This window comes from Pseudomonas sp. EYE_354, from assembly GCF_023148575.1.
Classification (GTDB): domain Bacteria; phylum Pseudomonadota; class Gammaproteobacteria; order Pseudomonadales; family Pseudomonadaceae; genus Aquipseudomonas.
In genome coordinates, this window is the sequence record NZ_JAHXNQ010000014.1 from 1 (window position 1) to 112,315 (window position 112,315).

Below are 112,315 nucleotides of genomic sequence, written 5' to 3' on the forward strand. Positions count from 1 at the left end.
GGGATATCAGCCATTTTTTGATGCACCGATACAACTGGATTCGACCGCACCAATTTAATGGTGGGCTGCCACCGGCTCAGGCCGAAAAAAAACTTAACGTCGTGTCCGGGATTAGTTGACCACTACAATTCTCATTCACCGAGAGTGTTTTCAACTCCAAAAGTGGCGTACTGCCAATATCTGAAAGCTTCACTCTGAAGGTCCTCCGCCGCATGTACAATACCTTGACGCTAACACATCCCCCTTACAAAAAATAACTAACCGAACGGATAGGTGGTACCAAATCGCAATACGAATACTCGATTTTTCCGTAAGAAAAAACCCACAAAAATTAATCCACACAGAGAAACACAGTTGAGAACTTTCCTACGACACACACCCCTCATATTGTTTAAATCCCACCGTTCGTCTCTCGCAGCCGCTAATTATCAGCAATCGGATTTAAGCGCAGAGGTGGAGAGAACGAACTGCTTAAGGTTTCAGTGCATGAGCATGTTTATTACTAATTCCGACAGCCCTCCCCAGCGCAAGCAGAAACACACTTTTGCCCGAGCCGGATGACCCGGTGATGGACACATGATCGGCACGGGTTCCGATCAGGACCACGTCCGGCGTCAATGAATGACTCGGTTTTACGGCTTGCAATCAACTACCCCGCTGCCTATATTTCGTGCCTGGCGCCTTCTACGCCACCTTCCGCGGAAAGGGCTGCGCCCAGGACTTTTGACTGAACATCACATTTCTACGACTCCCAACCTGAAAGCGGAAAAGGTTTGTGCAAGGAGCTCGTATGTCGCCACGCCCTTTATCCTCCACCACCGACGGCCGTCTCAACCTTGAGCAGCAGCGCAAGCGCGCCAAGGAACTGTTGCGGCGCCTCAAAGCCCAAGAACCCAATGCCACGCTGGCGCAGGCCCAGTGGCAGGTTGCCAGGCACTTGGGTTTCAGCAGTTGGCCCAAACTCAAGGCCCATGTCGACGCCCTCGACTTCGCGGCACGCCACCCCGATTTCGAGGCCTGCGACGAGGCGCGCACCACTCACTGGCGCTGCGGCAATGACATCGCCCATCGCCTGCAAGTGGCCGGGTTCAAGGGCCAGTTCCGCATGCTCAGCGACCCGCTGTGCATGGGCCCGGTGCGTGACCTGCCAGGCCAGGCCTTTCGCGCGATGCGCAGCGCGTTCATCAGCCAGACGTTCGGCCTGGACCCAAGCGATGTCGCGCGCCGCGTCGACGATGAATACAGCCACCTTGAGACCCTGGCCAACGCCGAACACAGCGTGTTGTGGTGCGAGGCCGACGCCTATGACCAACTGTTCCTGATCCGCGCCTTGGCCGGTCTTGAGCAGGCGCCGCCAAAGCTGGAATTGATCGAGGTGGACCGCATCCCCGGCGTCGAACGTTTTATCGGCATTGGCCAACTGGCGCCGGACGTATTGGCGTGGTTATGGCCGCAACGGCGCTTGATCAATGACGAGGCGGTGCACTTGGCCAAACAGGCCTGGGCGGCGTATTGCGACAGTACACCGGGCGCCTTGGCGCAACTGGCCCACGCCCCGCACCCCGCCCTGCCCTTGCTGGCGCCGGCGCTGTTGCGACAGTTGCAGGAGTTGCCGGGCATTCACGATGGCCTGTCGCTCACCGAACGCCTGGCCCTGAGGTGCATTGCCGAAACCGGGCCCGTCGCCTTTGGCCAGGTCTTCGCCGAGTTGATGGCCAAGCGCGATCCGCTGCCCTTTCTGGGGGACATGATGTTTCATGCGCTGATGCGCCCGTTGATCGATGCACGACAGCCGTTGTTGCAGGAAACCCGGCAGGACCAGGACTGGCCTCGCCGCGAGTTGACGCTCACGCCCTTGGGGCATCAGGTGCTGGACGCCAACGCTTATTGGCTGGACCACGCCGACCAGGTGCGATGGGTCGGCGGGGTCTGCCTGAACCCGCGCCAGCCCCACTGGGCGTTAAGCGACGACACCCAACCGGTGTGGCGCGGCTGAGCTTCAACGCTTGGACGACAGCGACACCGCGCATGTCAGCTACCGCCGCGCGCTCGACCAAGCAACGCACCAGCCTCGTTACCGCACCGGCTCATACGCCGGGCAGGTTCAAGAATTCACGCGGCGGCAACGAAGAGATCGTCAAACACGCGAAAAAAGGCGATGAACTGACGTTTTCCATAGCGGGGGCAGGTTATGAAAAACAGGACGAAAAGGCGGCAGGCTAACCTGTCGATATCGCTGGTAGCGGTAAAAATATCGCGCCACATACCCACGATTTGACAGCCCTGTGAACCTCGGCCGAGTGGCTCGTGCCGCTCGGCCAGGCTCACTCAAGCGCGCGCCCGTGTGCGTGAAGCAGCACGGTGTATACGCTCAAATGACACTCAGTTTTTGACGTTCTGCCGGATATTCCAGCCAAACTTCACCGCCCCACCGTCCTTGGCTCCGTCGGCCTTCTGCGGCTGATAACTGACGTCGACGCTGGCGAAGTTCAGGGCGATGCTGTCGTACAACAGGTCGTCGGCTGTTTCAGCGCGGGTGCTGTAGGACACCACCATGACTTCCTTCAAGGTGATCACCAAATACTCCACCGTGCTGGCCCCGCCGGCCTTGCGTACCACCAGCCTGGCTTCGGGATAATGCTTGCCGGTGGCGCAGGCCATCATCAGGTTGGGGCTGGATTTATCCAGGGGTTTGGTCAGGTTCAGGTTGGCAAAGTCAGCCTTGCCCGAACCGCCACCTGTACCGCCATGCATCGAGCCAGTTTGCGACAATCCCCAGCCCCAGTTGCTGATGTCGATCTCGTCACGATGGGCCTGGTCCCGTGATTCACCCTTGATGTCACCCAGTTTCAAAAACATATCGACGGCCATGTTGAGTCCTTGTCCTGTTGTACGTCGGGATTGACGTGGGCGCACTGTTGCGGAGCCCGGCGTGTGCTCACAAGACGCTAATGCGAGATCGGGAAGCGTCCGTATTGATAAGACGAAACGTCCTACATTAATTTGCATCACGACGTCGATACCTTCTCGACTCCCACCGACCCAGGAGTTAAGGAATGAAAGTCGCACTGTTCAAGGATGGATTCCCCTCAGCCCATCGCACCACACGCCAACGCATCGAAAGCAGCATCGACCTGCAGCGGTTGTTCTTGGCCATAGACGCCGACCCGGCGTTGATCGGCGCGGGGGTGGTGTATATCGACGGGGATTTCAACGTGGTGGTACTGCGTGAGTTTCAGGCGATATGCAGTGTGCGACCGATCAAGGTCGTACTGCGCGAGGCCCCCAGGTACGTGGGGCCCGTCGAGTTCAAGCGGATGCTGGAGCATGAACCTAGGGAGTCGAGGTTGATGGGGGAGGCGTTGAATTCGGCAGTTGCGTGCACAGGGGTAGTGTTGAGTTGGATGGTCATTGCGAGTGGGGTCGCGTTGATGCCTTTTACAGCTGGGACCAGCTCGATAATTTCGTTTATCGGCAAAGCAGCCGCCGTTGCGAGTACCGTTCAATGCATCGGTGGCGCTCTACGAACCGCATCAGAGCTCGCATTTCCCGAGGTTAATGACTACTTGGATAACGAACAGTGGTACCAAAACACAATAGCCGTGTTGGATGGTATTGCTTTGCTGGGGGTTGCCACCTCGACATCAGTCACCGTGAGAGCTGTCACGACGGCCACAAAAGCGACCGGAAAAACAGCCGGTCAAGTGCTCAGAGGCCTTACACGGCAAGAACGGGCAAGATTGAACGATGAGCTGCTTAAAATCCGAGATCCGCGACTGACGCCCAAATTGCTCAAGCTGGAAAAAGCCTCCGGAAATGTCGCCAAACGTATCAGCGCTACACATGCAACGCGCGACAGCCGCCCACAAAATGGATATCGCTGCGGCCTTGCTGGGTTTCACCGGCAGTGCAGCCTCCGGAAACGTCAGGACACTGGCGCTGGGCATCTACGAGGAAGTCGATCAGTGAACCGGCAGCAGAAGATAAAAGGCCCCTACCAATCAGCGTTGTTTATTGAAGACCCTCGCCAATTGCTTAAGCGGTTCATGCTGGTGATTGGAGGTGATGCGCTGGTCGGATGTTTCTCGATCTCGTCGACGACTATTCTGGTGATGCTGACTTATCTGTCCTCGCACCCCATCGATATCGTCGCCAAAACGGGCTTCTTTGGCGGTGTGTGCCTGGGCGCAGTATTCACCCTCGCCAAATACGAAGCGCTTTACGGTCGTATCCACTGGGTCTGGATAAACGTGGCGATTTATCTGCTGTGCCTGCTGGTATCCCTGCCCGCCATCCTTTGGCATCCCAACACTTGTCTCTACGCACTGGCCCTCCTCAGCCCCCTTGTCGGTCTGCTGATCCTCAACAGCCACCGCTGCCGCGAATTGCGACAAAAATCCCACGAGCTGCGCCTGAAACGCCAAGCCATCACCGCGATTCTGAAACGACGTTAAAACCGGCGGGGTGAGTCGGGCATCAAGGTCGCGCGCCTATGGAGCACAACCTTGATGCGCACGCGGCGTGTGAAAGGCGTTACAGAGCCCTGTCAATGATCAGACGCAATGACCATCACTGATCACAGATCATTGCCAACCACGCTGACGCCGGTCGCTTAACGACGCGCGCTGACCGCCGAACTGTCGTTGGACACGATCACTTCCACACGGCGATTCAACTGCCGCGAGTGCGAACTGCGGTTGTCGGCTACCGGGAATTGTTTGCCGTAGCCGCGCACGGTGACACGCTCAGCCCCCACGCCGAAACGCTCCAGTCCTCGTGCCACCGCGTAGGCACGGCGCTCCGACAGGCTCTGATTGAAGGCATCACTGCCGGTGCTGTCGGTGAACCCTTCCACGCGAACCTGACGCTCGGGGTTTTTCAACAGAAATTGCGCCAGTTCCTGAAAGTCGCGCTGACTGCCCGGCTTCAAATCAGCTTTGCCGGTATCGAACAGCACGTCACCAAAGGTGATGACCTGGCCGCGCTCGGACGGTTTGGCCTTCATCGCCTGCAACGCTTTGAGCTGCGCGGTGCGCACGTCAAGCTGCACCTGGGTGCGGTCGACTGCGACGTTATCGAGCTGGGCATCGGTTTGCCGACCGATGATGATCTGCTCGGCCAGCGCGATTTTCTGCGATGCCAGGTAGGCCAACTGGTTGACCTGCGGATCGGTGCGGCTGTTCAGCGACAGTTGGTTGGCACGGTCCAGAGCGTTGGAGGCCATGCGGGTTTCAACCGCCGCCAGGGTGTTGGACTCAGGCTTTTGTTGCAGCTCGGAGAACTGGCTGCGCGCTTGCAGCAGTTGCGCGTTTTCCGGCGGGGTGGCACAGCCGGCCAGCGCCAGGCCCAGGGCCGACAGGGCAGGAATGAAAAAAATGGCACGCATGGCAAGGTCCTTAGTGGGTGGTCGCGGGGGCGTTGAGCATTTCTTGCTTGAGCACCTGGATGCCCTCGCGCGCCTGCTTCAAGACCTGTTGTTTACGCGCCGCCTTGGCCTTGACTTCGGCCAGGTTGGCGTCGACTTCGATCTGCTCGGCCAAGGCGTTGACCTGGACGTAGTTCTTCTCGCCGATGGCTTGCTCCATGCGCGCCAATTTGTCCTGAGCCGTTTTCATTTCCAGCGGTGCGAATTGCGTGGCTTGTGCCGACAGCGCACGGTCCACCGAATCACGGGCCAGGGAGATTTTTTCCGCAGGCGGCGTTGCGGCGCAGCCTGCCAATGCGCCGGCGACAAGCACGGCAAAAGCCGAGCGGCGCAGGTGTTTACTCACACTGGTCATCTTCATGTTTTGACTCCTAAGCAGGGGGTTGGAGTGGCCCTTGAGGTCTCGCCTGGGTTCAAGCGACGCCGCCATCCTAGGAGGAAAAACACGAATTAGAACGATGAAAAATCCTCTGTAAATGTAGGATTTTTCTCAGAAAAATACCCCGCCGTGCCGTCTCAAACTTTCATGCGGCCGGATAGGTTTTATCCAGTGCGTTGTCTGCCAACAATCGCCCCCCCTGCGATGCAACCCACTCGCGCCATCGGGCATCTCAATTGAAGTGATCGCGGCGATGCTGCCGTGGCCTCAACCTCAGCCCCCAGGCTTCAACAACTGCATCTGCTGGCGATAATCATCCGTCACCTGCCTCGCCTGGCTGCTGCTGGTAATGACCCTCGGCGTAATCAACACAATCAGCTCCGTGCGGTCCTTGGACTTGCTGGTAGTGCCAAACAACCAGCGCAACCCCGGAATTTTGCCCAGATACGGCACCGCACTCACAGACTCCGCGTTGTCCTGCTTGATCAAGCCGCCCAACAACACCGTCTGGCCGCTCTGCACTGCCACCTGGGTGGACACCGAGCGCGTCGAGATCCTCGGATTAGCCGGCGTATCGCCGTTGTTGCTCGCCTGATCCTGCGCATCGCTGACCTGCTGCTGAATATCCATGTACACCAACCCGCCCGGATTGATGCGCGGCACCACATCCAGGATCACCCCGGTCTGCACGTATTCAACGCTGCTCAACGTGGTGTCGGAGGTGCCCGTGTTGACCGTGGTCTGGCTGATCGGGATGTTGTCGCCCACCTGAATCTGCGCCGGCTGGTTGTTCATCACCACCAGCGACGGCGCCGACAGCACTTGGGTGCGGCCGTTGGTTTCCAGCGCGTGCAGTGCCACTTGCAAGTTGGAACTGACGAAGGAGTAGAACAACGAATCCGCCGCGCCCAACCCGGCCCCACCACCGCCCAGCGCGCCTTGGCTGCCGGAGGCGTTGGCCACAGTGGTGCTGGTGGAATTACCGGCCAGCCGCCCCAGGTACCACTGCACGCCAAGGTCCAATTCACCGGTGAGTTTGACCTCGAGGATGCGCGTTTCGATCTGCACTTGCAGCGGCGGATTGTCGAGGCGCTTGATCGCCGATTCGATCTCCTTCCACTGCACCGGTCGTGTACGCACCAGCAGTTGGTTGCTGCTTTTTTGCGCGGTGATGCGGGTGCCGGCGTCGAGGCTTTTGGCCGGGGCGCCTTCGGTGGTGTCCGGCTCGGCACTGTCCTCGGCTTCGGACGCTTGGGCTTGATCGTCGACGACAGGCGAGGTGTCATTCAGTCCGCCCGGCGTGCTGCCGGCAGTGCTGTTGGTGCCCGGTGACGACAAGGTCGCCGTGCGCAGACCGGGGGCGACTTTGGCCGGCGCATCGTCCTTGATCGCCCCGCTGCCGTAGATCTGTCGCAGGTATTTGGCCAGGTCGGTGGCCTTCATGTTGCGCACGTCGTAGACGTACATCTGCGGTTCGTTGCCGCCGCCTTCGTCGATGGTGTGGATCCAGTCACCGACCTCACTCAGGTACTGCGGCTGGGACGAGATCGCCACCACCGAGTTGGTGCGCTCGATGGGCAGGAACCGCACCATGCCCGCCAACGGCATGCCGCTGTCGGGGCCGAACATCTTTTGCAGTTCGGGCATCAGCTCGGCCACCGAGGCCCGTTGCAGACCGAACACACCGACCGACATGCCTTTGAGCCAGTCCACATCAAAGGTGTCGATGGTGTCCTGGTAGTTGGCCAATTCTTCCGGCGTACCGGCCAGGCTCAGTACATTGCGCGCCGGGTCCACCAGCAAAAAAGCGTTCTCGCGGGCGAACGGCTTGAGCAGTTTCTGCATCTCGGTGGCGGAGATATAGCGCAGCGGAAACAGCCGCGCCGACAAGCCGCTGGACGGCTGCGACACGCGCATTTGCGGCACCAGCTTGCCCGCCACCGCCTGGTTGGCCGGCAGGATCACATAGCGGTTGCCCTGTTTGATCATGGCGTTGTCGGTCCAGGACAGCAGGGTTTCGAGAATCGACAACGCCTGCTGCTTGTTCACCGGTTTGGAGGTGGAAAAACTTACATTGCCCTTCACGCCCTGGGCGATGCTGTAGTTCTCGTGCAGCAAGTCGCCCATCACACTGTTGATCACCGCCTCGATCGGCTGGTCGGCAAAGTTGAACACGATGTCACCGCCACCCTCCTCCTTTACCGCCGCCACAGCCGGTGGACGCACGAACTGCTGGTTGCCGCGGATCAGTTGGCGCTGGGCTGGGGCTCTGGTGGCGGGCTGGCCGCTGTCGAGCGGCGCGCGCTCGCTGGCCGGGTCGACGGGGGGGCGCTGCGCGCCGGTGCCTTGCATCGCCTCATGCAACAGCGCGTCGTCCGGGTCGAGATGGTCGGGGAATGTGCCGCAACCGCCGAGGGAAACAGCGGTCGCCAGGCAAAGCACGGTGGTGCGCAAGGCGCCAGGGAATGTATCGATCAAGGGGTTGGCTCGTGAGGAAGGGTAATCGGGGCGGTGCTGGACGGCGGCGGCAAACGCAAGGCCCGCAGGCTCAGGGTTTGGCTGCGGCCGTCCTGCACAAAGCGGGCGTCGCGCGGTGTCAGGTGCTCCAGGCGCCAGCCATTGGGCAGGGTCTGGTTTTGATGAACTTTGAGCGGCGGGCCGTCGGCCCGTTTGAGCAGCGCCACGCGCAGGTCGCCGTCCAGCACGATGCCGGTCAGGGTCAGGCTCGATAGGCTGGAAACCGCCGCCTGGCCGATCGCACGGTCCGGACTGCGGTCGGTGCTGAACAGCGGCGCCTGCCAGGTGCCGGCCAGACTGTCGAGGCTGACTTGCGGCGCGGCCAGCACCTTGGCCGAAGCACTCGCGCTGGCGCTGGGTGCGGGTTCCGGCAGCCACTGCGGGGCATCGCCGATGCTGCTCAAAATACCCAGCATCAGCACGCCCAGGGCGGCGGACAAACCGAGCAAGCCCCATTCGATGGGGCGCAGTGCATTGATCATCGGGCCTCCTGCCCGGCACCGGCCGGTTGCAGGTAACCGCGCACCAGCAGGTGCACCACCAGTTTGCCGGCGCCGCCGGTGGCGGGCGCATCCGGTCGACGGCGGATGCTCATGTCATCCACGAACAGAAACGGGCGCTGATACTCCAGTTCATGCAGGATCGCGGTCAGCGGTTCGATGGCGCAGTTGAGGGTCAGGCTGACCTTGACCTGGCGATACGGCTCGGCATCGTCCTGCTCCGGGGTGATCGGCATGCGCTGGGTGAGGCTGCAGCCGCCGCCGAGGCCGGCGCGGCTGTTGATCAGGTCGGCAATGCGCTGCATCAGGTCGGCCGCGACCGCGCTGGGATCGTCACCGGGCAACAGGCTGGTGCTGCTGGCCGGGTCCTGTCGCGCCTGTTCCAACTGCTCGCGCAGGCCCTGCTCCTGGCGCAGCACGCCGGCATAGCGCTGCTGTTGTTCGCGCAGCTGTACGGCCTGCTCGCCCATGGCACGCAAGGGGCCGGCAAACCAGCTATCGATCAACAACCAGTAAGCGCCGCCCAGTACCAGGGCCAGGCCGATCAAGGCCGCGCCACGGCGTTCACGGGGTGTCAGTGGTCGGCGCATCGGCGGCCTCCTGGTGCAGATGGGCGCGCAAGGAAAACTGGTCCTTGCCGGTTTGCGCATCGGGTTGGATCACCCCTTCGAACCTGGCATTCTGCAGGCTGCGGCAGTTCTTGATGCGGGCGATCAGGGCACTGGCCTTGGCGCTTTGCCCTGAAAAGGACACCTCGGCGCCGTCGTTGACGTCCAATTCGTCGATCCAGGTGTCGGGCGGCAGGCAGGCGGTCAACTCGTTGAGCAGCGCAGCCAACGGCGGCTGGGCGGTCTTGCGGCGGATCAGATACTGGGCCGCGCCCCGGGTGTTGAGCAATTGCTGGCGCAGCGCCTGGACCTGGGCAACCTGGGCCTTTTGCGCGCGTACGCTCTGTTGCATGGCCTCGAGCACGCGCTGGCGGTCGTCGAGCCACAGCACCATGGCGCCAACCAGCAGCGCCCCGCACAGCCACGGCAGGCTGCGTTGCAGGCCTTTGCCCGTCGGGCGCTGGCGCGGGCGCAGCGGTGTGGGCAGCAAGTCGATGCCCATGGGCGTGCCGGTTGCATCCGCCACATCCACCGCATGGGGCTGCAAGCCGAGGGCGGTGCAGTCGCTGAGGATCTGGTCCAGACGCTCGCGCAGCATCGCCACCAGGGTCACGTGCACATGCTTGGCGCCGCGCCGCTCCTGGCGCGCGACAAAGTACAGCTGCGCGGCCTCGAACGGGGTGAAGCGGTCCAGTTCATAGCCGACCACGGTCGACAGGTTGCGCGCGGCGGCCAAGGGCAATTGCAGGGTTTGCACCAACACCGCATCCGGCGCCAGCAGCAGCACCTGGCGCGCCTCACCGGAAGGTGCGTTCACGGGCGCAGTGAGCGGCCACGGGTACAGGTGCTCGGGGATGTCATGCAATGACAACCAGCGGGGCAGGCAGTCGCGCAGCTCCTTGACCCACAAGCGCCAGCCCTGTTGCAGCAGGCTGCCGTGCCAGCGCCGGGCGAGCGGCTCAAGCCGCGACGTCAGGTGTTCATTCATTCTTGCCAACGCAGTACTCGATAAGGTTGTGCGCTACCTTGCGCGGGGCTCAATAAAACCGTGGCTTGCAACTCGGCGTGATAGCCGCCGGGGCGTTGCGCGCGGCTGTTCACCACGAGCACGTCGCCGGGGTCGGCGCCCACCGCGCTCGGATGCGGCAGGTTGAGGGCGTGGCGCATCAACGGGCTGGCGAAGGCCGGGTCGGGCCGGTCCAGGCCGCTCCACAGGCTGACTTCCGGCACCAGCGCGCTGTACAGCGCCTGGCTCATGCCCGGCAGTTGTCGCACTTCTTCCACCACCCGAAACGGCGCCAGACCCTGGTTTCGGCGCACTTCCAGAGCTCTGGCCACTTGCCTGGCCTGGACCTGTGTGGCGCCGCACGCCAACGCCAGGCGGGCAAAGTCGGCCACGTCGGCGCTGTGCAGGTACAACTTGCCGCGTTCGCTGCGCAGGCTTACGTGCAACTGCGCGTCGTCAAATACCAACGCGATTTCACGCCCGTCGGCCACCCACTGTTTGCGCTGCAACGGATCGGCCACGGCTTGCATCGCCAGCGCCACGCCCGCCTCGGCCGCCAGCACCGCCTGGGTGTGCTGGCGATGCCAGGCCGCCTGGCGCGTTTCCAACTGCACCCAACCGGCCAGCCCACCGAGCAACAGGCTGAGCAGGGCCAGCACCCAGAGCACCAGCAACAGCGCGACACCGCGTTGATGCTTGATCATTCGGGCGCCCCGCCGGACAGGTTCAGGCGCAACGCAACGACCTGGGTCACCCACTGCACGGGCCCGTCGACGCGCGCGGCAATGCGCACAGCGGACGGCAGGCGTCTGGTCCACGGCCACGCGTTGATCCAGCCGGTGGCCTGACCCTTTGGCGACACGCCGCGATAGCTGAACTGCAGGTCTTCAACCCCTTTGAGCAACACCTGCGGTTCGCTGCGCGAGGCTGGCACGCTGACCTGCGCCCTGGACTCGAACTGGGCGAACGCCACCTGCAAATCGCGCGGTGCCTCGGCGCCGGTCAACTGCAAGGTGAAGCGCTGAATACCGCCACCCAGCACGCCGGGCAGGGTCGCGACAAATTGCATGCGCTGCGGCTCGCCGACGAAAAAACCATCGACCTGGCTGTCGTCTTCGGTGACATCCAACGGCAATGCCTCGCTGATGGCGGTGCGCAAAAACTGCTGGGCGGCGCGCATTTCATCCAGGCTGACCGTGTAGCGCTGGGCCTTGAGCACCGCGCGATTGGCGCCGAGCAACGCGCCGCCCACCAGGGTCAGCAACACTCCCAGCAGGCTGAGCACGATCAGGACCTCGAGCAGGGTAAAGCCCTGCTGACGCCGCGTCACAAACCGACCCCGGACGTTCGCAGCTTCAAGGTGCTGAACTGCGCCTGGCGCGGGCCTTCACTGACCGTCAGGTCCAGACGAAACAGATGCGCCTGGCCGACACGGCCGGGCTGCCGGGCGATGCGCAGTTGCCAGGCGATGCCGTCCAACTCGCCCTGGCGCGTACCGCTGGCCAACGGTCCCGCACCCTCCTGGTCCATCACACTCAAGGCGGCATGGGTCAGGCGGTCGCTATGGGCCACGTGCAATAACGCGCGCGCGCTCTGGCCGAAGGCGACCAGCAGCACCGTGCAACAGATCGCCATGAGCGTCAGGGCGGCGAGCATTTCCAGCAAGGTGAAACCGCGTTGGCGCTTCATGGCAAGGCCCTGGATTGCACGCTGCCGGTCAACCAACCGATATCGATGCGCCAACGCCGGCTGCCATTGGCCAACAGCAGGTTGCCCCCGGTGGAGCTGCCATCGGGGTAGAACGCCACGGCGGAGCCGGCTTGCTCGGCGGTATGCAGCGTCACGTGCAGGTCGGCCGGCCAGTATTTTTTCGGGCGCCCCGGCGCCTGCACGCTGAGGTTGCGCAAATCGAACAGCGTGCTTTCTGTGGTGCCGCTGACAATCGCCCGCGCCCGCGTGCTACGCAACGCCTCCACGATCTGCCCGACCGCCTGACGCTCTTTGGCAGCGCGCAGGCCTTGTTGCAGGCCAAAGCCAACCAACCCGGCCGCGACGCTGATCAAGACGATCACCGCCAGCATTTCCAGCAAGGTAAAGCCGCGTTGAGCGTCTGCCATGGTCGTGGCTTATTCCCAGTTGCCCAGGTCGGCGCTGTAGCCTTCGCCGCCGGGCTGACCGTCCTGGCCGTAGAAGATCAGATCGAACGCACCGTGCTCACCGGGGAAGCGATAGCCGAAGGCATGGCCGAACGGGTCCTTGAGATCCGACGGTTTAGCGTACGGGCCGGCCCAACCGGCGCTGTTTCCGGGCTTGTCGACCAGTTGCTGCAGGGTCTTGGGCGGCGAACCGACGTCCAGTCCATAACTTTCGATCTTCATGCTCAGGCTGGCCAGTTGCGCCTTGCCGGCGCCGTACTTGCCCTTGTCCACATTGCCGCCGACCTGGCGCACCACGATGGTCGCGACGATGCCCAGCAGTACGATCACCGCGAGCATTTCCAGCAGGGTAAAACCGCCCTGGCGGCGGGCGTGTTTGAATCGGGTCTGACGCATCGGTTGGCTTCCTTGAGGGTTCATATATTGCTGGTCAGGCTCATCAGCGGCAGCATGATCGCCAGCATGATCACCGCCACCAGCACGGCCATGACCACGGTCAGGGACGGCACCAGCGCGGCGAGCAGGCGGTCGATGCCACGTTTGGCTTCGACGTCGAACACCTCGGCGACCTTGAGCAACATGCTGTCGAGTTCACCGGCCTGTTCGCCGACTTCAATCATTTGCAGGGCCAGGTCTGGCAACAGGGGCTGCGTACCGAACGCGCTGGCCAGGGTGCCGCCGCCCTTGACCGACTCGGCGGCCTGGGCGACTTGCGCCTGCAGCGCGCGGTTGGTGCACACCTGGCGGGCGATCACCAGCGCTTGCAGCAGCGCCACACCATTGCTGAGCAAGGTGCCCAGGGTGCGCGCCAGGCGCGCGGCTTCGACCCGTTGCAGCAGCGGGCCAAGAATGCGGATGCCCAATACGCGGCGGTCATAGCGCTCACGGCGCTGGGGATCACGCAGGCGTGCGACAAACGTCCATGCGCCGACAATCAACCCGGCCAGCACCGCCAGGCCATAGGCACCGAGGAATTGGCCGAGCCCCAGGATCACCTCGGTGATGAGCGGGATCGGCACCCCCAGGTCCTTGAAGATCGGCACGAACTGCGGCACCACATACGCCAGCAACAACGCCAGGGAACCGAGTACGCCGACCACCAGAAAGGCCGGATAGATCAACGCGTTGATCACCTCGCCCCTGAGCAACTGGCTGCGCTCCAGGTAATCACTGAGCTGGCGCAGAGTGTTTTCCAGGGCGCCGCCCGCCTCGCCCGCGCGCACCATGCTCAGGTACAGCGGCGAGAACTGGCCGCCCTCTTCTTCCAGGGCTTTGGACAACGGCTGGCCGGCCTTGACCCGCTCGCGGATGCGCTCGATCAACGCACGGACCTGGGGCTGACCGGGTTGCTTGAGCAGAATGCCCAGGGAGCGCTCCAACGGTTGCCCGGCCCCCAGCAGCGTGGCCAGTTGCTGGGTGAAGCTGACCAACGCCGCGCCGTTCAACTGACCCCGCCCAAACGCGTTGCGCAGCCCTTGGGCACCGGCCTGATCGATGTGCAATAACAACAAACCGCGCTTGTGCAGCGCAGCGACCGCGGCGTCCTGGTCCGTGGCTTCCAGGGTGCCGCTTTGTGGAGTGCCCTGACTGTCGAGGGCGCGGTATTTGAACAGGCTCACGCGCCCTCTCCACGGGTGACGCGCAGCACTTCTTCAAGGGAGGTAACACCCGCCACCGCCTGACGCAGGCCCTCTTCATGCAGGGTGCGCAGGCCACCCCGGCGCGCGGCCTGTTCTAACGTGGCGGCGTCGGCCTGGCGCATCAACAGGCTGCGCAGTTCGTCGTTCATCACCAGCAATTCGGTGATTGCACTGCGCCCGTGATAGCCGCCGCCCGGCGCATCGGCACGGGGGCGATAAAGCATGATCGGACGCTGCTCGGTAAACCGATCCAGGCCATGTTCGGCGATCAACTCCGCCGGTGCTTCGAAGGCTTCGCGGGTGGCCGGGTCGAGGCGGCGCACCAGGCGCTGGGCGAGGATACCGTTGACGGTGGAGGCGATCAGGTAGCTCTCCACGCCCATGTCCAGCAGGCGCGTGATACTCGCCGCCGCGCTGTTGGTGTGCAGGGTCGACAGCACCAGATGGCCGGTCAACGAGGACTGGATGGCGATGCGGCAGGTTTCCAGGTCGCGGATCTCACCGATCATGATCACGTCCGGGTCCTGACGCACGATGGAACGCAGCGCCCCGGCAAAGTCCAGGCCGATGGCCGGTTTCACCTGGATCTGGTTGATGCCTTCGAGCTGGTATTCCACCGGGTCTTCGACGGTGATGATCTTGCGCTCGGCGGTATTGAGCCGCGACAGCGCCGTATAGAGCGTGGTGGTCTTGCCCGAGCCGGTGGGCCCGGTGACGAGCAGGATGCCGTGGGGCCGTTCAAGCACTTCCAGGAAAGTCTCCAGGCGCTGGCCGTCGAACCCCAGGCTCTGGAAATCGAACTGCACGGTCTGGCGGTCGAGCAAACGCATGACCACTGACTCGCCAAAACTGGTGGGCACCGTGGACACGCGCAAATCCAGTTCCTTGCCCTGGATGCGCAACATGATGCGCCCGTCCTGGGGCAGGCGGCGCTCGGCGATGTCCAGGCGCGCCATGATCTTGACCCGCGAGATCACCGCCGCCGACGAACTGGCCGGCGGCGCCTCGGCGTCGTGCAGCACGCCGTCGATGCGGTAGCGCACCTTGAGCTGGTTCTCGAAAGGTTCGATATGAATGTCCGAGGCGCGATGTTCCACCGCGCGCTGCAGGATCAGGTTGACCAGGCGGATCACCGGCGCTTCGGAGGCCATGTCCTTGAGGTGTTCGATGTCTTCCAGCGCGCCGCCCTGCTCGTCCAGATTTTCGATCAGGGTGCCCATGGCCGAACGGCCCTGGCCGTAGTAGCGCTCGATCAGGCTTTCAACCTCGTTGCGCGGGCCCACCGCCAGCCACACCGGTACGCCGCAGGCATAGGCCAGGGCCTGGAACGGGTAGACCACCGCCGGGTTCGCTGCCAACACCCGCACACCGCCCTGGCTCCAGCCCACCGGCACCACTTGGTAATGGCGCATGAAGCGCTCGGTCAGGGCCGGCAATGGGTCCAGCAGCGGTGGCGCGGCGTCCGCCATGAGCAGCGGGGCGTCGAGCAAGTCGGCCCAGGCGCGGGCCAGCTGCACTTCGGAGACCAGCCCCAGGCGAGTGAGCAAGCCCAGCAACTCGGGGTCGCCGGACTCCTGGGACAAGCGCCGGGCGCGTTCCAGGTCGACGGTTTTCAAGCCGGCGTTTTGCATCAGCCACGCGCACACCTGTTCGGTGTGCGGGACATGCATCTGGCAGGCATCGATAGGCTGGGGCATAGGGCCAAATCTGAGAGGCGATGTGGAAACCCTGCGGCAGCGCACTTGCTCGCTCCCGCCGGGGACATACGTTGGCGGTCAGTCGAAGGTGGCATCCGCGTCCGTGGCGTGCGCCGCCATGGCCGCGTCACTCACTGCAATACCCAGCATAAAGCTGGCATCCAACGGAGCCTTTTCATAAACAATTCTCCCGATAAAAAACGCCGGACAGCTCAAGGGGGCCTTGAATGGGTTCAAGACCCTACACCAAAGCGTTGTGTATGACAGCGTGTATAAAACATGGCCTTTTAGAACTACTGCGCAGAGCCATTCATTCGCCATGCCGCCATCTATTTTCTTAAGCCAATCGACTGGTAGGTTTAGTTCAAGTTCAAAAGCGTAATGAAATATTTCTTATTTAGCGCAAAAATTAGCTTCCGTTTGACCTTTAAGCGCAATAATCGCCTTACCCCATGCATTTTTTTGGCTCAAAATGCCATCACGAAATATCACATAGACATCACTTACACCCATCGTTAGTACAATTATCCGAACTTGATAACAGCAAAAAGTGTTAAGTAGTTGCAATTAACCATCGCTTAAACGTTGCGTTCAAGACGAACTATTATCGGCAGAAAAGTGACGAGCGTCGTCCCAGGACATTCGCCTGAACGCCAAGAACGAGGCCGACAGCGGTACACGTGACGGTGATGGCTATGAGAGAAGTGATGACAGCAACCCGGCCACCAAAATGCCCACGATCGCCGCCATCAGGGCCATCGACCCGCCGCTGCAGCCTTCCAGGGAAAACACCTGCAGGGCTGCCTCCAACAGCTCTTCGCGGCGTTTTTCACCTTTGGGCGCGCGTCGAGTCCTGGGAAGCAGGTCGGTCATGGAAAAGTCCTTGAGCGCAGGCCTGCACCCTATCCAAATTGACTGCCCCCCCCCGCAAATAAAGACCGGCAAGAACATCATTTCGTCCCCCTCCCACGGAACCATCCCCGGGGTCTGGACGAACTATGCGCAAGACTCTTCCCTGACGCCTTGGAGAAAAACGCCATGATCTCGCCGCCTGCCTATCCATTGCCCTCGCCCACTGCCCGAGCCCCCGACAGTGCCGCTCAGCCCGAACCGCTCTCACGCGGCAAACGCAGCGTGGGTGAGCCTGGCAAATACTGGCCACAAAACAGCACCCTGAAAATCGCCCTGTACGACTACGCCATGGATGACCCTTATGTGCTGGCGGTGAAAAAGGCCGCCAGCGAATGGCTGCCCCATATCAATCTGACATTCGAATTCGTCTGCGGGGAAGACGGTGACGTTCGTATCACACAGAACCTGCCTGGCGACCACGGTGGCAGGTCGATGATCGGCACCGATGCGAAAAACGCCCCCCCCTACGCACCGACCATGAGCCTGCCGGCAGACCCTGGCACCAGTTCATTCGCCGTCACCGTCATGCACGAGTTCGGGCACATGCTGGGTGCCCACCATGAGCACCAGCATCCCGACGCGAATATCCCGTGGAACCGGCCCAACCTTGATCGGCTCTTCGATCAATCTGAGCTGCAGACCAACTTTCGTCCGCTGCCTCGCAGCGACATTTACGATTTCTCGCGCTACGACCCGGATTCGATCATGCACTACTCCATCGCCCCCTCATGGAGTACCGACAACACCTTTCACTCAAGAAACGCGATGCTCAGTGCAGACGATATCGCCTGGGCGAACAAGGCTTACCCAAAAGCACGTCATCAACCTGGGCCCATCTAAACGGTAAGGCCGGTGCGGCCTCGATCAGCCAGATTCAACGCGTCCTCATTGCACACGGCTTGAGTCGTGAGTGCGGGTGCTTTTTTCCACCACGCACATCGGCGTACCGGAAACAGGCTCATTGATGATCTGCACTTGCACCTCAAAGACCTGGCGCATCAAATCGGCGTTGATCACCGCCGCGGGCGCGCCATCGGCCACCAGCTTGCCGGCGTGCATCACCGCGAGGTGGTCGGCGTAGCGGCAGGCCTGGTTGATGTCGTGGAGCACGGTGATCACGCTCTTGCCCTCGGCGGCCAGTTCGCCCATCAGGTCGAGCAGTTCGACCTGATGACTGATGTCCAGGTAGGTGGTGGGTTCGTCGAGCAACACCACCGGGGCGTTCTGCGCCAGCACCATGGCCAGCCAGGCGCGTTGGCGCTGGCCACCGGACAAGTCGGCCAGGGCACGGTCGGCGAGCGTGTCCAGCTCCAGGCGGCGCATGGCCTGGGTCACACGGGACTGGTCGTTGCCGCTCAGGCGGCCCCACAGCGAGTTGTGCGGGCTGCGCCCATAGGCGACCAACTGGCGCACGCTGACGCCTTCGGGCACCGGTAACACCTGGGGCAAAAACGCGATCTGCCGGGCCAGTTGGCGCGCGGACAGGCTGGCGTAGGCGTGGCCGTCCAGGGTCAGCTCGCCGTGGGTGGGTGTGAGGATGCGTGCAAAAGCCTTGAGCAAGGTGGATTTGCCGCACCCATTGGGACCGATCAATGCGGTGACCTTGCCAACCGGCGGCGTAAACGACAGCCCTTGCACGATGCGCGTCGCGCCGTAACCGATATCGAGCTGTCGTGCCTGGAGAATACTCATGTGATCAGCCCTTGAACCGTGCCAGCAACCAAAGAAAATACGGCGCGCCGATCACTGCCGTCAGCACCCCGGCGGGGATTTCGCTGGGCGCGATCAACGTGCGCCCGAGGGTATCGGCCAGCACCAGCAGCAACGCGCCGATCAGCATCGCCGCCGGCAACAGGTACTGGTGATGCCCACCCACCAACCGGCGCGCCATGTGTGGCGCCACCAGGCCGATAAACCCGATCGGCCCGATCACGCCCACGCCGAGGCTGGTGAGCAGCACCGCGCAGACCATCGCCCAGCCGCGTGTACGGCCCAGGGCGGTGCCCAGGCTGTGGGCGGCTTCGTCGCCCAGGGCGATCAGGTTCAGCGGTTTGGCTAGGCACAGCCCCAGGGGGATCAGCAGCAGAAACGGCAACACCAGCGCCACATGGTGCCAGTTGCGGCTCCACAGGCTGCCGGTGAGGGCGAGCAACGCCGTGTTGATATCCAGCGGATGAGACAGGATCAGAAACTCGGTGACGCTGGATAACGTCACCGCAATCGCCACCCCGGACAGCGCAAAACGCGCCCCGGAGAAACTCACGCCGGTGTTGTATAACGCCAGCAGCACGGCGCCCCCTGCCCCGCCCAGGCAGGCTACCGCTGGCAGCCAGGCAATCGGCAACTGCGGCCAACTGATGATCGCCACGGTCAGCGCCAGCCCTGCGCCCTGAGTCACACCGAGAATTTCCGGTGAGGCCAACGGGTTGCGGATAACGCCCTGCACAATCGCCCCGGCCAGGCCGAACGCGCACCCCGCGAGGATCGCGATCAAGCTGCGCGGCAGACGGTGGTTCCACACTTCAAAATCGAGCGCATCGTGGGCCAGCAGGCGGTCGATCACGGCCGCCGGCTTGAGCCACAGGGTGCCGGCGCTGAGGCTGACGAAGGCGGCCAGCAGCAACAGGGCAAACAGCAGCCATAGGCGAAAACGTGGACGGATCATAGGGCGCGCCTGGCAAGAAACAGAAAGAACGGCGCGCCGATCAAGGCGGTAACCACCCCCGCCGGGGTCTCCACCGGAAACGCCACCGCGCGGCTGAGCAGGTCGGCACCCAGCACGATCACCGCGCCCAGCGCCGCGCTCAGCGGCATCAACCAGCGGTAGTCGTTACCCATGAACTGACGCAGGATATTCGGCGCAATCAGCCCGACAAAACCAATCGGCCCCACCGCGCAGACACTGGCGCCCACCAGCAACAGGCTGGCGACAAACACCTGCAGGCGCAGGCTGGCAATGCCCACGCCCAACGAGCGCGCGGCGTCTTCGCCAAGGTTGATCAGGTTCAGACGCGGTGCACACCACAGCGCCCATAGGCCTCCAATCAAGGTACACGGCCAGAGCAATTGCACCTGCGTGGCACCGACGTTGGCCAGGGACCCGGCCAGCCAGTTCAGTACGCTTTGCGCCTGCGCCTCCACCAGAATCACCGTGAGCCGGGTCAGCGCCGCACACAACGCTGCCACGGCAACGCCGGCCAATACCAGGCGACCCTGGGCGGTGGTCGGCGACCAGGCACCACCGAGGCTGAACACCGTGACCCAGGCCAGCGCGCCGCCCAGGCAGGTCATCAACAGCGCACCACCGGCAAACGGCGGCGCCACCAGGCCCGTGGAAAACAACGCCAGACCCAGCGCTGCGCCCGCCGTCACGCCAAACAACGACGGCGAGGCCAGGCGGTTACGGGTGATACCCTGCATCAGTGCCCCGGCCAAGCCCAGGCACGCGCCCACCAACGCCGCGCACACCGCGCGGGGCACACGCAACTGGGCGACGATATAGGCCATGTTGCCGCCCACACTGCCCTGGTGCACCAGGCCATTCCACGCATCCGTCGCGGTGAGGGTAAACGGCGACCAGCTGTACAACGACAACCAGAACAGCACGGCGCCAAGCAGCACAATGCCCGCCGCGGCGAGACTGCGCGCCATGTTTATTGGCTCAGTACGGCGTTGCCGCCCTTGAGAATCGCCAGCGCATCTTCGGCAATTTGCTCCGAAGCCAGCACGCCACGGTTGCGCGCCCAGCTGTCGCCGTCCACCTCGGCCACGTGCTTGTTACGCACAGCACCGAGCACCTGCCACAGCGGCTGCTTGCTCCAGGTGTCGACGATGCTCGGGCGGCGGTAATGGCCGACCAGCAACCAGCCAGGGTCGAGCGCGAGCAACTGCTCCAGGCTGACGAATTCGGTGGGGGCGGCGTTCGCGCGTACCGACGGGACTTTCAGGCCGATGGCTTGCAGCACGCTGCCGGCGTAAGAATCCGGGCCGTGCACAGAAAAGCTGTCTTCACGGGCGACGCCGAACAGCACGCTGGCACCGCTGGGAATCTGTCCGGCAATTTTCTTCAGGTTGTCGCGGTTCTGCGCGATGCGCGCGTGCATCTGCGGGCTTTTGCCCAGGGCCTTGCCGATCAGCTCGGCAGACGTGAGGCTGCCCTCGTAGTCCTCGCCACGTGACGGCAGCAGCAGGGTCGGCGCGATGCTGGCCAGGTCGCTGTACAGCGCTTGATGGCGATTAAGGTCGGCGATGATCAAGTCCGGCTTAAGCCGGGCGATTTCCTCGATGCTCGGCTGCGAGCGCAGGCCCACCGATGTCCACTGACCGATGGCCTGGCGCACGCGGGGCAGAACGCGGTTGGCATCGCCATCGTCGGCGGCACCGACGGGGGTCACCTCTACGGCAGCGAGGCTGTCGAGAAAGGAGAATTCCAGCACCACCACGCGCTTGGGCGCATCGGGCAGGTGCACCGCGTGTTGGCCGTCATTGAGGTCGATGGGGGCAGCGCTCAGCACGCTTGAACAGCACGCCAGGACGCAGGCGGCAAGAATCGGGATGGAGCGCAGCATTCGCATGACAAAGACCTCGGCGTTAACACACCCCGGCTGGACGGGCCGGGGAAAACGGCGGGTACTATTCCATATCGTGGCGAGCGGATCAAAAAACATTCTCATTAACGACGCATTGTCATGCGCATGCTTCTTGTGGCGAGCCGGCTCGCCACAGCCCCATAAAGCCTATTGATTGCAACGTTTAGAAGTCGACCGTGGCCGACAGCAGGTAGGTACGTGGCGTCGACAAGGTCAACCCCGGCTCGCTGTCATCCGAGGCACCCGCCGAACTCCAGTAGCGTTTGTCGGCAACGTTCTCCACATTCGCGCGCAAGGTCACGTGCTTGTCATCCACCTTGAATGCATAGCGTGCGCCGACGTCGATGCGGTTCCAGGCGTCGATTTCCTTGACGTTGGACGGGTCCAGGTATTGGGAACTGGAATGGATGCCACGGCTGGTCAGGGTCAGGCCTTCGAGGGTCGGCACATCCCATTCGGCGCCAAGATTGACGTTGTACTTGGGGGTGGCCGGCGCGCGGTTGCCGTCGTAGGTGCCGTTGGTGGTGTCCTTGAGCGTGCTGTCGATGTACATCACGCCGCCGAGCAAACGCACGCCCTTGAGCGGTTCGCCGAACAGACTCAGCTCGGCACCGGTGTTCTGGCGTTTGCCGTTGGGGCCGAACAGCCGCGTGGTGGCGTTGGTCTCGTAGGCCGGCTGCTTGATGCGGAACACCGCGGCGGTCACGGCGAAGGCACCGGCGTCGTATTTGGCGCCCACTTCCAGCTGGCGGCTGATAAACGGCGGGAAGATCTGGTCTTCGTTACTCGAGGTGGACGGTGCGATTTTGCCCTGGCTCAGGCCTTCCATGTAGTTGGCGTACAGCGACAGCTCATCGGTGGCCTTGAACAGCAGCCCGCCCGACGGCGAGATTTTTTCTTCGTCGTAGTTGGTTTTGCCTTTGATGCCATCGCTCCAGTCGTCGACGATCACGCGTTGCCAGCGCGCGCCAAGGGTGAGCAGCAGGCGGTCATCGAAGAAGCCCAGGGTGTCGGACAAGGCTACGCCGCTGAATTTATTCTCGGTGTACACCTTGGCATCCTGGCGCGTGGCCACGCTCGGCGTCGGGGTTTGTACAGGGTTGTAGAGGTTGCTCGTGGCGTTCGCGTAACGCGCACCGCCGTTGGTGAAGTCCATATAAAAGTAGCTGGCGGCCAGGTTGACCTCGTGGCTCACCGGCCCGGTGTGGAACCAGTTACGCACGCCGGCCGTGGCGGTCTGCACGTTTTCATCGCGGGTAAAATCCCGCGGCGACACGGTGAACGCGCCGGCGGCATTGCTGACCGACACCGCATGGCGCAGGAACTCGTGGTTACTTTTACGCGCGCCCACACCGCCGTAGAGCATTAGCGAATCACTGAGGTCATATTCGGCATTCACCGTGCCGAAGGTGTCCTTGGTGCGGGCCTTGGTCCAGGACTGCGCGTAGTTGCGGCGCACATCGTTGGCACTCGGCACCGGCGCAGCGGCGGCCACTTGCACACGTTCCTGCGGCGCATCGGTGTCGCGCTCGGTGCGGCCGATGTCGGTGGACAGGCGCAGGCGCTCGCCACGGAAATCCAGGCCCAGCACGGCCATCTCACGGTCGACACTCTGATGGTCCCACTCGGTATCACCGGACTGCTTCACGCCGTTGAAGCGCAGGCCGAATTTGTTGTCCTCGCCAAAGCGCCGCCCCACATCCACCGCGCCGCCAGCCTGGCTGCCGGAGGCCCAGGTGCCGGTAAGTGACGTGATGTCCTTATCGGTGGCGCGCTTGGGCACCACGTTGATGCCGCCGCCCACGCTGCCGCGCGGCGAGATGCCATTGATCAACTGGGTGGGGCCTTTGAAGATGTCGACGCGGTCGGCCATTTCCATGTCGATGGTGTAGGTCGGCAATACGCCGTAGAGGCCGTTGTAGGACACATCACTGTTGAACAGGCTGAAGCCGCGAATGGTGAACTGCTCGTAACGCCCACCGGCCGGGTTGGTGGCGCGTACCGAGGGGTCGCTGTTGATCAGGTCGCCGAGGGTGCGCGCCTGCTGGTTCTTCACCGCATCGGCGGTGTAGGTGGTCATGCTGAACGGGGTTTCCATAAAGTCCCGGGTGCCCAGCAAACCTTGGGAGCCACGCCGTGCCACTTGCCCGCCGGCGTAAGCATCGCCATCGGCTAGGCCGGTGGTGCCGAGAATCGATGTAGGCGCCAGTTCCAGGCTGCTGCCCTCCGGCGCCGGCATCAGCCTGTAGGCCTGCTCGCCCACCGGCTGCAGTTGCAGACCGGACCCTTGCAGCAAGCGCGTAAAGCCCTCCTCCACACCGTACTCGCCGGACAACCCGCTGCTGCTGCGCCCGCTGACCAGCGCCGGGTCCACCGACAGGTTGACCCCCGCCAGGCCGGCGAAGCGGGTCAATGCCGCGGTGAGGCTGCCGGCCGGTACTTGATAGTTGCGGCGGGTGGCAATGTCTTCGGCAAAACTTAGGGGGACGAACAGCGGGCTGGCGCTGAGGCTCAGCATCAGGCTCAGTTTGAGCAACGGGCGCAAGCGCAAAGGAAGGACTGCGGGCATTGGGGGAAGCTCTCGATTTTATTCACTTACCTGGAATGACAGGCGAGGTGAAAAAAGGGGACAGGCTTCAACCCTTATTTTTTAGCCCACGGGCACTTCCGGCCTGGTTTGGCCATTGGGGAGCAGGATTACGCCGTATTTATTAATGCTCGGCCGAATAGATGATGGTCTGCGCGCTGTCTTGCGCGACGGCTCGCCGGGTGAAGTAGGTGTCGCCTTCATCGGTCAGAATTTCATAGTCGACGGTGCGCGTGGCGCTTGCGTGTTTGATGATCTTCAGCACGCGCTGGAATTTCACGCTTTGCGTGCCGTTCTGATCCGGCCCGGTGAGGACGCTGACACTCTGGAACCAGCCGGCGTTTTTTTTGCCGCCCACCAGGGCGCCGGTCATCGCCTCGAAGCGCTCCAGCCGGGTGAAGCCCCACAGCGTCTGTTCCTTCACGCTTGCGCCCGGTGTCGCGGCGCCGGTGAACACAAACAGATTGATCGCCGGGCTGTCTTCGCAAAAAAAGTCGTATGGCACCAGGCCGTCGACCATCTTTTTGCCGGGCACGAAGCCTTTTTTATGCACCTGAAACATCGCCACCTCCACTCGCTCAATGGCGGCAAGTGTAATCAGGCGTGACGTACAGGGCGGTCAAGCCAATGTAATATCGTGTAAAGATCGCGCGCTGTGCAGGTCGATCTCCACCGTCAGCCCACCGCCCGCCTCGTTGCGTGCGGCAATGTTGCCGCCATGCATATGCACGGCCCTGGCCGCGATGGCCAACCCCAGACCGAAGCCGACGCTGGTGTCCCCGGCACCGCGCTCAAACGGCTGGAAGATGCTCTGCAGCCGGCAGTCTTCTATGCCGGGGCCCTGATCGGTGATCTGCACCCGCAGGCGACTGGCGTCTTCGCTGATCTGGGCCGAGACCCTCACGGTGGTGCCGGGGCGGGTGTAGCGCACGGCGTTGCGGATCACGTTTTCGAAGCAGCGGTACAACAACTCGCCACTGGCATACGCGATAAACGGCGGACACGCCTGCAATTGCACACGACAGCCTTTGATGCCGGCTTCGAACTGCGCGTCTTCGACAATCATCGCCAGCAGCTCGACGATATCCACCGGTTCGCGCTCGATGCTTTCGGGCCGCCCCTGCAGGCGGGCCAGGGTCAACAGAGCTTCGATCAGGGTGTCCATGCGCTCGGACTCACGCTCGATGCGTTCGAGCATTTCCAGGCGAGTGGCGTCCTGACGCAACAGGCCGATGGCGGCCCGCAGCCGCGTCAACGGCGAGCGCAGTTCATGGGAGATGTCGTGCAACAGGTGCTGCTGGGCCTGCACTAGAACTTTCAACTGGTTGGCCATCCGGTCGCAGTCTTCGGCCAGGTCGACGATTTCATCGCGGCGCTTGCCCATCGCCGGCTTGACCCGTGTTTCAAAGCGTCCCTGGGCCGCATCGCTCATCGCCCGTCGCAGGTACGCCAGCGGCCAGGCCAGGTAATACGCCATGTAGCCGCTGAACAGCGCGCTCATCAGCGTGCCGATCAGTAGCGGCGTGTGCGGCCAGGGCCGGCCCCGCTCATCGGGCGCATGGGTGGAGCGAATCGACAGCGTCCGGCCGTCCTTGCTGATCACCGCGCGCTCATAGACCGGCTGCGCGACGGGCAAACCCGCGAGCAGTTGGCCGGCGCTGTCGTAGACGCCGATGGCCTCGTCCGGAGGATGCTCCCAAACGCTCAGGAGTTGCCCGGCCGCCTCAACGCCGAACTGCTGCAACAAGCGCTCCTGGGCCGCCAGGATCGTTTGCACATGCGGGTCGCCCGGGCGGAACCGGCCCAGTTCCAGCACGCCGACCCCCACCAGAAACGTCAGGGTGGTGGCCAGCCAGAAGGCCAGGAACAGTTTCCAGAACAGCAGGCTGGGCTTGCTCATTCAGCGATCAACAGGTAGCCGAGGCCACGTACACTTTGGATCCAGGCCTTGGCGTCCGGACGTGGTCCGAGTTTTTGCCGAATGCTGCTGATGTGCACGTCGATGCGCCGGTCGTAGCGGGTCAGCGGGCAGCCCAGAGCATTGAGGGACAGGTCTTTTTTGCTCACCACTTGGCCGGCACTGCGGGCCAGTTCTTCGAGCAGGCTGAATTCGGTGCTGGTCACACCCAGTTCGACGCCGTGCCACAGGGCCTGACGCTTGCCCGGCCACAACACCAGCGCGCCGGTCCTGATCACTTCCGAGGTGGCCTGGCCCGCCGGCTGCACCCGGCGCATGATCGCCCGCAGGCGGGCGACCAGTTCACCGGGTGAGCTGGGCTTGGGTACGTAATCGTCGGCGCCCAGTTCCAGGCCGCTGATCCGGTCGATGTTGTCACCCCGGGCCGTGAGCAACACCACGGGCACCTGGCTGACCATGCGGATGCGCCGCAGCACCTCGATGCCCGAGCGCCGGGGCAGCATGACGTCCAGCACTACGATGCTGTAGCGCCCCGACAGCGCATGCACCTCGCCCTCCTCGCCGGTGTGCACAGCGGTGGCCTCGAAGCCTTCATTCGCCAGGTATTGGCTCAGCATTCCAGTCAGTTCCTGGTCATCGTCGACCAACAGTACGGAGATCATCACGGGCTCATCAGTGGAAGGTTGAACATTATCGGCCTTGCCTGGCGCCGGCAGGCCAACCTTTACCTAACTTGACACTTGGTTAACCGCATCAAACGCAGCACGCTCTTAAGCTGGACGTTCACCCGTCCGGCCGCGCCGGCGCTGTATTCTGGAAAAGATCTTGATGAATTTTTCGCGCCTGCTCTGCTCGGTTGCGCTGCTGCTCAATGCCTCAATGGCACTCGCCCAAGGCTTCAAAATCTCGGACATTCGCATCAACGGCCTGCAACGGGTCTCTGCGGGCAGCGTGTTTGGCGCTTTGCCGTTGAACGTCGGCGACGAAGTCGACGACCGGCGCCTGGTGGACTCAACCCGCGCGCTGTTCAGGACCGGGTTCTTCCAGGACATCCAACTGGGCCGCGAAGGCGATGTGCTGATCATCAATGTAGTCGAGCGACCGTCGGTTGCCAGTATCGAGTTCGACGGCAACAAGGCGATTTCGACCGACGATCTGATGAAAGGCTTGAAGCAGTCCGGCCTGGCCGAGGGCGAGATATTCCAACGGGCCACCCTCGAAGGGGTGCGCAACGAGTTGCAACGCCAGTACGTCGCCCAGGGCCGTTACTCGGCTTCGGTCGACACCGAGGTGGTGCCGCAGCCGCGCAATCGGGTCGGGGTGAAGATCACGATCAATGAAGGCGAAGTGGCGTCAATCCAGCACATCAATGTGGTGGGCAATACGGTATTCCCCGACGAGGTGCTGACCGACCAGTTCACCCTCAAGACCAGCAACTGGCTGTCATTTTTCAAGAACGACGACAAATACGCGCGGGAGAAACTCTCCGGTGACCTGGAACGGTTGCGCTCCTACTACCTGGACCGTGGCTATATCAACATGGATATCGCCTCGACCCAGGTCTCCATGACGCCGGACAAGAAGCACGTGTACATCACCGTGAACATCCAGGAAGGCCGCAAATACACAGTGCGCGCGGTAACGCTCAGTGGTGAGCTGAAAGTCCCCGAGGACCAGGTCACGTCCCTGCTGCTGGTGCAAAAGGGCCAGGTGTTCTCACGCAAGTTGATGACCACCACATCTGACTTGATTACCCGTCGCCTGGGCAACGAGGGCTACACCTTCGCCAACGTCATCGGCACCCCCCAGGTGCATGAAGCGGACAGCACGGTGGACATCACCTTCAGCATCGACCCAGGCAAGCGGGCCTACGTGAATCGCATCAACTTCCGTGGCAACACCAAGACCGACGACCAGGTGCTGCGCCGCGAGATGCGCCAGATGGAAGGCGGCTGGGCCTCGACTTACCTGATCGACCAATCGAAGGTGCGCCTCGAGCGCCTGGGGTACTTCAAGGAAGTGAATGTGCAGACCCCGGCGGTGGCGGGCGTGGATGATCAGCTGGATGTGAACTACGCCGTGGAAGAACAAGCGTCCGGCTCGATTACCGCCAGCGTCGGGTTTGCCCAGAGTTCGGGGCTGATCCTCGGCGGCTCGATCAGCCAGAACAACTTCCTCGGCACCGGCAACTCCGCCAGCCTGGGACTGACCCGTTCGTCCTACCAGAGCAAGTACAACATCGGCTTTACCGACCCCTACTTCACCACTGATGGGGTCAGCCTGGGTTACAACGCGTTCTACAGCAAGACTGACTACAACAAGTACTACGATGATGGCGTTTCCTATTACGCCATCAACAGTTTTGGCCTGGGCACTACCCTGGGCTACCCGATCAACGAAACCTCGCGCCTGAGTTTCGGCCTGACCGCGCAACACGACAGCATTGAACCCGGCACCTACAGCGCCGACGAGATCTACGATTTTGTCGACCGCGAAGGCAAGCAATTCACCAATTTCAAGGCCAACCTGGGCTGGTCGGAATCGACGCTGAACAAGGGCGTACTGGCCACACGCGGCCACTCGCAGAACCTCAACCTGATGGTGACCGTGCCCGGCAGCGACCTGAGCTTCTATAAAGTCGATTACACCGGGCAAGCCTATGTGCCGGTGAGCAACGACACCTCACTGCGCTTTCACACCAAACTTGGCTATGGCAATGGCTACGGCGCCACCGACGGGCTGCCCTTCTACGAAACCTATAGCGCCGGCGGCGAAGGCACGGTCCGCGGCTTTAAAAGCGGCACCCTCGGCCCCCGCAACACGCCGGCCACCGGTGCGTATTCAAGCGCTGGCCAAGCGTACTACTCGGACCGCGACACCGAAGCACTGGGCGGCAATATCCTGATCACAGGGGGCATGGAATACCTGTTTCCGGTGCCCTTTATCAAAGACAACCGTTCGGTGCGTACTTCGGTGTTCTGGGATGTGGGCACGGTGTATTCGGACAAGTGCTACCTGAGCACCACCCAGGGCTGCGGCAGTGTGGACTTGAGCCAGATGGCCAGTTCGGTGGGCGTGGGGCTGACCTGGTACAGCCCGCTGGGGCCGCTGAGTGTGAATTTCGCATATCCGATTCGCACCCCTGAGAACGCGGACAAGCAGGTGTTCCAGTTCTCCATCGGGCAAACGTTCTGACAGTACCGCTGCGTATCGTTTTTTTTACAAAGAAACCCTCAATCAAAAATGTGGTCCGCTAAATAAGCCCCTTAACGTCATTACTGGGTTGGATCACATGAAACCAATGCCCCGAACTGATGCAGAGCGTTCACCAGCACCCCTGCAGGACCTGACCCCACATGATTTTGAAAGCTGCCGGAACATCGAATCGGGCGCGGTGTTTATCATCGCCTCGGGGGCTTCGGCCAAGTCGTTTCCCCTCGAAACCTTCGCGCACGTGCCGATGATCACCATGAATGGTGCGATTTCGATGTTTTTGAACACCGACGTCAAACCGTATTTCTACGCCTGTACCGATAAGAGCTTTTCCGAACAGCAGCCGGGTTTATTCAAATACGCCATGGCTAACAGCCAAAGAGTCGCGCTGTGGGAAGACCATGTGCGCGCAGCAGGCATCCGCCCGGCCGGCGCGTTTTACCCGCTGTCCAAGGCTGAAAGGCCGTCCTGGCTCGACGCGTTAATGGGCCGAAACGAGGCCTTGGTTGCCGATCACTCGCTACTGCCACTGCGCAAACGCCCCATTGGGTTTAGCAAGGACATGGGCGAAGGGTTTTTTGATGCGCGGACGGTGGCGTATCTGGCGATACAACTGGCGTTTCATTTGGGCTTCAATCAGGTTTTTCTGGTGGGCGTTGACCTGCGGGAAAACGCCGGCAGGTTTTACGAAAGCGCCGACTCAGCCAACTCGCCCTGCGGGCTCGACCAGCACTATCACACACGTATTCTGCCGTCGCTTGAGCTGATGGCCGAGAAGGTGATCAGTGATGACTTCAGGGTTTACAACTTGTCAGAGGGTTCGAGGATTCCGCAGAGCGTTGTGCCGCGGTTATCACTTGAGCACGTGGAGGCAATGCTCAAGTGAGCAGGCCAAGGGCTCACCAGCCGGTCGTTCAGCCGTTAGCAGTCGACGGTCTCTGAGAGTCAACAGGTGCGCGGGTAGGTCCACACTTTTCAAGTGCATGGAGTGTAACCTTGCATTCTCTAAGCTCTTTAACCCTGCATCCGAGCGCCATGGGCCAGCGCGCCTGAATTCACAGCCCGGTCACTGTCCGACTGCCAAATCGCAGACATGAAAAAGCCCAATCTTTTCAGATTGGGCTAAGTCATTGAAAAATATGGTCGGGACGGAGTGATTCGAACACTCGACCCCTAGCACCCCATGCTAGTGCGCTACCGGACTGCGCTACGCCCCGACTAGGCGTGTTACTGGGTTTGCTTCGCAACGAAGCGATCAGGAATATACCGCAAGCTTTTGAAATGTGGAAGTATTTTAAAAGCTTCTGTCACTTCTTCAAAACCACCAGCACATCTTCGAGTTCGGAGATCATCTGGCGGATCAGCTGCTTGTACTGGGTGGTGTCGTCTTTGGCTTCATCACCGGACATGCGCTGGCGTGCGCCGCTGATGGTGAATCCCTGGTCGTACAGCAACGCGCGGATCTGTCGGATCATCAGCACATCCTGGCGCTGATAATACCGACGGTTGCCAGTGCGTTTGACGGGGTTGAGTTGAGGAAATTCCTGCTCCCAATAGCGCAGCACGTGCGGTTTTACCGCACATAACTCGCTGACTTCACCAATGGTGAAGTAGCGTTTGCCTGGGATGACGGGTAGCTCGTCGTTATGACTTGGTTCCAGCATAAGCCTCAACTCGGGCCTTCAACTTCTGCCCTGGACGAAAGGTGACCACACGGCGAGCCGTGATCGGGATTTCTTCTCCCGTTTTTGGATTGCGGCCAGGCCGCTGGCGTTTGTCCCGCAGGTCAAAATTGCCGAAGCCGGACAATTTGACCTGTTCGTTGTCTTCCAGAGCGTGTCTGATCTCTTCAAAAAACAGCTCGACCAATTCCTTGGCCTCGCGCTTGTTCAGACCCAACTCTTCGTACAGACGTTCCGCCATCTCAGCTTTCGTCAAAGCCCCCATACGTCACTTCCTTAACGTGGCGTTCAACCTTTGTTCGAGCGAGGTGAGGATATTTTGTGTCGTGGTATTCACCTCATCGTCATTAAGAGTGCGCGATGGATGCTGCCAGGTCAAGCCAACCGCGAGGCTTTTTCTATGCGGATCAATGCCTTTACCCTGATAGACGTCAAATAGCCTGAGGTCTGTCAGCCATTCCCCTGCATTTTCACGGATTACATCCAGAACGGCAGTGGCGGCGACTTCACGGTCGGCGATCAGGGCCAGGTCGCGACGCACTTCAGGGAAGCGCGACAGCTCGCTGAATTTAGGCATCTTGCCCGAGGCCACTTCAGCCAACACCAGCTCGAAAACGAAGACTGGACGGTCAAGACCCAAGGTTTTCGACAGCTCCGGGTGAATAGCACCGACGAAGCCGACCAGGCGACCTTCACGCTCGATACGCGCAGTCTGGCCAGGGTGCAGCGCGGGGTGGCTGCCTGGGACAAACGTGAACGCATCCAATGCACCCGCAAAGCCCAGCACCGCTTCGACGTCAGCCTTGACGTCGAAGAAGTCCACGGCATCGCGGCCTTGTGCCCAGCCTTCCGGCAGACGGCTGCCGCACACCACACCTGCGAGCATCGGCTCCTGCTTCAAACCGTCCAACTGACCGACGAAACGCAAGCCGCTTTCAAACATGCGCACGCGGTCTTGCTGGCGGTTCAGGTTGTGGGACAGTGCCTTGACCAGGCCCGGCCACAACGAAGAACGCATGGCGGCCATGTCGTTGGAAATCGGGTTGGCCAGCAACAGCGGTTCGACGCCTGGGTTGAACAGTTCGAACTGCTTAGGATCGATAAAGCTGTAGGTCACCGCTTCCTGATAACCACGGGCAACCAACAGACGGCGCAGCTCAGGCAAATGCGCACGCGCCTCGGCCTTGGGTTGCGGGGCCAGACGCGCTTGCGGATAACGAACCGGCAGGCGGTTGTAGCCATACAGGCGCGCCAGTTCTTCGATCAGGTCAACTTCCAGGCTGATGTCAAAACGATGACTTGGCACTTCGACGTGCCACTGCCCCGCTTCACCAGCAGAAATACCAAGGCCGAGGGCCGACAGCAATTGCTCGATTTCAGCAGGCTCGATTACCAGGCCGAGCATTTGCTCAACGCTCTTGGCGCGCAAGGTGATCGGCGCCACGGACGGCAGGTATTGTTCGCTGACGGTTTCAGTGATCGGGCCGGCTTCACCGCCGGTGATCTCCAGCAGCAGGCCAGTGGCGCGCTCCATGGCTTCACGGGCCAGCTTCCAGTCCACGCCACGCTCATAGCGGTGCGAAGCATCGGTGTGCAGGCCGTAGGAACGGGCTTTGCCGGCGATGGCGATCTGGTCGAAGAATGCGCTTTCAAGGAACACGTCGCGCGTGGTCGCGGACACACCGCTGTGCTCGCCGCCCATCACGCCGGCAATCGCCAGGGCGCGGGAGTGGTCGGCAATGACCAGAGTATCGGCACGCAGGGCTACTTCCTGGCCGTCGAGCAGCACCAGCTTCTCGCCCTCTTCTGCCATGCGTACGCGGATGCCGCCGTTGATTTCGGCGAGATCGAATGCGTGCAGCGGTTGGCCCAGCTCCAGCATCACGTAGTTGGTGATGTCGACAGCGGCGTCGATGCTGCGCACGTCAGCGCGACGCAGACGCTCAACCATCCATAATGGGGTGGGTTTTGACAGGTCAACGTTACGGATCACACGTCCCAGATAACGAGGGCAGGCATTGGGTGCCAGCACTTCGATCGGACGCACTTCATCGTGCACTGCGGACACCGTCGCCACTACTGGACGAGTGACCGGAACGTTGTACAACGCGCCCACTTCACGGGCCAGACCTGCCAGGGACAGGCAATCGCCGCGGTTCGGAGTCAGGTCGACCTCAATGCTTGCGTCTTCCAGCTCCAGATAAACACGGATGTCCTGCCCCACCGGTGCGTCGGCCGGCAGTTCCATCAGGCCATCATTGCCCTCGCCGACCTGCAGCTCAGCCTGGGAGCACAGCATGCCGTTGGACTCAACACCACGCAGCTTGGCCTTCTTGATCTTGAAGTCGCCCGGCAGTTCGGCACCGATCATGGCGAACGGGATCTTCAGGCCCGGGCGCACGTTCGGCGCTCCGCACACGACCTGAAAGGTTTGCGCGCCATCGCTGACCTGGCACACACGCAATTTGTCAGCATCCGGGTGCTGCTCGGTGCTCAGCACCTCGCCCACGACCACGCCGCTGAATACACCGGCGGCCGGCGTCACGCCATCGACCTCAAGACCGGCCATCGACAGACGAGCAACCAGCGCGTCTCGATCTACCTGCGGGCTTACCCAGCCACGCAGCCATTGTTCACTGAATTTCATCCTGCTCTCCTAAAGATTCGTTACGACTAGCGAAATTGCGCGAGGAACCGCAAGTCGTTGTCGAAGAACAGACGCAAGTCGTTCACGCCGTAACGCAGCATGGCCAGACGTTCAACGCCCATGCCGAAGGCAAAGCCCGAGAACTCTTCCGGGTCAATCCCGGACATACGCAGCACGTTCGGGTGAACCATGCCGCAGCCCATCACTTCCAGCCAGCCGGTCTGTTTGCAGACACGGCAGCCTTTACCGCTGCACATCACGCATTCCATATCGACTTCAGCGGACGGTTCAGTGAACGGGAAGAACGATGGACGGAAACGTACCGCCAACTCTTTTTCAAAGAACACCCGCAGGAATTCTTCGATGGTGCCCTTGAGGTCGGCAAAGTTGATATCACGATCTACCAACAGGCCTTCGACCTGGTGGAACATCGGCGAGTGGGTGATATCGGAGTCGCTGCGGTACACACGGCCTGGGCAGACGATGCGGATCGGCGGCTTGTTCGCTTCCATGGTGCGGACCTGGACCGGAGAGGTATGGGTGCGCAGCAGCATGTTCGCGTTGAAATAGAAGGTGTCGTGCATCGACCGGGCCGGGTGATGGCCTGGGATGTTGAGCGCCTCGAAGTTGTGATAGTCGTCTTCGACCTCAGGGCCTTCGGCAATACCGTAGCCGATGTGGGTGAAGAACTGCTCGATACGTTCCAGAGTCCGGGTGATCGGATGCAGACCGCCCGAGGCCTGGCCACGGCCGGGCAAGGTGACGTCAATGGACTCGGCGGCGAGCTTGGCCGCAAGTTCGGCCTCCTCGAGCGACGCCTTGCGTGCATTGAGTACCTCTGTGACGCGCTCCTTGGCGACGTTGATCAGCGCACCGACCTGCGGACGCTCTTCAGCCGGCAAATTCCCCAGGGTCTTCATCACCTGAGTCAATTCACCTTTTTTGCCAAGGTAGTGAACCCGGATTTGCTCCAGGGCATTGATATCTTCAGCGCTTTGCACAGCCTCAAGAGCTTGAGCAACGAGCGCGTCCAGGTTTTCCATGTACAGACTCCAGATACAAAATAGGGGAAGAGCTTGAAGGCTCTTCCCCTATTTATGACGTTTACCACCTCAGGCTACAGGAGTAGCCCAGGGTGACTGTCGGGGGTACTTAAGCCAAAGAGGCTTTAGCTTTCTCGACAATCGCAGCAAACACCGCTTTTTCGTTCACGGCCAGTTCAGCCAGAACCTTACGGTCGATTTCGATGGACGCTTTTTTCAGACCGGCAATGAAACGGCTGTAGGACAGACCGTTAACACGAGCACCAGCGTTGATACGAGCGATCCACAGAGCGCGGAACTGACGTTTTTTCTGACGACGGTCACGGTAGGCGTATTGGCCGGCCTTGATTACCGCTTGCTTGGCAACACGGAATACGCGTGAACGCGCGCCGTAGTAGCCTTTAGCAAGTTTCAGAATTTTTTTGTGACGCTTACGGGCAATGACGCCACGCTTTACACGAGCCATGAGTTACTTCCTCTATTCTTGATCCAAAAATTAACGAAGGCGCAGCATGCGCTCGACTTTTGCCACGTCAGACGGATGCAGCAAGCTGCTACCGCGCAGTTGACGCTTACGCTTGGTCGACATTTTGGTCAGGATGTGGCTCTTGAAAGCGTGCTTGTGCTTGATACCGTTAGCAGTTTTCAGAAACCGCTTAGCAGCACCACTTTTAGTCTTCATCTTTGGCATGTTCGGATACTCCGCATTCAGTTGATAAACATAATCAGAAGGCCTGCCGTGCCCTGTTGATTACTTCTTCTTTTTCGGGGCGATGACCATGATCAGCTGGCGTCCTTCCATCTTAGGATGCTGTTCGACCGAACCGTACTCGAGCAGGTCAGCTTCAACCCGCTTGAGGAGTTCCATCCCCAGCTCCTGGTGGGCCATCTCACGGCCGCGGAATCGCAAGGATACCTTGGCCCTGTCCCCATCACTCAGGAAACGTACCAGGTTGCGCAGTTTTACCTGGTAATCCCCTTCCTCCGTCCCTGGACGAAACTTGATTTCTTTTACTTGAATCTGCTTCTGGTTTTTCTTCGCCGCGGCAACCTGTTTCTTCTTCTCGAAGATCGACTTGCCGTAGTCCATCACCCGGCATACGGGTGGGATTGCATCGGCGGAGATTTCCACCAGGTCCAATTTGGACTCTTCTGCAATACGAAGCGCTTCATCAATCGAGACGATGCCAATCTGCTCGCCGTCAGCGCCAATTAACCGAACCTCGCGTGCCGAGATATTCTCGTTGATCGGGGCTTTCGGTGCAGCTCGTTTATCTTGTCTCATTTCACGCTTAATAATAATTACTCCGAATCTGGGCGACCACGCCGGGAAACCGCTTGCGCGAGGAACTCAGCGAACTGGGCGACGGGCATCGAGCCCAGGTCAGCACCTTCACGAGTACGCACAGCGACAGTCTGCATCTCGACTTCCCGATCTCCGATAACCAAAAGATAGGGAACCTTGAGCAAAGTATGCTCGCGGATTTTAAAGCCGATCTTTTCATTTCTCAAGTCGGACTTGGCACGAAATCCGCTTTCATTGAGAGTTTTTTCAACTTCAGCGGCAAAATCTGCCTGTTTATCAGTGATATTCATGATCACTGCCTGGGTCGGAGCCAACCACGCGGGGAATGCGCCCTCGTAGTGCTCGATCAGGATACCGACGAAACGCTCGAACGAACCGAGGATCGCCCGGTGCAACATAACCGGGTGTTTACGGCTGTTGTCTTCGGAGACGTATTCGGCTCCCAGACGGATCGGCAGGTTAAAATCGAGCTGCAAGGTACCACATTGCCAGACACGGCCAAGGCAATCTTTCAGCGAGAACTCGATCTTAGGACCGTAAAAAGCGCCCTCGCCCGGCTGCAGATCGTACGAGAGGCCCGCACTGTCTAGCGCTGCGGCCAATGCCGCTTCAGCGCGGTCCCACAACTCATCGGAACCGACGCGTTTTTCCGGACGAGTGGACAGCTTCATTTCGACTTCGGTAAAGCCGAAATCGCGATACACATCCATGGTCAGCTTGATGAACGCAGCGGATTCAGCCTGCATCTGCTCTTCTGTGCAGAAGATGTGGGCATCATCCTGGGTAAAGCCGCGCACGCGCATAATGCCGTGCAACGCACCCGATGGCTCGTTACGGTGGCAGGCACCGAACTCGGCCAGACGCATCGGCAACTCGCGGTAGCTCTTCAGGCCCTGATTGAACACCTGCACGTGGCAAGGGCAGTTCATCGGTTTGATGGCGTAGTCGCGGTTTTCGGACTGAGTGGTGAACATGTTGTCGGCATAGTTGGCCCAATGCCCGGATTTTTCCCACAGGCTGCGATCAACGACCTGAGGCGTCTTGATTTCCAGGTAACCGTTGTCGCGCTGAACCTTGCGCATGTACTGCTCGAGCACCTGGTACAGGGTCCAGCCGTTCGGGTGCCAGAACACCATGCCCGGCGCTTCTTCCTGGAGGTGGAACAGGTTGAGGCGCTTGCCGATCTTGCGGTGGTCGCGCTTCTCGGCTTCTTCGATGCGCTGGATATAAGCGGCCAGCTGCTTCTTGTCAGCCCACGCGGTGCCGTAGATCCGCTGCAATTGTTCGTTCTTAGCATCGCCGCGCCAGTAGGCACCGGACAGCTTGGTCAGCTTGAACGACTTGAGGAAACGCGTGTTCGGCACGTGCGGGCCGCGGCACATGTCGACGTATTCTTCGTGGTAGTACAGGCCCATGGCCTGCTCTTCCGGCATGTCTTCGACCAGCCGCAGCTTGTAGTCTTCGCCACGAGCGGTGAACACATCGATCACCTCGGCGCGCGGGGTGACTTTTTTGATGACGTCGTAATCTTTTTCAATCAGCGCGTGCATGCGCTGCTCGATGGCCGCCAGGTCGTCCGGAGTGAAAGGACGCTCGTAGGCGATATCGTAATAGAAGCCTTCTTCGATAACCGGGCCGATCACCATCTTCGCGGTTGGGTACAACTGCTTGACCGCGTGGCCAATCAGATGCGCGCAGGAGTGGCGAATGATCTCCAGCCCCTCTTGATCCTTGGGCGTGATGATTTGCAGGCTGGCATCGGCGGTGATCAGGTCGCTGGCATCGACCAGTTTGCCGTCGACCTTACCGGCGACGGTGGCTTTGGCCAAGCCGGCACCAATGGATGCGGCGACCTCAGCGACAGAAACAGCATGATCGAATGAACGTTGGCTGCCATCGGGAAGAGTAATAGTTGGCATGGCGCCTCCTCTCCTAGTGGTGACCCCTACCAAAGGTCACGTGGGTTGGGATGAGCCAGTACAAGATCCAACACCAGGCCGTTCAATGCTGAACGCCTGCCTTACAGCGGCAGGAGCCTTTCGGCCAACCGATAATCGAACCAGAGTGACTGGAGTGAGCTAAAAAAACATGGCGAGGCGGCAAATGGCGCACCTGTAAAAGCCAGGCGGACGATGCTAGCACAGATGAACGGTCATCGCGCCGGCGGTGCCCTCTGTAAAGACAAAATAGCGGCAAAAGTGAACTTGGGCTGTACGCAGGCCCTCAAACCCCATGAGAATCGCCGTTTGTCCTCGAATCAAAGGAGCACTTCATGATGCGTTTTACCTCTACCCTCGCGCTCGCCGCCTCCCTGACCCTCCTTTCCCTCGGCGCGCAGGCTGCGGCACCATCGAACTGGCCTGCGGGCGCTCGTGACAGCTTCGTCAGCGACTGCAGCGCTGCCGCGAGCCAGAACGTGGACGTCAAAACGGCCAAAGCCCACTGCGAATGTGGCGCAGACAAAATCAACGCAGAATTGAGCACTGCCGAAATCAAAGAGCTGATGACCAATCAGAACGCCAGCCCTGAGCTCAAAAACAAAGCCGTGACCGCGATTTCGTCCTGCAAAGTTGTGAAGAAAAAGTAAGAACGACCAGCGATCAGGTGAGTTTTCAGGGCAAAAAACAGCCTGAAAACTGCCTTTTCTCACAAAATACACAGCTTTTACGGCTTTTTTTACGAGCTGATATTTCGCGCAAAAGCCCCGTAGATCGGGGCTTTCAGCCGAAGCAGGGATTGAACGCAACGCGATTGATTAGCAAACAATGCCTTGGGGGGGCTCCCAAGCCGAACATTTCGACTATGATAGCCCGGTGTGCCCAGTTGGCCTGAGCAGCACAGCACTACTGAAAATATATGTTTCTTGGAGATACACCATGTCTAATCGCCAAACCGGCACCGTTAAATGGTTCAACGATGAAAAAGGCTTCGGCTTCATCACTCCTCAAGGTGGCGGTGACGACCTGTTCGTACACTTCAAAGCTATCGAAAGCGACGGTTTCAAAAGCCTGAAAGAAGGCCAAACCGTTTCCTTCGTGGCTGAGAAAGGCCAAAAGGGTATGCAAGCTGCACAGGTTCGCCCAGAGTAATTCTGAGCTGAGCTAAAAAAACCCCGTCCAAGTGACGGGGTTTTTTATGGGTGTTGCAAAAGTCTCGGAACGATCAGCCGCAATTGACCCGTGTAATCACCAGATTGTCGTCGGTGTTCAGGTTCAAGCGGTCGGAGCGGTATTCCAGCGTGATCATATCGTTGGGCTTGAGGATCCGCGCGTTCTGCGCACCGGCGCGTGTACGGGCCTGATCCAGCAACTGGGGCGAAGCTTTCTGGCCGATGGTGAATTCAGCGGCCTTTGCCTCACAGCGGCTATGACCGGCATCGGTCACGGCGGCGTCTTTGGCTGGCTCAGAGGCACCCGGGGTGCTGCAACCCGCCAACGCGAGTGCTGCCAACAAAGTGCCGAATGATGCGAGCTTCCAAGGCATGAAGCCTCCTATGATTAAAAATGGACAGAGATCGTGCGACAGCGGTGTAACGGATTGGTTTCAAGACGTAAACCACCGAGCGGCAAGTCTGCCTGACTATCAGTGGTCATTCGCCCGATCAATCGTGACCAGATATGAACGAAATCAGTAAATATCGATGTAATCAAACGGCGGCGTCGGCCAGTTCTGCTTCAACGCATTGAAAATCTGCGTAACCCAGACTTCATCGCTGGCGGCCACGTTACCGACATAACCAGAGCCCTTGGCCCAAGTCTCGAGGCGGAACAGCAGCCCATCGATATCCACACCGCCCACTGTCTTCCCAGAGGAGATATAGGCGATACCGCCCTTGGTCACACGCAACTGGGTGTGTTCGTCATCGCTGGCACTGGCGATCAACTGGCGCACGGCAGCCAGCGTCAGATTTTCGGGGTTGCTCAAATCGATCTGCACGCGGTATTCCCCGGCAATTAAACAGAGGGACAGTGTCGCACAGCACCAGCCTCATCCAGAAACGCTTCATGCCTAAGTAGCAGTGCCAAATGCCGCGCAAAGTGCTTAACTGCGCCCGCTGGAACCGCGTTCCAGCGCATCGCCCAGGACCTTCAGCCCCGTGAGATTTCCATGACCACCGTAACGCTCCAAGCCGACATCAAAGCCAAGTGGCCCCTGGGACAAAGCTCCTACAGCCCCGGAAGCCCGGAGGAATTGGCAATCATCGGCATCGACCTGTTGGTCAAGGAACTGGGCACCCAGGCGGCCCAAGCATTCATCGGCCAGGTATTCGAGAAATACCCGGCCGATCACAGGGGGGCACACAACCCCAAACGCGAATAGGCCGCGGCCAACGAACGTCGACCGCCAGCGATTTACTTCAAGCGCGCCAGGCGCTCGGTCAGCAGATCGAAGAAGCCCTGGGCGTCGCCGCTTTCAACCCAGAAGGCATTCTTCGGTTGTTTCAGGCCGTCGTACCAATCCACGATGGTCTGGCCGAAGGTCGGGCCCTCGCGGCTGTCCACCACCACGTTGACCTCGCGACCACTGAACAGCGAAGGCTTGAGCAGGTAGGCCACGACCGTGGCGTCATGCACTGGGCCGCCAGGAATGCCGTAGTGCTCCATATCGCCTTTTACGTACTCGTTGAGAATGTCACCAACCACCTTGCTCGCGTGATTGTTGATTGCGGCAATCTGCTTCAAGCGCGCCTCGCTGGTCAGCACCTTGTGAGTCACATCCAGTGGCAGATAGGTCAGTTTGACGCCGCTCTTGAGTACGATTTCGGCCGCGATCGGATCGGCGAACAGGTTGAACTCGGCAACTGGCGTGATATTGCCACCGTTGAAGTGCGCGCCGCCCATCACCACCACTTCCTTGATGCCCTGGGTAATTTCCGGGTTCTGGGTCAAGGCCAAGGCCAGGTTGGTCTGCGGGCCCAGCATGGCAATGGTGATGCTGTGAGGCTTGGCCGCGCGAAGGGTCTTGACCAAATAGTCCACCGCGTTGCCGTCAGCCAGGCCTTTTTTTGGCTCATGCACGGTGACGCCGGAAATACCTTCCTTGCCATGGATATTCTCGGCATAGATCGGCGTGCGCAGCAGCGGCTTGGGCGCCCCGGCGTACACCGGGATGTCCTCGCGCCCTGCCCACTCGCGGGCCAGGCGCGCGTTGCGCGAGGTTTTGTCCAGGCGCACGTTGCCGGCGACGGTGGTCAGCGCACGAATGCTCAACTCTTGCGGGGACGCCATGGCGAAGAGCAAGGCCACCACATCATCAGCACCGGGGTCGGTGTCGATGATCAGGTCGATTTTCTCCGCCGCATGGGCGCTTGCAGCAGTGAGCGCGGACAAAAGCAGGACACTCCGAAACAAATTTCTCAGGGTTGGGAGACCACGTTGCATAAAACACTCCTTGTCGTTGGGGAACGCTAGAACGTCACGCCGGACACCAGCGCGATATTGCAATAAGGCTGGCACTCGCCAGTGCGCACCACAGCACGCGCCTTCTGGCTCAGTTGCTTGAACGCTTCATGATTGACCAGACGCCGCTCGCCAAGGGCGGCCTGCTCAGTCAGGGTATTCAACGCTGCCAGTGCAGGCGGCTGTTTGAGCAGGATTTCTTCGGCCAGCACATGGCTCTCCACCTGCATTTCACTGAGTACCACACGCAGTGTGCTGATGAAGTCGGGGATGCCCTGGGTCAGCGCCAGGTCGATCAGCTCGACACCCGGCGGCACCGGCAAGCCAGCGTCACCGATCACCAGGATGTCGCCATGGCCCAAGGAGGCGATGACCCGCGAGAGGGCGATATTGAGCAAAGGCGTCTTTTTCATTGGGACACAAAACCTTGAACGTCGTGCAGCGTAGGAATGGAGGGTTGCGCACCGGCACGGGTGACCGACAGCGCTGCCGCGACCTGGCCAAAACGGATCGCCTCGGCCTCGCTTTTGCCATTGGCCAGGGCTGCGGCAAAGCCACCGACAAAGGTGTCGCCAGCGGCGGTGGTGTCCACCGCCTTGACCACGGGTGCCGCAAGATGCTCAAAGCGGCCGCCATCGGCAAACAATGCGCCTTGGGCACCGAGGGTAATGATGACTTTGCCTGCACCGGCCTTGATCAGTTGCGTCGCGGCCACCTTGGCACTGTCCAGAGAATCGACCACAACGCCGCTCAATGCAGTGGCTTCGCTCTCGTTGGGAATCAAGTAATCGATCGAGGCGTACCAATCGCCCGGCAATGGAGCGCTGGCCGGCGCGGGGTTAAGGATCACGACCTTGCCCAGCTCACGACCGCGCTTGAGCGTATAACCTACGGTGTCCATCGGCACTTCAAGCTGGCAGACAATCACGTCGGCGGCCTGCAGCACTGCATCAGCACCCCGCAGTGAGGCTGGCGTCAGCTCGCCGTTGCTGCCGGCAACAATCACAATCGCGTTCTGGCTGCTGTCATCCACCACGATCAGCGCCACGCCGCTGGAGCCATCCACGGTGCCGACAGCCTGGCAATCGATACCTTCCACCCGCAACGCGTCACGCAACTCAACGCCGTAAGCGTCCGAGCCGACGCAGCCGATCATCGCCACATCCGCACCCAGTCGCGCTGAAGCCACGGCCTGATTGGCACCCTTGCCACCCGGAACCGTGGAAAACGTCTGGCCGATCAAAGTTTCACCGGCACGGGGCAGCCGGCTGGCACGAGTGACCAGATCCATGTTCAAGCTGCCTACTACCACTACTTTTGCTGGCATACATCAGTACTCATCAATTCGGTTCAGCGGTATTGAGCGAATACACCGGCAACCGGTGCCGTCGACTCACGCAATACAATGCTAGGCGTCACGATGCGCTGATCGATCGGCAGTTGGGGTTTTGCAATTCGTCGCAGTAACAGTTCGGCTGCCGTCTCGCCCAGTTGCAGGATCGATTGCCCGACCGTGGTCAGCGCCGGGTAGACGTAGCGACTCATTTGAATGTCATCGAAGCCGATCACCGACAGCTCGCCGGGCACGCGGATATTGCGCTCCGCCGCTGCCCGCAGCACGCCGAAGCCGATCATGTCGTTGCTGGCAAAAATCGCACTGGGCGGGTTATGCACCAGCAATTGTACGGCCGCGGCATAACCACCGGTGCTGGTGAAGTCGCTTTCCTGGGTGCGCCCAGCCGCCACCTCCACACCGGCCTCATGCAGCGCACGGTGGTAGCCCGCCAGTCGCATTTGCGCCACGCGGGTGTGAGCCGGCCCACCAATGCAGGCGATGTCGCGATGACCCAACTCAAGCAAGTGGCGAGTCGCCAGATAAGCGCCCTCCTCGTGATCGATACGCACCAGGTCGACGTCGATGCCATCCAGCGCACGGTCGACAATCACCATGGGCGTGCGTACCGCGCTCAAGCCTGCGGCCAAACCGCTGTCGTCACCGCCCACCGACGTAACGATCAAACCGTCGACGCGCTTCTCCAATAACACCCGTAAATAGCTGCGCTGTTTTTCGGCATTGTCATCGGAGTTACAAAGGATCACGCAATAACCATTACGCTCACAGTAATCCTCAATGCCCCGCGCCAGCTCCGCAAAATATGGGTTGAGGCTGTTGGGCACCAGCAAGCCAATGGTGGCCGTGGTCTTGGCCTTGAGCGAGCGCGCAACCGCGCTGGGTACGTAGTCGAGCTGCTTGATGGCCGCTTCGACCTTGATCCGTACCGGCTCGCTCACTGGGCGCGTCTTGTTCACCACATGGGACACCGTGGTGTAGGAAATACCTGCAAGCGCTGCCACATCCTTGATCGTTGCCATGGTTCAGCCCCGCCGACTGGCGCGTCGGCTGCGGTAAGTGTCCAGCACCACGGCAATCACGATCACAGCACCGGTGATGATGCGCTTGGTCGGTTCCGTGGCGCCAATCTGCGCGAGGCCGGCGGCCAGTACCGAAATGATCAACACACCAAAAAAGGTACTGATAACCGAACCGCGGCCGCCCATCAGGCTAGTGCCACCGATCACCACCGCGGCGATCACTTGCAGTTCCAGGCCGGAGCCCGCGTTCGGGTCTGCCGCTTCCAGGCGCGAGATCTGGAACAACGCCGCCACCCCCGCCAGCAACCCCATGAGGCTGAACACCAGAATTTTGTAGGGTTTTGGGTTGATCCCGGCCAGGCGCACGGCCTCTTCGTTGGTGCCGATACCGATCAGATAACGACCGAATACGGTACGGGTCAACACCAGTTGCGCCACGATGATCACCAGCAAGGCGATGATGAACGACGGCGATATACCAAAGGCAATCGGGTTCGACAGCCAGGCGAACGAATCGCCGATATAGGCCGTGCGCGAACCGGTCATCTGGTACGCGACGCCGCGGGCCATCTCAAGCACACCCAAGGACACGATAAACGAGGGAATCCGCCAGGCCACGGTGATCGAACCGGTGATAGTGCCGGCCAACGCGGCGCAGCCCATGCCCAGCATCGCGGCCGGTAATACGCTCCAGCCCCAGCCGAGAATCGCTACGCTGACGGCCGACGCGGCCAACGCCAGCACCGAGCCCACCGACAGGTCAATGCCGCCAATGATCAGAATGAAGGTCATGCCGACCGCCAGCACCATCAGGTCCGGGATCTGGTTGGCGAGGGTGCTGAAGGTGTCGTAGGACAGGAAGTGATCACTGAGCACCGAGAACAACGCAATCATTGCAAGCAAGGCGCCCGCCAGGCCCAGGTATGTGCCCAGGCCGTAGAAGTTGCCGCCGGTTTTACCGGGGGAAGTTGTGGTTTTCATGGGGTATTCCTAGGCGCGGCTTCGTTGAGCAGCGCATCACGTTTTTGATAGCCGGCAAACGCGGCAGCGAGCAATTCGTCCTGGGTCCAGCTGTCGCGCTCGAAGGTTTCGATCAAACGTCCGGCAGACAGCACGCCGATGCGATCGCAGATCAGCATGAGTTCACGCAGGTCGCTGGACACCACCACCAACGCTTTGCCCTGGCGAGTCAGTTCGCCAAGCAAGGCGTAAATATCGAATTTGGCCCCGACGTCGATACCTCGGGTTGGTTCGTCGAAGAGCATTACGGAGCAGTCGCGCTCAAGCCAGCGGCCGATCACGACTTTCTGCTGATTGCCGCCCGACAGTTCGGATACCAACTGCGCCGGGCTGGAGCTGCGGATACGCATCGCGTCGATCTGGCGCGTAGCCAAGGCGGTTTCGTCGCGGCTGTTCACAACCCCACCACCGGAGATTTCCGGCATGTTGCCCAACGCAATATTCGCGCTGATGGACTGCGTCAGCAGCAAGCCTTCACCTTTACGGTCCTCGGTGATCAACGCGATGCCATGCCCGACCGCGTCCACCGGCGAGCGGATGCTCACCACCTGAGCCGGCGAGCCCAGGGCCACGGTGCCGCTGTCTGGGAGGTCAGCGCCGAAGATCAGGCGCAGCAGCTCGGTGCGACCGGCGCCGATCAGGCCGGAAATGCCGTAGATCTCGCCGGCACGCACTTCAAACGACACGTCGCGCACCTTATCCGAACGGCTCAACCCTTTGACCGTCAAGGCCGGACCACCAATGGTGCGCGGGCCCAGGTCGATGTGTTCACCCAGCTCGCGACCGACCATCAAGGTCACCAGTTGCTCACTGTTGTAATTGGCCATCGGCTCGACGCAGACCAGCTTGCCGTCACGCAGTACCGCAATGCGCTGGGCAACACGGGCCAGCTCTTCGAGCCGATGCGAAATATAGATGATCGCCACCCCCCGGGCCTGCAGGCGGGTGATTTGCTCAAACAGCATCTCGACTTCACGGGCGGTGAGCATCGCCGTGGGTTCGTCGAGGATCAGCACATGGCAATCGCCAATGAGGTTACGGGCGATCTCGACCATCTGTTGATGACCGATGCCCAGGCTGCCAACCAGGGTGTCCGGGTCAATGGCGTCCAGGCCGACCTGCGCCATGGCTTCGATCGCGGCTTTGCGCAGTTGCTTGCGGCTGATCCAGCCACAATTGCTCGGCAGGTTATCCAGAAACAGGTTTTCGGCCACGGTCAGGGTCGGCAGCAGATTGAGTTCCTGCATGACCATACGCACACCCAACGCCTCGGCCTGGGTGCGGCTGCCAGGACGGTAATCCTGCCCCATGAATTGCATGTGCCCGGTGGTCGGCGTGACCAGCCCGCCGATAATCTTCGACAACGTGCTTTTGCCTGCGCCGTTTTCACCGGTCAGCGCCAACACCTCACCACGATTAAGCGTGAGTGTGATGTCGGACAGAACCGGTTGGGCATAGGTCTTACCGATACCGCTGACCGAGAGGACAGCGTTCGGGGCGGAAGATGACATAGGAAAATCTCCAGGCGTCCGCTCAGGACGAGCGGACGCTGTTGGGTGCTGCCGGAATTACTTCTTGATGACGAGCTCGACCGGGGTTTCGATCACGCCGTCCTTGGCATCGACTTTCTCACCCTTGACCAGCTTGAGGGCATTCTGGATACCGAATACCGCTTGCTGGGCTGCAGCCTGGTCGGCGGTGGCCAGGACGCGTCCGTCCTGCAACATCGGCTTGATCGCTTCGATGTTGTCGTAGCCTACGACCAGGACTTTACCGGCCTTGCCTGCGGCACGGACGGCAGAGACCGCACCCAGAGCCATGTTGTCGTTACCCGCCAACAGGGCCTTGAGGTCCGGGTATTCGCTGAGCATGGCCGAGGCGACTTTCTGACCCTGGTCAATTTCCCAGTTGCCGGATTGAGTCGAGACGATCTTCATGCCGGCCGCGTCCATCGCATCCTTGTAGCCTGCGGTGCGCTGTTGGGCGTTGGTGGTGGTCGGTACACCTTCGATAATGCCGACCTTGTCACCTTTGCTCAGCTTTTCGGCCAGGTAGTCGCCTACCAGCTTGGCGCCTTTGCGGTTATCCGGACCTACGAACGGAATTTCGAGCTTTTTGCTTTTCAGCACATCCGGGTCCAGACGGTTGTCGATGTTGACCACCTTGATACCGGCGTCGGAGGCTTTCTTGAGCACGGTGACCAGTGCTTTGGAGTCGGCAGGCGCGATGACGATGGCGTTGACCTTGGCGAGGATCATCTGATTGACGATATCAATCTGCGCGCTGGTGTCGGTTTCGTTCTTGATGCCGTTGGTGATCATGTCGAAATCGGCGGCGTGGTCTTTCTGGTAGGCCTTGGCACCGTCCTGCATGGTCACGAAAAATTCGTTGGCGAGGGATTTCATCACCAGGCCGACCTTCGGTTTGGCGGCGGCGTCATCAGCAAATGCAGAGGAAAGAGGTAAAGCGGCGGATGCGGCAGCAAGCACAGCGACAGCAAGAAGACGTCCAGCGAATGGCAGCTTCATGGGTTTACTCCGATCTTATGATTATTGTGAGCAACGCTCGCACCGAAGAACGTTTCGGCGCCCTCCCACCCGGGTGGCTTATACGAGCGTTCACCGGACTCGGCGAAACAACTCGCAAACGTTTGCGTTAGTCAAACTATGAGAACGTTGCAACGATTTGTCAACGGTACAACACAGCCTTTCATTGCAATGCCTTCAGCCCTGCCTCACACACCCCGTGGGAGACCTTAGCACCCTCTGCGCTGCACGGCCGCTCCTTGAAACGACAGGTATTGGCGCACGATCAGGATTTTTCCGTCAGTTTTTTCGGACAACCGAACGCAACGACTCAGGTTGTTCGGAAAGCCGGACAATTGTCCGGCGCCACGCCTCAAAAAAACAGATAAAAACGTTATATATCAATAAATTAATTAATATACGGGAACACAATCAGCCTGGTACGGATCCTGCTCCTACACAGCGCCTTGGGCATTCAGCAACGCCCAGGTGTTCTAGATGAACCTGCTACAGCACTCATCAAAAACCAGAGAGAAAAATAATGAAATCTGCATTGAAGAACTTTGTACCGGGCGCCTTAGCCCTTCTGCTGCTGTTCCCCGTTGCCGCCCAGGCAAAGGAAGTTGAATCCAAGACCAAACTGTCCAATGTGGTGATCCTCGCTACCGGCGGCACCATTGCGGGCGCAGGCGCCAGTGCAGCCAACAGTGCCACCTACCAGGCGGCCAAAGTCGGCATCGAACAACTGATCGCCGGCGTTCCTGAGCTTAGTCAGATCGCCAATGTACGTGGCGAACAAGTCATGCAAATCGCGTCCGAAAGCATCAACAACGAAAACCTGCTGCAACTGGGTCGTCGCGTTGCTGAACTTGCCGACAGCAAGGACGTGGACGGCATCGTGATCACCCACGGCACCGACACCCTCGAAGAGACCGCCTACTTCCTGAACCTGGTGGAAAAAACCGACAAGCCCATCGTCGTGGTTGGCTCCATGCGTCCAGGCACCGCCATGTCGGCCGACGGCATGCTCAACCTGTACAACGCCGTGGCCGTGGCCGGCAGCAAAGACGCGCGCGGCAAAGGCGTACTGGTAACCATGAACGACGAGATCCAATCGGGTCGCGACGTCAGCAAGATGATCAACATCAAGACCGAAGCGTTCAAGAGCCCCTGGGGCCCATTGGGCATGGTGGTTGAAGGCAAATCCTACTGGTTCCGCCTGCCTGCCAAGCGTCACACCATGGATTCGGAATTCGACATCAAGAACATCAAGAGCCTGCCGGACGTCGAAATCGCCTACGGCTACGGCAACGTGAGCGACACCGCCTACAAGGCCCTGGCCCAGGCTGGCGCCAAAGCCATCATCCATGCCGGTACCGGCAACGGCTCGGTATCCTCCAAGGTGGTCCCGGCACTGGTTGAGCTGCGCAAGCAAGGCGTGCAGATCATTCGCTCTTCCCACGTAAATGCCGGCGGCATGGTGCTGCGTAACGCCGAACAGCCGGACGACAAGTACGACTGGGTGGCCGCCCTTGACCTGAACCCGCAGAAAGCGCGGATTCTGGCGATGGTTGCGCTGACCAAGACCCAGGACAGCAAAGAGCTGCAACGGATGTTCTGGGAATATTGATTCCTGGTGAAACGCCACGCGGGGGCGGTCTGACCGCTCCTGCTTCCCTCGCTGAATTCCGCCGTAAACGCCTCCCCTCCCTACATCCAACACTCCAATTTGTTGTAAGACGAACTTCTTGAAGTTTAAGCAGTTGCGAAATCGCCTACAGTTAAATACTGTATGCACATACAGCAAACTAAGGAATACTCTGTGGCAACGTCTTCTTCTGCAGCGCCAACTCCCCCGGATGCCTACGAACGCCTGGCTGTTCGTGTGCAAAAGATCATCAACTCCACCAATGCGCAAAAGGCCAGGGCCGCCTTGATCTTCCGCTTGCCGGACGAGCCCGAGGACGATTGGCAGCGTTTACTGGAGGAAATCGCGGAGAACGACAACGTCACCCTCGCCTATCGCGACGACGGCGGTGTGCAGATTTTCTGGGTTGTGCCGAAGGAAGATTGATTCAATGAGCACCCGTTTTATTGCTGCGTGTTGTCTGTTTTTTGCCGTTGCCGCCCACGCTCAGGCACCTCGAACCTTCAGTGAAGCCAAGAAAGTCGCCTGGACGCTCTACGCACCGCAATCCACCGAGTTCTATTGCGGCTGCAAATACACCGGCAACCGCGTGGACCTGAAAGCCTGCGGCTACATCCCGCGTAAAAACGCCAGCCGCGCCAGGCGCATCGAGTGGGAGCACATTGTTCCGGCCTGGCAGATAGGGCATCAGCGCCAGTGCTGGCAGGATGGCGGGCGCAAGAACTGCACGCGCCGTGATGAGGTGTTCAAGCGCGCTGAAGCCGACCTGCACAACTTGGTGCCGAGCATCGGCGAGGTGAATGGCGACCGGAATAACTTCAGTTTCGGCTGGCTGCCGGTGCAACGCGGGCAGTACGGCTCATGCCTGACCCAGGTGGACTTCAAAGCCAAAAAGGTCATGCCGCGTCCGTCCATTCGCGGGATGATTGCACGTACCTATTTCTACATGAGCAAGCAGTATGGCTTGCGCCTGTCAAAACAGGATCGCCGGCTGTATGAAGCCTGGAACAAGACTTACCCGGTGCAGGCCTGGGAGCGCCAGCGTAACCAGACCGTGGCGTGCGTCATGGGACGCGGCAATGAATTTGTAGGCCCTGTGAACCTCAAAGCCTGCGGCTGAACGTGGGCGGCATGCCGCCCGATCCAGCCAGTCATTGCGCGGCGTTGTGCTCGATGATTTCGGAGACGGTGTCGGTTTTCTTGGCGCGGGCCATTTTTTCGTTGAGCAGCGTCTGCTTGGCTTCGGCTTCTGCCTTGGTTGCGAACGGCCCCAAAAGCACCTCGTCCTTACCGTCGACCTTCACGATATAAAAATTGAAACCATGTTCGAGCAACCACGCGGTCAGGTCGGTGATCGCCTGCAACTTGTGGTCTGGCGGACCAACCCGCAGATCCCATTCCTGGGCGGCAATCGCGCCGGTTTGTGGCTGGGTTTCGGTGACGGCAGGCTTGGCCCTGGGCGCATCGACGCTTTTGCCTTCACCGCATCCGGCCAGTGCCAACACCGCCATTGCCATCGCTACTTTACGCACTGCCCTGCTCCTTTAAAGGATAAAGAGGCGACTTTATCATTCACTGTCTATTCTGGCCGTCATAAACGTTGGCTTAAACAATGCGAATGATGTATCCCAGACCTGTATGATGCCGCCATGGGAATTAATGTCGCCTCTATGCGTCCTAAAAGAGGCAGTCACAGGGAAGCGCTTAGCAGTAAGCTACACACATCCGACACCTGCCCTGTCTGAAACATGTGTCCTTAAAAGTAATCAAGGAGAAGTCCATGCTTATACTCACCCGCAAAGTCGGTGAAAGCATAAACATCGGTGATGACATCACGATCACCATCCTCGGCGTAAGCGGCCAGCAAGTACGAATCGGCATCAACGCGCCCAAAGATGTTGCCGTACATCGCGAAGAGATCTACCAACGCATCCAGGCCGGCCTGACTGCTCCGGACAAAAACCAGACGCCTTGAAGCGCCCTCAGTAGCCAGCCCGTTCGTGCACTGTAACGGCTGGCGAAAACCCCTTCGAATTGCTCTTGTGTGTTGCGCCACTTGCGTTGTCGATACGCTCATCTGCCCTCAGGATGAAACTGTCGTCACGTATGGAACTTGTTACGTTATCTAAGGCCGAATCCACTGACTGACATCACAGCCGTCTGTGTGCACTCAGGAGCCCGTCGATGAGGCCCACTACCGTGCAGCCGTTTCTTTCCCGATCGTGGGCAATCGCCTTGCTGATTGGGATGGCGTTCGTCGGCTTGGAATATGCCCTTAAGCTGAAACTGGAAGACGCCGGCGGCCCCCGTTCCTGGCTGGACCTGACACTACTGCTGTGCGGCTACCTGTTCATGTTCTGCCTCAAGCCTATCCAGAAGGCAGTTCAGCGCAAACTTTGCCAGCGAACCGCGCAAAAAGCCGCAGGCTGACCGACGCTGCCTGCCATCAGATCGCCGGTATTTACAGGCTCGCAACAGGACCTATTCTTGGGATTGTTCGCACAGCCAGTAAAGGTGCTGAAGCCGATGGATACCCTCAGTAAAACCCAAATCGAATCTGAACTGGCAGCCCGACTGCCCAGCTACAAGGTCACCTGCACCTTACACGCTGACGGAACCCTCTCGGCCATCCTGAGCGGTCCGGACACCGACAACTTTGCAATCACCGGCATTGTGCGCGCGCACTATCGCGGCGCCGAAGCGATTGCACGGCTGGCCAACGAAATTCTCAGGGAAATGGTGTTGTCACGCCAAACCATGCGCAGTGATCGAATGCACGCGCCACCTGCCTGCGCTAGTTACGAACCAGGCCGAGACCGGTAACGGGCTCGGCCTTTTTGCATCAGGGCGTCGTGCGCTCCACGCACAATAAGCCATTGACGTCGCGCCGGACCTGCAGTTGCTCATACCGCTCAATCGACGGATGCACCGTGTCCATGGGCGCGTGGTGGGTGGCCGTCACCACCATCACATCCGCCCCGGCCGCCTCCCCCGCGCGAATACCTACGCCGGCATCTTCAAACACCAGACAGTCCTGCACCGGCACACCCAGGCGCTGGGCTCCCAGCACATAACAGGCTGGGTTCGGCTTGCCGATCGCGACATCTTCGGCGGTGACCAATACCGCCGGCGGCGTGATACCCGCCGCCTGCAGTCGTCGCACTGCCAGCGCCTTGGGAGCAGACGTCACCAGCGCCCACTGGTCTTCAGGCAGGCGCTTTAGAAAGTCGACAGCCCCGGGAATCGCCACCACACCTTGCACATCGTTGATTTCCGCCTCGGTGATCCACTGTGCCTCAACCTCCGGATCGACGCCGGGCAACGCTTGACGCCTGATGGTATCGATCGCACGGGCGCCATGAATGGTGGTCAGGAACGCCGCCACATCCAGCCCATGGCGCTCAGCCCAGATGCTCCACACCCGTTCGGCGGCGGCAATGGAGTTGAGCAGCGTCCCGTCCATATCGAACAGGAAAGCGCGGTAAGGACGGTTAAATACGGCTGAACCTCGGATGGACACGGCGTGGCTTCCTCGTGGGCTGAAACGAATAATCGGCCCGGTGCAATCTACGGATCACCTCATGACTTGTAAACGCGACGAGCACCTCGCGCCGCCAATCATTACAAACTTGTCATCCTCCTGTTGGCGGGCTGTTCGGGTCCTCTGGTTACCGTGACGCCACTGCCACAACTTGGCAGCCATCCCGTTACCAACAGAGAGACAGCTATGAAACTTTTTATCCTCGCACTGACCGCCTTGCTTGCTACCAGCTCGGTGTTCGCGGCTGATAACGCCAACGTGATCCACGACAAGACCGGCTTTTTCGTTCACCTGGATGTGGCCAAAGTACTGTCGAGCACCGACACCTATGGTCAGTGCGGCGTCGTCCCGGCAAGGCTCGACTACCTCGATCACCAGGGTCGCGAACACGTACTCGACTATCAGGTCCAGGCCACCGGCTGCGCCAGTGACAATTGATCGGGCTACACTGGCGCCACGTATTGAATCAGGGCATTTCCCATGAACATCCTCGTTGTCGAAGACGAACCCAAGGCCGGTAATTACCTGCTCAATGGCCTGCAGGAACAGGGTTACTCCGTAAGCCTCGCCCGTGATGGCGTGGACGGCCTGCACCAGGCGCTGGAGACCGCGTTCGACGTAATCGTGCTGGACGTGATGATGCCGAAAATGGACGGCTGGGAAGTGCTGCGCCGCCTGCGCAAGGAAATCGACACACCGGTTCTTTTCCTGACCGCCCGCGATGACATTGCCGACCGCATCAAAGGCCTGGAACTGGGCGCTGATGACTACCTGATCAAGCCGTTCTCCTTCGCCGAACTGGTAGCACGCCTGCGCACCCTGACCCGCCGAGGTCCGAGCCGGGAGGAAGAACAGCTACAAATCGCCGACCTGCACATCGACGTGCTCAAACGCCGTGTTACCCGTGCAGGCACGCGTATCACCCTGACTAACAAGGAATTCGCCCTGCTGCACCTGTTCGCCACCCATCAGGACCAGGTGCTGTCACGCTCGCTGATCGCCTCACGTGTATGGGACATGAATTTCGACAGCGATACCAACGTGGTGGACGTGGCCGTGCGGCGCCTGCGTCTGAAGATCGACGACCCGTTCCCGCTCAAGCTGATCCACAGCGTGCGCGGCATCGGCTACCGTTTCGACACCCAGCCATGAGCAATCGTCGCCATTATTCCCTGACCCTGCGTCTGGCGCTGATCTTCGCCCTGCTCGCTTTTGCCTTGTTGGCCAGCCTGGGCGTGGCGCTGTACCGTGAGCTGGAACGCGAGCTGATCCGCCGCGACGACGCGCAGCTGATTTCCCGCGTGGACCAACTGCGCAACCTGCTCAATGACAGCAACACCCTTGACCTGATCAAGACCAAGCCGGAATTGTTCCAGAACATGCTGGGCAATCGCGAGTCGGTGCTAAGCATTGCCACGCCCGGCCAGGCACCGCTGCTGCTGGTAAACCCGGCCAATATCGACCTGCCGGCGATCAAGCCAGTGCCCAAGGGCCACGTGCTTGCGCTGAGCGATGTGCAACACCTGCCGGGGGTCAATGGCGTGCCCTTTTCCACCCTGGCCGCGTCCATCGACTCCGGCGACTTGGGCAGCCTGCAAGTCACCAGCGGGCGCCTGATGACCGAGCGCACCGCCATGCTCGCCAGCTACCGGTTGAGCGTATATATCCTGGCGAGTATCGCCGCCATCATCCTCGCATTGGTGGGCTACCTGCTGGTGCATCGGGGTCTGCAACCCCTGCGCCGCCTGGCCGAACACGCCCAGGGGATCGGCGTCGGCAATCTGGCCGAACGTCTCGACAGCCACGGGGCACCAAAAGAGCTGCTGCCGATGATCGATTCGTTCAACACCATGCTTGAACGCCTGGCCAAGGGCTTTGTACAACTGGGCCAGGTGTCCACCGACATGGCTCATGAACTGCGCACGCCGATCAACAACCTGCTGGGGGAAACCCAAGTTGCCCTGCAACAGCAGCGCAGCGTCGAGAGCTACCAGCAACTCCTGGCCTCCAATGTCGAGGAACTGGAGCGCCTGGCGCGAATGCTCGACAACATGCTGTTTCTGGCCCGCACCGACCCGGCCAGCGCCTTGCGCCAGCGCCAGGCATTGAGTGCGACGGATGAACTGGAACGCATCGCCGATTACTTCGAAGGCTTGGCGGGCGACAGAGATATCACCATTCGAGCCGAGGGTGACGGCGTGATCTGGGCCGAGCCGATGCTGCTGCGCCGCGCCCTGGCGAACCTGTGCGCCAATGCCATCAAATATGCGGCGCCGAGCTCCGAGCTGGTGATCCAGGCCGTTGCACAGGCCGACGGTATCCGTCTGCGAGTCAATAACCACGGCGAAACCATCCCGGCCGAGCACTTGTCGCGGCTGTTCGAACGGTTTTATCGGGTGGATGAATCACGGGAACGGTCGGCCCAATCCAACGGGCTGGGCCTGTCCATCGTCGCGACCATCATGCAGTTGCATAACGGCCGGTACAGCGTCAGCAGCCAGGACGGCGTGACGTGTTTCGAGCTGTTCTTTCCAGGGCCTGAAGCATGAAGGACGCGCGCTCAGTCCAACGCGCCATTGAGCACTTCGTAAATGATGCCCGTCGCGATGGTCACCAGTATCAGGTCGGTGCCTGCCTGCTGCCACTCATACCCATCGTAATGGGGCAAGCGCCCGGCTAAACGCCCGTCCAGCTTCTTGGCAATACCCGGCGGCAGCGGTTTGCCGCGCGCCAGGTTCTTGCGGATACCCGGCGGCAGTGCAGGTCCTGGGCTCCAGTAATCGCGATAGCCGCCCAGCACACTCAGTACGCTGCCACGGTCGACAGCAGGCCCGTGATTGCCCGCGCCACCTTTGCCTTTGGGCTTTTCATGCCCCTGCCCACCTTGGCTGTTGCCTTTGTTATTACCTTGCCCCTTGCCGTTACCGGGATCTGCCAGGGCCATACCGCTGCCGGCAAACAGCACAAGCGACAACGCAACAGACGCAAACTTCAACGACTTGATCATGACGATTTTCCAAGGCAGGAACGTAGGTGGACTGTAGTTGAAGTTCCCGCGCCACGCGCTGAATCAACTCACCTGGCCGCCCACCTCCACCGCATCCACTGAGGTGTTCCACGCCACAGACACCGCCACGCGCAGCCCATCTACCAGGCGCGATAGCGGCATCAGTGACTCACCTGGCACATGGATAAAACCACTGCGCACAGCCGAACCCACCAGCTCATGCTGTAAACGATAAAACACCTGATTGCACACAAAGGTACCCGCCGTCTGCGACACAGACGCTGCAATCCCCGCCTCACGCACCGCCTTGACCATGGCCTTGATCGGCAGCGTCGAAAAGTAGGCCGCCGGACCGCCGTTCACGATGGGCGTATCCACGGGCTGCTCACCCAAATTATCGGGGATGCGCGCATCGTTGATATTGATCGCCACCCGCTCCATGGAAATCTCGCTACGCCCCGGCGCCAGGCCGGTGGCGATGACCATCGCTGGGCGCAATTCGTCAATCAATTGCAGCATGCGCTCGCCCGCCGTGGCGAACGCACACGGCAGTTCGCGGGCCACGACCCTCACATCCTGGTCAATCTTGAACCCGTCCAACTGGCGCGCGGCTTCCCAGGACGGGTTCACCAGTTCTTGATCAAAAGGCTCGAACCCCATCAGCAGTACGGTTTTCATCCTGGCCTCACATCAATAGATAAAGCAGCACGATATTCACCACCAGCATCATCAACGCCGTGGGCAACTGGGCCTTGATCACCGCGTTCTTGTCCGGCAACTCCAGCAACGCGGCCGGTACGATATTGAAGTTGGCGGCCATCGGTGTCATCAGCGTTCCGCAGTAGCCGGAGAACATGCCGATGGCCGCCATCACCGCAGGGTTCCCGCCGTAGATGCCCACCAGCACCGGCACGCCGACACCGCCGGTCATCACCGGGAACGCGGCAAAACCATTGCCCATGATCACTGTGAACAGTGCCATGCCCAACACATAGACCATCACCGCCACCAACTTGAAATCCAGGTTGATATAAGTGGTGGTGACGTGGGCAACGGCCGTCCCCACACCGGCTTCATTGAACAGCAGGCCGAGCATCGCCAGCATTTGCGGGAGCACCATGGCCCAGCCCAAGGCCTCGGTGAGGCGGCGCGATTCACGCAACGCTTGCACCGGCGTATCACGGGTCAGCCAGCAGGCCAGGCCGAGGGCGATCAGGCAGCCAATGCCGAGGGACACGAAGGTGGTGTTTTTCGGGTCCAGCAGCGCAACGCCACCAATCTCAGTGTGCTTGAGCAGCACCGAACCGATCACCGTGGTCAGCGGGATCGCCAGCGCCGGAATGAACAACTTATGCCCCAGGCGGCCGGCGCTGGCACGGGACGCCTTGTCGTGCAACTCGACATGGCTGCCACGGCCAACGCCGCCCAGGCCTGCGATCAACGCCATCACCACCACGCCTGCGCCGACCACCACCGATGGCAGGCGCTCGCCCACCAGGAATGGGATGGCGAAGAGCAACCAGAACAGCGCGCTGGACAGGCGCTTGGGGTGCGTGCGGTCCAACAGGATCATGCCAGCAGTGATCAGCAGCAGCACGCCGGCGAGCCAGTACAGGTATTGAATGGAAATAATCATTGGGCGGCCTCCACGGTGGTGGACGCAGGCGTCATCTCGCGGGTCAGCCGGCGGTCAAACCGATGCAGGCGGATCGCGTGGATGATGAAGGCGCAGATCGCCGTGGGAATGCCCCACACTGCAATGTGCAGCGGCTCGACATCGATTCCCGAGCCCAACAGGAAGGTGTGCATCAGCGCGATCGCACCAAAGGCTACAAAGATGTCTTCACCAAAAAACAGGCCGACGTTGTCGGTCGCCGCGCACATGGCCAACACCTTGTGGCGCAGCTTGTCCGGCAGTTTGCCGTAGCGTTTTTCCGCCGCGCCTTCGGCCATGGGGGCCAGCAACGGGCGCACCATCTGCGGGTGTCCACCCAAGCTGGTCAAGCCCATGGCAGCCGTGGATTCGCGCACAAACAGGTAAATGATTAGCAGGCGGCCGACCGTGGCACGCTCGAATCGCGCAATCCAGTTCTGCGCGTGCAGGCGCAACCCATGGCGCTCCAGCAAGCCGATGACCGCCAGGGGCAACAAGAGGATCAATTGCAGGGCACGGGTCTGAAGGAAGCCATCGCCCATGGTGGCGAGGATTTTTTCCAGCGGGAAATGGGCGGCAAGCCCGGTGGTGATAGCGGCGGCGGTGACCACCAACAACGGATTGAAGCGCAAAACAAAGCCAACCACGATCACAAGTACGCCGATCAACGGCCATAGGTTCACAACAGTTTGCATGGCGATGAAGTCCTTAAGTGCGCGCTGCGGCGCCATTACAGCAGGATGTGAACAAGGGGTTCACAGCAAGAAGTGGCGTGCAGTCGGCTCGGTTTTTTATTGTTGACCCGTAAGGGCGAGCGTCAGTGGCGGCAACTTTGCTGCCTGGAAGCGCGAGGTGTCCAACAAGAAAAATTGTTGCTGCGCACCAATAAATTTTGTTGGTGAATGACGCCGGTGCAGGTAACAAGAAGTAGACAGGTCGCCGCAGGTTCGCGTACTTACGACATGTGCTCTTCAGCGCGGGAAGGGATTACCCCGGCCCTGACCAAAAAACAGGTGCAGGCGATTGCCAAGCAGATGATCAGTGATATCAAGAACGCCAAGGCAAGTGAGACGCCCCTGGGATGAGCGAGTTTCTGGAGTTCATCGGGCGTCTGATCGACCTGCTGCTCAAGCTATTAGAGCTCAGCAACGATTACACACCACCACGGCGCAAACGCGTTTTCTCACTCGGGTTCGTGATGTTTTTGCTGTGCGTGGCCGTAGTTGAACTGATTCTGCTCAACGTCTGGTTTGCAGGTGGCGGCTAAGACAGCCGCGGTGACTGCCTGATCTCGCTGGTAGCCGTCACCACCCGATCCAGGTTGCTTTGGGAAGAGGTCCTTTTAGCACTGACAAATCGCAGGTAACAAAAAAGGGCTCACCTTTCGGTGAGCCCTTCTAGACCGCCCAGCAGAGCGGATTTTGTTTGGTAGGCGCGATTGGACTCGAACCAACGACCCCCACCATGTCAAGGTGGTGCTCTAACCAACTGAGCTACGTGCCTGCTGTGAGGCGGCATTCTACGGAATTCAGAAGGTGTGTCAACATCTTTTTTGCAGCTAACCCTATGAATATGCGAATTTTTTATTTGCAGCCCGCGCGTAGCTCTTTTCCTGCTGGCTGGCAGGCAATTTTCAACTGAGGTAGGATCGGCACACTCGTAAAAAATATAAAACAGAGGTTCCAGGATGGCGAACACCCCCTACCCCCAGTCGTATTACGCGGCGTCAGCGAATGCCGTTCCGCCTCGCCCGATGCTGCAAGGCGATGTCGAAACCGATGTCTGCGTGATCGGCGCCGGCTATACCGGCCTATCCAGCGCGCTGTTCCTGCTGGAGAACGGCTTTCGCGTGACTGTCCTGGAAGCCGCCAAAGTGGGTTTTGGCGCCTCGGGCCGCAATGGCGGGCAGATCGTCAACAGCTACAGCCGCGATATCGATGTGATCGAGCGCAGCGTCGGGTCTCAGCAGGCGCAGCTCTTGGGGCAGATGGCGTTTGAAGGCGGCAGGATCATTCGTGAGCGGGTCGCCAAGTATCAGATCCAGTGCGACCTGAAGGACGGTGGCGTGTTCGCCGCGCTAAACAGCAAGCACATGGGCCACCTGGAGTCGCAGAAGCGCCTGTGGGAGCGCTACGGCCACACGCAACTGCAATTGCTGGACGAACGCCGCATCCGCGAGGTGGTGGCCTGTGACAACTATGTCGGCGGCCTGCTGGACATGAGCGGTGGGCATATCCATCCGCTGAACCTGGCGCTGGGTGAGGCGGCTGCCGTGGAATCCCTGGGCGGCACCATCTACGAACAATCGGCGGCGGTGCGTATCGAGCGCGGCGCCAACCCGGTAGTACATACCGCCGAGGGCAAGGTCAGAGCCAAGTTCATCATCGTGGCGGGCAATGCCTACCTGGGCAATCTGGTGCCGGAACTGGCCGCCAAGTCCATGCCTTGCGGCACACAAGTGATCACTACCGCACCGCTGGGGGATGAACTGGCCAAGACCCTCCTGCCGCAGAATTACTGCGTGGAAGACTGCAACTACCTGCTCGACTACTACCGCCTGACCGGCGACAAACGCCTGATCTTCGGCGGCGGCGTGGTGTATGGCGCGCGCGACCCAGCGAATATCGAGGCGATCATCCGACCAAAAATGCTCAAGGCCTTCCCGCAGCTCAAGGATGTGAAGATTGATTACGCCTGGACAGGCAATTTCCTGCTGACCCTGTCGCGCCTGCCGCAGGTAGGGCGCCTGGGCGACAATATCTACTATTCACAGGGCTGCAGTGGCCACGGCGTGACGTACACGCACCTGGCGGGCAAAGTGTTGGCGGAGGCACTCAGAGGCCAGGCAGAGCGTTTTGATGCGTTCGCCGACCTGCCGCACTATCCTTTCCCGGGCGGCCAACTGTTGCGCACACCCTTTGCAGCATTGGGCGCCTGGTACTACGGCTTGCGCGATAAGCTGGGGTTCTGACGCCATTGCGGGAGCCGGTTCGCCGGCTCCCGCAACCGGACATCAAATCGCAGACACAAAAAACCCCGGTCTTTCGACCAGGGTCTTTGCTATCGGATCAAAGAAGCTTGACGCTTGCTTTGTGCTCCAAGGCGTTCAGTGGGCCTTGAGGCAGATATGGCGCAGCGGACGGGACTCGAACCCGCGACCCCCGGCGTGACAGGCCGGTATTCTAACCGACTGAACTACCGCTGCGTATCGCTTGACCAGTTGAGCGAAAACCGCCAACCGTCTTTAAACATCTGATCGATCAACGTTGGCTGTTCGATCTCAGGCCCGATACATCGAACCTGGAAAATATGGCGCAGCGGACGGGACTCGAACCCGCGACCCCCGGCGTGACAGGCCGGTATTCTAACCGACTGAACTACCGCTGCGCGTCGGTGCAACCTATAAAGTTGCGTCTTGCCCTGGGGCAAAACTCTCAAGAAGTGGTGGGTGATGACGGGATCGAACCGCCGACCCTCTGCTTGTAAGGCAGATGCTCTCCCAGCTGAGCTAATCACCCTTTGCTTCGTTGAGGCCGCGAAATTTACGCAGGTAACGGACCTAAGTCAATAGCCCGCTTGAAGTTTTTCTAAAAAAGACAAAATTGCTTCAAGACGCCTGCACGCCCTACTCGCTGTAAATCATCTTCTTGCTCATGCCACCGTCCACCACAAACTCCTGCCCGGTCACAAAGCCCGCCTGACGCGACAGCAGCCACGCCACCATCGCCGCCACGTCCTCGACCGTACCCACCCTGCCCGCCGGATGCTGGGCATGATCGGCATCGGTCAGTGGCTCGGCGCGGCGCGCGGCCGGATCACGTGCATCGATCCAACCCGGGCTGACCGCATTGACCCGTACTTCAGGTCCGAGGCTGATGGCCAACGCGTGCGTCAGCGCCAACAAGCCGCCCTTACTCGCCGCGTAGGCCTCGGTATCCGGCTCGGATTGACCGGCGCGGGTCGACGCCAGGTTGACGATCGCACCACCATGGGCCCGCAGGTACGGCGCGCAGTGCTTGGCCAGCAACATCGGCCCACTGAGGTTCACCGCCAGCACACGATTCCAGTAAGCCAGATCGAGACTTTCCAGGGTGCTGTTACGCGGGTCGGCCACCGCCGCATTACATACCAGCGCATCCAGACGCCCGAATTGCCCAAGCACTTCGGCGACGCCTGCGGCAACTTGTTTTTCGTCGGCCACGTCCATGGTGATAAACCAGGCGTTCTCACCCAGCACCTTGGACACCTGGGATCCGCGCTGGCGATCCAGATCAGCCAACACCACTTGCCAGCCTTCACTGACCAGCCACGCGGCAACGCCCAGACCAATGCCCCGCGCAGCGCCCGTCACCAGCGCGACGCGCCCGTTACTGGCCGTTGCGGCCTCCAGTGACCATTCAATCACAAGGCCGCCAACCCGCGAGCCAGGTCCGCCTGCAAGTCAGTCACGTCTTCCAGACCCACAGCGACGCGGATCAGACTGTCACGGATACCGGCCGCTTCACGCTCCTGCGGCGCCAGGCGCCCATGGGACGTGGTACCTGGGTGGGTAATGGTGGTTTTACTGTCGCCCAGGTTGGCAGTGATCGAGATCAGGCGCGTCGCATCGATAAAGCGCCAGGCGCCCTCCTTGCCACCCTTGACCTCAAAGCTCACCACCGCACCGAAGCCGCGCTGCTGACGCTGGGCCAGTTCGTGCTGCGGATGGCTCTTGAGGCCGGCGTAGTGGACTTTTTCGATACCGTCCTGCTGCTCCAGCCACTCGGCCAAGGCCTGGGCGTTGGCGCAATGGGCCTTCATGCGCAAGCTGAGGGTTTCCAGCCCCTTGAGGAAGATCCAGGCATTGAACGGGCTCAAGGTCGGACCGGCAGTGCGCAGGAACCCCACCACTTCCTTCATCTGCTCGGCGCGACCGGCAACCACGCCCCCCATGCAACGGCCCTGGCCGTCGATGAACTTGGTCGCCGAGTGCACAACGACGTCCGCGCCCAGCTTCAGCGGCTGTTGCAGGGCAGGCGTGCAGAAGCAGTTATCGACCACCAGCATCGCGCCCTTCGCGTGGGCAACTTCCGACAACGCGGCGATGTCCACCAACTCGGCCAGCGGGTTGGACGGCGACTCGACGAACAGCAATTTGGTATTGGCTTTGATCGCCGCGTCCCAGCCGGACAGGTCCGCCAGGGGCACGTAGTCCACTTCGATACCGAAGCGCTTGAAGTACTTCTCGAACAGGCTGATGGTCGAGCCGAACACGCTGCGCGACACCAACACGTGGTCGCCGGCACTGCACAGGCTCATTACCACAGCCATGATCGCCGCCATGCCGGTGGCCGTTGCCACCGCCTGCTCAGCGCCTTCCAAGGCCGCGATACGCTCTTCGAACGCACGCACGGTCGGGTTGGTGTAGCGCGAATACACGTTGCCCGGCACTTCGCCAGCAAACCGTGCAGCCGCATCAGCCGCGGTACGGAACACGTAGCTGGAGGTGAAGAACATCGGATCGCCGTGCTCACCTTCCGGGGTGCGGTGCTGGCCGGCGCGCACAGCCAGGGTATCGAAAGCCACGCCATCGAGGTCGCTGTCCAACCGACCGGCATCCCATTCCTGACTCATGCTGCCACTCCTTACTCGAATTCTTTATTTAAGATACAAAACCGGCCCCTCAGGGCCGGTGGTTACTCAGTTGTTATACAGATCGATGATCGCACTGACCGCCTGGGTCTTGATCTTCGACGAGTCGTTACGTGCCTGCTCGATTTTGTTCAGGTAGGCCTCGTCGACGTCTCCGGTCACGTACTTGCCGTCGAACACGGCACAGTCGAACTGCTCGATCTTGATCTTGCCACCGCCCACCGCTTCGATCAGGTCCGACAGGTCCTGGTAGATCAGCCAGTCGGCGCCGATCAGGTCAGCCACATCCTGGGTGGTGCGGTTGTGGGCGATCAGTTCGTGGGCGCTCGGCATGTCGATACCGTACACGTTCGGGTAACGCACGGCGGGCGCTGCGGAACAGAAGTAAACGTTCTTCGCACCCGCTTCACGGGCCATCTGGATGATCTGCTTGCACGTAGTGCCGCGCACGATGGAGTCATCCACCAGCATCACGTTCTTGCCGCGGAACTCAAGCTCAATGGCGTTGAGCTTCTGACGCACTGATTTCTTGCGTGCAGCCTGGCCAGGCATGATGAAGGTACGGCCGATGTAGCGGTTCTTCACGAAGCCTTCGCGGAACTTGACGCCCAGATGGTTCGCCAATTCCAGCGCAGCGGTGCGGCTGGTGTCCGGGATCGGGATCACCACGTCGATATCATGCTCAGGGCGCTCGCGCAGGATCTTGTCGGCGAGCTTTTCGCCCATCCGCAGGCGCGCCTTGTACACCGAAACACCGTCGATGATCGAATCCGGACGCGCCAGGTAGACGTGTTCGAAGATGCAAGGGGTGAGTTTCGGCGCTACAGCGCACTGACGGGTGTGCAGCTTGCCATCTTCGGTGATGTACACCGCTTCGCCCGGCGCGAGGTCACGGATCAGGGTGAAGCCCAGCACGTCCAGGGACACGCTTTCGGAAGCGATCATGTACTCGACGCCTTCGTCGGTGTGACGCTGACCAAACACGATCGGACGGATGCCATGCGGATCGCGGAAACCGACGATACCGTAACCGGTGATCATCGCCACCACGGCATAACCACCGACACAACGGTTGTGCACGTCGATCACGGCGGCAAATACGTCTTCTTCGGTCGGCTGCAGCTTGCCGCGCTGGGCCAGTTCGTGTGCGAACACGTTAAGCAGCACTTCCGAGTCGGAACTGGTGTTGACGTGGCGCAGGTCAGATTCGTAGATCTCCTTGGCCAGTTGTTCAACGTTGGTCAGGTTACCGTTATGCGCCAGGGTGATGCCGTAAGGCGAGTTGACGTAAAACGGTTGAGCTTCGGCCGACGTCGAGCTGCCAGCGGTCGGATAACGCACATGGCCAATACCCATGTGCCCGACCAGGCGCTGCATGTGACGCTGATGGAACACGTCACGTACCAGACCATTATCCTTGCGCAGGAATAACCGGCCGTCGTGGCTGGTCACAATACCGGCAGCGTCCTGGCCGCGGTGCTGGAGGACGGTTAGCGCGTCATACAGCGCCTGATTGACGTTCGACTTACCGACGATACCGACGATGCCACACATGCGACGCAACCCCTACTTAATGAATCTTGACTGAACACTCTTACTGAGGCGTTTTGGCCGGCAAGAGGTGTTCCTTGAACGGAAGATCAGCGGGTACGCTGATTCCGCTGGCCAGCCACTGACTGCTCCACCCCAATATGAGGTTCTTGGACCAGTCTGCAACCAATAGAAACTTTGGCACGAGTACCGACTCCTGCCACCACGCATCCTGCTGTACCGGCCCCAGGCTCAACAGCCCGACTGCCACGACCACCAGCAACGCGCCACGCGCGGCACCAAAAGCCATGCCCAGAAATCGATCGGTCCCGGAGAGGCCGGTGACACGTATCAACTCGCCAATAAGATAATTGACCATTGCCCCCACCAGCAGCGTGGCGATGAACATGATGGCGCAGCCCGCGATGACGCGGGCCGAAGGTGTTTCGATATATCCGGCCAGATAGACCGACAATGAACCGCCGAACATCCAGGCTACGACTCCTGCGATGATCCAGGTCAGCAACGACAGTGCTTCTTTTACGAAGCCGCGGCTTAGACTGATCAAAGCGGAGATGGCGACGATTGCAACGATCGCCCAGTCAACCCAGGTAAATGGCACGTTAGAGCCTACGGACGGATAAGGCGGCGAATTTTAGCAGAGCGTCGGGCTGTCGGTAAGCGGTGTTTGCGGCTGCTTTGCAAATCAATAGTTTGGGACGAGCGAATCCGATCTCAACCCCACCACAAAACCAAAATGGGAGGGGCTCGCCTCCGATAGCGGCGGATCAGTCATTCATCCGTCGACTGTCACACCACCACCGAGGGCGAGCGCCCTCCCACACGTGCACCGAGTGATCGGCTTGAATCAGCCGCGCTCGGGCTGGAAGCGGGTCACGAACCCCTTAAGATTCTGCTGACGATCCAGCAGGTCGCGCAGGCGATCCGCCTCGGCGCGCTCGATCAGCGGCCCAATAAATACCCGGTTCTTGCCATCGGCACTGCGGATATAAGCGTTGTAGCCCTGGGCGCGCAGCTTCTTCTGCAAAGCGTCGGCGCCTTCGCGATTGCCCAGGCTGGCGACCTGGATCGACCAACTGATCGGTAAACCATTCGGGTCGATCCGGCTCTGCCCCACATCCGGCTTGCCCGGCGCAGCAGGCTGCGGTGCAACCGGCTTGGGCGCAGGTGTCGGCACAACGGGCTTGGCAGCCACGGCAGGTGCAGGCTTGACCACCGGCACGCTTGGTTGCACCGGCATCGACGGCGCCTGTTGCGCAGCCACTTCCTCATCGGTCGGCACCGGCTCTTCCTCGGGCAGGGCCTGGGGCTCAGGCACCACCACCGGCTCGACCTGCACCTGCGGCACCGCCGGGGCCTGCGGCGCTGCCGGAGCCTCGACGACAACCTGGCGCTGCTCATCCTGACGGGAAAACAACATCGGCAGGAAAATCACCGCCAACGCCACCAGGACCAGAGCCCCAACCATTCGCTGCTTGTATGCGCTATCCAGTAATGCCATGTGCAGCTTCCTCCGTGGAGCGCCGGGCCAACCACTCGAGCGCCTCGGCAACACAATAAAATGATCCGAACAACAGAATCTCGTCCTCGGCCGTGGCTACCGCGCACTGCGCTTCAAGAGCCGCCGTGACGCTTGCATACGACGCCACCGTTGCACCAAGGTTCTGCAACGCCACCTGCAACTCAGCCGCCGGACGACTGCGCGACGTATCCAGCGGCGCGACCGCCCAAGCCTGAACACAGCCCAACAATGGCGCAACCACACCGTCCAGGTCCTTGTCCGCCAACAAACCGAACACCGCCAGGCGACGCCCGACCGGGGGCGTATGCGCCAAACGCCGCGCCAGGTAGTCGGCTGCATGGGGGTTATGCCCCACGTCGAGCAACAGGTTCAGGCGCTTGCCTTGCCACTCGAACGCCCGACGATCCAGGCGTCCGACCACCCGGGTCGCCAGCAAGGTCGCGACAATCTGCTCGGCGTTCCACGGCAGGCCCAGCAACAGATAGGCTTGCAGCGCGAGCGCGGCGTTTTCCATCGGCAGGTTGAGCAAGGGCAAATCGCGCAGCTCGACGAGCTGGCCGTGCGCATCGCGCCCACGCCATTGCCAGTGCTGCTCGCCGATCTCAAGGTCGAATTCGCGCCCGCGCAAAAAGAACGGGCAGTCCAACTCATGCACCTTGTCCAGCAACGGCGGTGGCGGGTCCAGGTCGCCGCACAGCGCCGGCTTGCCCTGACGGAAGATCCCGGCCTTTTCGTAGGCAACAGATTCGCGGGTATCGCCCAGATAATCAGCATGGTCCACGCCGATGCTGGTGACCAGCGCCAGGTCCGCATCCACCACATTCACCGTATCCAGACGCCCACCCAGGCCCACTTCCAGCACGACCACATCCAGTTGCGCACGCTCGAACAGCCAGAACGCCGCCAGAGTGCCCATTTCGAAGTAAGTCAGGGAAGTGTCGCCGCGGCCGGCATCCAGTGCGGCAAAGGCTTCGCAGAGTTGCTCGTCAGTAGCTTCGACGCCATTGAGCTGCACCCGCTCGTTGTAGCGCAGCAGGTGCGGCGAGCTGTACACGCCCACGTTCAGCCCTTGGGCTTGCAGCAGCGCAGCGACAAAAGCGCAGGTAGAGCCTTTGCCGTTGGTGCCGGTCACCGTGATCACACGCGGTGCCGGCCGGCCCAACCCGAGGCGGGCCGCTACCTGTTGCGAGCGCTCCAGGCCCATGTCGATGGCGGACGGATGCAACTGCTCAAGGTAGGCGAGCCACTCGCCCAGGGTACGTTGGGTCATAGGTTCGCAGGCACCGGCGGCACGACGATTGGCTCGACTTTAGGCGCGACGTACACCGGCGTCGGCAGGCCCATCATTTGCGCCAGCAGGCTACCCAGACGTGGACGCAGCTCGCTACGCGGGATAATCAGGTCGATCGCACCGTGCTCCAGCAGGAACTCGCTGCGCTGGAAGCCTTCGGGCAGCTTTTCGCGAACGGTCTGCTCGATCACGCGCGGACCGGCAAAGCCGATCAGGGCCTTCGGTTCGCCGACGATCACGTCGCCCAGCATCGCCAGGCTTGCAGAAACGCCGCCGTAGACCGGGTCGGTCAAGACAGAGATAAACGGAATGCCTTCTTCGCGCAGACGCGCCAGTACCGCAGAGGTCTTGGCCATTTGCATCAGGGAGATCAAGGCTTCCTGCATGCGCGCACCGCCGGAAGCGGCGAAGCAGATCATCGGGCAACGGTTTTCCAGGGCGTAGTTGGCGGCGCGAACAAAGCGCTCACCGACGATGGCGCCCATGGAGCCGCCCATAAAGGAGAACTCGAACGCCGACACAACAACAGGCATGCCCAGCAGCTTGCCGCTGACGGAGATCAACGCGTCCTTCTCACCGGTCTGCTTTTGCGCAGCGGTCAGACGGTCCTTGTACTTCTTGCCGTCGCGGAACTTGAGACGGTCAACCGGCTCCAGGTCAGCGCCCAGCTCTTGACGGCCATCGGCATCGAGGAAGATATCGATGCGCGCACGGGCGCCGATACGCATGTGGTGGTTGCACTTAGGGCAAACGTCCAGGGTCTTTTCCAGCTCCGGGCGGTACAGCACCGCGTCGCAGGAAGGGCACTTGTGCCACAGACCTTCAGGAACCGAGCTTTTTTTCACCTCGGAACGCATGATCGAAGGGATCAGTTTGTCTACTAACCAGTTGCTCATGCTTTCTTTCTCCAGTACCGGTGGCTTGAACACAGCCCCGCGTATGCCCTTGAGCTAAATTCATATGTGGCGATGACACAGAGTAGACGGGGTCAGACGTTCGACCTGCCATTTCCAGCCTGTATCCTCAGCCTTCCAGACAACCTGCCAGCGCAGGGTTGCCACTTCTGTTTCCAGGCCACCCACAGGCGGCGCCGGGCTGTTTTACACAGTGGTAGTTATGGACGGCGGCAGACTGCCAGCCGTCACATCCCCGCACCGCTGTTGCGCACTGCATGCATGAACGCGTGAATCTTGCCGTGATCCTTGATGCCTTTGCCCTGCTCCACCCCACCGCTGACATCCACCGCATACGGGCGAACCTGCTCGATGGCCGCCGCGACATTCGCGGGGGTGAGCCCACCAGCCAGGATGATCGGTTTGCTAAGCCCCTCGGGAATCAGCGACCAATCGAATGCCTCACCCGTGCCCCCCGGCACACCTTCGACATAAGTATCGAGCAGAATCCCGCGCGCGCCGCCATAAGCGGCACAGGCGGCGGCAATATCATCCCCGGCCTTGACGCGAAGCGCCTTGATGTACGGGCGCTGATAGCTTTCGCATTCGTCGGGACTTTCATCGCCATGAAACTGCAGCAGGTCCAGCGCTACAGCATCCAGGGTTTCGTTGAGCTCGCAACGGCTGGCGTTGACGAACAAGCCCACGGTGGTCACAAAGGGCGGCAGCGCGGCGATGATCGCCCGCGCCTGCAACACATTCACCGCCCGCGGACTCTTGGCATAAAACACCAGGCCGATCGCATCCGCACCCGCCTCGACTGCCGCCAGCGCGTCTTCTATGCGGGTAATCCCGCAAATCTTGCTGCGAACGGCTGACATGTGGTGAAAACCTCAGGAGTATGCCGAGAAAGTCCCGGATGGTAACAAAAGCTTTTAAGGGCGTCAGCCGCCAAGTTCGCTGAAGCCGGTGAGGAAGTGCGGCCCGATAAAGCGTTCCGGCAATTCGAACTCGTCACGGTACTCCACGTCCACCAGATACAGGCCAAACGGGTGAGCCGTCACCCCACCGGTACGACGAACGCGACTCTCCAGCACCTCTTTGGCCCACTCCACGGGACGCTCGCCGGTACCGATGGTCATCAACACGCCGGCGATGTTACGCACCATGTGATGCAGGAACGCGCCGGCGCGGATGTCCAGCACAATCATCTTGCCGTGGCGGGTCACCCGCAGGTGATGGACTTCCTTGATCGGCGACTTGGCCTGGCACTGGCCGGCACGGAACGCACTGAAGTCATGCACGCCCACCAGATGCTGCGCAGCCTCGGCCATGCGCTCTGCATCCAAGGGGCGGTGGTTCCAGGTGATTTCTTCGTTAAGGTGCGCCGGACGGATCTGGTCGTTATAGATCACATAGCGGTAACGCCGGGCAATCGCCTTGAAGCGCGCATGGAAATGCGCAGGCATCACCTTGGCCCAAGTGACGCTGACGTCATGGGGCAAATTGATGTTGGCACCCATGACCCACGCCTTCATTGTGCGTTCGGCCTGGGTATCAAAATGCACCACTTGGCCACACGCATGAACCCCGGCGTCGGTGCGCCCGGCGCACATCAGCGAGACCGGTGAATCGGCAACCTTGGACAGGGCCTTCTCCAGGGTTTCCTGCACCGTCAGCACGCCCGACGCCTGGCGCTGCCAGCCGCGATAGCGCGAGCCTTTGTATTCCACGCCCAGGGCGATGCGGTAAAAGCCTGCGGCCGCCATTTCGGCGGCCGCGTTATCTATATTTGCCAAGAACTGAGAGCCTGATGAGTTGCGCAAAGGCGGCCATTATAGAGCGACACGCCGCAGACGCCATGGGTGGGTGTGCATAAGGCAAAACGGCGACCCGAAGGCCGCCGCAGCGTCAGTTACCGGGTTTTATGCCAACCGGCTGAGCATTTCCTTGGCCTCGCCGCGCTGGGACTCATCCCCTTCGGTCAGCACTTCGGCGAGTATATCTTTCGCGCCATCGGCATCACCCATGTCGATGTAGGCCTGGGCCAGGTCCAGCTTGGTGGAGACCTCGTTGGTGCCGGAGAGGAAATCGAACTCCGGTTCATCATCACCCAGCGCCGCGTCTTCAGCGGTAAAGGTCGGCTCGATCGGCGGGTGTTCCAGGCTCTGGGACAAGCGATCCAGCTCAGCGTTGACGTCATCGAGTTCCGACGCAAAGGCGTCGGGCGTAGCCGCTGCATCCGGCTCGTCCGCCAGGGACAGGTCAAAATCTTCCGGCAGGTCGAAATCGTCCAGTGCCGCAGGCGTAAGGGTCGGCGGCTCGACTGCCGGGACGTCCTTCATCTCCTCTTCCAGGCCCGAAAGGAAGTCGTCATCCGATTGCGCCGATGCCGGTGCGTCCAACTGCAGGTCCAGGTCGAAGTCGGACAAATCATCCGGGCTCGCCTTGGCTTCGGTTTGCTGCGCCAGCACCGATTCAAAACTCAGCTCGTCGTCCAGATTGGCCGGTGACGCGGCTTCCAGCTCATCCAGGCTCAGATCAAAATCCGTATCGAGCGCGTCCGGCTCAGGTGCAGGGGCAACCGGCTTGTCTTCCAGCAGTTCCTTGACGTACTGAGCGTCAAGGGCGGCGGCGGCCACCGCGGCACTGACACCCGCCGCCACGACCGCCATGGCCGGGAAGCGCGACTTGAGTTGCTCGACCTGGGCGTGGTTTTCACCATTGGCCACCAGTTGGCGCTCCTGAGTCACGAAGCCGTCCTTGTCGCTTTGCAGGCCGTAGACTTCCATCAGTTTCAAGCGCAGGTCGCTGCGCTTGGGCTCGTGCTTGATCGCCTGCTCCAGCACATCGGCGGCCTGGTTAAGGTGACCGCGATCAATATGGGATTGTGCCTGGGCCAGCGCGTCATTGGCGTTTTGCGGGGCCACGGCCACCGCCAACGGGGCGAGCACGGAGGCAACGGTAGGCGCCGCGACGGCAGGCTCAACGACGGGTGTCGGAGCCGGAGCCGGCGCGGCCGCCAGCTTTACGCTGGGAGGCGAGACCTCCAGACCCTCAAAGCTGTCCGGTGGCAGGTCCTGTTGGATGTCCGAGCTGAACAGCGGCTCTTCGGCCAGGGCCCGCGCCATGCGCAAGTGCTTTTCCTCTTCGCGGCGCGCATTGCGATGACGCGCCCACAGCAGCAGAAGCAACAACACCAGCAGACCCGCTGCGCCGCCGATGACACCGAGGACGACAGGGTTGGTCAGCAGCTCGTCGAACTTGCCTTGTGTGGTGTCTGCAGCGGCGACCGGCGTTACCGGCTCCGCTGCCGGCGCAGCAGGCGTCGGCGTGGCGACCGGCGCAGCGGGTGTCGCTGGGGTGGCCGCCGGGTCACTTGCCAATTGGGCGGGCATCGCCGTCGTGGCTTGCGCCGCCGGGTCAGCTTTTTCCGCCTGCAGGCGGGCCAGTTGATCGTTCTTCAGTTGAATCAGCTTTTGCAGCTTGTCCAACTGGCTCTGCAAATCGGCTGCGCGGCTTTTCAGCTCTTCATTGTCGCGGCGAGTGGTGTCCAGTTGTTCCTGGGTCATCGCCAGCTTGTCGCTCAAGACCTGGCTGTCACCGGCCTTGCCTTTGCCGCCCTTCCTGGCCGCTTCGGCCGAGACCAGGCTCAGGTTGTCCTGGGCATTGGTGGTCGATGGGGCGTTGCCCGCTTGAGCGCGCTTGGTCGCATCCAGTTGCTGCTTGCCGGCTGCCGGGTTATTGGCCGCGCGGCGGCCCTGACGCCAAGCCTCGTTCTGCGCACGCACCTCAGCAATCGCACGGGGTTGCGGCAACGCGGTACTTTGCACGGTGTCGGGCAGGCGCAGCACCTGGCCGGTTTTGAGGCGGTTGATATTGCCATCGATAAAGGCGCCCGGGTTGAGTGCCTGGATGGCCAGCATGGTCTGCTGGACCGAGCCACCATTGCGGTACTTCTCGGCAATTTCCCACAAGGTGTCGCGAGAAGAGGTGGTGTGCTGGGCCGGTTTGCTCACGGCAGGCGTGGCGCTGGCGGGCGCACTCAAGCGTGGAGCCGGCGCGGTGGCGGCTGGAGCGGACGGGTCGAACTTGGCAGGATCCAGCAATACGCTGTAATCGCGCATCAGGCGGCCGTTGGGCCACTGCACCTGCAGCAGGAAACGGACGTAGGAATCGGGCAGCGGCTTGCTGGAGGTGACCCGCACCACGCTGCGGCCGCTGGGGTTGATCACCGGGGTAAACGTCAGGTCGTTGAGAAACGCCTGGCGATCCACGCCGGCATCCACAAATGCCTGGGATGAAGCCAGGCTCGGGGTGATCTCGGACGCCGTGAGGCCGCCGACATCGAGCAATTCGATCTCCACCGACAAGGGCTGGTTCAACTTCGACTTGAGGGTCATTTCCCCCAGCTGCAGCGCCTGCGCCATACCGGAGGACAGCGCCGAGGCGGCCGCTATTGCTAACACCAGTTTGCGAACTTGAACCATAGCCTCATCCTTTGTTTGAACACTCCCCGGCCTGCGAGAAGGTTGGTAACCGCTTGCCATAAGGCATGGCGAGCCGATAGGTCACCGACGCGCAACTGTTCCTGCTTGGGGCCAAGCATAGCGCCTGGTTAGAATCAATCTACAAATTGCCGCCAAGTATCTTTTACGCAAGGCCTTTTATCAACAACTGCGCCAGCTGCACAGCGTTAAGCGCCGAGCCCTTGCGTACGTTATCTGACGTCAACCACAGATTTAGTTCCGCCGGGTCATCCACACCGGCGCGAACCCGGCCTACATACACCACGTCCTGCCCCACTGCATCGCCCACGGCGGTTGGGTAATCCCCCTCCTCCACCCGCTCGATACCTGGCGCACTGTCCAACGTGCGGTTGACCGCCGCCAGGTCGACCGGCGCGGCCAATTGCAACGACACAGTCAGGCTATCGCCAAAAAACACCGGGGCTTGAACGCACGTCGCGGAAATCTTTAGCGAAGGTAAATCCAGAACCGCACGAAGTTCATGTACGAGACGCTTCTCAAGTGCCGTATGACCTTGAGCATCAGGCGTGCCGACTTGGGCCAGGAGATTGAAGGCCATCTGCCGATCAAAGAACGTCGGCTCCAGAGGGCGCACGTTCAGCAGCTCCGCCGTCTGACGAGCCAGTTCAGTGACCGCCTCGCGACCTTGGGCCGACACCGCCAGGTTGGCGGTAACGCTGAGACGCTGGATGTCGAGCAAACCGCGCAACGGTGCCAGCACCACCGCCAAGTGAGTGGCGCACGGGCTTGGGCTGCTGAGCAGGAACGGTTTTTTCAGGCCTTTGAGGACGTCAGCGTTGGCCTCGGGCACTACGCCAGGCGCCTGATCGGCGGGCAAGGCACCCGACAAGTCGATCACCGAGCAGCCGGCCGCCACGGCACGTGGGGCGAAACTCAGGGTCACCGCCGGGCCTGCAGCGAAGAACGCCAGTTGTGCCTTGCTGAAGTCGAACTCATCGACTTCCTTGACCCGCACGTTCTTGCCGCGAAACGGCACCGACGCACCGGCAGAGTTATTGCCCGCCAGCAAATACAGGGTGCCCACCGGAAACTTCAGCTCTTCGAGAATCTGCACCAGGGTTTCACCGACGGTGCCGGTGGCGCCGATCACGGCGATTTCAAAGGTCTGGGTCATGGGGGCTGCCTCGGGCATTGCGGGGGGAGCGGCACTTTACCGGGTGGCCGGGGGTGAGGCAATTAGCCTGGGGCCTGGGGTGCGGCCGATCGCCGTGTCGGGGCATGGATATCCGCAGCTTGATCTGCGAACACCCTCGCATATGGGAGGGGCTTGCCCCCGACAAGGCTCGAAAAAGCAATAAAAAACCCGCGCCTGTCACCAGAGCACGGGTTTGTCGAGACAGGCAGCGATCAACGCTCCAGCAAAATCCGCAGCATGCGGCGCAGCGGCTCGGCCGCGCCCCACAGCAACTGGTCGCCAACCGTGAACGCGCCGAGGAACTGGCTGCCCATGTTCAGCTTGCGCAGACGGCCCACCGGTACATTCAGGGTGCCGGTGACCTTGGTCGGGCTCAGCTCCTGCATGCTGATGTCGCGGTTGTTCGGCACCAGCTTGACCCACGGGTTGTGCTGGCTGATCAACCCTTCGATATCAGCGATTGGCACGTCTTTGTTCAACTTGATGGTCAGTGCCTGGCTGTGGCAGCGCATGGCGCCGATGCGCACGCAGATACCGTCCACCGGGATCGGGCTCTTGAAGCGACCGAGGATCTTGTTGGTCTCGGCCTGAGCCTTCCACTCTTCACGGCTCTGGCCGTTCGGCAGTTCCTTGTCGATCCAAGGGATGAGGCTACCGGCCAATGGCACGCCGAAGTTTTCGGTCGGGTAGGCATCGCTGCGCATCGCTTCGGCCACACGACGATCGATGTCGAGGATCGCGCTGGCCGGGTCGGCCAGTTGATCGGCGACAGCGGCGTGGGTCGCGCCCATCTGCTTGATCAGCTCGCGCATGTTCTGCGCGCCGGCGCCGGACGCCGCCTGATAGGTCATGGCGCTCATCCACTCCACCAGACCGGCCTCGAACAGACCGCCCAGGCCCATCAGCATCAGGCTGACGGTGCAGTTGCCGCCGACATAGTTCTTGGTGCCGGCATCCAGCTGCTGGTCGATGACCTTGCGGTTAACCGGGTCGAGGATGATCACCGCGTCGTCCTGCATGCGCAGGCTCGAAGCGGCGTCGATCCAGTAACCCTGCCAGCCGGCTTCGCGCAGCTTGGGGAAAACTTCGCTGGTGTAGTCGCCGCCCTGGCAGGTCAGGATCACGTCGAGGGTTTTCAGCTCGTCGATGCTGTAGGCGTCTTTGAGCGGAGCAATATCCTTGCCCACGGACGGCCCTTGGCCACCCACGTTCGAGGTGGTGAAAAACACCGGCTCAATAAGATCGAAATCCTGCTCTTCCAGCATCCGCTGCATGAGCACGGAACCGACCATACCGCGCCAACCGATCAGACCTACACGTTTCATCGCAACTACACCTTGTTAAAAAGTGGGCCGCCTTGCAGCAACAACTGCAAGCGGGCCCGAGAGATTACAGATTCCGCAGCGCGGCGACTACTGCGTCGCCCATTTCTTGCGTACCGACTTTGGTGCAACCCTGTGACCAAATGTCACCGGTGCGCAAGCCTTGGTCCAAGACCAGGCTCACGGCCTTCTCGATCGCGTCCGCGGCATCGCTGAGGTTGAAGCTGTAACGCAGCATCATCGACACCGACAAAATGGTCGCCAATGGGTTGGCAATGCCAAGGCCTGCGATATCCGGGGCCGAACCGTGGCAAGGCTCGTACATGCCCTTGTTGTTGGTGTCCAGCGACGCCGACGGCAGCATGCCGATGGAGCCGGTGAGCATCGACGCCTGGTCGGACAGGATGTCGCCGAACAGGTTGTCGGTGACGATCACGTCGAACTGCTTGGGTGCACGCACCAGTTGCATGGCGGCGTTGTCGACGTACATGTGGCTCAGCTCGACGTCCGGGTAGTCCTTGGCCACTTCTTCGACGATTTCGCGCCACAGTTGGCTGGAGGCCAGCACGTTGGCTTTATCCACCGAGCAGACCTTTTTACCGCGCACACGGGCCATGTCGAAACCGACACGGGCGATACGGCGGATTTCGCTCTCGCTGTACGGCAGCGTGTCGTAGGCCTGGCGCTCGCCGTTTTCCAACTCGCGCACACCCCGTGGCGAACCGAAGTAAATGCCGCCGGTCAGTTCCCGCACGATCAGGATGTCCAGGCCCGCCACCACTTCCGGCTTCAGGCTCGACGCGTCAGCCAGTTGCGGGTAGAGGATGGCTGGGCGCAGGTTGCCGAACAGGCCCAGTTGCGCGCGGATTTTCAGCAGGCCGCGCTCAGGGCGGATATCACGTTCGATCTTGTCCCACTTCGGACCACCCACCGCGCCGAGCAGCACGGCGTCGGCCGCACGGGCACGGTCCAGCGTCTCGTCAGCCAGAGGCACACCATGTTTGTCGATGGCCGCACCGCCGATCACGTCGTGACTCAGCTCGAAGCCCAGGCTGTACTTGCTGTTGGCAAGTTCCAGGACCTTGACCGCTTCGGCCATGATTTCCGGGCCAATACCGTCGCCAGGGAGAATCAGAATCTGCTTGCTCATGCGTTCCTCATTTCATCAAGCGACCCGCCCGCAGGCAGGTCGGGGAAAATTAATCAGCGCTCGGCCCACACCACCAGCACGTCGGTGCTGAAGGTGCCGTCGGCTTGGATCTCGTAATAGTCGCGCACTTCCTGGCCCATCGCCTGCTGCAGCTCAAGGATCGCGGCGCGCAACGCTTGCGGCGTGCGCATGCGCTCGACCCACGAGGTGTATTCCAGGCGCAGACGCTGGCGGCTGCTGTTGCGCACATGTAAACCGGCCTCACTGAGCTGACGCATCCACTCGGCGGCGGAATAATCTCGCACGTGGCTGGTGTCGCGCAGCACTTCGACGGTTTGCAGGTAAGTGTCCAACAGCGGGCTGCCCGGCGACAAGACGTCGACAAACGCCGCCACGCCGCCTGGCTTGAGTACGCGGCGCACTTCACGCAGCGCCAGGCCGAGGTCGCTCCAGTGGTGGGCCGAATAACGGCTGAACACAAAGTCAAACTCGCCATCGGCGAACGGCAAGCGTTCGGCGGCACCGTTCACGGTGCTGATATTGGTGAACCCGCGTTCTTGCGCAGCGGCGGCCACCACATCAAGCATTTGCTGAGACAGGTCGTAAGCCACCACCTCTTTGACCAGCGGCGCGACGTGAAAACTCACATGACCGGCACCGCAGCCCAGGTCCAGCAGTCGCGCACCGCCCTGCCCGGCCAGTTCGGCCTGGAGCAGCGCGAATTCGGTGCCTTGGGCGTGCACGGCACTGCTCAGGTAGGCCGCGGCCTGTTCGCCGAATTGTTTTTGCACGACTTGGGTGTGGGCGGTGCTGGTCATGATGGACTTCCTCGGGTTTTGGGGTGTTTGTACGGCCGCTGTCGCAGGCAAGCCAGCGTCCACAGTTGGAATACATCCCCCCGTGGAAGCCGGGCTTGCCCGCGATGGGGCCCGCACGGTCTACCTCAAATCACGCGTCGCGAAACAACCAGGGCTGGCTGGCCCGGTGCCTGGCTTCAAACGCAGCAATCGCATCGCCGTCCTGCAAGGTCAGGCCGATATCGTCCAGACCATTGATCAGGCAGTGCTTGCGGAACGCGTCCACTTCGAAGTGGTACACCTTGCCGTCCGGACGGGTCACGGTTTGCGCGGCCAGATCGACGGTCAACTGGTAGCCCACCTCGGCTTCCACTTGTTTGAACAGTTCATCGACTTCTTCGTCGGTCAAGATGATCGGCAGCAGGCCGTTCTTGAAGCTGTTGTTGAAGAAGATGTCGGCATAGCTGGGCGCGATAATGCTGCGAAAGCCATATTCTTCCAGGGCCCACGGCGCGTGTTCACGGCTGGAGCCACAACCGAAGTTTTCCCGGGCCAGCAACACGCTGGCGCCCTGGTAACGTTCGGCGTTGAGCACGAAGTCCTTGTTAAGCGGGCGCTTGGAGTTGTCCTGGTAGGCGTAGCCCACGTCAAGGTAGCGCCACTCGTCGAACAGGTTGGGGCCGAAACCGGTGCGCTTGATCGACTTCAAGAACTGCTTGGGGATGATCTGGTCGGTGTCCACGTTGGCACGGTCCAACGGCGCGACAAGACCTGTGTGTTGGGTAAAAGCTCTCATCGGGTATTCCTCAGATCAATTCGCGAACGTCGATGAAACGACCGTTAACGGCGGCGGCGGCGGCCATGGCCGGGCTGACCAGGTGAGTACGCCCACCGGCACCCTGACGCCCTTCGAAGTTACGGTTGGACGTGGACGCGCAGTGCTCGCCCGACTCCAGGCGGTCCGGGTTCATTGCCAGGCACATGGAGCAGCCCGGCTCGCGCCATTCAAAACCGGCTTCGAGGAAAATCTTGTCCAGCCCTTCGGCTTCGGCCTGCGCCTTGACCAGACCCGAGCCCGGCACCACGATCGCCTGCTTGATGGTGGAGGCCACTTTACGCCCCTTGGCGATCACAGCGGCGGCGCGCAAGTCTTCGATTCGCGAGTTGGTGCACGAGCCGATGAACACGCGATCCAACTGGATGTCGGTGATCGCCTGGTTGGCCTGCAAGCCCATGTATTTCAAGGCGCGCTCGATGGAGCCACGCTTGACCAGGTCGGTTTCTTTAGCCGGGTCCGGTACGTTCTGGTCGACCGCCAACACCATTTCCGGCGACGTGCCCCAGCTCACCTGCGGCTTGATCTGGGCCGCGTCGAGCTCGACGACGGTGTCGAACACCGCGTCGGCGTCGGACACCAGGTCCTTCCAGGCTTCAACCGCCGCATCCCAATCGGCGCCTTGCGGGGCGAAGGGGCGGCCTTTGACGTATTCAACGGTTTTTGCGTCCGCGGCCACCATGCCCACACGGGCGCCGGCTTCAATGGACATGTTGCAGATGGTCATGCGGCCTTCGATGGACAGGTCGCGAATAGCGCTGCCGGCGAATTCGATGGCATGGCCGTTACCGCCGGCGGTGCCGATCTTACCGATCACGGCCAGCACGATGTCCTTGGCGGTCACGCCGAACGGCAACGTGCCTTCGACCTTGACCAGCATGTTCTTCATCTTTTTAGCGACCAGGCACTGGGTGGCGAATACATGCTCCACCTCAGACGTACCAATGCCATGGGCCAAGGCGCCGAACGCACCGTGGGTGGAGGTGTGGGAGTCGCCGCAGACCACGGTCATGCCCGGCAACGTGGCGCCTTGTTCCGGGCCGATCACGTGCACGATGCCTTGACGCACGTCATTCATCTTGAATTCGGTGATGCCATATTCATCGCAATAGTCGTCAAGGGTCTGTACCTGCAAACGCGATACGGTGTCGACAATCGCGTCGATGCCGCCCTTGCGCTCCGGTGTGGTCGGTACGTTGTGGTCCGGGGTGGCGATGATCGAGTCGACGCGCCAAGGCTTGCGCCCGGCCAGTCGCAGGCCTTCGAACGCTTGGGGCGAGGTCACTTCATGGATGATGTGACGGTCGATGTAGATCAGCGACGACCCATCATCGCGCCGTTTCACTTCATGGGAATCCCAAAGCTTGTCGTAAAGCGTTTTGCCGGCCATCAGTCGGTCCTCATCAGCGGTGTTTCTATGCGCCGGGCTTTTCAATAACCCTTTGGCTTGTGAGGCTGATGGTATGGCGCTACATTAAATAACTCAAATTCATATTTTTTATGCTTTGGATTACCAACTGGAATACCACCATGGACTTGGCCAACCTCAATGCTTTTATTGCCATCGCAGAAAGCGGCAGTTTCTCCGGCGCCGGTGAGCGCCTGCACCTGACTCAACCGGCCATCAGCAAACGCATCGCCGGTCTTGAGCAGCAGTTGAACGTGCGTCTGTTCGATCGTTTGGGCCGTGAAGTGGGCTTGACCGAGGCCGGGCGCGCCCTGCTGCCACGGGCCTATCAAATCCTCAACGTGCTCGACGACACGCGCCGCGCCCTCACCAACCTGACCGGCGAAGTCAGCGGCCGTCTGACCCTGGCTACCAGTCACCATATCGGCCTGCACCGCCTGCCGCCTGTGCTGCGCACCTTTACCCGGGAATACCCGAACGTGGCGCTGGATATTCAGTTTCTCGATTCGGAAGTGGCCTACGAAGAAATCCTCCATGGCCGCGCCGAAGTGGCCGTCATCACCCTGGCACCCGACCCGCATCACCTGGTGCGTGCCACCCCGGTATGGGACGACCCGCTGGACTTTGTGGTGGCGCCGGAACACAGCCTGATCAGCAACGGCGCCATCAGCCTGGCCGACATTGCCGGGCACCCGGCGGTGTTCCCCGGCGGCAATACCTTTACCCACCATATTGTCAGTCGACTGTTCGAGGCCCAGGGCCTCACGCCGAATATCGCCATGAGCACTAACTATTTGGAAACCATCAAGATGATGGTGTCCATCGGCCTGGCCTGGAGCGTGTTGCCGCGCACCATGCTCGACGAGCAGGTGGCAAGTATCGCTTTGCCAGGCATACAACTCAGTCGCCAGCTAGGCTATATCGTGCACACCGAAAGGACGCTGTCGAATGCTGCGCGGGCTTTCATGAGCCTATTGGATGCACAGGTGGATCTGCCAGGGATACAGGCATGACATTGTGCGGCCTCAGGTCGTGAGTCACACCGCGCTGTTTGCCCATCGAATCAAGGCCCTTTGATAATGCGCAACCCCGTTGATCCCGTGCCACCCCTGCCGCGCATCTACGCCCTGGATCCCCAAGCGGCCGAGCAAAGCTGGGACAGCGCCCCGCAATTGCTGGCGGCCCTCTATGCCGCTCGACTGGGCGCATGGTCCTGGGAAATCGACACCGGCAGAATCAGTTGGTCCCGGGGCACCCAGGCGCTGTTTGGGTTTGACCCACGCCAACCGCTGCCCAAGGACCTGGATTACCTTGACCTGCTGGCGTCCAGCGATCGCGGGAAGGTTGTCCGCGCCTTTCACGCGGTATTGGCAGGCGAGCCGTTCGAGCAGGCCATGCATCACCGTATCCAGTGGCCCGATGGAAGCTTTCACTGGCTGGAGATCAATGGCAGCCTGCTGCCGGACAAGACCGGCCGGCGCCGGATGATCGGGGTTATCCGCGAAATCACCCACCAGCGCGAACGGGAAAGCGCCCTCAGTCACTCCGAAAAACGCTTCGCTACGCTGTTTCACCTGTGCCCGAACATGGTGTTGCTCACACGTCAGTCGGACGGCCTGATCAGTGAAGCCAACCAGTATTTCGAGATGCTGTTCGGCTGGCCGCTCGCCAATGTGATCGGCCGTACCACCCTGGAATTGGGCCTGTGGCGTCACCCCGAGCAGCGCGCGCAGCTAGTCAAGGCAACCCAACGCAAGGGCGAGCCGATCAGCATGGAAGTGCAGTTTTGCGCCAGCAACGGCCAGATCCACGATGGCACGCTCAGCGCACAAAAGGTCGAGCTGGAGGGCGAGGCCTACCTGATCAGCACATTTCTCGACACCACCGAACGCAAAAATGCCGAGCAGGCACTCAAGGACAGCCAGGAACGCCTGGACCTGGCCCTGGACTCGGCGCAACTGGGCACCTGGGACTGGCACATCCCCAGCGGCATGCTCTACGGCTCGGCGCGCGCCGCCCAGTTGCACGGCCTGCCGCCCGAACCGTTCCATGAATCCTTCGAGGCGTTTTTCGAGGGCATGCCTGATGAAGAACGCGAGAGCATGCGCAATGCCTACCGCACGCTGCGCGAAGGCCCAGCCGGTAATTATCAACTGACCTACCGTGTGCCCATGGAAGACGGCACCTCGCGCTACCTCGAAAGCCGCGCCCGCCTTTACCGCGACGAGAAAGGCGCGCCGCTGCGGATGGCCGGCACCCTGCTGGATATCACCGACCAGGTGGAGCGCGAACAACGCCTGAGCGCCTCCGAAGAAAAATTCGCCAGCCTGTTCCAGGCCAGCCCGGACCCGATCTGCGTCACGCGCCTGGACAGCGCTGCGTTTATCGAGATCAACCCAGCCTTTACTCAGACCTTCGGCTGGACCGCCACCGAAGTCATCGATAAAAGCGCCGACCAGATCGGGCTGTGGGAAGCCCCCCACCAGCGCCTGGAACGTATCGAACGGGTGATTCGCGAACAGGCGCTGAGCAATGTGGCCGTGGTGGTGCATCACAAAAACGGTCAGAGCCTGACCTGCATGATCTCCAGTCGCTTGATCAAGGTCGGCGACCAGCCATGCATCGTTACCACCTTGCGTGATATCACCCAGCAGCAACGCTCGGAGGCGGCACTGAAGGCCAGTGAAGAGAAGTTCGCCAAGGCCTTTCATTCCAGCCCCGACGCGATTTCCATCACCGAACGCGATACGGGCCGTTATGTGGAGGTCAATGACGGCTTCTGCCGCCTGACCGGCTACCGCGCCGAAGACGCGATCGGCCTCACCCTCTACCAGATCGGTATCTGGGCCGATGAGAACCAGCGCTCGGCGCTGTTGGCCGAGGTAACGATCAAGGGCCGCATTCATCACCTGGAAATGCTGTGGCGCAACAAGCGGGGCGAGTTGCTGGCCGTGGAAGTTTCGGTGGAGCCCATCACGCTGAATGAGACCCCGTGCCTGCTGCTGACGGCGCGGGACGTGAGCCTGCTGAAAAATGCCCAGGCGCAGATCCGTCACCTGGCCTACCACGACCCGCTGACCAACCTGCCCAACCGCGCACTGTTGATGGACCGCCTGAGCCAACAGATCGCCCTGCTCAAGCGCCATAACCTGCGGGGTGCGCTGCTGTTTCTCGACCTTGACCACTTCAAGCACATCAACGATTCCCTCGGCCATCCGGTGGGTGACACCGTGCTGAAAATCGTCACCGCGCGCCTCGAAGCCAGCGTGCGCATGGAAGACACCGTAGCGCGCCTGGGCGGCGATGAGTTTGTGGTGCTGCTCAGCGGCCTGGAGGGCACGCGCGCGCAGGTCAGCCACCAGGTGCAGGAACTGGCCGACACCTTGCGCGAATTGCTCTCGGAGCCGATGTTCCTCGATGGGCAGCGCCTGCAGGTCACGCCGAGCATCGGTGTGGCGTTGATTCCCGACCATGGCTCCACCCCGGCCGACCTGCTCAAGCGCGCCGACATCGCCCTTTACCGCGCCAAGGATTCCGGGCGCAACACCACGCAAATGTTCCACAACAGCATGCAAAAGACCGCCAGCGAGCGGCTGCGCATGGAAACCGACCTGCGCCTGGCCCTGGCGCGTGGCGAGTTCAGCGTGCATTACCAGCCCCAGGTGGATGCGCGCGGCAACAAGATCGTCGGCGCCGAGGCGCTGGTGCGCTGACAGCACCCACAACTGGGTGCCCAGTCGCCATCCGAATTTATCAAAGTGCTGGAAGACAGCGGCCTGATCCTCGAGGTGGGCACCTGGATTCTCGATGAGGCCTGCTCCGCCTTTGAGCAGTTAATCGCCGACGGCCTGGTGGACCCGCTGAACTTCAGCCTGTGCGTGAATATCAGCCCCCGGCAATTTCGCCAGAACGACTTCGTGGAACGGGTGGAGCACAGCCTCAAGCGGCATTCACTGCCCTTCAGCTTGCTGAAACTGGAAATCACCGAAGGCATCGTGATTCAAAACCTGGACGACACCATCAATAAAATGCGCCGTTTGAAGAAGCTCGGCGTGAGCTTTGCGATGGATGACTTCGGCACCGGCTACTCGTCGCTGACCTATCTCAAGCGCCTGCCGGTGGATGCGCTGAAGATCGACCAATCATTCGTGCGCGATGCCACGCACGACCCCAACGACGCTGAAATCATCCGCGCCATTGTGGCCATGGCGCGCAGCCTGAACCTGGAAGTGATCGCCGAGGGCGTGGAGACCCTGGAACAACTGGCCTTTCTACAAAAGCTGGGGTGCCATTTATTCCAGGGGTATTTGCATAGCCGCCCGTTGCCGATAGAGCAATTCAGACGGTTACTCTGAAGCGTCGCGCTAAAGCCAATGCCGGTTTTTGCGCCTGACGGCCAAGCGAACCATTGGTCAACGGGACGGCGTATTGACCACCTGCCAAGGTACCGATTGCTCCTCGGCCAGCTCCTTTACGGCGCTTTCACGCATGTAGCCGTACACCCCAAGACGCCGAAGCGCTTGCCCTGGGTCCTTGCCATCATTCAGCGTTTGCAGGGCAGCCCCATAACTCTTCGCCACACGAACGTCGTTGCTCTCCAATTGCGCGCGCTTGGCGCTGACGGCGTACAGAAAGTTGGCGTAATTCAACAACCGTGGGTCACTGCCGTAAAAATTCGAGGCCGCGGCGGCCTGACGAATGTGCTCATGGGTCAACTGCAGCCTGAAAGAATCCCTCATGACGATAACGAAGCCATCCGAGGCGACTTGAACCTGCTTATAGATCCCTTGGGGATCCTTCCAGAACCGAAGGATGGCGGCCTTGATCGCGCAGACCGTGACACCATTGCCTTCCACGCGTTGATAAAAGCCACTCCAGATCCGCGCCGGCGTGGCGCTGCGGGCTGCATCGACGGCATGCCCGGCCTCCTCGCCGGCCATGGGGTGGTCGCCGGCCAGTACGTATCCGTATCGCCCATCCGCCTTGTGGCGCTCGCCATACAAATGGCTCATCCCGTCCATGAACAGGGCCGAACCACGGTGATGGGTGCCGACGACGCCTATCGCCCCGTCTGCGGTCATTTTTTCCGACGACACAAATTGAGCGAGACCGAATACACCCATCCCCTGCAGACATCGCTGAGTCGTCTCGCCCTCAAGGGTGTTTGCCAGGGCCGCCTCGAAACCGCCGTACCCTCCGGTTAATTGTTTGCGGCTCACAAAGGCGGCAAACATGAAATTCGCATCCTTTACTGCGCCTGAATCAACGCCGTAAAAACGCGAAGCCTCGGCCGCCTGCTGCAGCGCCTGGCCGGTCAGTTGAACCTCGAAAGCATCCTTCATGGTGATTCGGTAGCCATCACCGACACAGACCAACGCCTTGAACATTCCCGCCGGATGCTGACCAAAGGTCATCATCATCAATTTGATCACTGCCGCATGGGTGCTGCAGTCGAAGGCCTGGGCAAACCGGCGTTGCGGCACGTCGAAAGCCTGCAGGATATCCACTGGCTTTTCCCCCACACCCTTTGAAGAGAGCATCGCAAACGCTGCGCTTTGCCCTTTTTCCGGTATACACGGACGCACACCCGCAGAGCTCTTCATCCACTGGATCCCTCATATTTATCGAAGCCATACTCAGCCCGCAGAGCCCTAGATCAGCGCTACGGCGTCACCACGGGTGGGAACAGGGCCGCGATTGCCCCACAGTTCTTCGCGACCATTGATGACCGCCACTGAATGCCCGGTGCGATTGCACATCCCCAACTGACCGCGAGCGAGTTGCCCCACGGACACACGCTTCATGTGCTGCCTCAGCCCGAGCCGCACAAAACCCTCCCCGGGCCCATACTCGTCCTCACCATCGTTCAAGCTGCGAATGGCCGCCGCGTAGCTTCTGCCGGCCGTGCGATCGTTGTTTTCCATCTGCGCGCGCTTGGCGCTGACGGCGAAGAGAAATCGCGCATCCTTGAGCATGCCTTTGTCCGGGCCGTAGAACCGTGCGCCGCGCGCGCCTTCGGCCAGTTCATGCGCGCTCAGCGTAAGTTGAAAGCCATCACGCATGACCACGTGATAGTCATTACCCATTGTGTGCACCTGTTTGAAAATATCCGTGGGGCTTTGGCCAAATCGATACATTGCTGCCTTGATGGCCGAAACCGTCACGCAATTACCATCAGGCCCTTGGCGAAAGCCGCTCCAGATACTGGCCGGCTTTTCACCCCGCCTCTTGCCCGAGAGGCCGGGGATGTCCACCGCCTGGCCCGGCACAGGTGCGTTCGGCACCGGTGCAGGTGTCACCGCGGGCGACGGCGCGCTATCGGGCATTGCAGGATCTGTTTCAGGAGAGACCAACCCCAACAACCGAGTGAAAAATGACGTGAACAAGGCGATCAAAGCACTGACCCCGGCCATGCCTGAGGCTTTGCCAGCGCCCTCAGCAGTTGATCGATAAGCGACAGAACTTGAAGCGTCCCGAGCTTCGGAACTTAATGTGGCGCACGTTTCATTACTGGCAGCCAATGGGCCAGCGTTCAGCACATGCGATACATTAACAATGCGGGCAATATTATTGATTGAATAGCTCGACATAGCATTCTCCAAGTGCACGCACTTCTTCAGTTGGACGTACCGCAGAAGTGCACGCACTGTTCAAGACATTGAAAGAAGTCCGTTCATTTCAGAACGTTTATGCTCATCTCAGATTGCGCGAGCGGTTGTCTTTTTAACACCACTTCCGGCATGGCCAGGGCTGGTTGTTTCCGAGGTAGGGCTGTGGGGTAACGCGGTTGGCGCGATACTTGGCACAGCATGGGAAGTTGTCACTGATTGCACGTGAGGGTTAACTTCGAACTTCGGCTCGGTCACGGCTGCTCGCTCAGGCGTGGTGTTATCAAAAGGTACATAACGCCGCTGTGCCGGGTTGAAATGCCTGCCTGGCTGCGGTGCCATGCGGGTGGTCATATGCTCGATCGGCGATGCGCTGGTATCAGGGCAAGGGCAGCGACCGACATTGACGTTCAAGTGCACGTTCGCCTTGGCGTCATTGATCACAGCGCGTTCGGGTTGCTGAACGTCGAAAGGCTCAACCTCCGGATGTGGAGAAAATGGCGGTATTTCATAGGGGTACCTGACGACCGCCGACCTGCCGTCATCCGGTTTTACCGAGTGTGGGTGCGTCTGCGTCGCTGGCACATAGCCCTTATTGGGTTTCGCTACGTCCTGCGGTACGACGTTCGCCGGCTGACTTGGGGTGTGCGACGGCACCGATGCAGGGACGGGGGCAGCCGGTTGTTTGCCAGGCTCGGCCCACACTTCAAAGGCCGGACGCTTCATGGAGATCATCTCGCGCATGGCCCGGAAGACCATGTCAAGCATGTCGAATAACTTGGTAAGTGCAGCCGCAGGGTTCATCACTTCATTGTTAAAAAACGTGGACTCAACATGATGTTGCGACGGCGTATGCGGCGTCGCTGGCGAAACAGCATTATTCTCAACACGGGACGCGTCGACAGTGACGCGGGGGGAATGACTGACGGAGAGAGACATTAATCGTATTCCTTAGTTGAAAGTTCCACAGCCCTGATACTTAACCTGGGAACTTATGGATTATTCGCTGGAGGCACTTAGGCTGCTTCACAGTCATTCCATTCGTGGAGAGTTAGGCCATCGGGTTCCGAAAATCGCTTTTAATATAAGGAAACCAATGTCTATTTATCGGAAATTACCCCTACGCCTTGCACACGAAGCGTGATGAAAGCAGGGTTTAACCTGCACGAGCGGTTACATGCACTAATACACCGCACCAGCGCAACTAATGGATAATATTTACCCCGCTGTTTGTTCAAGTATTCGTGCTAACGCATGCGCGCAAAAAAGGGCGCCGCAGCGCCCTTTTCAGGTGGATCGAACAAACGGTCTGTTCAGTGTGCCGAGACCGGGTGAGCGATCCCCAGCAGGCGACTGACCTGCTCAAGATCGGTCTCGCGCCGCATGGCCGTGAACAACTCCACCGCTTCCGGGTAATTGCGGGTCAGCATCGCCAGCCACTGTTTCAAGCGGCCGGGCGCCTGTTTTTCCGTCAGTTGCGCGACTGACTGGGTCCAGAACTCGTGCAGCATGGGTTGCATCTGCGCCCAAGTCATCTCCACGACTTCCTCGCCTGCACGCGCCGCGGCAATCTGGCGGGCCAGGTCCGGGCGCGCCACCAGCCCGCGACCGAGCATGATGTCTTCGGCACCGCTGACCTCGCGACAGCGCTTCCAATCATCGACACTCCAGATGTCGCCATTGGCGAAGACCGGTACCTTGACCACGTCCTGCACGCGCGGGATCCACTCCCAATGGGCGGGCGGCTTGTAACCATCGGTCTTGGTGCGCGCGTGCACCACGATATGCGCTGCGCCGCCCTCGGCCAGGGCGGTGGCACACACCAGCGCACCGTCGGGGCTGTCGAAGCCCAGGCGCATCTTGGCGGTCACCGGAATGTGGGCGGGAACCGCACGGCGCACATGCTCAACGATCTGGTTGAGCAACTCCGGCTCCTTGAGCAGTACCGCACCGCCGCGCGACTTGTTCACGGTTTTGGCCGGGCAGCCGAAGTTGAGATCGATCACCTGCGAACCCAGCTCGCAGGCCAACGCCGCGTTTTCCGCCAGGCACACCGGGTCGGAACCGAGCAATTGCACACGCAAAGGCACACCTGCCGCCGTGTGGGCACCGTGCAGCAACTCCGGGGCGAGCTTGTGGAAATAGGCGGGGGTGAGCAGGCGGTCGTTGACGCGAATGAACTCGGTCACGCACCAGTCGATACCGCCCACGCGGGTCAACACGTCCCGCAGGATGTTGTCGACCAACCCCTCCATGGGCGCCAAAGCAATTTGCATGGAAAACACTCAACAAAAATCGTGGCGCAGTTTACTGGGTTTCCCACAGCAACCGTTAACCCCCCGTCAGCGCAGGACCATATCCGTCCAGAAACTCGGCGGGCATGCGCTTGGGCTTACCGCTGGAGAGTTCAATGCACACAAAGGTGGTCTGCGCCCGTAACAGGGTCACTCCGTCGCGCGGACGGACCAGTTGGAAGCGGCGGGTCATTTTCAAACGCTGATCCCAGTCGACGATCCAGGTGCCCAGTTGCAGTTCGTCGCCTTCATAGCCTGCAGCCAGGTAGTCAATCTCATGGCGCACCACCGCCATGGCGCGATCCAGACGGCGATATTCAGTGAGGTCCAGCCCCAGGCGCTGGGAGTGACGCCAGGCGCAGCGCTCCAGCCAGGACACGTACACCGCGTTGTTGGCGTGCCCCAGGCCGTCAATGTCTTCAGGCGCGACCTGCAGATCGATGATGAACGGCGTTGCCAAATCCCAGCCCATGCGGTGCTCCCGGTCGATTAATGTCGGCGGGCAGCAGTGTATCAGGCGCTCTGCCGTGCCGGTAAATGGCAGCCGGCCAGGAGCGCCAGCACGCCGTCAATCACCCGCGGGTCGGCCAGCACTTTCTGGTGCCCGCCCCTCTCCAGGCGCAGCAGGCGGCTGTCGGACCAGGCCTCGTGGATAGCCTGGGACGCCTTGACCGGAACGAAGGTATCGTCTTCGGCGTGCACGATCAGGCCGGGGATGTTCATCTGGTAATGGGCCACATCCAGGTGTTTGAGCGCCATCCCGAAGCTCAGCTCGACCGCCTGGATAAATGCCGAACGCGCACGCGCCGGCAAGCCGACCATCCTGGTAAAGCCGCGCAATACGTCGAGAAAACGCGACGGCGCTGCAATGCTCACCAACGCCTCGGTACGCAACCCCAATTGCACGGCCAGCATCGCGCTGGCACCGCCCATGGAATGGCCGACCACCGCGCGCAGAGGCGGCAACTCGGCGGCGGCCTCAAGCATGGCGCGGGCGAACAGCAGCACATGCGCCTCACGCCCCGGCGAGCGGCCATGGGCGGGGCCGTCGAGGGCAATCACGCAGTAGCCGTTGTCGACCAGGGCCGTGATCAAGCTGGCGAACTGGGTCGGCCGCCCTTCCCAACCATGCATCAACAGCACCGCTGGGCCTTCACCCCAGCGCAACGCCGACAAACCAAAACGCAACGTGATGCGCTCCGATTGCGCCAACAGCGGCAATTCCCAATCACGCGGCGGCAGTTCGCGCGGCGTCATGAAGGTGCGACGCATCTTGCTGGCGACGGCTTGGGGAGCCAGGTGGCCGACGGTGCCGTTGAAACGACGAATCCACGTCAATGCAGTCATTACGCACACCCTCCGTCAGCGCACCGCCGACTTGGCCGCACGTATCACGCGATCGGACAACTCGCCCGGGCCCAACGCCCGCGCCAATGTCAGCCCGCCCACCATCAAGGCCATGTCCGCCAGGGCCTTGTCGGTGTCTTCCGGGCTGCCGGCTAATTGTGCGGCCATCAACTCAACATGCTCGCTCAATACCTCGCGAAACGCGTCCGGCAAGCGCCCCATCTCGCCGACCGTGGCCGGTAACGGGCAAGCCTGGGACGTGGAGTCACGGTGCTTGCGCGACAGGTAGAAAGCCGCCACCAGCGCACGGCGCTCCTCGTCGGGGAGCTGGGTGTCGATGTCGTCGATGGATGCGCGGCGCTGCGCAAGCAACTGGCTGAACGCCTCGAGCATCAGCGCATCCTTGCTTTCAAAATGCGCGTAAAAACCACCGACTGTCAGCCCCGCAGCGCCCATGACTTCACCGACACTCGGCTCGGCCGGGCCACGCTGAATCAACGCGGCGCTGGCGGCTTGCAAGATACGTTCGCGGGTTTGCGCTTTTTTATCGCTCATAAAGCCTCCAAATCTCATGGACCGGATATTATTACCATAATAATATTTAGCAAGCGACCGTCACGACCATCTGTCAGAACGCAAGAAAGGAAATAAGGAGAGAATTGGCCGAACGCCAGACAAACAAAAGGGCCATTCAATAATTGAATGACCCTTAAAAATCCCGCAGAGCGGGTAATCGTGGCGTCCCCTAGGGGACTCGAACCCCTGTTACCGCCGTGAAAGGGCGGTGTCCTAGGCCACTAGACGAAGGGGACACAAACCTTCTATACAACTGACCGAGCTGAGATCGGTCGATTCAAGGATGGAGTGGCCAAAACCTTGAACCTGTAAATTGGTGGAGCTAAACGGGATCGAACCGTTGACCTCTTGCATGCCATGCAAGCGCTCTCCCAGCTGAGCTATAGCCCCGGATTTTTCGCCTCGCGGCGCAGCAGATCTTTCGGATCTGCTTGTTGAAACTGGCGTCCCCTAGGGGACTCGAACCCCTGTTACCGCCGTGAAAGGGCGGTGTCCTAGGCCACTAGACGAAGGGGACAAAACCTTCTGTACAACTGATCAGCGCTGAGAACTGATCGATTCAAGTACGGTGTGGCCAGACCTTGAACCTGTAATTGGTGGAGCTAAACGGGATCGAACCGTTGACCTCTTGCATGCCATGCAAGCGCTCTCCCAGCTGAGCTATAGCCCCTCATCGGTGAGGACGGGGCGAATCTTAATGGCGGCTTGGAAGTGTGTCAAATTTATTTTCAACATTTTCCAAATTTTTTTGCCGGGATAACAATCACTTACCGACGAAACCCCGGAAAACCGGGGTTTCGTCGCTGCAACAGCGTGCTTAAGCGATAGCGCCCAGCAGCTTTTCCCACTCTTTGTTTTCTTTCTTCGATACGCCACCAAGCAAATCAAGGGCTTGGCGCAGGCGGAACCGGGTAAGGTCCGGACCGAGAATTTCCATTGCATCAAGCACCGACACCGAACTGGCCTGCCCGGTGATCGCGGCAAACATCAGCGGCATGGCGTCGCGCAACTTCAGTTCCAGGGATTCAACCACCGACTGGATCGTCGCGGTGATCGCATCCTTCTCCCACTGACGCAGGCTCTCGAGCTTCCACAGGATCAACTGCATCAGTTGGCGAACCTGATCACCCGAGAGCTTCTTGGACTCGAACAGCTTGGGATCCGGGTTCACGCCGCCGGCAAAGAAGAAACTTGCCAAGGGTGCGACCTGACTGAACGTCTCCACCCTGCCCTGCACCAGCGGCGCGATCTTCATCATGTACTCAGGGTTCAACGCCCACTGCTGCACACGGCTGGCAAACTCCTCCACAGGCAGGTCACGCAGCCACTGGCCGTTGAGCCACGATAGCTTCTCGATATCGAAGATCGGCCCGCCAAGGGACACACGGGACAGGTCGAAATTGTCGACCATTTCCTGCAGCGAAAACTTCTCGCGCTCGTCCGGCATCGACCAGCCCATGCGGCCCAGGTAGTTGAGCATCGCCTCAGGCATAAAACCCATGCGCTCATAGAACGTCACCGAGGTCGGGTTCTTGCGCTTGGACAGCTTGCTCTTGTCCGGGTTACGCAGCAGCGGCATGTAGCACAACTGCGGCTGTTCCCAGCCGAAATATTCGTAGAGCAGGATCAATTTCGGCGCCGACGGCAGCCATTCTTCACCCCGCAGCACATGGGTGATGCCCATCAGGTGGTCGTCGACCACGTTGGCCAGGAAGTACGTCGGCAAGCCGTCGGTCTTCATCAGCACTTGCATGTCCATGCGGTCCCACGGGATCTCGACGTCACCGCGCAGCATGTCCGGCACCACACACACGCCTTCGCTCGGCACCTTCATGCGGATCACGTGGGGCTCGCCGGCGGCCAGGCGCTGGGCCACTTCTTCCTTGGACAACAGCAGCGCGCGGCCATCGTAGCGCGGGGTTTCGCCACGGGCCTGTTGCTCGGCGCGCATCTGGTCCAATTCTTCGGCAGTGCAGAAGCACGGGAACGCATGGCCCATGTCGACCAGTTGCTGGGTGTATTGCTTGTAGATGTCGCTGCGCTCGCTCTGACGATACGGGCCATGCGGGCCGCCGACGTCCGGGCCTTCGGCCCAGGTGATGCCCAACCAGCGCAAAGCATCGAAAATCTGCTGCTCCGACTCACGAGTGGAACGCAGTTGGTCGGTGTCTTCGATCCGCAGGATGAATTCACCGCCGTGCTGCTTGGCAAAGCAGTAGTTGAACAAGGCGATGTAGGCAGTGCCGACGTGGGGATCCCCAGTAGGCGATGGCGCAATGCGCGTGCGGACGGTGGTCATGGCAGGTCTCGAATGGGCGATAGAACTGAAAATTGAAACAAGGGGCGAATGTTAACACCAGCGTGGGGGCTTCTGGCAGACCGAGGTGCTCGCGAAGAGGCCAGCACCCTCACCGTCACTCAAACGGTTAACAAGCGCTCACGCAACTTACCAATCTCATCGCGCGTCTGCGCCGCCGCCTCGAACTCCAGGTCTCGCGCCAGCTGGTACATCTTCTCTTCCAACTGACGGATACGCTTGGTGATCTCACTCGGCGAGCGCAGTTCGTTCTCGTACTTGGCGCTTTCCTCGGCGGCCTTGGCCATGCCCTTGCGCTTCTTGCTGCGCGAGCCAGGTACGGTGGCGCCTTCCATAATGTCGGCAACGTCCTTGAATACCCCTTTGGGAGTGATGCCGTTTTCCAGGTTGAATGCGATCTGCTTGTCGCGCCGACGCTGGGTCTCGCCAATCGCCCGCTCCATGGAGCCGGTGATGCGGTCGGCGTACAGAATCGCCCGCCCGTTGAGGTTGCGCGCGGCACGGCCGATGGTCTGGATCAGCGAACGCTCGGAGCGCAGGAATCCCTCCTTGTCGGCATCGAGGATCGCCACCAGCGAGACTTCCGGCATGTCGAGACCCTCACGCAGCAGGTTGATCCCCACCAGCACATCAAAGGTGCCCAGGCGCAGGTCGCGGATGATCTCCACGCGCTCGACGGTGTCGATATCCGAGTGCAGGTAGCGCACGCGCACGCCATGGTCGGCGAGGTAGTCGGTCAGGTCTTCGGACATGCGCTTGGTCAGCGTGGTGACCAGCACCCGCTCTTCCAGGGCCACGCGCTTATTGATCTCCGACAGCAGGTCGTCGACTTGGGTCAGCGCCGGACGGATCTCAATCTCAGGGTCCACCAGGCCGGTCGGGCGCACCAGTTGCTCGATCACCCGGCCGGCGTGTTCGGCCTCATAGTTGCCCGGTGTGGCCGAAACGAAGATGGTCTGCGGGCTGATGGCTTCCCATTCATCGAAACGCATCGGCCGGTTATCCAGCGCCGAGGGCAGACGGAAGCCGTATTCCACCAGGGTTTCCTTGCGCGAGCGGTCACCCTTATACATCGCACCCACTTGCGGCACGCTCACGTGGGATTCGTCGATCACCAGCAGCGCGTCGTCCGGCAGGTAGTCGTAAAGCGTCGGCGGCGGCGCGCCCGAATCGCGACCCGAGAGGTAGCGCGAGTAGTTTTCGATGCCGTTGCAGTAGCCCAGTTCGAGGATCATCTCCAGGTCAAAGCGGGTACGCTGCTCCAGGCGCTGGGCCTCCACCAATTTGTTGTTGGCGCGCAGGTATTCCAGGCGCTCGGCCAACTCGACCTTGATGCCCTCGATCGCGCCCATCAGGGTTTCACGGGGGGTCACGTAGTGACTCTTGGGGTAAAAGGTGAAGCGCGGCAGTTTGCGGATCACCTCGCCAGTCAACGGGTCGAAGGCCGACAGGCTCTCGACTTCATCGTCAAACAGCTCGATGCGGATCGCTTCCAGGTCGGATTCGGCCGGGTAAATGTCGATCACATCGCCGCGCACACGGAAGGTGGCGCGGGCAAAGTCCATGTCGTTGCGGGTGTATTGCAGGCTGGTCAGACGGCGCAGCAGTTCGCGCTGGTCGAGTTTGTCGCCACGGTCGACGTGCAGCACCATCTTCAAATAGGTTTCCGGGCTGCCCAGGCCGTAGATGCACGACACCGTGGTGACGATGATCGCGTCTTTGCGCTCGAGCAACGCCTTGGTCGCCGACAGCCGCATCTGCTCGATATGGTCGTTGATCGAGGCGTCCTTCTCGATAAAGGTATCGGAGGACGGCACATAGGCTTCGGGCTGGTAGTAGTCGTAGTAGGAGACGAAGTACTCCACCGCGTTGTTGGGGAAGAACGCCTTGAACTCGCCGTACAACTGCGCGGCGAGGGTCTTGTTCGGTGCCAGCACCAGGGTCGGGCGGTTAATCTGCGCGATCACGTTGGCGATGCTGAAGGTCTTGCCTGAACCGGTCACCCCAAGCAGCGTCTGGTGCGCCAGGCCGGCTTCGATGCCTTCGACCATCTGGCGAATGGCTTCCGGTTGATCGCCGGCGGGTTCAAAACGGGTGACGAGTTGGAAATCCGACATAACGTACCTCGTGAAGTCACCCCGGACTCGAAACCGCCAGGGACGAAATAGCTCAGCAACCCACGAATAGTCATCGCAGGTTGCAGGAAAAAACCATGATAGCTGTAGAAGTGGTGACGGATGTGACGGGTTTCAAGGCAATCGTCCTACCAGCCGTCCCGTAGCCAGGTTGCAATAAGACTAACGGTCGGCAAATAAACCGAAAAACTTGGCCGAAAAGCCGTTTAGCCTGTCGCCCTCAGCGGTGATGGCCTCTATACTAGCTCCCCGTTTGTGCACCGCTCTAGTGCATTCGGCTGGAGCGCGACACGTCCCTCCCCTCCCCCATAGAGCTGCCGCAAAAATGAGCCTGTTCTCCGCTGTCGAAATGGCACCACGCGATCCTATCCTGGGCCTCAACGAAGCATTCAACGCCGACACACGAACCACCAAGGTCAACCTTGGCGTCGGCGTTTATTGCGACGAGGAGGGGAAGATTCCACTCTTGCGTGCCGTTGCCGAAGCGGAAGCCATTCGTGTGGCCCAACACGCCGCACGTGGCTACTTGCCGATCGATGGCATCGCCGCCTACGACAAGGCCGTGCAAACCCTGCTGTTCGGTACCGAATCGCCCCTGCTCAATGCCGGCCGCGTCGTCACCATACAAGCCGTCGGCGGCACTGGCGCCCTGAAGCTCGGCGCTGACTTCCTCAAGCAACTGCTGCCGAACGCCGTCGTCGCCATCAGCGACCCAAGCTGGGAAAACCACCGCGCGCTGTTCGAAACCGCCGGTTTCCCGGTGCAGAACTACCGCTACTACGACGCGGCCACCCACGACGTGAACCGTGCCGGCCTGCTCGAAGACCTCAAAGCCCTGCCACCCCAGTCCATCGTGGTCCTGCACGCCTGCTGCCACAACCCGACCGGCGTCGACCTGAGCCCGGCCGACTGGCAAAACGTGCTGGACGTGGTCAAGGCCAACAATCTGGTGCCGTTCCTCGACATGGCTTACCAGGGCTTCGGCGACGGCATCCACGAAGACGCTGCGGCTGTGCGTCTGTTCGCTGAGTCCGGTCTGACCTTCTTCGTTTCCAGTTCGTTCTCCAAATCGTTCTCGCTGTACGGCGAGCGCGTGGGCGCGCTGTCGATCGTGGGCGACTCCAAGGAAGAAAGCGCGCGCATCCTGTCCCAGGTCAAGCGTGTGATCCGCACCAACTATTCCAACCCGCCGACCCATGGCGCAGCGATTGTGGCCGCGGTGCTCAACAACCCCGAGCTGCGCGCCCAGTGGGAAGCCGAACTGGCCGAGATGCGCCTGCGCATCCGTGGCATGCGCGAGCAGATGGTCGCCGCTCTGGCCAAGGCCGCTCCAGGCCACGACTTCAGCTTCGTCGGCCGCCAGCGTGGGATGTTCTCCTACTCCGGCCTGACCGTTGAGCAAGTCACCCGCTTGCGCACCGAGTTCGGCATCTACGCGCTGGATACCGGGCGTATCTGTGTGGCGGCGCTGAACCAGTCGAACATTGACGCGGTAACAAAGGCAATCGTTCAGGTTCTATAACCCTGACGGCGCTATACGAAGGGAAGCCGCGGCTTCCCTTTTTTAATGCCTGTCGGAAAACACCCTGCTCCCCTAGACTGACCCTGATCGCCCCTTTGCTGTGAGAGCCCTATGAGAAACGACGACCTGGACCTGCGCGCCGACCGCGACGAACTGCACGACTACACCCCACGCGCCCCGCAAGCCAAACGCCAGAAAAGCCTGGTGCTGCAAGTGGCTCTGGGGGTATTTCTCGGCGGATTGGCCTTATGGCTGGTGCAACTGGGCGCGACGGCAATCATGGCGAAGCTGGCCATGGGCACCTTCCAGTTCGGCGGCTGATACACAATAAGATGTGGGAGATGGCTTGCCTCCTCCCGCCTTCGATTCACGCCGCTACCAGCCCGCGCGCCTCCAATAACTTCACAAAGCTGTTCAAACTCTGCGACACCGTGCCGCGCCGCCAGATCAACCAGGTATTCAACAGGCGAAAGCTGTCGGCCAACGGCCATACACTCACCGCAGCCGACCCCGGCATGCTTTCCAACATACTGCGCGGCATCAGTGCCAGGCCGGCACCGGCGCTGACGCACGCGAGCATGCCGTGGTACGACTCGATCTCGAAGATCTTGCCCGGCACCGCGCCGTCCTGCGCAAACCAGCGCTCGAAGTGGTGCCGGTAAGAGCAGTTGGAACGGAACGTGTAAATGTTCTCGCCGTTGACCTCGCTGCCCCGCGTGATCGGCGCATGATGCAGCGGCGCAATCACCACCATCTCTTCCTCGAACACCGCCACGCCCTCCAGCGTCGAGTGCAACACCGGGCCGTCGACAAACGCCGCCGTCAACCGCCCCGACAACACGCCTTCGATCATCGTGCCCGAAGGCCCCGTGCTCAGGTCCAGCTCGACCTTGGTGTGCTTCTGGTTATACGCCGCCAGCAACGCCGGAATGCGCACCGCCGCCGTGCTCTCAAGTGACCCCAGCGCAAACGCGCCTTGGGGCTCCTCCCCCGCCACCGTGGCGCGGGCCTCTTGCACCAGGTCGAGGATACGCCGCGCATAGCCGAGGAAATTCCACCCGGCCGGCGACAGGCGCAGACGACTCTTCTCGCGGATAAACAACGCCACGCCCAGGTCCTGCTCCAGTTGCTTGATGCGTGTGGTCAGGTTCGACGGCACACGATGAATCAACTGCGCGGCGGCGCTGATACTGCCTTGCTCGGCAACGGCCTTGAAGATTTCCAGCTGCACCAGATCCAAGTCATTCTCCAATCGTGAATGTATTGCTTAATATTATTCAGTTTCCAGAAAAGAGCCAGCGCCTTACGCTGACCACCATCCCAACGCACACGCAGGACGGTGCCATGAACGCTATTTCCCCTCAGACCCACGCCCTGTCGATCAACCCCGCCAACGGCGAAACGGTCGGCAGCTATCCGTATGAAACCGCGTCGCAGCTCAACGCCGCGCTCGAGCGTGCCACCGCAGCCTTCCGCACCTGGCGCCGCCAGCCGGTCAGCGGACGCGCCGAGCGGTTACTGGCCCTGGCCGCTGCCCTGCGCGAACAAGCGGAGGAGATGGCACAGATGATCACCCTGGAAATGGGCAAGCCCATTGCCCAGGCCCGTGCCGAAATCGAAAAGTGCGCGCAACTGAGCGAGTGGTACGCCGCCCAAGGCCCGGCCATGCTCGCCCCGGAACCGACCCTGGTGGACAACGGCACCGCGCACATCGAATACCGCCCACTGGGCCCGATCCTCGCCGTAATGCCGTGGAACTTCCCGGTCTGGCAAGTCCTGCGCGGCGCAGTGCCGACCTTGCTGGCCGGCAACACCTACGTGCTCAAACACGCACCGAACGTGATGGGCAGCGCGTACCTGATCCAGCAAGCCTTCCAGAAAGCCGGTTTTATCGAAGGCCTGTTTGAAGTGATCAACGTGACCACCGAGGGTGTGTCCAGCGCCATCGCCGACCCACGGATCGCCGCCGTCACCCTCACCGGCAGTGTGCGTGCCGGCATCGCCATCGGCTCCCAGGCGGGCGCGGCGCTGAAAAAATGCGTGCTGGAACTGGGCGGCTCCGACCCGTTCATCGTGCTCAACGATGCCGACCTCGACGCCGCCGTACAGGCCGCGCTGATTGGCCGCTTCCAAAACAGCGGCCAAGTTTGCGCCGCCGCCAAGCGCCTGATCATTGAGGCCGGTGTGGTCGAAGCCTTCACCGCCAAATTCGTCGAGGCCAGCCGCGCCATGGTGATGGGCGACCCGACCTCAGCCGACACCTACGTCGGCCCGATGGCCCGCTTCGACCTGCGGGACGAGTTGCACGGCCAGGTCCAGGCCACTCTGCAAGAAGGCGCCACATTGTTATTGGGCGGCAATAAAGTCGCAGGGGCCGGTAACTATTACGAACCGACCGTACTGGCAGACGTCACCGACCGGATGACCTCGTTCAAACAGGAGCTGTTCGGGCCGGTGGCCTCGATCATCACCGCCCGCGACGCTGACCACGCGGTGGCGCTGGCCAACGACAGCGAGTTCGGCCTCACCGCCAGCATCTTCACCGCCGATGCGGCAAAAGCCCGGCATATCGCCGATCAACTGGAAACCGGCGGGATCTTCGTCAACGCCTTCAGCGTCTCTGACCCACGGGTGGCGTTTGGTGGCGTGAAGAAGAGCGGCTTCGGCCGCGAGCTGTCGCACTTTGGTGTGCGCGAGTTCTGCAACGCGCAGACCGTGTGGCTGGACCGAAAATAAAGCCCCGTCACAAGAAACTCGCCTGCGCCAACCTGGCGGCTCAACACCGCACATGCCGTCGTACGCACTGCACCAGCCCATCCAGGGCCTGGGACTTCACCGGCGCCAGCACACACACCGTGTGCTCACGCTCGCCTTCGCTCACCGTCAGGGTGTAGTGCACCTGGCCCGGATTTCCAGGTTCCGGCGCGGTGCTTTGCGGCAACTGAAAGAAGTCCGACGCCTCGATCAAGTGCCGCAATTCCTGCTGCTCCGGCTCGGGCAGCTTTTCCAGTTCCACGGTATTGGGTTTGGCCAAGCCCGGAAAAAACGCCGGGCCGCCGTTTTCCTTGATCGAAATTCGCATGGCTGTTCCTCTCCGCCCAGGCGGTTTTTCAAACGTTAATACCCACCGCTTTCCAACCGTCCTTGACTGCCTTCTGCGCGGCCTTGTTCGCGCCATACAGCCGACCGGCAACATCGTAGGTAATGCGCGCAAACCGCAAAAAGCCTGAGTTCGGCCGCAGCCGCGTATCGCGCAAGGCGTCGTACCAGATGCGGCCGGCGCGCTCCCAGGCAAACCCACCAAGCTTCGTCGCCACCTGATAAAACGCATGGTTGGGGATGCCCGAGTTGATATGCACGCCGCCATTGTCATCATAGGTTTGCACAAAGTCGTCCATGTGCCCCGGCTGCGGGTCCTTGCCCAGCAGTTTGTCGTCAAACGCCGTGCCCGGTGCCTTCATCGACCGCAGGGCGGTGCCTTTGATCTTTTTGGTGAACAGCCCTTTGCCGATCAACCAGTCGGCGTCCTCGGCCGTTTGCTGCAACGCATACTGCTTGATCAATGAGCCGAACACATCCGACAGCGACTCGTTCAACGCCCCGGACTGGTTGAAGTACATCAGTTTGGCTTCATCTTCGGTCACACCGTGGGCCAGTTCATGGCCAATCACGTCGAGGGCAATGGTGAAGCGGTTGAACAGTTGCTGGTCGCCGTCGCCGAACACCATCTGCGTCGAGTTCCAGAAGGCATTGTTGTAGTCCTGGCCAAAGTGCACAGTGGCGTGCAGCGCCATGCCGGCGTCGTCGATGAAGTTGCGCTCGAACACCTGGTCGAAAAAGTCGAACGTTGCCCCCAACCCTTCGTAGGCCTCGTCCACTGCTGCATCACCGCTGGCGGGCTGCCCTTCGGCGCGGATGAGCTTGCCGGGCAGGCTGTCGGTGCCTTCGGCGCTGTAGATTGAGCGACGTTTTTCGGCGCCCGCGGCCAGCGCCATGGGCGCCGTGCCTTTGGTGGGCACTGCAAGCATGCGCAAGGCACGGAATGTGCTGTCCTTGGCACGTGTGCGCAGTGCGACTTCGCGTTGGGCTTTATCACCGTGGCGCGCGATTTGATCGAGCATGTACGGCGGGATCAGGCAGAAAATCGGATTGCGAGGGTGGCGATCACACATGGGCTGACTCCCTAAGGCGCGTGGTGAACATCCGGGCGACAGTTTTCAGGATAGACACCATGGCCGGATTCGGGGCATCGGGTACAACGCCAGCCACCCAATTGGCACGCCTATCGAGGCGCTGATCCAGGGACCTGAGCATATTCGCCTGTGACCGTGCCATTTCAACCTCCCTCTCGCCGGCCGAATCAACTACCATACCGCCGCCGGTTCCCCCACGGGACTAATAGGGAATTCAAAGCGCCGCCCAGCGGCGCCAATCGAAACTGTCCCCGCAACTGTAGGTGCCGAGCCCGCTCCTCAACGCCACTGGACGCCGTCCGGGAAGGCTGGAGCGAGGCGACGACGCATCAGTCAGGAGACCTGCCGGCCCAGCAACATCACTAACCGGCGGGGTGTCCGGGAAGCACATCCTTGCCTGCCTTTATCACGACGCTCGAGGGTGTATTTCCGAATCGTACCTCCCCAGTTCCACGTACGGTTCAAACGGAGATCGCCCCATGCTGCCACGCGTTATTGCCCTGATCACTGGCCTGGCTTTCTGTGCCCTGGCCCAGGCGGCACCCACTGCTTACCCGCTGACGGTAGAAAACTGCGGCAGCACCCTGACCTTCGGGCAGGCCCCCGCGCGCAGCGTGACCATCGGCCAGGCCGCCACCGAAATGCTCTACGCCCTGGGCGTGGGTAATACCGTGGTTGGCACCTCTCTGTGGTTCAACAGCGTACTGCCGCAGTTCAAGGCGCAGAACGATGGCATCGAGCGCCTGGCCAACAACGAGCCGAGCTTTGAAGCGGTGATCGCCAAGCGCCCGCAATTGGTGGCTGCCGAACTGGAATGGGTGGTGGGCCCGCAAGGCGTGGTGGGTACGCGCGAGCAATTCCACGAGTTGAAGATCCCCACCTACCTGCTGCCCTCCGACTGCGAAAACAAAGACAACCTGGTGGGCGCCGACGGCACGCGACTGGAGCCGTTTCGCATCGACACGCTCTACAAAAGCATCAGCCAACTGGCGCAGATTTTCGACGTACAGGATCGCGGCCAGCAGTTGAACGACGGGCTTAAGGCGCGCCTGGCCCACTCGGTGGCCACTGTGCAGAGCAAAGGCCTCAAGCACGCCAGTGCATTGGTATGGTTCTCCAGCGCCGAGATGGCCAGCGACCCGTACGTGGCCGGTCACAAAGGTGTCCCCGAGTTCATGCTCGAGACCCTCGGCCTGCATAACGTGGTGCAGTCCGATGAAGAATGGCCCGCCGTCGGCTGGGAAACCATCGCCAGGGCCAACCCGACCTTCCTGGTGATCGCCCGCATGGACCGGCGCCGCTACCCCGCCGACGATCATGAAAAGAAACTGGCCTTCCTGCGCAGCGACCCGGTCACGCGCAATATGGACGCGGTCAAACACAATCGCATCATCATCCTCGACGCCCTGGCGCTGCAGGCCAGCATCCGCACGTTCGACGGCCTTGAACAACTGGCGGGCGCCATCGACGGCTACGACCTGCCCCAATGACCCGCACGCTAATAGCCCTGGTCCTGCTGCTGGCCGCCGTACTCGCCGGCGTGGCCATCGGTGAAACCGCCATCGAACCGCAGGTGGTGCTCCAGGTGCTCGCCAATAAACTGTGGAACGCCGGCTACGCACTCGACCCGATTGACGAAGGCGTGGTGTGGAACTATCGCCTGACCCGCGCGCTGGTCGCCGCTGCCTGCGGGGCGGGGTTGGCCACCTGCGGGGTGATTTTGCAGTCGTTGCTGCGTAACCCGTTGGCCGACCCGTACCTGCTGGGCATCAGCGCCGGCGCTTCGACCGGCGCGGTGCTGGTGGCGTTGATGGGCGTAGGCGGCGGGCTGATCTCGCTGTCGGCCGGCGCCTTTGTCGGCGCCATGGCAGCGTTTGCGCTGGTGATTCTGCTGGCGCGGGCCAGCGGTTCCGTGAGCGGCACCGGGCAGATCATCCTGGCGGGCATCGCCGGCTCGCAGTTGTTCAATGCACTTACCGCGTTCCTCATCACCAAATCCGCCAGTTCCGAACAAGCGCGCGGCATCATGTTCTGGCTGCTGGGCAACCTCAGTGGTGTGCGCTGGCCGTCGGTGTGGCTGGCGGTGCCGGTGGCGGTCGCCGGGTTGGCGGTGTGCCTGTGGCACCGGCGCGCGCTGGATGCGTTCACGTTCGGCAGCGACTCGGCGGCGTCCCTGGGCATCCCGGTGCGCCGCGTGCAATTTGTGCTGGTGGGCTGCGCCGCGCTGGTCACCGCGGTGATGGTGTCGATTGTCGGCTCCATCGGTTTTGTCGGCCTGGTGATCCCCCACGCCGTGCGCCTGCTGCTGGGCACCGGGCATTCGCGCTTGCTGCCGGCCAGCGCCTTGGGTGGCGCGCTGTTTCTGATCGCGGCGGATGTGCTGTCGCGCACGCTGATCAAGGGCCAGGTGATCCCCGTGGGTGTGGTCACGGCGCTGGTCGGCGCGCCAGTGTTCGCGCTGATATTGGTCGGTCGGAGGAACGCGCGATGAGCGTGCTCAGTTGCACAGGCCTGGGCTTCAAGGTGCGCGAGGCCGAGCTGCTGCGCGATATTCAGTTGGACGTTCAGTCAGGCGAAACCCTCGGCATCGTTGGCCCCAACGGCTCCGGCAAGTCCACCCTGCTCAAACTGCTGGCGGGCCTGCGCAAGCCAGCCAGCGGCGAGGTGCGCTTGGGCGGCCAACGCCTGGACGACCTCTCCCGCCGCACCATTGCCCAGCAACTGGCGGTGGTGGAGCAACAGGCCGACACCGACGACGCCATCCGCGTGTTTGACGCCGTGGCGCTGGGCCGTACCCCCTGGCTGTCGGCGCTGAGCCCGTGGTCCGGCGACGACGAACGCATCGTGCGCCAGGCCCTGCACGACGTGGACGCCACACACCTGAGCAGCCGCGCCTGGCGCAGCCTCTCGGGCGGCGAACGTCAACGCGTGCACATCGCCCGCGCCTTGGCGCAGCGACCGCAAATTCTGTTGCTGGACGAGCCGACCAACCATCTGGATATCCAGCATCAACTGTCGATCTTGAAGGGCGTGCAAGCGTTACCGGTGACGACGCTGATTGCGCTGCACGACCTTAACCAGGCGCTGACCTGTGATCGCTTGGCCGTACTTGATCACGGGCGGTTAGTGGCGCTGGGCGCGCCACTGGACGTGCTCACGCCACAGCGCTTGCAGGACACCTTCGGGGTGCAGGGGCATTACCTGACGGACCCGTTTGACGGGGCACAGATATTGCGGATGCGCTCCTAGGGCCAGGTCAGATGGCGCTTTGTGTGAGCAGGCTTACCCCAACAACCCCCTGCATGCCAAAGACCTATAGATACCGCTGCATATGCGTCGTGCGCCAAACCGGATCCGCCTCGACATCCACCACGGCAAAGCCCTGACGCGCCCAAAAATCAATCGCCCCAGGCAGAAAAGGATGGGTATGCAGGTACATCACCTCAACCCCCTGCCCCCGGGCCATCTCCTCCAGCGCACGGTACAACCGACCCGCCAGCCCGAAACGGCGAAAGGCTGGAAGCACGAACAGGCGCACCACTTCCACGGTCTTGCGGTGCTGGTAATCCAACTGCGGAAAACGCCCGTCGTAAGGTAAATAGCCGATCGCGGCGACGATTTGATCGCCATTGCGAGCGATCAGAAAGCGCCCATTGCCCTGCAGGTACGTGGTGTCGAAATGCGCCAGGTCCGCAGGCAGGCCGGTGGCGCTAAGCGCGGGGAACAGCTCGGCGCGGGCGTGCAGGACGAAGGTCAGTACCTCGGGGATATCAGCCGCGACAACAGGTTGAATGATCACTCCCGCAACTCACACACCGCACTGCCCTTCATCCCCGATGCATGCACGCTCACATGGCGTACGGTAAAGCCTGGCGCCTGGACGATCTTCTTTTCATCCCAGGTATCGCCGCTGGCGACCTGGTAACCGATAGCACCATCCGCCTGCCAGGTCAGGCGCAGCCTGTACACGCCGTTTTGATCGGGCACCTTGTGGAATGGACTGTCGATGATTGGCTTGGCCTTGTTGAAGGTGCGCAGGTTGAACACGCGCTGGTCGGTGCCGGGCGGCGAATAGCTGGACAGGAACAGCGTATCGTCCTCGGCCTGATCCTCGGCTGCGGCAAGGATCACCGAGGGCACCCACTTCTCGCCTCGGTTCTGGTTGTCGGTGGTGACCTTGCAGGTCAACTGGCCTTTGCCCGTGACGTTTTTGCGCAGCACGGTTTCGTAATGGCCGTACGGCACATCGAAGGTCAGGGTTTGTTCGGTGGCGGGGCTGCAAGCGCACAGCAGAGCCAGGGCGCAGAGGCTGAAGGCGCCTTGAAGATTTTTCACGTGCATTCCTTTGCTGGAGTGGAGGACGAAAGGTTACGCGGCCCAACATGCATCTTCCAGTCTCTGGCGGACAAACTCGCCAGACCGCCGGGCGTTCGCCGACAGCCTGCGCGTTTCGCTCGAGGCGCCCAAGGCTGACATCGACTCCAGCCCTTGGCGGCAGAGCTCGTTCAACGCAGAGCGGGACCTGTACGCAACGCTGCGCAGACCGCTATGCCCGATGCCCACCGATGAACATCGTGATCCACCGCCGGCTGTACGCCAACACGGCGTCCGCCATCGCCACCGGAAAATGAATAAACCCGTGCGCCGACTCCGGCAGCAGATGCGCCTCTGCCTGGGGCCAGCGCGCGGCGATCAGCAGCGTGTCGTCTTTGAGCGGGTCCAACTCACCCACAAACATCAACGCCGGCGGCAGGCCGTCTAAGTCGCCGAACAAGGGCGATAACGGCGCTTGCCTGCGCTCGTCATCGCTCAAGCCTGGCGTGAGCATGCGCAGCGCGTCCACCATCCCCGGTCCGTCCAGCAACAAGGTGTCCGGCCCGGCGGTGCGCACACTCGGCGTGCCAGTCAAATCGTAAACGCCGTAGTACAACACCGCGCCGGCGACGCGCGCGAGCAACTCGGGCCATTGCTTGAGCGTCAGCAAGGTCGCCGCGGCCAGGTGCCCACCCGCCGACTCCCCCACGAAGAATACCGGCAGGCCGGCAAACTCCTCGGCACCCAGCAGCCAGCGCGCCGCCGCCAGGCAATCTTCCAGCAGCCCTTCAATCGGCGTGTCCACCGCCAGCCGATAATCCACCGACACCACCGCCACATCGCACGCGTTGACCATGCCCAGGTTCAGGTCGTCATCCATCTGCGCATTGCCGATCACCCAGCCGCCGCCATGGATATCCAGCACCACGCCCCTGGGCTTGCCAGCGGGCCGCAGAATGCGCACCGGCACACCGTTCACGACGCGGCTTTGCGCCGCAGCTGCACGCTTGACCTTCTGGCTGACGCGCAGCAGCGCCTGGATCAGACGCGGCGTCACCCGGTTGCGAATTTTAAAGCGCGGCAGCCAGGCGAGCGTTTGATTGAAGCGGCGCATCTGGGCCAGTTCCGGCTCGCTGGCCGGCCAGGGTTGATAGGCCATCAGCGGTTATTACGCAGAATCGAGAAATTCAGCGCCGCCGCGACGCACAGCCAGGTCAGGTAAGGGAACAACATCAAGCCGGTGATCAGGTCCAGGCGCACGGCCAACACCACCATGGCCGCCACCGTGATCCACAGCAATACGATGATCACCATCCCGGCTAGCAGCCGATGAGCGCCGAAGAACACCGGGGTCCACAGCGTATTCAAGGCGATCTGCGCAGCCCACAGCGCCAGCACCATTTGGCTGCCGGGGATCAGGCTGAGGCGGTAACCGGCCCAGGCCAGCAGCAGGTAGATGATCGTCCACGCGACCGGGAACAACCAATTGGGCGGCGTGAAGCTGGGTTTGACCAAGGATTCATACCAGGCACCGGGCTTGAAGATAACCCCGGTGCTGGCGGCGGCGGCGCAGGCGAGCAGGAAGATAAAAAAAGTCATGGTCGGTCCTTGAAAGGGTGTGAAGAGAAAGCAGCGCGTTGCTTGAGTGACACAAACCACCGTGCATAAATTCAATCCATGCCGCAAAAATGCCACGCTGCGCGTCATGAAAATTGAGTATGGTTTGCGAAATATAGACGATCACACTGGGAATCCCGACCGTGCCCATGCCCCATCGCCCTGACAGCCCCCTGTCGGTTTTCCTTATCTTCCTGCGCCTGGGCCTCACCTCCTTCGGAGGGCCTATAGCGCACTTGGGCTACTTTCGCGCCGAGTTCGTCACCCGGCGCCGCTGGTTGAGCGAACGCAGCTACGCAGACTTGGTCGCTTTGTGCCAGTTCTTGCCCGGCCCGGCCAGCAGCCAGGTGGGTATCGCGCTGGGCCTGCAACGGGCGGGCTACGGCGGCGCGCTGGCGGCATGGGCCGGATTTACCTTGCCGTCCGCCCTGCTGTTGATAGTGCTGGCTCTGGGCCTCGCCCAGCACAGCGAGGCTCTGCCGAGCGGCGTGTTGCATGGCCTTAAAGTGGTCGCCGTGGCCGTGGTCGCCCAAGCGGTGTGGGGCATGGCGCGCAACCTGTGCCGGGGCGTGGTGCGGGTGACGCTGATGGTGATCGCCGCCGTGTTGGCGCTGCTGACCGCCTCCGCCTGGGGCCAAGTGGGCGTAATCGCCGCCGCCGGGGTGGCCGGTCTGCTGCTGTTCACGCCCACGCCGAACACCGAGCACGAAGCGCTGCCCATGCCGATCCGCCGTCGCACCGGCGCGCTGTGGTTAGGGTTATTTGCACTGTTATTGGTGACGTTGCCGCTGCTGGCCGAAACGCTGCACAACCAAAGCCTGGCGCTGGTGGATGCGTTCTACCGCAGCGGCGCGCTGGTGTTCGGTGGCGGCCACGTGGTGCTGCCGCTGCTGCAAGCTGAAGTGGTCGCGCCGCACTGGATCAGCAAAGACCTGTTTCTCGCCGGTTACGGCGCCGCGCAAGCCGTGCCCGGCCCGTTGTTCACCTTCGCCGCCTTCCTCGGCGCCGCTATGTACGCGGCCCCGAATGGCTGGCTGGGCGGTCTGATCTGTCTGCTGGCGATCTTCGCGCCATCGTTTCTGCTGGTGTTCGGCGCCTTGCCGTTCTGGGAAGCCCTGCGCCGCAGCCCACGTGCCCAAGCCGCGCTGGCGGGGGTGAATGCGGGCGTGGTGGGGTTGCTACTGGCGGCGCTGTACCGACCGGTCATCACCAGCGCGATATTCAGCACCTATGACATCGGCCTGGCACTGCTCGCTCTGGTGGCGCTGATGGTCTGGAAGTTGCCGCCGTGGCTGGTGGTGCTCGCCAGCGGCGGCTTGGGCTGGTTATTAAGCGTGACCGTCGGTTGAGCCCGGCGCCACAATCCTCAACCAAGGCCAGCGCGCCTGATAGCTGCCGGCCTTCTGCGCAAACAACACCGGCTCCGGGTGCCGTGGGTTGATACGCAACACCCCCTGCTCCACATCCGTCAACCCGTAAGGCGCATACACCTCGCCGGTGGCGATCTCCAAGCCGATGCAGGTCCCCGCCACCAAATACCGGTCCACCCCCTGCCTCGCCGAATGCAACTGAGGGTAAGGCCGGCCAAACCGCTGCGCGTACCAAAGGTGTACCCGCGCCTGGTTCTTAACCTCCACGTTAACCCCCAGGTCCTGGAACAAGCGAAACGCCCCGCACCGGCTGCGTATCAGCCCTTCAACTCCGCAGCCCGATGACTCGCCGCGTCATCATAAGCCACGTACAACGATTCAGCGATCTGGCTCTTGATGGCCTTGGTGGACTCCAACCCCAACACAAACCCCTCGGCCTTGCCGCCTGCGCGGTTGAGTTCTTCATGAGTGGCCGCGCCGGTGATGGCATCCAGCAGCTTGGCGGCATGAGGGCCGACGCCCTTGGGCAGGCTGATTTGGTCGATGGACATGGGCGATACCTTTGCAAAAGAGAGATCGGTAGCGCGTGGAACCACTGCCGGGGGTGGCATGGTAGACGGTTCTGGGTAACAGGGGGTGTTTTCCGGCCGCCGTGCGGGTACGTCCGGTGCCTGGCCTGACGACATGATCCGGGCGCACCCGCCGCCGGATAAGTCTTAATGAGTGAGGCGATTGATTGCCGCGATTGTCGGGCTTGCATTATTGCAGTACGAAAAAGACGTCTCGAAAAGCGGGTTTGAGCCGGGCGTATAAACGTTGTCCCGCTTCAGTCCACGCCACGCTACGGGTTGTGCGATTAAAAAGCCGCACAGACGGCGAGCCCACGGCCCGCCGCTGCAGACGTGCGACGGGACTTATTTTTGCGGCACGACATTCCGGTCGAGGAAACGGTGGATTTCGCCACTGATCTCGTTCAAGTGTGTTTCCAGTGCGAAGTGCCCGGTGTCATAGAAATGTACTTCAGCTTTGGGAATATCACGCTTGAATGCGTTCGCGCCTGCCGGGAGAAAAAACGGATCGTTCTTTCCCCAGACGGCCAACATCGGCGGCTGGTATTTGCGGAAATATGCCTGGAACTCGGGGTAGCGCTTCACGTTGGTGGCATAGTCCCCGAACAGGTCCAGCTGAATTTCATCGTTACCTGGTCGCGACACGAACGCGTAATCCAAGGTGTAAGTTTCCGGCGCGATACTGTCAGGGTCCGCTACGCCATGAGTGTATTGCCACTTGATTGATTCTGGTTTGAGCAGCTCGCGCAATGCGTTGCGGTTCTCGGCAGTTGGCGCCGTCCAGTAACGTTGAATCGGGTTCCAGCCCTCGCTGAGGCCTTCAACGTAAGCATTCCCGTTTTGGCTGATGATTGCGGTGATTCTATCGGGGTGTGCGACGGCCATCCGCCAGCCTACAGGCGCACCATAGTCGAAAACTTGAAGCGCGTAGCGCTTAAGCGCAAGCGCTTCAGTAAACCCGTCCATGGTTTTGGCAATGTTGTCGAACGTGTATGAGTACTTCGCCCGATCAGGGCTGTCCGAGAATCCAAAACCCGGGAAGTCAGGGGCAATCACGTGGTAACGGTCCGCCAGCTTCGACATCAAGTCGCGATACATGAAGGATGAGGTAGGGAACCCATGAAGCAACACGATGGTTGGCGCCGAAGGGTCGCCCGCTTCCCGATAGAAGATGCGGACCCCTTTTACCTCGACAAAATGGTGTTGGACGTCGCTTGCCCTTTGATGGCTAATGTCCGCCGCTTCGACGCCTGCGCTGACAAGCGCTGCACTAAGGGCCGTTGCCGCTAATAAACTTTTAATGCTCATGCAAACTCCTTGGACACTGAATGAAAAAGATAAGTGGTCTATCAGGCGGTGAGTTCATGGCTTGTCGAGCGTCAGGCGCACCCACTTGATAGGGCTATATTGCCTGTTTCAATAAGCCCGCATAATCTGAGAATATCGGTAACCTATCTACCAAATATTGGAACATTCCATGGACAGATTTGAGGCAATGAAGCTGCTCGTGGCTGCGATTGATGCTGGCAGCCTGACGGCGGCCGGCCGGCTAGCCGACATCCCTCTTCCCACCATCAGCAGGAAAATTTCTGACCTGGAGATGCTGATAGGCAGCCGCTTATTGATTCGAACCACGCGCAGGCTCTCGTTGACCGATGCAGGGGTGGCTTATGTGGCTGCGGCGCGCCGAATACTGGAGCAGTTGGAGGTGGCCGAACGCGAAGCTGCCGGAGAATTCATTGCCCCCAAAGGCGAGCTGGTCCTGACCGCGCCAATCATGTTCGGTCGGCTGCACGTGCTGCCGATCGTCAACGCGTTTTTAGCGGAGTTTTCCGAAATCAACATTCGGCTCTTGCTTTCAGATCGCAACGCGCACCTCGTTGACGACCACGTGGACATGGCAGTACGCATCGGAACACTCGCTGACAGCGGCATGATCGCCACTCAGGTGGGGGCCATGAGAACCGTAATGTGCGCGAGTCCCAGGCTGCTGGAAGCGTATGGAAGACCTGAATGTCCCGCAGATCTGCAGCACTTGCCAACCGTGCGACTTGACGCCCCTATGCCTTTTCAACACTCAAAACATGGCGTGGCGGAATCGACGAGGCGGATTACCCCGCGCTTATCGGTGACGACCGCTGAAGCCGCAGCGCAGGCCGCCATTGATGGCGTTGGAGTCGTTCAGTTATTGCACTATCAAGTCGCGGAAGCGGTCAGCAAGGGACTGCTGGAGATTGTGCTGGATAAATTTGAGCCTTCGTCGGCGCCTATCAACCTGATCCACATGTCACCTGGGCACATGCCCCTGAAAATGAGGCGTTTTTTGGATTTTGCTGTTCCTCGGTTTCGTCAACGCCTGGATCAGTAAATTCAGCGATGGCGTGCGTGAACATTCAGATGGCATAAGACTTATATCGGGGATGTTGGCGCGAACACGCCGACGAAGCGGGCTCGAGGCCGAAAACTTCCAAGATGGCTGCAATCGCGGGAATTTGTGATTTTTTCACGAGAGGGTTAAGAACAAAATCAAAACACTGGACCATCGACCACGATTACGATAACCACCAAAGCCGATTTGCCCCCAATTTCCAGGAATTGTTCATGCCATTCATTATTACCTGCGTTGTGTCCCTGTTTTTTTGGACTGTTGTTTCAGCAATCACAGGCGCTGCGGAGCCTTGGGACCTGGCCAGTTACTGGACCCTCATCTATCCCGCCGCGCTCGTGTTGTCCGTGATCCTTGGGGCCGTTCTAAAAAGCTCACAGTGGTCCGCAGGCGCCATTGTAATGCTCTCTCAGATCCCCGTGGTTTTGGCGACTTCGGGTACATCCCCGTTGCTCGCGGCCGGTATCATCATTGCGGCCTTTCTCTCAATTCCGGCGATCGCGCTGTCATGGCTCGCCGGCAAATTGCGCTCAGGTAAGAAGTTCGTCCGCTGGAGTTCAAGCCAGAAAAAAATTGGAAACTGATGTATACCCGTGCAGCCAAACGGTACAGAGCACACCCACTCGGGATGAGCTATCGCACCTGCGCAACCCGCCAACTACTGGATCAAGAGTGACTAACCTCCTGTTCGTCTGTAGCCGTAACCAATGGCGTAGTCCTACTGCGCAAGCGATCTGGCGCCGTCGCCCCGGCTTTAATGCCCGTTCCGCAGGAACCAGTCCAAATGCACGTAAACCTATCAGCCCAGCGGACATTCGCTGGGCTGACGTGATCTTTGTCATGGAACGCAAACATCTTAATCGTCTTCAGGCTGAATACGCCCGTCTTCTGGAACACAAACGGCTCCACTCTCTCGATATTCCCGATGATTACCGCTACATGGATCCTGAACGGGTGGGCATGCTTGAAGACATTGTGACGTCCTACCTCACCACGTAGGTTCATGCCGGAACGACTGTTGCAGGCATGGTCGCGGATTTTCGTACGACTGAAACCGCGATCAACGCGACAACATGAACGTCTCGTACTCCAGATCCTCCAGCGCCGACGACAACCGCGCCAGTCCCAGCAGGACACACATCAGCAACGACAGCGTAAACCCATACCCGAAGAAGCTCGGGCCCAGGTGCATGCTGAGCAGGGTAAGGCCGGCGTTGAGCACTGCGAACAGGACGCACAGTTCCAGCACCACGCGGCGTTTGTCGAGATAGAAGAACACGTTGAGCAGCGCCATGAAGACGACCTGGATGCTCACGCCGATCAAGTCGATGTAGAACAGTGGCAGGTAGTAGCTGGAGATCCCCAGCCAGTCCAGCAGGCGTGGTGCGAAGAGGAACAGCAGCACCACGGTGAGGCCCTGGACTTTGCAGATTTCCAGCAGTCCCTGGCGGATGGACAAGGTCATTTCGGTCTTCAGGGAGCCGATGTGTTGCAGGGTTTCGCCGTCGCGAATGGCCCGGAACAGGCGGTCGTACCATTCGGCGAAGTCGGTTTCGATGCGCACCAGGAACACGGCCATGCCGGGGATGATCGCGAGGTAGGCAATGAAGATCGGCATGTCGTAGAGGATTGAGGCACGCAGTGGGCCGATGACGGCGTTGGAGGTGGCCGGATTGAACCAGAACATGATCTTGTCCACCCAGATGCCGAAGTTGTAGAAGAACCCGGTCACCAGCAGGCTCAGGAACACGTTGCGACGGTCGAGGAAGTCGAAAGCGATGAGCTTTTCAGCCTGGTATTCGCGCAGGATGTCGTAGAGGTACAGAAAAAGCAGCGTGCTGTGCCCGATCAACAGCGCCAGCAGCAGGCCTGGCATTTGCAGGAAGCTCAGCAGGTAGGCGCTGGCGACCATCAGCGAATAGCCCACCAGCATTACCAGCAGGATGCGGTTATATTTTTTCATCCCCGACAGAAAAATGATCACGATCCA

General features: G+C 60.9%; 112 protein-coding genes, 9 tRNA genes, 5 pseudogenes and 1 riboswitch (1 of these 127 cut by a window edge). Of the genes and pseudogenes, 33 read left to right on the plus strand and 93 right to left on the minus strand.

Features of this window, described 5'->3' with window-relative positions; translation table 11 throughout:
* Positions 1-790: 790 nt before the first annotated feature.
* Both KZX66_RS18955 and KZX66_RS18960 read left to right on the plus strand, forming a co-directional pair.
* Complete coding sequence (locus tag KZX66_RS18955) at positions 791-1,996, plus strand: DUF1835 domain-containing protein (RefSeq protein WP_248082121.1); 1,206 nt, start codon at positions 791-793, stop codon at positions 1,994-1,996.
* 32 nt (positions 1,997-2,028) lie between these two features.
* Positions 2,029-2,223: a hypothetical protein gene (locus KZX66_RS18960; RefSeq protein WP_248082123.1), complete on the plus strand. Its 195-nt coding sequence runs from the start codon at positions 2,029-2,031 to the stop codon at positions 2,221-2,223.
* 159 nt (positions 2,224-2,382) lie between these two features.
* Here KZX66_RS18960 and KZX66_RS18965 read toward each other — a convergent pair whose 3' ends face one another.
* Positions 2,383-2,871 (minus strand): type VI secretion system tube protein Hcp, encoded by a 489-nt coding sequence (locus KZX66_RS18965; RefSeq protein WP_248082125.1) that lies wholly within the window; start codon positions 2,869-2,871, stop codon positions 2,383-2,385.
* A 185-nt stretch (positions 2,872-3,056) separates the two neighbouring features.
* On the opposite strand from KZX66_RS18965, the pseudogene KZX66_RS18970 reads away from it, so the two are divergent.
* Both KZX66_RS18970 and KZX66_RS18975 read left to right on the plus strand, forming a co-directional pair.
* A pseudogene (locus KZX66_RS18970) lies at positions 3,057-3,969 on the plus strand (NAD synthetase).
* The gene (locus tag KZX66_RS18975; protein WP_248082127.1) at positions 3,966-4,454 is read left to right on the plus strand and encodes a hypothetical protein; all 489 of its coding nucleotides are present in this window, start codon (positions 3,966-3,968) and stop codon (positions 4,452-4,454) included. The pseudogene KZX66_RS18970 and the gene KZX66_RS18975 overlap by 4 nt, the downstream one beginning before the upstream one ends.
* Positions 4,455-4,612: 158 nt before the next feature.
* On the opposite strand, the gene KZX66_RS18980 is transcribed toward KZX66_RS18975, so the two are convergent.
* The 15 genes and pseudogenes from KZX66_RS18980 to KZX66_RS19050 form a co-directional block, all read right to left on the minus strand.
* Positions 4,613-5,386 carry an OmpA family protein gene (locus tag KZX66_RS18980; protein ID WP_248082129.1) on the minus strand — a complete coding sequence of 258 codons (774 nt, stop codon included), beginning with the start codon at positions 5,384-5,386 and terminating at the stop codon, positions 4,613-4,615.
* 10 nt (positions 5,387-5,396) lie between these two features.
* A complete protein-coding gene (locus KZX66_RS18985; RefSeq protein ID WP_248082131.1) occupies positions 5,397-5,786 on the minus strand; it encodes a DUF4398 domain-containing protein in 390 nt (129 codons plus the stop codon).
* Positions 5,787-6,077: 291 nt separating this feature from the next.
* Positions 6,078-8,282, minus strand: a complete 2,205-nt coding sequence (gene gspD, locus KZX66_RS18990) for a type II secretion system secretin GspD (RefSeq protein ID WP_248082142.1) — start codon at positions 8,280-8,282, stop codon at positions 6,078-6,080.
* Entirely contained in the window at positions 8,279-8,803 is a 525-nt protein-coding gene (locus KZX66_RS18995; protein WP_248082144.1) for a general secretion pathway protein GspN, read from the minus strand. The genes gspD and KZX66_RS18995 overlap by 4 nt, the downstream gene beginning before the upstream one ends.
* Positions 8,800-9,411: a type II secretion system protein GspM gene (gspM, locus tag KZX66_RS19000; RefSeq protein ID WP_248082146.1), complete on the minus strand. Its 612-nt coding sequence runs from the start codon at positions 9,409-9,411 to the stop codon at positions 8,800-8,802. Before gspM ends, KZX66_RS18995 begins: the two co-directional genes overlap by 4 nt.
* Positions 9,386-10,417 (minus strand): PilN domain-containing protein, encoded by a 1,032-nt coding sequence (locus KZX66_RS19005; RefSeq protein WP_248082148.1) that lies wholly within the window; start codon positions 10,415-10,417, stop codon positions 9,386-9,388. Before KZX66_RS19005 ends, gspM begins: the two co-directional genes overlap by 26 nt.
* On the minus strand, positions 10,414-11,139 hold the full coding sequence (locus KZX66_RS19010) for a general secretion pathway protein GspK (RefSeq protein ID WP_248082149.1): 726 nt from the start codon (positions 11,137-11,139) through the stop codon (positions 10,414-10,416). The genes KZX66_RS19005 and KZX66_RS19010 overlap by 4 nt, the downstream gene beginning before the upstream one ends.
* Entirely contained in the window at positions 11,136-11,765 is a 630-nt protein-coding gene (locus tag KZX66_RS19015) for a prepilin-type N-terminal cleavage/methylation domain-containing protein (protein ID WP_248082157.1), read from the minus strand. Before KZX66_RS19015 ends, KZX66_RS19010 begins: the two co-directional genes overlap by 4 nt.
* Positions 11,762-12,124, minus strand: coding sequence for a prepilin-type N-terminal cleavage/methylation domain-containing protein (locus KZX66_RS19020; protein ID WP_248082165.1), 363 nt, complete (start codon positions 12,122-12,124; stop codon positions 11,762-11,764). The genes KZX66_RS19015 and KZX66_RS19020 overlap by 4 nt, the downstream gene beginning before the upstream one ends.
* Entirely contained in the window at positions 12,121-12,552 is a 432-nt protein-coding gene (locus KZX66_RS19025; RefSeq protein WP_248082167.1) for a type II secretion system protein, read from the minus strand. Before KZX66_RS19025 ends, KZX66_RS19020 begins: the two co-directional genes overlap by 4 nt.
* 9 nt (positions 12,553-12,561) lie before the next feature.
* The gene (gene gspG, locus KZX66_RS19030) at positions 12,562-12,987 is read right to left on the minus strand and encodes a type II secretion system major pseudopilin GspG (RefSeq protein WP_248082168.1); all 426 of its coding nucleotides are present in this window, start codon (positions 12,985-12,987) and stop codon (positions 12,562-12,564) included.
* A gap of 20 nt (positions 12,988-13,007) precedes the next feature.
* Positions 13,008-14,210 carry a type II secretion system inner membrane protein GspF gene (gene gspF / locus KZX66_RS19035; protein WP_248082171.1) on the minus strand — a complete coding sequence of 401 codons (1,203 nt, stop codon included), beginning with the start codon at positions 14,208-14,210 and terminating at the stop codon, positions 13,008-13,010.
* Complete coding sequence (gene gspE, locus KZX66_RS19040; RefSeq protein ID WP_248082173.1) at positions 14,207-15,928, minus strand: type II secretion system ATPase GspE; 1,722 nt, start codon at positions 15,926-15,928, stop codon at positions 14,207-14,209. The genes gspF and gspE overlap by 4 nt, the downstream gene beginning before the upstream one ends.
* Before the next feature lie 78 nt (positions 15,929-16,006).
* Complete coding sequence (locus tag KZX66_RS19045) at positions 16,007-16,165, minus strand: hypothetical protein (protein WP_248082175.1); 159 nt, start codon at positions 16,163-16,165, stop codon at positions 16,007-16,009.
* Between the two features lie 474 nt (positions 16,166-16,639).
* Positions 16,640-16,801 (minus strand): annotated as a pseudogene (locus KZX66_RS19050) (TetR/AcrR family transcriptional regulator); the annotation flags it as partial.
* Between the two features lie 165 nt (positions 16,802-16,966).
* Between KZX66_RS19050 and KZX66_RS19055 the strand changes: the two are divergent.
* Positions 16,967-17,680, plus strand: coding sequence for a M12 family metallopeptidase (locus KZX66_RS19055; RefSeq protein WP_248082177.1), 714 nt, complete (start codon positions 16,967-16,969; stop codon positions 17,678-17,680).
* Between the two features lie 45 nt (positions 17,681-17,725).
* Here the strand turns inward: KZX66_RS19055 and fecE are convergent, their stop codons facing one another.
* From fecE to KZX66_RS19095, 8 genes are all read right to left on the minus strand, one after another.
* Positions 17,726-18,532 carry a Fe(3+) dicitrate ABC transporter ATP-binding protein FecE gene (gene fecE / locus KZX66_RS19060; RefSeq protein WP_248082179.1) on the minus strand — a complete coding sequence of 269 codons (807 nt, stop codon included), beginning with the start codon at positions 18,530-18,532 and terminating at the stop codon, positions 17,726-17,728.
* 4 nt (positions 18,533-18,536) lie between these two features.
* Positions 18,537-19,505, minus strand: coding sequence for an iron chelate uptake ABC transporter family permease subunit (locus KZX66_RS19065; RefSeq protein ID WP_248082181.1), 969 nt, complete (start codon positions 19,503-19,505; stop codon positions 18,537-18,539).
* The gene (fecC, locus tag KZX66_RS19070) at positions 19,502-20,491 is read right to left on the minus strand and encodes an iron-dicitrate ABC transporter permease FecC (RefSeq protein WP_248082182.1); all 990 of its coding nucleotides are present in this window, start codon (positions 20,489-20,491) and stop codon (positions 19,502-19,504) included. Before fecC ends, KZX66_RS19065 begins: the two co-directional genes overlap by 4 nt.
* 2 nt (positions 20,492-20,493) lie before the next feature.
* Positions 20,494-21,408 carry a Fe(3+) dicitrate ABC transporter substrate-binding protein FecB gene (locus KZX66_RS19075; RefSeq protein ID WP_248082513.1) on the minus strand — a complete coding sequence of 305 codons (915 nt, stop codon included), beginning with the start codon at positions 21,406-21,408 and terminating at the stop codon, positions 20,494-20,496.
* A gap of 184 nt (positions 21,409-21,592) precedes the next feature.
* Positions 21,593-23,998 carry a TonB-dependent receptor gene (locus KZX66_RS19080; RefSeq protein WP_248082184.1) on the minus strand — a complete coding sequence of 802 codons (2,406 nt, stop codon included), beginning with the start codon at positions 23,996-23,998 and terminating at the stop codon, positions 21,593-21,595.
* 142 nt (positions 23,999-24,140) lie between these two features.
* Positions 24,141-24,578, minus strand: a complete 438-nt coding sequence (locus KZX66_RS19085) for a hypothetical protein (RefSeq protein ID WP_248082186.1) — start codon at positions 24,576-24,578, stop codon at positions 24,141-24,143.
* Between the two features lie 57 nt (positions 24,579-24,635).
* Positions 24,636-25,916 carry an ATP-binding protein gene (locus KZX66_RS19090; protein ID WP_248082188.1) on the minus strand — a complete coding sequence of 427 codons (1,281 nt, stop codon included), beginning with the start codon at positions 25,914-25,916 and terminating at the stop codon, positions 24,636-24,638.
* Entirely contained in the window at positions 25,913-26,596 is a 684-nt protein-coding gene (locus tag KZX66_RS19095; protein ID WP_248082189.1) for a response regulator transcription factor, read from the minus strand. Before KZX66_RS19095 ends, KZX66_RS19090 begins: the two co-directional genes overlap by 4 nt.
* A gap of 166 nt (positions 26,597-26,762) precedes the next feature.
* On the opposite strand from KZX66_RS19095, the gene bamA reads away from it, so the two are divergent.
* Positions 26,763-29,129: an outer membrane protein assembly factor BamA gene (gene bamA, locus KZX66_RS19100; RefSeq protein ID WP_248082191.1), complete on the plus strand. Its 2,367-nt coding sequence runs from the start codon at positions 26,763-26,765 to the stop codon at positions 29,127-29,129.
* 106 nt (positions 29,130-29,235) lie between these two features.
* Positions 29,236-30,033 (plus strand): lipopolysaccharide biosynthesis protein, encoded by a 798-nt coding sequence (locus tag KZX66_RS19105; protein ID WP_248082515.1) that lies wholly within the window; start codon positions 29,236-29,238, stop codon positions 30,031-30,033.
* Positions 30,034-30,287: 254 nt separating this feature from the next.
* Here the strand turns inward: KZX66_RS19105 and KZX66_RS19110 are convergent.
* From KZX66_RS19110 to thrS, 9 genes are all read right to left on the minus strand, one after another.
* A tRNA-Pro gene (locus tag KZX66_RS19110) sits at positions 30,288-30,364 on the minus strand.
* Between the two features lie 90 nt (positions 30,365-30,454).
* Entirely contained in the window at positions 30,455-30,811 is a 357-nt protein-coding gene (locus tag KZX66_RS19115) for a MerR family transcriptional regulator (protein ID WP_003174972.1), read from the minus strand.
* Positions 30,792-31,094: an integration host factor subunit alpha gene (ihfA, locus tag KZX66_RS19120; RefSeq protein ID WP_002553164.1), complete on the minus strand. Its 303-nt coding sequence runs from the start codon at positions 31,092-31,094 to the stop codon at positions 30,792-30,794. The genes KZX66_RS19115 and ihfA overlap by 20 nt, the downstream gene beginning before the upstream one ends.
* A 3-nt stretch (positions 31,095-31,097) precedes the next feature.
* Positions 31,098-33,476, minus strand: a complete 2,379-nt coding sequence (gene pheT / locus KZX66_RS19125; RefSeq protein ID WP_248082193.1) for a phenylalanine--tRNA ligase subunit beta — start codon at positions 33,474-33,476, stop codon at positions 31,098-31,100.
* Positions 33,477-33,502: 26 nt separating this feature from the next.
* Positions 33,503-34,519, minus strand: coding sequence for a phenylalanine--tRNA ligase subunit alpha (gene pheS, locus KZX66_RS19130; protein ID WP_247395785.1), 1,017 nt, complete (start codon positions 34,517-34,519; stop codon positions 33,503-33,505).
* 109 nt (positions 34,520-34,628) lie between these two features.
* Complete coding sequence (gene rplT / locus KZX66_RS19135) at positions 34,629-34,985, minus strand: 50S ribosomal protein L20 (protein WP_005789679.1); 357 nt, start codon at positions 34,983-34,985, stop codon at positions 34,629-34,631.
* 30 nt (positions 34,986-35,015) lie between these two features.
* On the minus strand, positions 35,016-35,210 hold the full coding sequence (rpmI, locus tag KZX66_RS19140) for a 50S ribosomal protein L35 (protein ID WP_002553160.1): 195 nt from the start codon (positions 35,208-35,210) through the stop codon (positions 35,016-35,018).
* Between the two features lie 60 nt (positions 35,211-35,270).
* Positions 35,271-35,822, minus strand: a complete 552-nt coding sequence (gene infC / locus KZX66_RS19145; RefSeq protein WP_015884933.1) for a translation initiation factor IF-3 — start codon at positions 35,820-35,822, stop codon at positions 35,271-35,273.
* On the minus strand, positions 35,822-37,744 hold the full coding sequence (gene thrS, locus KZX66_RS19150; RefSeq protein ID WP_248082195.1) for a threonine--tRNA ligase: 1,923 nt from the start codon (positions 37,742-37,744) through the stop codon (positions 35,822-35,824). Before thrS ends, infC begins: the two co-directional genes overlap by 1 nt.
* A 353-nt stretch (positions 37,745-38,097) precedes the next feature.
* Between thrS and KZX66_RS19155 the strand changes: the two genes are divergently transcribed.
* Together KZX66_RS19155 and KZX66_RS19160 are read left to right on the plus strand one after the other, a co-directional pair.
* A complete protein-coding gene (locus tag KZX66_RS19155) occupies positions 38,098-38,412 on the plus strand; it encodes a hypothetical protein (RefSeq protein ID WP_248082196.1) in 315 nt (104 codons plus the stop codon).
* A 289-nt stretch (positions 38,413-38,701) separates the two neighbouring features.
* Positions 38,702-38,914 carry a cold-shock protein gene (locus KZX66_RS19160; protein ID WP_003179963.1) on the plus strand — a complete coding sequence of 71 codons (213 nt, stop codon included), beginning with the start codon at positions 38,702-38,704 and terminating at the stop codon, positions 38,912-38,914.
* Between the two features lie 73 nt (positions 38,915-38,987).
* Here KZX66_RS19160 and KZX66_RS19165 read toward each other — a convergent pair whose 3' ends face one another.
* Together KZX66_RS19165 and KZX66_RS19170 are read right to left on the minus strand one after the other, a co-directional pair.
* Positions 38,988-39,308, minus strand: a complete 321-nt coding sequence (locus tag KZX66_RS19165) for an I78 family peptidase inhibitor (RefSeq protein WP_248082198.1) — start codon at positions 39,306-39,308, stop codon at positions 38,988-38,990.
* Positions 39,309-39,452: 144 nt separating this feature from the next.
* Positions 39,453-39,761 carry a hypothetical protein gene (locus tag KZX66_RS19170; RefSeq protein WP_248082200.1) on the minus strand — a complete coding sequence of 103 codons (309 nt, stop codon included), beginning with the start codon at positions 39,759-39,761 and terminating at the stop codon, positions 39,453-39,455.
* Between the two features lie 171 nt (positions 39,762-39,932).
* On the opposite strand from KZX66_RS19170, the gene KZX66_RS19175 reads away from it, so the two are divergent.
* Entirely contained in the window at positions 39,933-40,145 is a 213-nt protein-coding gene (locus KZX66_RS19175) for a hypothetical protein (RefSeq protein WP_248082201.1), read from the plus strand.
* 32 nt (positions 40,146-40,177) lie between these two features.
* On the opposite strand, the gene KZX66_RS19180 is transcribed toward KZX66_RS19175, so the two are convergent.
* From KZX66_RS19180 to KZX66_RS19210, 7 genes are read right to left on the minus strand one after another with little or no spacing between them, the layout of a single operon-like run.
* Positions 40,178-41,206, minus strand: coding sequence for a nucleoside hydrolase (locus KZX66_RS19180; protein WP_248082203.1), 1,029 nt, complete (start codon positions 41,204-41,206; stop codon positions 40,178-40,180).
* Positions 41,207-41,232: 26 nt separating this feature from the next.
* Entirely contained in the window at positions 41,233-41,637 is a 405-nt protein-coding gene (gene rbsD / locus KZX66_RS19185; RefSeq protein ID WP_248082205.1) for a D-ribose pyranase, read from the minus strand.
* Positions 41,634-42,551, minus strand: a complete 918-nt coding sequence (rbsK, locus tag KZX66_RS19190; RefSeq protein ID WP_248082207.1) for a ribokinase — start codon at positions 42,549-42,551, stop codon at positions 41,634-41,636. Before rbsK ends, rbsD begins: the two co-directional genes overlap by 4 nt.
* A gap of 23 nt (positions 42,552-42,574) precedes the next feature.
* Positions 42,575-43,597, minus strand: coding sequence for a LacI family DNA-binding transcriptional regulator (locus tag KZX66_RS19195; RefSeq protein WP_248082209.1), 1,023 nt, complete (start codon positions 43,595-43,597; stop codon positions 42,575-42,577).
* Positions 43,598-43,600: 3 nt separating this feature from the next.
* Positions 43,601-44,578, minus strand: coding sequence for an ABC transporter permease (locus KZX66_RS19200; protein ID WP_248082211.1), 978 nt, complete (start codon positions 44,576-44,578; stop codon positions 43,601-43,603).
* Positions 44,575-46,128 carry a sugar ABC transporter ATP-binding protein gene (locus KZX66_RS19205; protein WP_248082213.1) on the minus strand — a complete coding sequence of 518 codons (1,554 nt, stop codon included), beginning with the start codon at positions 46,126-46,128 and terminating at the stop codon, positions 44,575-44,577. The genes KZX66_RS19200 and KZX66_RS19205 overlap by 4 nt, the downstream gene beginning before the upstream one ends.
* Positions 46,129-46,185: 57 nt before the next feature.
* Positions 46,186-47,145 carry a sugar ABC transporter substrate-binding protein gene (locus KZX66_RS19210; RefSeq protein ID WP_248082215.1) on the minus strand — a complete coding sequence of 320 codons (960 nt, stop codon included), beginning with the start codon at positions 47,143-47,145 and terminating at the stop codon, positions 46,186-46,188.
* A gap of 538 nt (positions 47,146-47,683) precedes the next feature.
* Between KZX66_RS19210 and KZX66_RS19215 the strand changes: the two genes are divergently transcribed.
* The 3 genes from KZX66_RS19215 (at position 47,684) to KZX66_RS19225 (ending at position 49,910) form a co-directional block, all read left to right on the plus strand.
* Positions 47,684-48,772, plus strand: coding sequence for an asparaginase (locus tag KZX66_RS19215; protein ID WP_010209102.1), 1,089 nt, complete (start codon positions 47,684-47,686; stop codon positions 48,770-48,772).
* A 192-nt stretch (positions 48,773-48,964) separates the two neighbouring features.
* Complete coding sequence (locus KZX66_RS19220; RefSeq protein WP_248082217.1) at positions 48,965-49,216, plus strand: DUF1654 domain-containing protein; 252 nt, start codon at positions 48,965-48,967, stop codon at positions 49,214-49,216.
* A 4-nt stretch (positions 49,217-49,220) separates the two neighbouring features.
* Complete coding sequence (locus tag KZX66_RS19225; RefSeq protein WP_248082219.1) at positions 49,221-49,910, plus strand: endonuclease I family protein; 690 nt, start codon at positions 49,221-49,223, stop codon at positions 49,908-49,910.
* Positions 49,911-49,941: 31 nt separating this feature from the next.
* Here the strand turns inward: KZX66_RS19225 and KZX66_RS19230 are convergent, their stop codons facing one another.
* Positions 49,942-50,307, minus strand: coding sequence for an SPOR domain-containing protein (locus KZX66_RS19230; protein WP_248082517.1), 366 nt, complete (start codon positions 50,305-50,307; stop codon positions 49,942-49,944).
* 263 nt (positions 50,308-50,570) lie between these two features.
* Here KZX66_RS19230 and csrA point away from each other — a divergent pair, with 263 nt between their 5' ends.
* The 3 genes from csrA (at position 50,571) to KZX66_RS19245 (ending at position 51,613) form a co-directional block, all read left to right on the plus strand.
* Complete coding sequence (gene csrA / locus KZX66_RS19235; protein WP_003192511.1) at positions 50,571-50,765, plus strand: carbon storage regulator CsrA; 195 nt, start codon at positions 50,571-50,573, stop codon at positions 50,763-50,765.
* A gap of 209 nt (positions 50,766-50,974) precedes the next feature.
* The gene (locus KZX66_RS19240; protein ID WP_248082221.1) at positions 50,975-51,220 is read left to right on the plus strand and encodes a hypothetical protein; all 246 of its coding nucleotides are present in this window, start codon (positions 50,975-50,977) and stop codon (positions 51,218-51,220) included.
* A 96-nt stretch (positions 51,221-51,316) separates the two neighbouring features.
* Positions 51,317-51,613 (plus strand): hypothetical protein, encoded by a 297-nt coding sequence (locus KZX66_RS19245; protein ID WP_248082223.1) that lies wholly within the window; start codon positions 51,317-51,319, stop codon positions 51,611-51,613.
* Positions 51,614-51,632: 19 nt separating this feature from the next.
* Here KZX66_RS19245 and KZX66_RS19250 read toward each other — a convergent pair whose 3' ends face one another.
* Positions 51,633-52,310, minus strand: a complete 678-nt coding sequence (locus KZX66_RS19250; RefSeq protein ID WP_248082224.1) for an HAD family hydrolase — start codon at positions 52,308-52,310, stop codon at positions 51,633-51,635.
* A gap of 207 nt (positions 52,311-52,517) precedes the next feature.
* Between KZX66_RS19250 and KZX66_RS19255 the strand changes: the two genes are divergently transcribed.
* From KZX66_RS19255 to KZX66_RS19265, 3 genes are read left to right on the plus strand one after another with little or no spacing between them, the layout of a single operon-like run.
* Positions 52,518-52,769, plus strand: a complete 252-nt coding sequence (locus KZX66_RS19255; protein WP_248082226.1) for a DUF2790 domain-containing protein — start codon at positions 52,518-52,520, stop codon at positions 52,767-52,769.
* Between the two features lie 42 nt (positions 52,770-52,811).
* Positions 52,812-53,483: a heavy metal response regulator transcription factor gene (locus KZX66_RS19260; RefSeq protein WP_248082228.1), complete on the plus strand. Its 672-nt coding sequence runs from the start codon at positions 52,812-52,814 to the stop codon at positions 53,481-53,483.
* Complete coding sequence (locus KZX66_RS19265) at positions 53,480-54,880, plus strand: heavy metal sensor histidine kinase (protein ID WP_248082230.1); 1,401 nt, start codon at positions 53,480-53,482, stop codon at positions 54,878-54,880. The genes KZX66_RS19260 and KZX66_RS19265 overlap by 4 nt, the downstream gene beginning before the upstream one ends.
* A gap of 11 nt (positions 54,881-54,891) precedes the next feature.
* On the opposite strand, the gene KZX66_RS19270 is transcribed toward KZX66_RS19265, so the two are convergent.
* From KZX66_RS19270 to KZX66_RS19285, 4 genes are all read right to left on the minus strand, one after another.
* Complete coding sequence (locus KZX66_RS19270) at positions 54,892-55,338, minus strand: anti-virulence regulator CigR family protein (protein WP_248082232.1); 447 nt, start codon at positions 55,336-55,338, stop codon at positions 54,892-54,894.
* A 63-nt stretch (positions 55,339-55,401) separates the two neighbouring features.
* Complete coding sequence (pcp, locus tag KZX66_RS19275; protein WP_248082234.1) at positions 55,402-56,016, minus strand: pyroglutamyl-peptidase I; 615 nt, start codon at positions 56,014-56,016, stop codon at positions 55,402-55,404.
* Positions 56,017-56,023: 7 nt separating this feature from the next.
* A complete protein-coding gene (locus tag KZX66_RS19280) occupies positions 56,024-56,974 on the minus strand; it encodes a DUF979 domain-containing protein (RefSeq protein ID WP_248082236.1) in 951 nt (316 codons plus the stop codon).
* Complete coding sequence (locus KZX66_RS19285; RefSeq protein ID WP_248082238.1) at positions 56,971-57,687, minus strand: DUF969 domain-containing protein; 717 nt, start codon at positions 57,685-57,687, stop codon at positions 56,971-56,973. Before KZX66_RS19285 ends, KZX66_RS19280 begins: the two co-directional genes overlap by 4 nt.
* A gap of 386 nt (positions 57,688-58,073) precedes the next feature.
* Here KZX66_RS19285 and KZX66_RS19290 point away from each other — a divergent pair, with 386 nt between their 5' ends.
* Positions 58,074-58,259, plus strand: a complete 186-nt coding sequence (locus tag KZX66_RS19290; protein WP_248082240.1) for a hypothetical protein — start codon at positions 58,074-58,076, stop codon at positions 58,257-58,259.
* Between the two features lie 159 nt (positions 58,260-58,418).
* Here the strand turns inward: KZX66_RS19290 and KZX66_RS19295 are convergent.
* Positions 58,419-58,495, minus strand: a tRNA-Val gene (locus KZX66_RS19295).
* 184 nt (positions 58,496-58,679) lie between these two features.
* Here KZX66_RS19295 and KZX66_RS19300 point away from each other — a divergent pair.
* Positions 58,680-59,963: an FAD-binding oxidoreductase gene (locus tag KZX66_RS19300; RefSeq protein ID WP_248082242.1), complete on the plus strand. Its 1,284-nt coding sequence runs from the start codon at positions 58,680-58,682 to the stop codon at positions 59,961-59,963.
* Positions 59,964-60,120: 157 nt separating this feature from the next.
* On the opposite strand, the gene KZX66_RS19305 is transcribed toward KZX66_RS19300, so the two are convergent.
* The 19 genes from KZX66_RS19305 to leuC form a co-directional block, all read right to left on the minus strand.
* Positions 60,121-60,197, minus strand: a tRNA-Asp gene (locus KZX66_RS19305).
* Positions 60,198-60,302: 105 nt separating this feature from the next.
* A tRNA-Asp gene (locus KZX66_RS19310) sits at positions 60,303-60,379 on the minus strand.
* Positions 60,380-60,434: 55 nt separating this feature from the next.
* A tRNA-Val gene (locus KZX66_RS19315) sits at positions 60,435-60,510 on the minus strand.
* Positions 60,511-60,617: 107 nt separating this feature from the next.
* Complete coding sequence (locus KZX66_RS19320) at positions 60,618-61,382, minus strand: SDR family oxidoreductase (RefSeq protein ID WP_248082519.1); 765 nt, start codon at positions 61,380-61,382, stop codon at positions 60,618-60,620.
* 11 nt (positions 61,383-61,393) lie between these two features.
* Positions 61,394-62,605: an O-succinylhomoserine sulfhydrylase gene (locus tag KZX66_RS19325; RefSeq protein WP_248082250.1), complete on the minus strand. Its 1,212-nt coding sequence runs from the start codon at positions 62,603-62,605 to the stop codon at positions 61,394-61,396.
* Between the two features lie 66 nt (positions 62,606-62,671).
* Positions 62,672-64,177 (minus strand): amidophosphoribosyltransferase, encoded by a 1,506-nt coding sequence (purF, locus tag KZX66_RS19330; RefSeq protein WP_248082252.1) that lies wholly within the window; start codon positions 64,175-64,177, stop codon positions 62,672-62,674.
* A 40-nt stretch (positions 64,178-64,217) separates the two neighbouring features.
* Positions 64,218-64,775 (minus strand): CvpA family protein, encoded by a 558-nt coding sequence (locus KZX66_RS19335; RefSeq protein WP_003234314.1) that lies wholly within the window; start codon positions 64,773-64,775, stop codon positions 64,218-64,220.
* Positions 64,776-65,021: 246 nt separating this feature from the next.
* Positions 65,022-65,675, minus strand: a complete 654-nt coding sequence (locus KZX66_RS19340; RefSeq protein WP_248082261.1) for an SPOR domain-containing protein — start codon at positions 65,673-65,675, stop codon at positions 65,022-65,024.
* Positions 65,659-66,966 carry a bifunctional tetrahydrofolate synthase/dihydrofolate synthase gene (gene folC, locus KZX66_RS19345; RefSeq protein ID WP_248082263.1) on the minus strand — a complete coding sequence of 436 codons (1,308 nt, stop codon included), beginning with the start codon at positions 66,964-66,966 and terminating at the stop codon, positions 65,659-65,661. The genes KZX66_RS19340 and folC overlap by 17 nt, the downstream gene beginning before the upstream one ends.
* The gene (accD, locus tag KZX66_RS19350; RefSeq protein WP_248082265.1) at positions 66,963-67,883 is read right to left on the minus strand and encodes an acetyl-CoA carboxylase, carboxyltransferase subunit beta; all 921 of its coding nucleotides are present in this window, start codon (positions 67,881-67,883) and stop codon (positions 66,963-66,965) included. The genes folC and accD overlap by 4 nt, the downstream gene beginning before the upstream one ends.
* Before the next feature lie 245 nt (positions 67,884-68,128).
* The gene (locus tag KZX66_RS19355) at positions 68,129-68,761 is read right to left on the minus strand and encodes a phosphoribosylanthranilate isomerase (protein WP_248082267.1); all 633 of its coding nucleotides are present in this window, start codon (positions 68,759-68,761) and stop codon (positions 68,129-68,131) included.
* A 63-nt stretch (positions 68,762-68,824) separates the two neighbouring features.
* The gene (truA, locus tag KZX66_RS19360) at positions 68,825-69,649 is read right to left on the minus strand and encodes a tRNA pseudouridine(38-40) synthase TruA (protein WP_248082520.1); all 825 of its coding nucleotides are present in this window, start codon (positions 69,647-69,649) and stop codon (positions 68,825-68,827) included.
* 156 nt (positions 69,650-69,805) lie between these two features.
* The gene (locus KZX66_RS19365) at positions 69,806-72,370 is read right to left on the minus strand and encodes a FimV/HubP family polar landmark protein (RefSeq protein WP_248082269.1); all 2,565 of its coding nucleotides are present in this window, start codon (positions 72,368-72,370) and stop codon (positions 69,806-69,808) included.
* 163 nt (positions 72,371-72,533) lie between these two features.
* Positions 72,534-73,544, minus strand: a complete 1,011-nt coding sequence (locus KZX66_RS19370) for an aspartate-semialdehyde dehydrogenase (protein ID WP_248082279.1) — start codon at positions 73,542-73,544, stop codon at positions 72,534-72,536.
* A gap of 233 nt (positions 73,545-73,777) precedes the next feature.
* A complete protein-coding gene (gene asd / locus KZX66_RS19375) occupies positions 73,778-74,890 on the minus strand; it encodes an aspartate-semialdehyde dehydrogenase (RefSeq protein WP_017530189.1) in 1,113 nt (370 codons plus the stop codon).
* 64 nt (positions 74,891-74,954) lie between these two features.
* A complete protein-coding gene (gene leuB, locus KZX66_RS19380) occupies positions 74,955-76,037 on the minus strand; it encodes a 3-isopropylmalate dehydrogenase (RefSeq protein WP_248082281.1) in 1,083 nt (360 codons plus the stop codon).
* A 53-nt stretch (positions 76,038-76,090) separates the two neighbouring features.
* Positions 76,091-76,855 carry a class I SAM-dependent methyltransferase gene (locus tag KZX66_RS19385; RefSeq protein ID WP_248082283.1) on the minus strand — a complete coding sequence of 255 codons (765 nt, stop codon included), beginning with the start codon at positions 76,853-76,855 and terminating at the stop codon, positions 76,091-76,093.
* Positions 76,856-76,985: 130 nt separating this feature from the next.
* Positions 76,986-77,630 (minus strand): 3-isopropylmalate dehydratase small subunit, encoded by a 645-nt coding sequence (gene leuD / locus KZX66_RS19390; RefSeq protein ID WP_248082292.1) that lies wholly within the window; start codon positions 77,628-77,630, stop codon positions 76,986-76,988.
* 10 nt (positions 77,631-77,640) lie between these two features.
* Entirely contained in the window at positions 77,641-79,059 is a 1,419-nt protein-coding gene (gene leuC / locus KZX66_RS19395) for a 3-isopropylmalate dehydratase large subunit (RefSeq protein ID WP_248082294.1), read from the minus strand.
* Positions 79,060-79,199: 140 nt separating this feature from the next.
* Between leuC and KZX66_RS19400 the strand changes: the two genes are divergently transcribed.
* Positions 79,200-80,090: a LysR family transcriptional regulator gene (locus tag KZX66_RS19400; RefSeq protein ID WP_248082296.1), complete on the plus strand. Its 891-nt coding sequence runs from the start codon at positions 79,200-79,202 to the stop codon at positions 80,088-80,090.
* Positions 80,091-80,156: 66 nt separating this feature from the next.
* Positions 80,157-83,432, plus strand: a pseudogene (locus tag KZX66_RS19405) (EAL domain-containing protein).
* A gap of 57 nt (positions 83,433-83,489) precedes the next feature.
* On the opposite strand, the gene KZX66_RS19410 reads toward KZX66_RS19405, so the two are convergent.
* The 13 genes from KZX66_RS19410 to uvrB all read right to left on the minus strand — a co-directional run bounded on the left by KZX66_RS19410 (position 83,490) and on the right by uvrB (position 94,336).
* Positions 83,490-84,680, minus strand: a complete 1,191-nt coding sequence (locus KZX66_RS19410) for a hypothetical protein (protein WP_248082298.1) — start codon at positions 84,678-84,680, stop codon at positions 83,490-83,492.
* Between the two features lie 48 nt (positions 84,681-84,728).
* Positions 84,729-85,667, minus strand: a complete 939-nt coding sequence (locus KZX66_RS19415; RefSeq protein ID WP_248082301.1) for a hypothetical protein — start codon at positions 85,665-85,667, stop codon at positions 84,729-84,731.
* Positions 85,668-85,775: 108 nt separating this feature from the next.
* On the minus strand, positions 85,776-86,624 hold the full coding sequence (locus KZX66_RS19420; protein WP_248082303.1) for a hypothetical protein: 849 nt from the start codon (positions 86,622-86,624) through the stop codon (positions 85,776-85,778).
* Between the two features lie 374 nt (positions 86,625-86,998).
* A complete protein-coding gene (locus tag KZX66_RS19425; protein WP_248082308.1) occupies positions 86,999-87,961 on the minus strand; it encodes a tRNA-dihydrouridine synthase in 963 nt (320 codons plus the stop codon).
* 55 nt (positions 87,962-88,016) lie between these two features.
* Positions 88,017-88,451 carry a thioesterase family protein gene (locus tag KZX66_RS19430; protein WP_248082309.1) on the minus strand — a complete coding sequence of 145 codons (435 nt, stop codon included), beginning with the start codon at positions 88,449-88,451 and terminating at the stop codon, positions 88,017-88,019.
* A gap of 41 nt (positions 88,452-88,492) precedes the next feature.
* Complete coding sequence (locus KZX66_RS19435; protein WP_248082310.1) at positions 88,493-89,326, minus strand: alpha/beta fold hydrolase; 834 nt, start codon at positions 89,324-89,326, stop codon at positions 88,493-88,495.
* A gap of 15 nt (positions 89,327-89,341) precedes the next feature.
* Positions 89,342-89,881, minus strand: a complete 540-nt coding sequence (locus KZX66_RS19440; RefSeq protein ID WP_248082311.1) for a TetR/AcrR family transcriptional regulator — start codon at positions 89,879-89,881, stop codon at positions 89,342-89,344.
* A gap of 181 nt (positions 89,882-90,062) precedes the next feature.
* Positions 90,063-90,138, minus strand: a tRNA-Glu gene (locus tag KZX66_RS19445).
* A gap of 78 nt (positions 90,139-90,216) precedes the next feature.
* Positions 90,217-90,292, minus strand: a tRNA-Ala gene (locus KZX66_RS19450).
* A 51-nt stretch (positions 90,293-90,343) separates the two neighbouring features.
* Positions 90,344-90,419: transfer RNA gene (locus KZX66_RS19455), tRNA-Glu, on the minus strand.
* A gap of 77 nt (positions 90,420-90,496) precedes the next feature.
* Positions 90,497-90,572 (minus strand) — tRNA-Ala (locus KZX66_RS19460).
* A 147-nt stretch (positions 90,573-90,719) separates the two neighbouring features.
* On the minus strand, positions 90,720-92,201 hold the full coding sequence (gltX, locus tag KZX66_RS19465) for a glutamate--tRNA ligase (RefSeq protein ID WP_248082312.1): 1,482 nt from the start codon (positions 92,199-92,201) through the stop codon (positions 90,720-90,722).
* A 119-nt stretch (positions 92,202-92,320) separates the two neighbouring features.
* Complete coding sequence (gene uvrB, locus KZX66_RS19470) at positions 92,321-94,336, minus strand: excinuclease ABC subunit UvrB (protein WP_248082314.1); 2,016 nt, start codon at positions 94,334-94,336, stop codon at positions 92,321-92,323.
* 343 nt (positions 94,337-94,679) lie between these two features.
* Between uvrB and KZX66_RS19475 the strand changes: the two genes are divergently transcribed.
* Both KZX66_RS19475 and KZX66_RS19480 read left to right on the plus strand, forming a co-directional pair.
* Positions 94,680-95,876, plus strand: coding sequence for an amino acid aminotransferase (locus KZX66_RS19475; RefSeq protein WP_248082316.1), 1,197 nt, complete (start codon positions 94,680-94,682; stop codon positions 95,874-95,876).
* A 111-nt stretch (positions 95,877-95,987) separates the two neighbouring features.
* The gene (locus KZX66_RS19480; RefSeq protein ID WP_016970937.1) at positions 95,988-96,197 is read left to right on the plus strand and encodes a hypothetical protein; all 210 of its coding nucleotides are present in this window, start codon (positions 95,988-95,990) and stop codon (positions 96,195-96,197) included.
* Between the two features lie 46 nt (positions 96,198-96,243).
* Here the strand turns inward: KZX66_RS19480 and KZX66_RS19485 are convergent, their stop codons facing one another.
* Entirely contained in the window at positions 96,244-97,116 is an 873-nt protein-coding gene (locus KZX66_RS19485) for a LysR family transcriptional regulator (protein WP_248082318.1), read from the minus strand.
* Positions 97,117-97,220: 104 nt separating this feature from the next.
* On the opposite strand from KZX66_RS19485, the gene KZX66_RS19490 reads away from it, so the two are divergent.
* Positions 97,221-98,612, plus strand: coding sequence for an aldehyde dehydrogenase family protein (locus tag KZX66_RS19490; protein WP_248082320.1), 1,392 nt, complete (start codon positions 97,221-97,223; stop codon positions 98,610-98,612).
* A gap of 40 nt (positions 98,613-98,652) precedes the next feature.
* Here the strand turns inward: KZX66_RS19490 and KZX66_RS19495 are convergent, their stop codons facing one another.
* A complete protein-coding gene (locus tag KZX66_RS19495) occupies positions 98,653-98,958 on the minus strand; it encodes a protealysin inhibitor emfourin (protein ID WP_248082322.1) in 306 nt (101 codons plus the stop codon).
* A gap of 28 nt (positions 98,959-98,986) precedes the next feature.
* Positions 98,987-100,048, minus strand: a complete 1,062-nt coding sequence (locus KZX66_RS19500) for a M4 family metallopeptidase (RefSeq protein WP_248082323.1) — start codon at positions 100,046-100,048, stop codon at positions 98,987-98,989.
* Positions 100,049-100,238: 190 nt separating this feature from the next.
* Positions 100,239-100,434: riboswitch (cobalamin riboswitch) on the plus strand.
* A gap of 114 nt (positions 100,435-100,548) precedes the next feature.
* Between KZX66_RS19500 and KZX66_RS19505 the strand changes: the two genes are divergently transcribed.
* The 3 genes from KZX66_RS19505 to KZX66_RS19515 are packed head-to-tail and all read left to right on the plus strand — an operon-like array spanning position 100,549 to position 103,318.
* Positions 100,549-101,559: an ABC transporter substrate-binding protein gene (locus tag KZX66_RS19505; protein ID WP_248082325.1), complete on the plus strand. Its 1,011-nt coding sequence runs from the start codon at positions 100,549-100,551 to the stop codon at positions 101,557-101,559.
* Positions 101,556-102,560, plus strand: a complete 1,005-nt coding sequence (locus tag KZX66_RS19510; RefSeq protein ID WP_248082327.1) for an iron ABC transporter permease — start codon at positions 101,556-101,558, stop codon at positions 102,558-102,560. The genes KZX66_RS19505 and KZX66_RS19510 overlap by 4 nt, the downstream gene beginning before the upstream one ends.
* Positions 102,557-103,318, plus strand: a complete 762-nt coding sequence (locus KZX66_RS19515) for an ABC transporter ATP-binding protein (protein WP_248082329.1) — start codon at positions 102,557-102,559, stop codon at positions 103,316-103,318. Before KZX66_RS19510 ends, KZX66_RS19515 begins: the two co-directional genes overlap by 4 nt.
* A gap of 64 nt (positions 103,319-103,382) precedes the next feature.
* Here KZX66_RS19515 and KZX66_RS19520 read toward each other — a convergent pair whose 3' ends face one another.
* From KZX66_RS19520 to KZX66_RS19535, 4 genes are all read right to left on the minus strand, one after another.
* Positions 103,383-103,868 carry a GNAT family N-acetyltransferase gene (locus KZX66_RS19520; protein WP_248082331.1) on the minus strand — a complete coding sequence of 162 codons (486 nt, stop codon included), beginning with the start codon at positions 103,866-103,868 and terminating at the stop codon, positions 103,383-103,385.
* Positions 103,865-104,404, minus strand: coding sequence for a hypothetical protein (locus tag KZX66_RS19525; RefSeq protein WP_248082332.1), 540 nt, complete (start codon positions 104,402-104,404; stop codon positions 103,865-103,867). Before KZX66_RS19525 ends, KZX66_RS19520 begins: the two co-directional genes overlap by 4 nt.
* 211 nt (positions 104,405-104,615) lie before the next feature.
* Positions 104,616-105,542, minus strand: a complete 927-nt coding sequence (locus KZX66_RS19530) for an alpha/beta hydrolase (protein ID WP_248082334.1) — start codon at positions 105,540-105,542, stop codon at positions 104,616-104,618.
* Positions 105,542-105,982: a TspO/MBR family protein gene (locus tag KZX66_RS19535; RefSeq protein WP_248082336.1), complete on the minus strand. Its 441-nt coding sequence runs from the start codon at positions 105,980-105,982 to the stop codon at positions 105,542-105,544. Before KZX66_RS19535 ends, KZX66_RS19530 begins: the two co-directional genes overlap by 1 nt.
* A 167-nt stretch (positions 105,983-106,149) precedes the next feature.
* Here KZX66_RS19535 and chrA point away from each other — a divergent pair, with 167 nt between their 5' ends.
* A complete protein-coding gene (gene chrA / locus KZX66_RS19540) occupies positions 106,150-107,349 on the plus strand; it encodes a chromate efflux transporter (protein WP_248082337.1) in 1,200 nt (399 codons plus the stop codon).
* On the opposite strand, the pseudogene KZX66_RS19545 reads toward chrA, so the two are convergent.
* The 4 genes and pseudogenes from KZX66_RS19545 to KZX66_RS19560 all read right to left on the minus strand — a co-directional run.
* Positions 107,329-107,661, minus strand: a pseudogene (locus KZX66_RS19545) (nucleotidyltransferase family protein); the annotation flags it as partial. The gene chrA and the pseudogene KZX66_RS19545 sit on opposite strands and share 21 nt — an antisense overlap.
* Positions 107,662-107,687: 26 nt before the next feature.
* Positions 107,688-107,921 carry a hypothetical protein gene (locus KZX66_RS19550; protein WP_248082340.1) on the minus strand — a complete coding sequence of 78 codons (234 nt, stop codon included), beginning with the start codon at positions 107,919-107,921 and terminating at the stop codon, positions 107,688-107,690.
* A gap of 226 nt (positions 107,922-108,147) precedes the next feature.
* Positions 108,148-108,240, minus strand: a pseudogene (locus tag KZX66_RS19555) (LysR family transcriptional regulator); the annotation flags it as partial.
* 44 nt (positions 108,241-108,284) lie between these two features.
* Positions 108,285-109,247, minus strand: coding sequence for an alpha/beta hydrolase (locus tag KZX66_RS19560; RefSeq protein ID WP_248082342.1), 963 nt, complete (start codon positions 109,245-109,247; stop codon positions 108,285-108,287).
* Positions 109,248-109,416: 169 nt separating this feature from the next.
* Here KZX66_RS19560 and KZX66_RS19565 point away from each other — a divergent pair, with 169 nt between their 5' ends.
* From KZX66_RS19565 to KZX66_RS19575, 3 genes are all read left to right on the plus strand, one after another.
* A complete protein-coding gene (locus KZX66_RS19565; protein ID WP_248082344.1) occupies positions 109,417-110,307 on the plus strand; it encodes a LysR family transcriptional regulator in 891 nt (296 codons plus the stop codon).
* 104 nt (positions 110,308-110,411) lie between these two features.
* Positions 110,412-110,909, plus strand: coding sequence for a hypothetical protein (locus KZX66_RS19570; protein WP_248082346.1), 498 nt, complete (start codon positions 110,412-110,414; stop codon positions 110,907-110,909).
* Positions 110,910-110,997: 88 nt separating this feature from the next.
* A complete protein-coding gene (locus tag KZX66_RS19575; protein ID WP_248082348.1) occupies positions 110,998-111,324 on the plus strand; it encodes a phosphotyrosine protein phosphatase in 327 nt (108 codons plus the stop codon).
* Positions 111,325-111,385: 61 nt separating this feature from the next.
* Here the strand turns inward: KZX66_RS19575 and pelG are convergent, their stop codons facing one another.
* On the minus strand, positions 111,386-112,315 hold the 3' portion of the coding sequence (gene pelG, locus KZX66_RS19580; protein ID WP_248082349.1) for an exopolysaccharide Pel transporter PelG. 441 nt of this gene lie beyond the right edge of the window; the window shows 930 of its 1,371 coding nt (coding positions 442-1,371); its start codon lies off the right edge, out of view; the stop codon is at positions 111,386-111,388.

Coding starts and splice junctions, on each gene's coding strand:
- KZX66_RS18955 (WP_248082121.1), top strand. CDS start 791: ATGTCGCCACGCCCTTTATCCTCCACCACCGACGGCCGTCTCAACCTT.
- KZX66_RS18960 (WP_248082123.1), top strand. CDS start 2,029: ATGTCAGCTACCGCCGCGCGCTCGACCAAGCAACGCACCAGCCTCGTT.
- KZX66_RS18965 (WP_248082125.1), bottom strand. CDS start 2,871: ATGGCCGTCGATATGTTTTTGAAACTGGGTGACATCAAGGGTGAATCA.
- KZX66_RS18980 (WP_248082129.1), bottom strand. CDS start 5,386: ATGCGTGCCATTTTTTTCATTCCTGCCCTGTCGGCCCTGGGCCTGGCG.
- KZX66_RS18985 (WP_248082131.1), bottom strand. CDS start 5,786: ATGAAGATGACCAGTGTGAGTAAACACCTGCGCCGCTCGGCTTTTGCC.
- KZX66_RS18995 (WP_248082144.1), bottom strand. CDS start 8,803: ATGATCAATGCACTGCGCCCCATCGAATGGGGCTTGCTCGGTTTGTCC.
- gspM (WP_248082146.1), bottom strand. CDS start 9,411: ATGCGCCGACCACTGACACCCCGTGAACGCCGTGGCGCGGCCTTGATC.
- KZX66_RS19005 (WP_248082148.1), bottom strand. CDS start 10,417: ATGAATGAACACCTGACGTCGCGGCTTGAGCCGCTCGCCCGGCGCTGG.
- KZX66_RS19010 (WP_248082149.1), bottom strand. CDS start 11,139: ATGATCAAGCATCAACGCGGTGTCGCGCTGTTGCTGGTGCTCTGGGTG.
- KZX66_RS19020 (WP_248082165.1), bottom strand. CDS start 12,124: ATGAAGCGCCAACGCGGTTTCACCTTGCTGGAAATGCTCGCCGCCCTG.
- KZX66_RS19025 (WP_248082167.1), bottom strand. CDS start 12,552: ATGGCAGACGCTCAACGCGGCTTTACCTTGCTGGAAATGCTGGCGGTG.
- gspG (WP_248082168.1), bottom strand. CDS start 12,987: ATGCGTCAGACCCGATTCAAACACGCCCGCCGCCAGGGCGGTTTTACC.
- gspE (WP_248082173.1), bottom strand. CDS start 15,928: ATGCCCCAGCCTATCGATGCCTGCCAGATGCATGTCCCGCACACCGAA.
- KZX66_RS19055 (WP_248082177.1), top strand. CDS start 16,967: ATGATCTCGCCGCCTGCCTATCCATTGCCCTCGCCCACTGCCCGAGCC.
- fecE (WP_248082179.1), bottom strand. CDS start 18,532: ATGAGTATTCTCCAGGCACGACAGCTCGATATCGGTTACGGCGCGACG.
- KZX66_RS19065 (WP_248082181.1), bottom strand. CDS start 19,505: ATGATCCGTCCACGTTTTCGCCTATGGCTGCTGTTTGCCCTGTTGCTG.
- fecC (WP_248082182.1), bottom strand. CDS start 20,491: ATGGCGCGCAGTCTCGCCGCGGCGGGCATTGTGCTGCTTGGCGCCGTG.
- KZX66_RS19075 (WP_248082513.1), bottom strand. CDS start 21,408: ATGCTGCGCTCCATCCCGATTCTTGCCGCCTGCGTCCTGGCGTGCTGT.
- KZX66_RS19080 (WP_248082184.1), bottom strand. CDS start 23,998: ATGCCCGCAGTCCTTCCTTTGCGCTTGCGCCCGTTGCTCAAACTGAGC.
- KZX66_RS19085 (WP_248082186.1), bottom strand. CDS start 24,578: ATGTTTCAGGTGCATAAAAAAGGCTTCGTGCCCGGCAAAAAGATGGTC.
- KZX66_RS19090 (WP_248082188.1), bottom strand. CDS start 25,916: ATGAGCAAGCCCAGCCTGCTGTTCTGGAAACTGTTCCTGGCCTTCTGG.
- KZX66_RS19095 (WP_248082189.1), bottom strand. CDS start 26,596: ATGATCTCCGTACTGTTGGTCGACGATGACCAGGAACTGACTGGAATG.
- bamA (WP_248082191.1), top strand. CDS start 26,763: ATGAATTTTTCGCGCCTGCTCTGCTCGGTTGCGCTGCTGCTCAATGCC.
- KZX66_RS19105 (WP_248082515.1), top strand. CDS start 29,236: ATGCCCCGAACTGATGCAGAGCGTTCACCAGCACCCCTGCAGGACCTG.
- KZX66_RS19115 (WP_003174972.1), bottom strand. CDS start 30,811: ATGCTGGAACCAAGTCATAACGACGAGCTACCCGTCATCCCAGGCAAA.
- ihfA (WP_002553164.1), bottom strand. CDS start 31,094: ATGGGGGCTTTGACGAAAGCTGAGATGGCGGAACGTCTGTACGAAGAG.
- pheT (WP_248082193.1), bottom strand. CDS start 33,476: ATGAAATTCAGTGAACAATGGCTGCGTGGCTGGGTAAGCCCGCAGGTA.
- pheS (WP_247395785.1), bottom strand. CDS start 34,519: ATGGAAAACCTGGACGCGCTCGTTGCTCAAGCTCTTGAGGCTGTGCAA.
- rplT (WP_005789679.1), bottom strand. CDS start 34,985: ATGGCTCGTGTAAAGCGTGGCGTCATTGCCCGTAAGCGTCACAAAAAA.
- rpmI (WP_002553160.1), bottom strand. CDS start 35,210: ATGCCAAAGATGAAGACTAAAAGTGGTGCTGCTAAGCGGTTTCTGAAA.
- thrS (WP_248082195.1), bottom strand. CDS start 37,744: ATGCCAACTATTACTCTTCCCGATGGCAGCCAACGTTCATTCGATCAT.
- KZX66_RS19155 (WP_248082196.1), top strand. CDS start 38,098: ATGATGCGTTTTACCTCTACCCTCGCGCTCGCCGCCTCCCTGACCCTC.
- KZX66_RS19160 (WP_003179963.1), top strand. CDS start 38,702: ATGTCTAATCGCCAAACCGGCACCGTTAAATGGTTCAACGATGAAAAA.
- KZX66_RS19165 (WP_248082198.1), bottom strand. CDS start 39,308: ATGCCTTGGAAGCTCGCATCATTCGGCACTTTGTTGGCAGCACTCGCG.
- KZX66_RS19175 (WP_248082201.1), top strand. CDS start 39,933: ATGACCACCGTAACGCTCCAAGCCGACATCAAAGCCAAGTGGCCCCTG.
- KZX66_RS19180 (WP_248082203.1), bottom strand. CDS start 41,206: ATGCAACGTGGTCTCCCAACCCTGAGAAATTTGTTTCGGAGTGTCCTG.
- rbsD (WP_248082205.1), bottom strand. CDS start 41,637: ATGAAAAAGACGCCTTTGCTCAATATCGCCCTCTCGCGGGTCATCGCC.
- rbsK (WP_248082207.1), bottom strand. CDS start 42,551: ATGCCAGCAAAAGTAGTGGTAGTAGGCAGCTTGAACATGGATCTGGTC.
- KZX66_RS19195 (WP_248082209.1), bottom strand. CDS start 43,597: ATGGCAACGATCAAGGATGTGGCAGCGCTTGCAGGTATTTCCTACACC.
- KZX66_RS19200 (WP_248082211.1), bottom strand. CDS start 44,578: ATGAAAACCACAACTTCCCCCGGTAAAACCGGCGGCAACTTCTACGGC.
- KZX66_RS19205 (WP_248082213.1), bottom strand. CDS start 46,128: ATGTCATCTTCCGCCCCGAACGCTGTCCTCTCGGTCAGCGGTATCGGT.
- KZX66_RS19210 (WP_248082215.1), bottom strand. CDS start 47,145: ATGAAGCTGCCATTCGCTGGACGTCTTCTTGCTGTCGCTGTGCTTGCT.
- KZX66_RS19215 (WP_010209102.1), top strand. CDS start 47,684: ATGAAATCTGCATTGAAGAACTTTGTACCGGGCGCCTTAGCCCTTCTG.
- KZX66_RS19225 (WP_248082219.1), top strand. CDS start 49,221: ATGAGCACCCGTTTTATTGCTGCGTGTTGTCTGTTTTTTGCCGTTGCC.
- KZX66_RS19230 (WP_248082517.1), bottom strand. CDS start 50,307: ATGGCAATGGCGGTGTTGGCACTGGCCGGATGCGGTGAAGGCAAAAGC.
- csrA (WP_003192511.1), top strand. CDS start 50,571: ATGCTTATACTCACCCGCAAAGTCGGTGAAAGCATAAACATCGGTGAT.
- KZX66_RS19240 (WP_248082221.1), top strand. CDS start 50,975: ATGAGGCCCACTACCGTGCAGCCGTTTCTTTCCCGATCGTGGGCAATC.
- KZX66_RS19245 (WP_248082223.1), top strand. CDS start 51,317: ATGGATACCCTCAGTAAAACCCAAATCGAATCTGAACTGGCAGCCCGA.
- KZX66_RS19255 (WP_248082226.1), top strand. CDS start 52,518: ATGAAACTTTTTATCCTCGCACTGACCGCCTTGCTTGCTACCAGCTCG.
- KZX66_RS19260 (WP_248082228.1), top strand. CDS start 52,812: ATGAACATCCTCGTTGTCGAAGACGAACCCAAGGCCGGTAATTACCTG.
- KZX66_RS19265 (WP_248082230.1), top strand. CDS start 53,480: ATGAGCAATCGTCGCCATTATTCCCTGACCCTGCGTCTGGCGCTGATC.
- KZX66_RS19270 (WP_248082232.1), bottom strand. CDS start 55,338: ATGATCAAGTCGTTGAAGTTTGCGTCTGTTGCGTTGTCGCTTGTGCTG.
- pcp (WP_248082234.1), bottom strand. CDS start 56,016: ATGAAAACCGTACTGCTGATGGGGTTCGAGCCTTTTGATCAAGAACTG.
- KZX66_RS19280 (WP_248082236.1), bottom strand. CDS start 56,974: ATGATTATTTCCATTCAATACCTGTACTGGCTCGCCGGCGTGCTGCTG.
- KZX66_RS19285 (WP_248082238.1), bottom strand. CDS start 57,687: ATGCAAACTGTTGTGAACCTATGGCCGTTGATCGGCGTACTTGTGATC.
- KZX66_RS19290 (WP_248082240.1), top strand. CDS start 58,074: ATGAGCGAGTTTCTGGAGTTCATCGGGCGTCTGATCGACCTGCTGCTC.
- KZX66_RS19300 (WP_248082242.1), top strand. CDS start 58,680: ATGGCGAACACCCCCTACCCCCAGTCGTATTACGCGGCGTCAGCGAAT.
- KZX66_RS19325 (WP_248082250.1), bottom strand. CDS start 62,605: ATGAGTCAGGAATGGGATGCCGGTCGGTTGGACAGCGACCTCGATGGC.
- purF (WP_248082252.1), bottom strand. CDS start 64,177: ATGTGTGGCATCGTCGGTATCGTCGGTAAGTCGAACGTCAATCAGGCG.
- KZX66_RS19340 (WP_248082261.1), bottom strand. CDS start 65,675: ATGGCATTACTGGATAGCGCATACAAGCAGCGAATGGTTGGGGCTCTG.
- folC (WP_248082263.1), bottom strand. CDS start 66,966: ATGACCCAACGTACCCTGGGCGAGTGGCTCGCCTACCTTGAGCAGTTG.
- accD (WP_248082265.1), bottom strand. CDS start 67,883: ATGAGCAACTGGTTAGTAGACAAACTGATCCCTTCGATCATGCGTTCC.
- KZX66_RS19355 (WP_248082267.1), bottom strand. CDS start 68,761: ATGTCAGCCGTTCGCAGCAAGATTTGCGGGATTACCCGCATAGAAGAC.
- truA (WP_248082520.1), bottom strand. CDS start 69,649: ATGGCGGCCGCAGGCTTTTACCGCATCGCCCTGGGCGTGGAATACAAA.
- KZX66_RS19365 (WP_248082269.1), bottom strand. CDS start 72,370: ATGGTTCAAGTTCGCAAACTGGTGTTAGCAATAGCGGCCGCCTCGGCG.
- KZX66_RS19370 (WP_248082279.1), bottom strand. CDS start 73,544: ATGACCCAGACCTTTGAAATCGCCGTGATCGGCGCCACCGGCACCGTC.
- asd (WP_017530189.1), bottom strand. CDS start 74,890: ATGAAACGTGTAGGTCTGATCGGTTGGCGCGGTATGGTCGGTTCCGTG.
- leuB (WP_248082281.1), bottom strand. CDS start 76,037: ATGAGCAAGCAGATTCTGATTCTCCCTGGCGACGGTATTGGCCCGGAA.
- KZX66_RS19385 (WP_248082283.1), bottom strand. CDS start 76,855: ATGACCAGCACCGCCCACACCCAAGTCGTGCAAAAACAATTCGGCGAA.
- leuD (WP_248082292.1), bottom strand. CDS start 77,630: ATGAGAGCTTTTACCCAACACACAGGTCTTGTCGCGCCGTTGGACCGT.
- leuC (WP_248082294.1), bottom strand. CDS start 79,059: ATGGCCGGCAAAACGCTTTACGACAAGCTTTGGGATTCCCATGAAGTG.
- KZX66_RS19400 (WP_248082296.1), top strand. CDS start 79,200: ATGGACTTGGCCAACCTCAATGCTTTTATTGCCATCGCAGAAAGCGGC.
- KZX66_RS19410 (WP_248082298.1), bottom strand. CDS start 84,680: ATGAAGAGCTCTGCGGGTGTGCGTCCGTGTATACCGGAAAAAGGGCAA.
- KZX66_RS19415 (WP_248082301.1), bottom strand. CDS start 85,667: ATGTCGAGCTATTCAATCAATAATATTGCCCGCATTGTTAATGTATCG.
- KZX66_RS19420 (WP_248082303.1), bottom strand. CDS start 86,624: ATGTCTCTCTCCGTCAGTCATTCCCCCCGCGTCACTGTCGACGCGTCC.
- KZX66_RS19425 (WP_248082308.1), bottom strand. CDS start 87,961: ATGCAAATTGCTTTGGCGCCCATGGAGGGGTTGGTCGACAACATCCTG.
- KZX66_RS19430 (WP_248082309.1), bottom strand. CDS start 88,451: ATGGGCTGGGATTTGGCAACGCCGTTCATCATCGATCTGCAGGTCGCG.
- KZX66_RS19435 (WP_248082310.1), bottom strand. CDS start 89,326: ATGACTGCATTGACGTGGATTCGTCGTTTCAACGGCACCGTCGGCCAC.
- KZX66_RS19440 (WP_248082311.1), bottom strand. CDS start 89,881: ATGAGCGATAAAAAAGCGCAAACCCGCGAACGTATCTTGCAAGCCGCC.
- gltX (WP_248082312.1), bottom strand. CDS start 92,201: ATGACCACCGTCCGCACGCGCATTGCGCCATCGCCTACTGGGGATCCC.
- uvrB (WP_248082314.1), bottom strand. CDS start 94,336: ATGTCGGATTTCCAACTCGTCACCCGTTTTGAACCCGCCGGCGATCAA.
- KZX66_RS19475 (WP_248082316.1), top strand. CDS start 94,680: ATGAGCCTGTTCTCCGCTGTCGAAATGGCACCACGCGATCCTATCCTG.
- KZX66_RS19480 (WP_016970937.1), top strand. CDS start 95,988: ATGAGAAACGACGACCTGGACCTGCGCGCCGACCGCGACGAACTGCAC.
- KZX66_RS19490 (WP_248082320.1), top strand. CDS start 97,221: ATGAACGCTATTTCCCCTCAGACCCACGCCCTGTCGATCAACCCCGCC.
- KZX66_RS19495 (WP_248082322.1), bottom strand. CDS start 98,958: ATGCGAATTTCGATCAAGGAAAACGGCGGCCCGGCGTTTTTTCCGGGC.
- KZX66_RS19500 (WP_248082323.1), bottom strand. CDS start 100,048: ATGTGTGATCGCCACCCTCGCAATCCGATTTTCTGCCTGATCCCGCCG.
- KZX66_RS19505 (WP_248082325.1), top strand. CDS start 100,549: ATGCTGCCACGCGTTATTGCCCTGATCACTGGCCTGGCTTTCTGTGCC.
- KZX66_RS19510 (WP_248082327.1), top strand. CDS start 101,556: ATGACCCGCACGCTAATAGCCCTGGTCCTGCTGCTGGCCGCCGTACTC.
- KZX66_RS19515 (WP_248082329.1), top strand. CDS start 102,557: ATGAGCGTGCTCAGTTGCACAGGCCTGGGCTTCAAGGTGCGCGAGGCC.
- KZX66_RS19530 (WP_248082334.1), bottom strand. CDS start 105,542: ATGGCCTATCAACCCTGGCCGGCCAGCGAGCCGGAACTGGCCCAGATG.
- KZX66_RS19535 (WP_248082336.1), bottom strand. CDS start 105,982: ATGACTTTTTTTATCTTCCTGCTCGCCTGCGCCGCCGCCGCCAGCACC.
- chrA (WP_248082337.1), top strand. CDS start 106,150: ATGCCCCATCGCCCTGACAGCCCCCTGTCGGTTTTCCTTATCTTCCTG.
- KZX66_RS19550 (WP_248082340.1), bottom strand. CDS start 107,921: ATGTCCATCGACCAAATCAGCCTGCCCAAGGGCGTCGGCCCTCATGCC.
- KZX66_RS19560 (WP_248082342.1), bottom strand. CDS start 109,247: ATGAGCATTAAAAGTTTATTAGCGGCAACGGCCCTTAGTGCAGCGCTT.
- KZX66_RS19565 (WP_248082344.1), top strand. CDS start 109,417: ATGGACAGATTTGAGGCAATGAAGCTGCTCGTGGCTGCGATTGATGCT.
- KZX66_RS19570 (WP_248082346.1), top strand. CDS start 110,412: ATGGCTGCAATCGCGGGAATTTGTGATTTTTTCACGAGAGGGTTAAGA.